A 115343-nucleotide genomic window follows, 5' to 3' on the forward strand; every position below is an offset into this window, starting at 1 on the left:
GACGGATGAAAAGCGAAGGGCTTGAGACCGTTTGGATTCAGCTTTGTACAGATAGTTCGGTTGATATTCATGTTCGATACTATCGAAGGTCCTGTGACCGCCGAAAAGGAAAAAGATATAAAGGTGCATACGCTGGCTTAATCCTTCTTGGAATCCATGATCGCTGCTCGCCTGCTTTGGCTTCTATGGTGAGTTCTTGGTCAGCCTTATTAAGTTCTTTTGAAGAAGTCCGTCAAGTGCTTTGTGACCGTGGGATGACGTTGGGTATAAAGGTCATCCGTAAACTGACCTATCGGTACGCATAGCGGGCTCGAGCCGAACAACAAGCGGGCCGAATCCCATTAAATGATAGAGATTTACTTGAAGGGCGGCGAGTCGTTATCAGCACTGATGGTGGCCGCACTCGGCTCAGAGAGAAGAAAAGGGGACCAAAAACCCAAAAGGATAGAACCCGATTTCGTGGGGCATGGCGAGAACCCAAGCTTTTGATCATTTATGTAGTGGACGCCCATGGAAAACAAGAAAAAAGCTTTTCACCATTTATTGATGGCTGTTTCAATGGACCGGATGGTGTATTCCACTTGTTAAAGGGTTATTTGAACTCCCTTCATATTCAGAACTCAGACAAAATACTGTTTGTTGCAGATGGGGCACATTGGATTTGGAATCGAATCCCCGGACTGCTAAAAGCATTGGGTTTGGCTCCTGAGCGTGTGTATGAACTTCTCGATTTCTACCATGCAGTTGAGCATCTGGGTACAGTAGCAGGCTTAAGGAAGACCTGGTCATCCAAGGAACGCAAACGCTGGGTATCGAAGCAGCGAGGTCTTCTGCTGAAGGGAAAGGCGATTGAGGTGGTACAGGCCGTCCAGAAGCTTTGTAGAGGCAGAAACAGTAAGGCTATCAAGACGGAACGGGATTATTTTGTGCGCAATGAACTGAGGCTTAATTTCTCAACTGTAAAAGCGTTGAACTTACCTATTGGCAGCGGTGCTATTGAAAGTTCGATTCGGAGAGTCGTGAATTTACGTCTTAAAGGTCCATGCATCTTTTGGTATCGGGAGAATGCAGAAAAAATGATTATGCTGCGATCATTTTATAAAGCAGGGCGTTGGAACTGCCTGAAGCAGATGGCAAAAATGCACAATCCAGTGCCAGCGGTATAACCGGGAAAATGGGAATGCGCCCCGGATATATCAAGGGCGTTCAAAATTCTGTGTCAGTTGAATGAAAGCTGATATACTCAGCTAAATAAGGAGAACTGACATGACCGAAGAAAACACCGAATTTGATTTTCAAAAAGCCCCTAAAGGCATCCAGGAAGGTAAACCCTTCACAGGTAAGGGCGGCGTCCTTACATCATTAATCAAAAATCTTGCTGAAGCTGCTCTTGAAGGAGAGTTGGAGTCCCATCTCGGGCAGGAAGTTTCTGCCAACCGCCGTAATGGAAAAAGCAAAAAGACCATTAAATCCCTGGATGGTAAATTTGAGCTGGAAACCCCGCGTGACAGGGCCGGAACCTTCTCTCCACAGATCGTCAAAAAACATCAGACAACGCTCAGCGATGAAATTGAAAGAAAGATAATAGCCCTTTACGGCCTGGGCATGAGTTATAATGATATGGCTTCCCATTTACAGGAAATCTATGGACTTGAGATTTCAAATGCCACTCTGAGCACCATTACCGATAAAATCATCCATACCGTCAAAGAATGGCAGGCCAGGCCGTTGGAAAATGTGTACCCAATCGTATGGCTTGATGCCATACATTATAAAGTACGAGAAAACGGAAAGGTCGGCAGCAAAGCCGTTTACACAATTCTTGGGGTGAATATCGAGGGCCGCAAAGAGGTTCTTGGGCTGTACATATCCGAGAATGAGGGTGCGAACTTCTGGCTGCAGGTGTTAACAGACCTTTCAAACCGAGGGGTAAAAGATATCCTGATTGCCTGTGTTGATGGTCTAAAAGGTTTTCCCGAGGCCATTGAGACCATATTCCCGGACACAGAAGTTCAACTCTGCGTAGTCCACCAGATCCGAAATTCATTGAAATACGTTGGTTCCAAAAATAAAAAGGAATTTATGGCAGATCTAAAACGTGTTTATAAAGCGGTCAATAAGGATCTGGCCGAAGAAGAACTGGATATCTTGGAAAATAAATGGAATGACAAATACCCGATTGTGATAAAATCCTGGCGGAACAACTGGGAACGCCTCAGTCATTTCTTTAAATATCCAGAAGAGATTCGACGGATAATATACACCACAAATACCATTGAGGCTGTGCATCGACAGTTTCGAAAACTGACCAAAACAAAGGGATCATTCCCGAACCAGGACAGCCTGTTAAAGCTGCTTTACATGGGGATCCAGAACGCCAGTAAAAAATGGACAATGCCGATTCAAAATTGGTCACTGACAATTTCCCAGTTGGCAATTTTCTTTGAAGGCCGGCTGGATAAAGAGCTGGGAATTTGATAGGGATTTATTTACAGATGGAAAAGATGGTTCCAGGAACTCCACTCCAGCAAAAGTCAACTCCTCCGACGTGGCTGATTGAAGGCCCATTCTCGGACCTGACTTTTACTTCCGCTGGCGCTGAGGCAGATCCGGGAACCGAAACCGTGACACAGAATTCTGAACATTCCCCTCAGGAGAGTTCCCCTTTCTGACTCTGCTTTCGTCTTCACGGAACGCAATATCCAATACCCAATGCACTGAATTTTCAATTCCCCAATGCCTCCTGACAGCATTACCAAAAATATTGGGGTCGCTATCCAGGCTCGATATATAATATCGCTTTTCATGACTGATCTGGCCGTCCATTTCCCGGGTGGATTCAATCATTCCAATATTTTTCAAACCTTTCCAACTTTTTTTATCTTCAAACCAATCAATATCAGAGGTTATCACAGCCCTGCGCGTTTCGACTCGACCGTGCCCTCCGTCAACACTGGTCTGTTCATTAAACTGGTACCCCTGATTTTTCATTTCTTCCATTTTATTGAAAAAAAGTACCGCTTCATCATGCAAGGTTTTATGATTTTCTTTCAGGGCAAGGACATAGTCACACCCTTTGTTTATTATGGTTTCAGCGATTTTCTTTTGAGTGCCCATGGCATCAATGGTTATAATGCAGCCCGAGATATCTAAAAGTTTTAAAAGATTTGGAATGGCCGTAATTTCATTTGATTTTTCTTCGGTTTTTAATTGCCCTAAAACCACTTTATTAGACGAAGCCCACGCACTGATCATATGAATGGCTTTCTTATCATTGGAGGTATCGTGTGAACGCCTTAGAGTTTTGCCGTCGATTGCAATGACTTGACCTTTGGTCATCTTTGCAACCGACTGAACCCAGTGCATAAAACTGCTCTGAAATTCATTCGGGTTCATCCTTTCAAAAATTCTGCCAAAGGTGTCATGGGAGGGTATCCCATGGGGAAGGCTTAGAAATTTTGACAACCACCTTTTTCTCTTTTTGCCAAAGTTTTCAATTTGCTCATAAGTGTCTGCGCCAGCAACTACCGCACAAATTGCGATGATGACGACATCAATTAAATTATGAAGCTTATTGTGGTGTCTGGGGTCCTGAATATTGTCAAAAAAAGTTTCAAGAGATTTTTTTTCGTTCATTGGCAACTCCTTGTGTTTATTGCCATATATATCGTATCTGTGCAGCGATGTCTAGGAAAATTTTGTTCGATGCTCATATACTATAGCAAGCCAGGAGAGCCAGACTGGGATAGGGTGAAGGGGGTGGAGTGGCGTAAATGAGCGGCCCGCCAGGACGGCATAGGTCCGATCATTTCCGCTTCTTAAGCGGTCAGGACGACCGCTTAAGATTTAACGGAATCCCCCTCACCTATTCCTGCCGGGTAAGGACGAATCTTAATAAAAGTTACATGCGATGACCCTGAGGACAACCAGAGGTTCAATCAAGGCCCATCTCTTTTTCAACCCGGGCGATCTGCTCAAGAAGTTTTGCCTTTTCCTCAGGGGTGAGGCCGGGTCGGGCCAATTGGGTTTGAAGGCTCAAAAGAATCATCTCTTCCCGATACTCATTGCAGGTGTATGCTGGCTTTTTGTCCATTTTCATTTCCAGGTCCAGGTCTTTGCCCGATCAATACAAGTCGTACTTCACCAATTTGCCGTCAAGTCCGCCAATTTTCAACGGCCGCTTCCAGGACGGAGCCAGGGGCACCTTCTTAATGTATTTGGTATCCCCGAAATAAACAAAGGCGGAACATCCTCTGCAGCCGTCCTTTAAAAAGATCCCCAAATCCTTGTAAAACTGGTTCATCTCCCCTTCTTTGCCCATGCGGATCCCATAGGGGGGGTTGGTGACGATCACAGAATTCTCAATGGGGTCAAGATCTTTGAAATCAGAAAGAAGAATGGGGATATCCCCCCCGAAATGCAGCCCCATGAGATTGGTTTTCACCGCATCAACAGAGGACGGGGCAATATCACTTCCCCGGATCAGGCCCTGGGGCAGGGGTCTGATATTCTTGTTTGCATCTGACCGGACCTGGTCCCAGACCTGGGCATCAAAATCCGGAAGCCGCTCAAACCCGAACCCTTCCCGGAACACCTGGGCCGGAATCCGGCTGTAATGCATCAGGGCCTCGCAAAGCAGGGTGCCGGATCCGCACATGGGATCATACAGGGGTTTTGATCCGTCCCATTGGCTCAAACGGATAATGGCGGCAGCCACGGTTTCCTGCATGGGCGCAGACACGGAGGCTTCCCTGTATCCCCGCTTGTGCAGGGGACCGCCCGAGGCATCCACAGACAGGGTGGCCCGGTCCTTGTGAATATGAATATTGATGATGATCCAGGGATTATTGGCATCCACAGAAGGCCTTCGGTTGGTCCTGTCCCTGAAATAATCGGCAATGGCATCCTTAACACGAAGCCCTGCAAAGTTGGAATGGTTGATCTGGGATTCAGCCACATTGGCCACAACGGCGAAGGTTTTTTTAGGGGTTAAAAACTCTTCCCACCGGATCTTTTTAACGGCCTTGTAAAGCGCATCCTTGTCTTCACACGGAAAAACCGCCAAAGGCGCCAGAATTCTTGAAACCAGTCTTGCCTGATAGGTAATCCTATAGAATCCTGCCTTGTCCGCCTTAAACCAGACCCCCCGAAAGACAGGTTCCAGATCCCTTGCCCCAAGCGTCTTTAACTCGGCAACGGCAAGATCTTTTACACTTTCAGCGACCTGGGCAAAATAACGGGACTCTCTTTCATATATATATTCAAGCTTGGCAAGCTTCCGGGTTTTACCCCGCCCTTTTTGGAGGATGCTTCTCTTTTGGATATTCAAAACGTTATCTTCCTTGATAGTCAAAAATTTAAACTTTATTTATACCAGTATTTTCATGGTTTTAAAATGGGTAAAGCATTAAAAGACAGGGCTCACGCATGTAAATATTGTAAAGTGCCTATAGTTTGGGAATGTTCAGAATTCTGTGTCACGGTTTCGGTTCCCGGATCTGCCTCAGCGCCAGCGGAAGTAAAAGTCAGGTCCGAGAATGGGCCTTCAATCAGCCACGTCGGAGGAGTTGGCTTTTGCTGGAGTGGAGTTCCTGGAACCATCTTTTCCATCTGTAAATAAATCCCTATCAAATTCCCAGCTCTTTATCCAGCCGGCCTTCAAAGAAAATTGCCAACTGGGAAATTGTCAGTGACCAATTTTGAATCGGCATTGTCCATTTCTTACTGGCGTTCTGGATCCCCATGTAAAGCAGCTTTAACAGGCTGTCCTGGTTCGGGAATGATCCCTTTGTTTTGGTCAGTTTTCGAAACTGTCGATGCACAGCCTCAATGGTATTTGTGGTGTATATTATCCGTCGAATCTCTTCTGGATATTTAAAGAAATGACTGAGGCGTTCCCAGTTGTTCCGCCAGGATTTTATCACAATCGGGTATTTGTCATTCCATTTATTTTCCAAGATATCCAGTTCTTCTTCGGCCAGATCCTTATTGACCGCTTTATAAACACGTTTTAGATCTGCCATAAATTCCTTTTTATTTTTGGAACCAACGTATTTCAATGAATTTCGGATCTGGTGGACTACGCAGAGTTGAACTTCTGTGTCCGGGAATATGGTCTCAATGGCCTCGGGAAAACCTTTTAGACCATCAACACAGGCAATCAGGATATCTTTTACCCCTCGGTTTGAAAGGTCTGTTAACACCTGCAGCCAGAAGTTCGCACCCTCATTCTCGGATATGTACAGCCCAAGAACCTCTTTGCGGCCCTCGATATTCACCCCAAGAATTGTGTAAACGGCTTTGCTGCCGACCTTTCCGTTTTCTCGTACTTTATAATGTATGGCATCAAGCCATACGATTGGGTACACATTTTCCAACGGCCTGGCCTGCCATTCTTTGACGGTATGGATGATTTTATCGGTAATGGTGCTCAGAGTGGCATTTGAAATCTCAAGTCCATAGATTTCCTGTAAATGGGAAGCCATATCATTATAACTCATGCCCAGGCCGTAAAGGGCTATTATCTTTCTTTCAATTTCATCGCTGAGCGTTGTCTGATGTTTTTTGACGATCTGTGGAGAGAAGGTTCCGGCCCTGTCACGCGGGGTTTCCAGCTCAAATTTACCATCCAGGGATTTAATGGTCTTTTTGCTTTTTCCATTACGGCGGTTGGCAGAAACTTCCTGCCCGAGATGGGACTCCAACTCTCCTTCAAGAGCAGCTTCAGCAAGATTTTTGATTAATGATGTAAGGACGCCGCCCTTACCTGTGAAGGGTTTACCTTCCTGGATGCCTTTAAGGGCTTTTTGAAAATCAAATTCGGTGTTTTCTTCGGTCATGTCAGTTCTCCTTATTTAGCTGAGTATATCAGCTTTCATTCAACTGACACAGAATTTTGAACGCCCTTTATAGTTTTGATTGGTTCAAGTATCATCCAAACATAACTTCCTCCAGATATTTGATATCCATAGCAGCATTCAACCTTTTGGTTTTTACACTCCCTTTAAATGTCTTATTGTTCCGTAATAAATTTAATGCAATGTGCCGAATCGCTGCAAAATTCTCAGGAGAGTTCCCCTTTCTGACTCTGCTTTCGTCTTCACGGAACGCAATATCCAATACCCAATGCACTGAATTTTCAATTCCCCAATGCCTCCTAACAGCATTACCAAAAATATTGGGGTCGCTATCCAGGCTCGATATATAATATCGCTTTTCATGACTGATCTGGCCGTCCATTTCCCGGGTGGATTCAATCATTCCAATACTTTTCAAACCTTTCCAACTTTTTTTATCTTCAAACCAATCAATATCAGAGGTTATCACAGCCCTGCGCGTTTCGACTCGACCGTGCCCTCCGTCAACACTGGTCTGTTCATTAAACTGGTACCCCTGATTTTTCATTTCTTCCATTTTATTGAAAAAAAGTACCGCTTCATCATGCAAGGTTTTATGATTTTCTTTCAGGGCAAGGACATAGTCACACCCTTTGTTTATTATGGTTTCAGCGATTTTCTTTTAAGTGCCCATGGCATCAATGGTTATAATGCAGCCCGAGATATCTAAAAGTTTTCAGTGATGTCCGGTTAGGTTTTTGCTTGCTCAATAATTTTTTGATCTTTGACAATATTGTCCCTGTTTGAACTATGAGAGCCCTGCTCCTCGCAGCCAAAAAGGTCATTTAGAATGGCGGTTCGCAGCTGCCGAACTCTTTTGATCGTGACCTTTTCATTAAACTGTTTTTGGCAATGGATTGCCAGTAACAGGTAAGTGATAAGGCCGCCAAGAATCTGAACCATAAGGCCGTATTCACTGCGGGCAATGAGATGATATACCTTCAGATGTTCTTTCCACCATTTGAAAAAATCCTCAATGGTCCACCGGAGTTTATAAATTGTTGCTATTTGTTCCGCTGTTAAATCATGCCTGTCAGTTGCCACATAGTATTTGACGCCAGCAATTTTATAGCCAACAACCCGAACAGGCCTTTTCGTCTGGTTTTGATTCGGAGTACCAAGTTTAACCAGTGCATCATAAAAAATGTAGCTGTCGGAAGGGGTCTCGTGGTTATCAATAATTGTTCTTGTTGTCCTGGTTTTTATACGGCAGACAAAATGTTTGCCTTGCTCCTGAAGCAGGTCAAATTCTTTATGGGATTGATATCCACGATCCATAACACCTGTTTGCCCCTTGGAAAGTATTTTGGGAACAAAAGTGCGTTCAGCGCCGTTGCCTTCAGTCAAAAAGATTTTGTTTGGGATTCCGTGATTAATGTCAAATCCGCAATGTACTTTGGCTTTTTTACTTCCTTTTCTGTAGTTCGCCCAGTGCATTGAAAGGACTGCATTTATGAGACTACCGTCAATGGAAACCAACTCTCCTAACTCGGCGTGTTCACCCGGATGACACTCAAGAGCCTGTTTATAAAGATCCTCAAAGATAAATCCCTCTGTGACAATATAAGTGAGACACTTACCCCTTGATAAATTAGTGTAGGGCGGGTAAGGCAATACTTATATGAAACCGATAAAAATGAACCCACTACCAGAGTCCGAAAAACAGGCAGTCCCCAAGGAGGCACCAATGGAAGGAGCCCATAGGGCGACTGGAATTGGTGCCTCCTTGGGGGGACAGGATTCAATCCCTGATCCTGAAGTTCCTGAGAAAAAGCCCCGGCGTAATTTCACTGCTTCTTATAAACTGCGTATTCTCCAAGAGGTTGAAAACTGCAATGAATCCGGAGGAATAGGTAGGATACTTCGAAGAGAGGGCCTCTATTCTTCAAATTTAGCCGATTGGCGCAAAGCCCGGAATAAAGGACTTCTCAACGCCATGGCACCTCGAAAGCGAGGGAGGAAATCCAAAGAGAAGAACCCATTGGCAACAGAGGTCGCCAGACTTCAAAAAGAAAAATCTAAATTAGAGCATAAGTTAAAACAGGCGGAACTCATCATTGAAGCCCAAAAAAAAATTTCTCAGATCCTGGGAATCCAACAAAATCTGGACGACCTCAAAGGAGACGACTGATGAATGCCGCCCTAACGTTAAGTCACGATCTTGGGAAAAAGCCTTCATGTGAGGCTTTCGGTGTCCCTCGCTCATCTTTTTATAGGTTTTATTCTCCGAAAAAACAGGTGAAATCAAAGCGGGGCAGCTCTCCTCTTTCTTTGAATCCTGATGAACAACAAACGGTTTTGGATATTCTTCACTCGGACACGTATCGAGACCAGGCCCCATACCAGGTCTATGCCTCTCTTCTTGATAAAGGAAAATACTATTGCTCCATCAGAACGATGTATCGGCTTCTTCACAAAGAACATGGTTCTGTGCCGGAACGAAGACGGCAGGTAAATCGCCCGAAATATAAAAAACCTGAATTGCTGGCAACCGGACCGAATCAGGTCTGGTCCTGGGATATTACCAAGTTGAAAAGCGTCACAAAATGGACTTATTTCTATCTGTATGTAATCATGGATATTTTCAGCAGGTATGTTGTCGGCTGGATGGTCGCCCATAGGGAACAAACAGCATTGGCCAAAAGGCTTATTGAGAAGTCCTGTGAAAACCAAAATATATTACCCGGTCAGCTTGGACTTCATGCAGATCGGGGAGCCAGTATGAAATCCAAAGGGGTTGCCCAGCTTCTTGTCGATTTAGGGGTAACCAAAACCCACAGCAGACCGCACGTCAGCAATGATAACCCTTACTCTGAAGCTCAATTTAAAACATTGAAATATTGTCCAAAATTTCCAAATCATTTTGGTTCGATTGAGGATGCAAGAACCTTTTGCCAGGATTTCTTTGGATACTACAATAAAGAGCATTACCATTCTGGTATTGGCCTGGTAACCCCGGAACAGTTTCATTATGGCATTGCTAAAGAGATTTATGGGTCTCGCTGTAGAACTTTGAAAGAGGTGTTTATTAAAAACCCAATACGCTTTAAGGGGAAAATCCCTCGGCCACCAGCTTTACCAGAAGCAGCCTGGATCAACAAACCGGAACAGGAAGAGAAGGATAAGATTGGAGCCTAATTTTAGGCATAAAGTGTCTCATTGTCATTGACACATTCCGAATTGCAGTTGTTCGAGTCCCCTGTGATTGATGGCTTCACAGAAACTACTACGGCTGATACCACCGTCTGGCGCAATATTTTCTTTAGCAAAAACATTCTCCTTGAGATCCTGAATTAAATGTCGGGCAGACTTGTGCTCCTGAAGATGGAAATAAACCAAAGCATTTATCTGGTCTTCGAATGTCATTTTTAAAGGGCGGTCTCCTCGAGATTGTAATTCCGGTGCTTTTGAAAGTGACTTTATCAGAGGGCACCTGAAATTGTCAAAGTTCAGGGACCGTAGTTGTTTTTTAGGGACTGAGATGTGCGTCATTTGAGCTCCTTGAGTTAAATTTTCAAGGCGCACAAAAATTTTTACGCACATTTGTCAACACAAAACCGACTGTTTTTTCAATGATTTTAGATGCTTTTTATATGCAACAACCTAACCGGACACTACTGAAAAGTTTTAAAAGATTTGGAATGGCCGTAATTTCATTTGATTTTTCTTCGGTTTTTAATTGCCCTAAAACCATTTTATTAGACGAAGCCCACGCACTGATCATATGAATGGCTTTCTTATCATTGGAGGTATCGTGTGAACGCCTTAGAGTTTTGCCGTCGATTGCAATGACTTGACCTTTGGTCATCTTTGCAACCGACTGAACCCAGTGCATAAAACTGCTCTGAAATTCATTCGGGTTCATCCTTTCAAAAATTCTGCCAAAGGTGTCATGGGAGGGTATCCCATGGGGAAGGCTTAGAAATTTTGACAACCACCTTTTTCTCTTTTTGCCAAAGTTTTCAATTTGCTCATAAGTGTCTGCGCCAGCAACTACCGCACAAATTGCGATGATGACGACATCAATTAAATTATGAAGCTTATTGTGGTGTCTGGGGTCCTGAATATTGTCAAAAAAAGTTTCAAGAGATTTTTTTTCGTTCATTGGCAACTCCTTGTGTTTATTGCCATATATATCGTATCTGTGCAGCGATGTCTAGGAAAATTTTGTTCGATGCTCATATACTATAGCAAGCCAAGAGAGCCAGGCTGGGATAGGGTGAAGGGGGTGGAGTGGCGTAAATGAGCGGCCCGCCAGGACGGCATAGGTCCGATCATTTCCGCTTCTTAAGCGGTCAGGACGACCGCTTAAGATTTAACGGAATCCCCCTCACCTATTCCTGCCGGGTAAGGACGAATCTTAATAAAAGTTACATGCGATGACCCTGTGTGGAAAGCAACTCTCTGGCATGGGCACGGGTGGCACGGGTAATATCCTTACCGCCGATCATCCGGGCGATTTCCTCCACCCGCTCATCCCGGGAGGTTAAGGGAACAATTGAGGTTGCGGTTCTGTCATTGACCACCTGTTTAAAAATCCTAAACTGGTGGGCGCCATATCTGGCGATCTGGGCCAGATGAGTAATGCAGATCACCTGGTGGACATCTCCTAATTCTCTGAGCTTAAGCCCTACTTTTTCAGATGTGGCACCGCCGATCCCGGCATCTACCTCGTCAAAAACCAGGGTTTCAAAGGACTGGCCCTGGGACAGCACGGCTTTTAGGGCAAGAACAATCCGGGAAAGCTCTCCGCCGGAGGCAACTTTGGCCAAGGGCTTGGGTGCTTCACCGGGATTGGGGCTGATCAAAAACCCCACACGGTCCATGCCTGTGGAAAATATTTTCTCCCTGGCCTCCGTGGCAATATCTTCAGGACTTTCCGAAGGGACAACGGAAAACGCCACTTCAAATTTGGCCCGACCCATTTCCAGTCCGGCCAGCTCCTTCTGGGCCAGATCGGCCAGGACAATTCCCTCTTTTTGACGCCGCATGGACAAGGCCTTTGATTTTTGACGGATCTGCCCTTCCAACCGGGCTTGTTCTTTTTTCAGGCCTGCTATTTTTTTCCCCAGGCCCAAATTTTCCTCAAGCTCCCCTGCCATGGTCTTGTAATTGTCAAACAGGGCCTCAAGACTTCCCCCGTATTTTCGCTTGAGCCTTGAAATCTCGTCCAGCCTCAAATCCACTTGTTCCAGGGATTCAGGATCCAGATCAATGGTATCTGCATAGCCTCTGAGATCTGAAATAATATCCTGCAGGTCAAAAGAGACCGTGTCCAGCCGGTCGGAAATCTCTTTTAACCGGGTGTCACTCGTTCCGAAACGTGCAAACCGTTCAGACAAAGAAGAGATCCGTTCCAGCAAGGCCCCGTCCCGGTCATATATGTCATGGATGGCCCCGTTTACGGTTTCAAAAATCTGGGCGGAATTTTTAAGCTGCTCTCTTTTTATTGCCAGGTCCTCATCTTCACCCGGCCTGATATCGGCCCCTTCAACCTCGTCCACCTGAAATTTGAGCAAATCCAGCTCTTTTTGTGCAGCCGCCTGCCTTAGCTCCAGGGCAAGAATCTCTTTTTTCAAGGGCAGCAATTTGTGATAAAGCTCAGAAACCGCCTTGCGCAAATCCAGGGTACGGGCAAACTCATCCAGAATATCCAGATGGTTTTCCTGGCGCAACAGCCCCTGGTGGGCATGCTGGCTTGAAATGGATGCCAGATTAAAGGTGACCTGTTTTAAAAAATCCAGGGTGGACTGGCAGGAGTTGATATAGACCCGGCTTTTGCCGGAACTGGATATGACCCGGCGAATGATCAGACCGTCCCGGGGATCCATGCCCTGGCCTTCCATCACTTGAGCGGCATGGGAGGTTTTTTCAATCTCGAAAAAAGCTTCCAGCTCGGCATTATCTTCACCGGTACGAACCAGATCTGCCGATGCCCTGGAGCCCAGCAGGAGATTCACCGCCTCAATAATGATAGATTTACCCGCCCCTGTTTCCCCTGTCAGTACGGAAAGACCAGCAGCAAATTCAATGCGGATATCTTCAATGATCGCAAAGTTTTTTATGGCCAACGCGCTTAGCATAGAGCCTCCTTGCAAAAGAAAATCCAGAATACAGCCAGACCACAGCCATGGCAGCCGCAAGCCGTGGAATCCACAGCCAGAATACAGAAATGCCCAGGGGCAGAAAAAGTGCGGGATCCTCAATCATGGCATGGTTCACGCCTATGGAGAGATGGAGCCGGGTCAATGCCTCTTTATCATACTTGTTGGTCCCGGTTTCTTCCACAATCACGGCCGACCCGTATGCCAGACCAAATACCGATGCAGTCAGCCAGAGCATGGCGCAGGAGCGGTCAAGCCCCATAAAAGCGGTAACAGGAGAAAAGATCTTTGTGACCGCTTCTATCACCTGAAAAGTCTTGGCCAGTTCAAGCATAACCATCAAGGGCATGATAATGCACAAAATCTGCAGGGAGAGTGCGCAAGTCCCAAGGGTCCAGTCTTTGAGCATGGGCCCCAAGGGGCCACCCCCCTGCTGCCCGGCCTCGAGTGCCGCAGCAGAGGCGAGCCCCGGACTGACATCCATAAGTTTTCCGCAGACAAAGGTGACCACAAACGCCATCACCAGCCTGAACGCGGCCGCCTTAAAGGGATTGATCCCGGAATTGCCCTGGACAATGCTTTCCTGGATAAGATTATGTGAAATCAGGGTAAATATGGCGATCAAAGTCATGTGATCCATGGAAAAGGACATCACAGAAAGTGCGGCCACAGTCCCGTAAATCCCTGTGAACATTCCGATGATGAGCACCACGGCAGCTGCGGCAGGCAGATGGATCAAACTCATCATGGGTTCAAGAAGAAAATCCAGATAAAATAAAAGCTTGAAATGGACCAAAAGGGCGGTAAAAAAAGAGATGGGCACCAGAATTTTCAGCAGCCATAAAAGGCCTGTCCATCCTTTTTTAAGTCCTTGTTCAATACTGGTCCGAACCCGGTTTAAAACGGATTCAGGATTTTGGTGTGTCATGGGAAGGGGGATCTAAATTCTTTTTAACGGTTTCGTTGATTGTTGCATGGATATCCTTAAACGACTCATGCATATTTGAGGGCGAGAGTCTGCCCATCTCAATAAACTTGACAATGATCTCCTTGGTCGCCCGCAGTATCTGTTCATCAATGGATTTCATAAAAAAGATAAATATCAGAACAAAGGGGCAAGGTCAAGATTTTCACCTTTTTTGTATTGCCATGATAAATATTATGCTTATAATACACATCCTTGAGTTAATCCTTATGAAAGGCAGTCAACAGCATGGAAGCGGACAAAAAAAAAGAGAATGATATTCATTGCTTATCCTGGGAGGACAAGGAAATCATCCTTATTGGAACCGCCCATGTATCCCGGCGCAGCGCCGAACTTGTGACCCAGACCATTGAGGATGAAACGCCGGATACGGTATGCGTTGAACTGTGCAACACCCGGCTGTCAGCCATCAAGGATGCAGACCGGTGGCGTAACATGGACATTGTAAAAATCATCAAAGATAAAAAAGCCCTGATGCTGTTCATGAATCTTTTGCTCTCCTCTTTTCAGAAAAAAATTGCAGATAAATTTGACATCAAACCGGGCCAGGAAATGCTCAATGCCATTATTGCCGCAGAAAAATCAGGGGCCAGGGTGGTGGCGGCAGACCGGGAAATACAGACGACATTGTCCCGGGTATGGCCGGGGATGGGCTTTTTTGAAAAACTCAAGCTGGTATTTTCCATGGTCTTTTCATTTGGCCAGTCCGACGCCATTGAAGAAGAAGACATTGAAAAAATGAAGCAGGAAGATATTCTCCAGTCTCTGCTTTCGGATGTTAAAGAGGCCCACCCGATTATTGAAAAAGCCCTGATTGACGAGCGGGATCAATTCCTGGCAGACCATATCAGAACCGCTCCGGGCAAAAAAATCATAGCGGTTGTGGGGGCGGCCCACGTTCCCGGAATCAAAACATATATTCAGGAAAAAACCGCCATAGATGTCAATGAACTCAACACAATCCCCAAACCAGGCCATGCCGGTAAAATTCTCAAATGGCTGATTCCCGGACTGATCTTCCTGCTCTTTGCCGCAGGATTCATGATGGAAGGAAAAACAGCCGGTGCTGATATGATCTGGATCTGGATCCTGGCCAATGGCATTTTTGCGGGCATGGGTGCCCTGGTGGCCCTGGCACATCCATATACCATTATCTCCTCCATTATAGCCGCCCCATTAACCTCTTTAAACCCCATGATCGCTGCAGGCTGGGTCTCCGGACTGGTGGAAGCCTTTTCCAGAAAACCCAAGGTCCGCGATTTGGAAGCCATTCCAGAAGATATCACCTCTGTTCGGGGGTTCTGGCGAAACAATGTCACCCGGATCCTTCTCGTGGTCATTTTTACCAATATAGGATCTTCCATCGGCACCATGACCGCAGTTCCGTTGATGCTCAAGCTTTTGTCCTGAAAATGACGGGTTCCCCTTTTTTCATTTAGTCATAAGGGCCTGGCTCATATTATAAAAAACCGGATTTTCCGGCAATTCCGGGTCTCGGCCATATGGTGGGCAGAGCCGGGTTCTTCTTGATTTCCCTTTTCAATGGCATTATACTGTCACCATCGTTCATGTTTGACAAATCACTTAAAAAAACGGAGCTTGGTCGTCCATGGAAATCTTTGTTGCCCGTCAACCGGTTTTAACCGCCCAAAAAAAAAATTTTCGGGTATGAATTATTGTTCAGACTGGGTCTGAAAAACACCTTTCCCGACATTGACGGCGACACGGCGACCTCAGGAGTGCTGTCCAACACCTTTTTCTCCTTTGGGCTCAAAGATATCCTTGGCGGCAAACCCGGACTCATCAATTTCACCCAGGATCTTCTGATAAAACAGACCCCCTTGCTTTTTCCAAAAGAGCATATCATTATTGAAGTATTAGAAGATATTGAGCCGGAACCTGCGGTGATTGAAGCGCTCAAGAAATTCAAGCGCCAGGGATTCCGCATTGCCTTAGATGATTTTGTATACGACAAAAAATTTGATGGGATGATAAGATCTTTGCGACATAATAAGATTTGATCTCATTGAAACCCCTTTGGACACCTTACAGCCTTTGTTCTCTTCTGTTCTCAAGGACAGGCCCATCACCCTGCTGGCCGAAAAGGTGGAGACCCATGAAGAGTTTGAACAGGCCAAGGAGATGGGTTTTGGCCTCTTCCAGGGATATTTTTTCTCCAAACCTGAAATTTTGTCCCAAAAAGACATTTCCGCAAGCCAGACCACCAACCTTAAGCTGCTCAGCGAAACCAGCCGGCAAGACCCTGATTTTAAGTTCATCGAAGATTTGATTAAAAAATCTATCTCAGTCTCTTTTAAACTGCTTAAATTCATCAATTCAGCCTATTTTAATCGCCCTTCGCCCATTGATGCCATCAAGGATGCCATCACTTTTTTAGGAATCGATGAACTGAAAAAATTTATCAATGTGGTGGTGGTCTCTGATTTAAACCCGGACAAACCCAACGAACTGGTCCGTTCATCCATCATCAGGGCCGGAATGTGCGAGCAGTGTGGCAGTCTCATTAAAACAGGATTTACCACCGAAGAATTGTTCACCATAGGCCTTTTCTCATCCATGGATGCCATCATGGACATGCCCATGCCAAAGATCCTCGCCAGCATCACTCTTTCAGACAGGCTCAAAGATGCCCTGCTGGGTAAAGACCCCCAATTCCAGCAGCTTCTTGATCTGATCATCAGTTTTGAGCATGGGGTATGGAACCACCATCGGTTCCAGGGTGAAAAAGACGGGAAACTGATCCGCTGCCTGCCCGGTTTCTACATGGCTTCAGTTAAAATGGCAGATTCCTTTTTGAATATCGGATAACCCCGAAAGGCCCGAATCTTTTTTAGCCGCTTGAATTGGCAATGTATTCAAAAATTAAACGCTATCGGTTCTGGGCGAATTTTTGAATACAGGCAGGATAAAGTTCCCACTCCTTTTCCAGCCCTTTTTTCTTCACCTCATACAGGGTGTCATTCTCATTGATTTCAAATGCCTTTTGCCCGATAATCGGGCCTGTATCCTCACCATAATCAATGAAATGGACTGTACACCCCCCCACCTTGCACCCGTAGGCAAAGGTATCCCCATATCCGTCCGTGCCGGGAAATGAGGGCAGAAGTGCCGGATGAATATTCATGATTCGATGTTTGCCCGGAAGGGTGTTTATCCGATCGATAAAATAGGGGGTGAGCACCCGCATAAACCCTGCAAGCACCAGCAGTTCAATATCATAGGCCAAAATATGGTCCAAAAGCTTTTTTTCTGCAATGGCCCGGGTTTTGAAAAAAAAGACAGCCTTGTCTTTTTCTTTTTTCACATCAAAGAGTTTTTGCTTGCCCAAAATTTCTTCCAAATTAAAATCAGAAGGAAGGATCTCGTCCAAATTATTCTTCCAGCCCCATGAAATGATTTGGCCATAATCCACGACAAAGGTCTCAATCCCGGCCTTGTGAGCTCGATCCAACCCCTTTACCCCGGGGACATCAGAACCTGTAAACAAAATTTTTGCATCTATACGATTGGCATGGCAGGCATCAATAATCGCCTGAAGATTAGTGCCCCCGCCAGATATCAAGGTTCCAACCTTAAGTTTGTCCATGGTCCTCTCCCCTTTGATTATTGATTTCCATACCCGTTCTGGGCGCCGCAGTCCGGACATTCCCAGGTAATTCCGTTGCAGGTCATTCCCCACTGGTTTTCATACATGCAGGTCTGGCACATGGAAAACCCGCACCGGCACTGCCAGCAGAACATGGCCTCCTGTCCGCAGCAATGACAGCGATGGCTTCTCTTGAGCCGTCTTTTTTCTTTCCTGGTACTGGCTTTTTCAGGCATAATATACTTCTCCTTTCCTTAAAAAGATAGTATATATGCCCATAATTTAAGAATATTTCAATACGCAAATCAAGGAATCTCACCATGGCGGAAGAAAAAACCATTTTCCTCATTGACGGCAGCGCCTTTCTTTACCGGGCGTTTCATGCCATCCGCAGCCTTTCCACATCCAAGGGACATCCCACCAATGCCACATTTGGATTCACCCGGATCCTGCTAAAACTGCTCAAGGAAAAGCAGCCCCGGTATGCAATGATGTGTTTTGATGTCAAAGGCCCGACCTTCCGCCATGAGCTTTATAAGGAGTACAAGGCCCACCGTCCGCCCATGCCTGAGGATCTTACCCTGCAGATACCGGATATCAAAGAGGTGACAGCCGCCCTGAACATCCCCATTGTGCAGAAACCCGGATTTGAGGCCGATGACCTTTTGGGCACCTATGCCCGCCTGGCCCAGGAACAGGGGTTCAAAGTCGTCATGGTCACAGGGGACAAGGACTTTATCCAGCTTGTCACCGACGACTGCATTCTCTGGGACCCCATGAAGGACAAAATCACAGACCGTAACGCCGTCAAAGAGGAAATGGGCATAGAACCTGAACAATTTATAGATGTGCTCGGACTTGCCGGAGATACCTCGGACAACATCCCCGGGGTCAAAGGGGTGGGGCCTAAAACCGCCCTCAACCTGGTAAAGGAATTTGAATCAATCCACGGGGTCTACCAAAACCTGGAAAGTTTAAAAAAGAAAAAAAAGCTCCATGAGAACTTATCAAATTCAGAAGACATTGTTCTTTTAAGCCGGGACCTTGCCACCATTGATCAGCAGGTGGCGGTCAAGGATAAAATTGAAGACTTTAAGCTCTCACCCTTTGACACCCACAAAGCGTTTGAACTGTTCCAGGCTTTTGAGTTCAAAAACCTGGCCACAGAATTTGCAGACAAGGCAGACAAGTCCAAAAAAGTCTACAAATTGATCACCGAAATGAACGAACTTGAAAAACTGGCCAAGGTTCTTGAGAATAAAGGCCTTTTTGCCATTGACACGGAAACCACCTCCAAAAACGCCATGGAAGCGGACCTTGTGGGAATTTCATTTTCCTACAAGGAGGACACAGGCTTTTATATTCCCGTCAGCCACCGCCATACCCATGATATTGAGCAACCCTCCAAGCAGGACATCCTGAAAATTTTCAAACCCCTTCTGGAAGATCCTGAAATCCACAAGGTGGGTCAGAATATCAAATATGACTATATTGTCCTGGCAAGATACGGAATCAACCTTGAGGGGATCGTATTTGACACCATGATCGCCTCCCATTTGATCAACCCGGGGACAAGGGGGCACAGCCTTGACCGCATTGCCATGAACCTGTTCGGGTACAAAATGCTCTCCTATGAAGAGGTGGCCGGCAAAGGCAAAACCCAGATCTTATTTGACCAGGTCCCCCTTGACATGGCGGCCGACTATGCTGCCGAAGATGCCGATCTCACCTTCATGGCCCATGGGGAACTTAAAAAACAGATTCAGGCCAAAGGGCTTTCTTCTTTGATGGATACCCTGGAAGTGCCCCTGGTCTCTGTCCTGGCACGGATGGAAATGGCAGGAATCGGAGTGGATACCGGTGAACTGTCAAAAATGTCAAAAGAGTTTGAAGCGGAAATGGACGGCCTTGAAAAAGAAATCTATGATCTGGCAGGAGAAAAGTTCAATATCAACTCCTCCCAGCAGCTGGGGGTGATCCTGTTTGAAAAACTCGGGCTTAAAACAGTAAAAAAAACCAAGAAAAAAACCGGGTACTCCACAGATGTCCATGTGTTAACCGCCCTGGCCCAGGATCATGATCTGCCCAAAAAACTGCTCAGATACAGGACCCTTGGCAAGCTCAAATCCACCTATGTGGACAGTCTGGCCCAATTGGTTCACCCGGAAACCAAAAGAATCCATACCTCTTTTAACCAGACCATCACGGTAACGGGCCGTCTCTCTTCTTCCAAGCCCAACCTTCAGAATATCCCCATCCGCAAACCAGAGGGAAAAAAGATCAGACAGGCCTTTATCCCGGCCCAAGACTGCACCCTGGTTTCGGCGGATTATTCCCAAATTGAACTGCGGGTGCTGGCCCATTGCGCCGATGATCCCATTTTAATCGAATCGTTCAACAATGACGAGGATATCCATACACGGACGGCTCTGGAAGTCTTCCAGGTATTGCCCGGCCTTGTAACTGACGAGCTGCGCAGCCAGGCCAAGGCCATTAACTTCGGCATTGTATACGGAATGAGCGCATTCAGGCTCTCCAATGAACTGGGCATCTCACGGAAGATGGCTGCCACCTATATTGATCATTATTTCAAACGGTACTCAGGGGTAAAGGCGTTCATCGACCAGACCGTCAAACAAACCAAAGAGACCTGCGAGGTCGAAACCTTGTTCGGCCGGAAACGGCGGCTGGACGATATCAGGTCCTCCAATGCCAACCTGAGAAACTTTGCCCAGCGGGCAGCGGTCAATACCCCCATTCAGGGCAGTGCCGCAGACCTGATCAAACTGGCCATGATCCAGATGGAAGCGGCATTAATCAAAGAAGAAATGAAATCCAAAATGCTCTTGTCCGTTCATGATGAGATCATCTTTGAGGTACCAATCAAAGAAGAAGAAAGGCTCGTTGCCCTGGCCAAAACAATCATGGAAAATGTGACCCCCTTAAAAGTGCCCTTAAAGGTCAACTTCGGGTCCGGGAAAAACTGGGCCCGTGCTGACCATTAATTACAAAGGATGAAATTGTGACCCAACAGCGTATCGGGCTTGTCATAAAAAATGAAGACCATGCCCAAAAAATAGCCCGAAACCTTATTCAGGAGCGTGGAGATCAATGTTTGGTCATTGATACCCATGCCCGGAAAAAAGCAGAGGTACCCAAGGATCTGACCTGTATCGTGGTTCTGGGCGGAGACGGTACATTCTTAAGTGTGGCCCGGTATATCGGAAACTCGGGTATCCCCCTTATGGGCGTAAAATTCGGAGAGGTGGGGTTTCTGGCCGAAACCACGGAAGACCTTCTTTACGAAGCCATTGAATCGGTGTTCAAGGGCGAGTATATTATCAGGGAACGCAGGCGTCTTTCCATCAAGGTGGTCAGAAACAACCAATTGATCATTGAAGAGGATGTGCTCAATGATGCCGTGATCAACAAGGCTGCCCTGTCCAGGCTGGCCTCCTGCGCCGTCTTCCTGGATGATACCTATTTGACCACCTACAGGGCCGACGGCCTTATCATGGCCACCCCCACAGGATCCACAGCTTATTCCCTTGCCGCCGGAGGCCCTGTGGTCCATCCGGCCGTACCCTCTATCATCCTTACCCCCATCTGCCCGTTTACCCTGACCAACAGGCCTCTTTTAATTCCTGATCACACCCGGGTCGAAATCAGGCTGGAAGGCAGCCCCGAAGATATGATCCTCACCCTGGACGGCCAGGAAGGATTTGAAATGGATCCCGGGGACAAAATTTTTGTCAGAAAAAGCCCGAACAATATCCAAATGCTTTCCTTTGAAGACCACTCTTATTTTAAGGTGTTGAAAACAAGGCTTCACTGGAGCGGGGGACGCAGCTGAAAACCTGACCCCAATCTGCCGCCCTTGGGATGGCCGTCTTTTATTTATTTTCATCCCTGGCCACAAGGCAAATCATCTCCCCGGCCAGGCGGCTTAGGGTTTCAGCGTCCTGATCCACGGCAGCAGCCCCGGTTTCAACTGCACGGGCCTGGTCTTTGAGTCCTGCAATATCTTTTGCCACTCGGGCAAGGCCCTGGTCGTTTTCCCCGGTCATCTGGTTAACTCGGGCAAAACCCTGGGAGGCCTCCTGGATATTTCTCGAGACTTCATTGGTGGCTGCAGACTGTTCCTCAACCGCCTTGGCAATGCCCTCCACCCGTGTATTGGCCTCCTGAACAATGGATGCGATGGCGTCCATTTCCCCGGCCGTATTCTGGGTAGCCTCCTGGATTTCCTTGACTTGACGGCTAATTTCACCGGCAGATCCCGAGGTTTGAACGGCCAGGTCCTTTATTTCAGAGGCCACCACGGCAAAGCCTCTTCCGGCGTCACCTGCCCTGGCCGCCTCAATGGTGGCATTTAATGCCAAAAGGTTAATCTGTTCTGAAATATCCCCAATGGCTTCGGTGATCTGGTTGATGGCTGTGACAGACTGGCCAAGGTTAGACATCAGAGACATGACCTCAGCACTCTGGGACACGGCCCGGGCCGTAATCTGGCGGGTGGTATCCGTGGTCTGGGAAATATCGGCAATGGTGGCGGTCATCTCTTCGCTGGCCGAGGCAATATTGGAAAAATTATCCGTGGTCCGGGCCATTAAACCGGCCATTGAATGTAAATTGCCTGTTACCTGCTCGGCCACTTCAACCACACAGGAAAGCTGATCAGACATCTCATTGGCATTTTTTGCCATCTCTCCTGAGGACCGGCCTAAATTTTTGGAGGTTTGATTCAACTGGGCCGCATTTGCATTCACCCCTTTAAATACCCGTTCCATGATCCGGGTATGGCTGGAAATCTGTTCATTTGAGGCCATGGATTCCCAGTACCAAATATAGTTATCCTTGGCCATACGGATGAACATGAACATGGAAAAGGAGCAGAGAATGCCCATGCCGATCCCCAAAGAGCTGCCGTTATAAAATCCCCACAAGGTCACCGGCAAAAGCATGGCAAGGGTAAAATTTCTGGATAATCCCTGGTGGGGCCCCAAAGAAGAGGTGGCACCAGCAGCCAGGCCGCAATTAATGACCAGCGTAAATAAAAAGGGCCATTCCAGGGCATAAAACAGGGCCATGATCAGGCCGCCCCCCCCCCCCCAGAGAATACCGGATAAAAAATTCATCCCCATAAACACGGCAGTCCATCGGCCAGGGGCTCGATCATAGAGATGGGGTATTTTTTTGGCAAGGACCATTCTTAAAAAGGAAATCAAAAAAATAACAATACCAAACCCGGACAGAATCATGGGATGATCCATTTTCATGGGAGTGATAAAAGCAACAAAGACAAAAAGAGCGAAATGGGCCACCACCGAAGTGGATGACCGTTTTGACAGGTCTAAAAGCTGTTCTTTTTGAAAGCGTGAAATCAACGCTGCGTCCACTATTTTCCCCATTCAAGCCTCCCCTTTATGCAAAAACCTAAAGATATTTAAAAAAATAACGTTCACTAATTTTCATGAATAGATAGGACAAGTCAAGAAAAATTTGCACAAAAAAAATGGGCTGGCCGGACAACTCACCCGGGCAGCCCACAAGATATGAGGCGATCAAACAACGCCTGTTGAGGTCCTCACCTTAAATTTATGCTTGGGTTCAAAAACGCCAAAAAATGCAGTTCCACCAAGTTCAAATTGTCAGTTTCTGACCTTCAGGTTATGAAGTTTTCAGGCTAATAGTTCTGGTCTGCGTATTCCACCCAGCCCCCGGTCTGAACCAGGGCTTTGTCAAATTCGGAAAGATGAAACCCAAGGGTCAGTTCCCTGTCTTTGGCCTCTGCCCTGATGGCCCCCTTGTTTATGTCTACAGACAATTTTGAACCGGCATCCTTGGACAGGTCAAACAGGGCCTGAATATCTGATGGGGTCAATTCAATGGCCAACATCCCGCAGTTGAACATATTCTGTCTGAAAATCCGGGCAAAACTTGGGGCAATCACCACATTAATGCCGTTTTCCTCCAATGCCCAGGGGGCATGTTCCCTTGAAGATCCGCATCCGAAATTTTCCCGGGTCACAATGACGGAGATTCCCTTTAAATCCGTTTCAGGATTAAACCCTTCCAGCTTTAAATCTTCAAGCAGATGAGGCTTCATGGCCTTTTTATCAATTTCAGTCAAATATTTGGCCGGAATGATTTCATCGGTATTGATATCGGCCCGGTCCAGACACAAGATCTTACCCTCAAATGTTTTCATATGGCCTCCTGACCGCTGAACAGAACAGAGTTTACAATTTCTCCCTGGATGGCGGTTGCCGCTGCCGTGGCAGGGCTCATCAAATGGACCATACCCCCCTTGCCCATGCGGCCGTTAAAATTCCTATTGGTGGTGGCAGCCGCCACCTCTCCGTCGGCAAGCACCCCGTTGCTCATGCCCAGACAGGCCCCGCAGGTGGGATTGGTGACGCAGAATCCCGCATCCATAAAGACCTTGATCAGTCCTTCATCCAGGGCGGCTGAAAAAATATCAGGGGTGGCAGGAGAAACAATCCCCCTGACCGAAGAAGAGATCTTCTTTCCCCGCAACACCTCAGCCGCCACCCTCAGGTCCTCTAACCGGCCATTGGTGCACGAACCGATATAAACCTGGTCCACAGGGGTATTTTCCATATCAGATACCGGTTTGACATTGTCCGGTTTATATCCGAATGTGGTCAAGGGTTCAAGAGAACTCACATCAATGGTTTTGGTTTTGGCGTAAACCGCATCCTCATCGGAACAAAAGGCTGAATAGGCTTTCAGGGCATGTTCAGGGCTCTCATACTCATCCTTTATAAATGGCCAAAGATATTGGACCGTGGTCATGTCCGGCTGGCAGATCCCTGATGTTGCACCGGCCTCAACCGCCATATTGGACAAGGTCATTCGCTGGTCCATATTCATACGGTCCACCACAGGCCCTGAAAATTCAATCACCATGTTTGTGGCCCCGTTCACAGAGACCTGGCGGATGACTTCCAGGATAATATCCTTGGCATAAACCCCGGGACAAAGACGGCCTGTAATCTCAATGCGAAAGGTTTCAGGCTGTTTAAAGGTACACACCCCCTTTAAAATCCCCACTTCCAGGTCCGTGGTGCCGACCCCTGCGGCAAAAGCCCCAAAGGCGCCGTGGGTACAGGTATGAGAATCCCCCATGATAATGGTAAACCCGGGCCTTGCAAATCCTTTTTCAGGGAAAATGGCATGGCAGACCCCGTTGTTGCCGATATCAAAAAAATCCTTTATGCCATGGCGGCCGGCCCAGTCTCTTAAAATTTTCCCCTGCATGGCGGTCTTAGAATCCTTGGCCGGGGTCACATGGTCAATCACCGCTTTGATCTTGTCCGGATCAAAGACCCGGTCCTTTCCCCGGGCCACCAGATCCTGAATGGCTGTGGGGGTTGTAATTTCATGGCAGAACACCCGGTCCAGCCGCAATACGCTGACATCTCCAAAGGGTGCATCTACCCGGTGGGTGTCAAAAATTTTTTGAGCAATGGTTCTTCCCATAGAATCCTCCCATGGATGCATATAAGGGTTAGGCGGTTTTCTCGCCAAAATAATTTTCTCCATCTGCAGGCGTGACAATCCAATAGGCCTGGAAGATATCCTCTCCAACATTTTTGATCACATGGGGAATCTGTGAAAAAAACGATAGGGTATCACCCGCCCCGATCTCATACTCTTCTCCCCCGTAAATCAAACGGGCCTGGCCGGCAATAACAATGCCCAGCTCCCTGCCCAGGTGGCCGTCATCCGCATCTCCCCTTTTCTGGCCCGGGGCAAGCTCCAGAAAAAAGGCATTAAAGGAATGGCTCCCTTTGGCCTGGCTCTCTCCGCACAGGGTTTCATATTTAAACCCTTTGCGCTGATGAATCTTTCTTTCGTCCTTTTTAATAATCTCCACCCGGGTCATGGTTTCATAATCTTTAAAAAATTTATTGGGGGGAACCCCGTAAACCTCGAGCAGTTGAAGCAGGGTATCCAAGGATGGAGAAATCCTGTTCCGTTCAATCTGAGACAAAAGGCTCGAGCTGACCCCGGCCTTGGATGCAACCTCTTTGATGGTCAGGTTTGCTGAATTTCGAATGGCCCTTAACAAAGGCCCCAGTTTAGTTTTCATGGCACCGCCAATTTAGTATAATTAATTATTATTTAATAATACTAAATCCAATTTTCTTGTCAATATATTTTTCCCTGTGAAAACTCGTTGCCATATCTATTTTTGGTTCTGTTGCAAAAAATATTTCCAGGACAAAGAGATCGTTCAGGCGTAAAATTTACGCAGCATAAGAAAACAAATTTTCGACGAATTCTTTCTGCTTTAAAATTTCTCCCTTCCTGATATTTTTAACTTGTCCTTTTCTGATCATGTTCATAATTTCATAGCCTTTTAGCGTCCGCCAGGCAGAATGAAATGTCTTGAACCCCATACCAGCTCTGACAAGCTTTTTGATAAACCGGTGGTCTTGCTCAATAATATTGTTCAGATATTTATTCTGTCTTAGGATACAGTCCTTATTCAGAAGCTTTTTTTCTTTCAAAGCCTTTACTGCCGGAGGATATGCAGGATTTCCGTCAACACTCAGAACCCGAGGTCTGGAGCTATTGGAAGCTCGCAGCATCTTTTTAAAAAATCGTTTGGCAGATTCCATATTACGTCTGCTGCGAAGAAGAAAATCGATGGTATTTCCACGGGAATCGACCGCTCGGTAAAGATACTTCATTTTCCCCCGCACCTTGATATATGTTTCATCAATACGGTAAGAATCATTTGATTGCCGCAGATACTTCCTGCTTCGCTTTTCCATTTCAGGAGCATAGCGCTGAACCCATCGGTAAATGGTACTGTGATCCACAGACAAGCCCCGTTCTTGCATCATCTCTTCCAGATTCCTGTAACTCAGTTGATATCTCAGATACCAGCGAACATTCAACAGGATGATTTCTTTTTCATAATGACGCCACTTGAAAGGGTTTTCATTTTTCATACTATCTCTCTGCAAACAAATTAGTGCCAAAACGGACTTGTATCAGACATTAATAATGTTTTGCAACAGAACCATTCTTCCTTTATTTGTCAGGAACCCGGGGTTGGCCAGGTGTTTTGCTTTTTATACCTTTTTGTGTATACTGCCCTATATTTTGGTTATCACGGAGTAACGCCGGTTGCAGCGTTCTTCTGGCGTTCCCTTGTATATAAGAGGAAGATGGCTATGAAGCGTTCAGATGAAAAAAGCCTTGATCCGATAGGCTTAATATCCCCGATTCGGTTATATCTCACACGGACAAACCGCGCTCCTGATAATGAAAATTCATTTTTTACGACTCTTTTTCTTCCAAGCTACTCCTTCTGTCTAAAAAATAAGGGTTTCCATGAGCACCTATAAAAAAATTTTATTGACCACCCTTCCCCTGGTTTTCTTTTTTTTATTGGCCACAGCCGGCACGACCTTTCATTTTTCCAGGTCTGACCTTCTGGATCTTGGAGAAACCTGGCTGGATACCCGGCTGAGCATGGCTGTGGAGATCGCCCAGGATCAGGATGAAATTCTCCACAAGTACGGTCTTGAAAAAATCCCTGCCAGTATTACCAAGGCCAAGCAGGATGCCATTGCCCGGACAAGGCAGATCAGGGTGGGAGAACAGGGATATATTTTTGCTGTTGACCGCCAGGGCGCCATTGTATTTCACCCCAACAAATACCTTAAAGACATTGATGTCAGCCAGGAATCCTGGTTCGGCAAAATGACCGAAACAGGCGGCCGACTGGTTCTGGATCTTGGAGGAAAGCCTGTCCTTGGACGGTTTGCATTTTTCCCCCCCTGGAAATGGTATATCCTGGCCGTGGATCCCATGGAAGAGGTGTACGGGGTTTCCAACCGGATGAGGCCCTATCTTTACGCGCTGATTGCACTGGCCGCCGTCATTATTTCGCTGGCACTCATGCTGTTGACCCGGCGGCTGACCCGGCCCCTTGAACAACTGGTCCGGGGTGCGGAAGAGATCGGGAAAGGAAATCTCAACACCCAGATTCCCATCCATGCCAAGGATGAATTCGGCCACCTTGCCAGGGAATTCAACCAGATGACATCCAGGCTGAAGCAGACCCTGACCAGGCTTCAATACAGTGAAGAGCATTTCAGGGCCCTGATTGAAAATGCCAATGACATGATCTGGATCCTCGACAAAAACGGCCGGTTCATCTATGTCAGCCCGTCCACCCAGAGGATCATGGGATATGACCCCAAAACCCTTTTAAAGCAGCCCGCCGTTGACTATGCCCACCCCGATGACAGGGATGCCCTGCCCCAGAGGTATGAGACAGAGGGGCCAAACCAGGTCAAAGGCCAGACGATCATCTACAGGTTCAAACACAAGGACGGTCATTGGTGTACCCTGGAGTCCACGAGCAAAAATCTCATGGACCATCCGGCCATTTCCGGGATCGTGATCAATTCCAGAAACATCACCAAACGCAGACAGGCTGAAAAGGCCCTTAAACTCTCCCACCAAGAACTGGAACGGGCCAACCAGGCAAAAAACAATTTCCTGGCCAATGTCAGCCATGAAATCAGAACCCCCTTAAACTCGGTGATCGGATTCAGTGAACTCTTATCCTCAATGATCACAGAAAAGCAACAAAGTGATTACCTGGCCGCCATCACCACTGCCGGTAAAAATCTTTTGGCGCTGATCAACGACATTCTGGATCTTTCCAAAATGGAGGCGGGCAAGTTTAAAATTCACAATGAGCCGGTTTCCCTGAAACGGCTCTTTAGTGAAATTGAACATTTGTTCCGGGTTAAAACAGAAATAAAAGACCTGGCGTTTTCCACCCACCTCCCCCCTGAAATGCCCGGGTCCCTGATACTTGATGAAATGCGATTACGCCAGCTCATCACCAATCTAATCGGCAATGCAATAAAATTTACTGAAAAAGGCAGTATCAGCCTTAAAGCCTTTGCAAAACCGGCGGTGTCCGATCCCAAAAACCTTCTGGACCTGGACATCCTGATCCAGGACACAGGCATCGGCATTTCCAAGGAAAAACAAGCGTTTATCTTTGAATCTTTTCAGCAGGAATCTGCAGGCACCAGCCGGAGATTCGGCGGCACCGGCCTGGGCCTGGCCATTTGCAAACAACTCTCCTCGCTGATGGGGGGGCGTATTTCCGTGTCTAGCACCCCGGGCAGGGGCAGTTTATTCACCATCCATCTGCCGGGAATAAAAATAGGCCATGGCAGGCAGCCGGCCCAACCCAAACCCATTGGATTGCACCAGGATCTTAAAACAATTTATTTTTCCGGGGAAACCGTATTGGTGGCTGACGATCACCAGTCCATCCGGTTCATGGTCAGGCAAATCCTTGAAAGGGTCAACCTGAACGTCATTGAAGCTGAAAATGGCAGGCATGCCGTTGAAACAGCCCTGACCCAGATGCCCAAACTAATTTTAATGGACGCTAAAATGCCCATACTCAGCGGTATGGATGCCGCAGCACAATTAAAGGCAAATCCCGATACCCAGCACATTCCCATCTGTTTGATGACCGCATCTGTCCATCATTCATCTGAAAAAGAATTGTCTGCAAAAAAAATTGAGTGCTGCCTGGTCAAACCCCTTGGAGTCAAGGATATCGTACAGACCATGACCCGGTTTATCCCCGGCCCTGTTCAAAAACAGCCCCGCCCTTGGTCCGGGTTTAAAAAACTGGACATGGAAAAAATAGATTCCAGAATCACAAAAAAGCTGAACCAGGACATCCTCTCCCATTTACCCGAGATTCAGGATGCCATGAAAATATCAGACATCAAAATCTTTGCCGGAGAAATTAAGACGCTTGGATCAAAGACAGGTTGCAGGGAACTTGAAAATTTCGGAACGGATCTGGTTCACCAGACCCAGACCTTTGACATTGAAGAGATCCATATTCGCCTGGCGCATCTTGCCAAAATTTCCAGGGAAATACAAAAAACGCCCGGCTAGGGGGTTTCTTTTTTAGGGGCAAAAAAAGTTCTCAACCACCCAAAAAGTGTGTTGCCGTCCAAAAAGGCTTTTTCCGAGGCCTCAAGAATCCGGGTCATCTCCCGGGTATCTGAATACCGGTCCTTGCGGGTGATCATTTCCCGGTCCACATCCAGTTTCCGGACAATCTTGGCCGGATTTCCCGCGGCAATGACATTGGCCGGAATATCCGAAGTCACCACGGATCCGGCACCGATAATGGAATTTTCCCCGATGGTCACCCCCTTGCAGACAATGGCGGAATCCCCGATCCAGACATTATCCTCAAGAACAACACTGGTCTTTGTATCCGGCGGCAGGGACCGGTCATAAATCCCGTGCCAGTCCGAGTCGGTGACATAGGCATGGCTGGCCAGCATACAGGAATCGCCGATGGTGATGGAATTGGCCGCAGAAATCCTCACCCCCGGTGAAATCAGCACATGATTTCCAATACAAATCCCCTGGATATCCTTTTCTTCGGACCAGACCGTCAGCCGGGTTTTTTTATCAGAACAGCCCAAGAGGGTGACATGGCTGCCGATGGAGATAGGACCGCCGAAAAGCTCAATATACCAGGGCTTGATAATATAGGGATGGGGCCCCAAAGACCTCAGCTGGGGTTCAAGATACTGGCGGACATAAAAGGCCTGAAGTCTGTACCAGGCCTGTTTAATATAATAGGGTCTTTTATCCTTAATCACGATCCAGGTCCTTGTACCGGTACCCATTCCAGGCGTCATGGTCAAAGAGGCGTCCGGCCGGGGTCAGCCCGTAAAGGGCGTCTGCCGCCATGAGCACGACGGCATTGGTCCAGGAGATTTTATCTTCCGGCCAGATCACCATGTCCGGATAGGTATACCCGCACCAAAAGGTATGATCGTCAAAGACCCGGTTGTGAATCCATGAAAACAAAATACCGGCCTTTTGTTTGCGCCCCATACCGTGAAGCGCCAGCACCAGTTCCGCGGTTTCGGCAATGGTGACCCAGGGCTGATCAGAGACACAGCGGCACCCCTGGCCTTCAATCACATACTTGTTCCAGTACTTGTCAACGCGGGCCGCGGCCTTTGCCCCTCTCAGGGCCCCTGACAAAATAGGATAAAACCAGTACATGGAAAACCTGGATTTGGATACATTATAAGTATGAATATTTTCCTGGATGGATATTTCCAGACGAAGGAGCGCCTTTGCCCATTCATCTTTTTTCCTGCCCAGGATTTCGGCAATGGCCAGGCCGCATTTCAGGCTCATGAAAATAGACGAAGATCCGGCCAGCAGGGACATAGGATCCACCTTGCCTTCAGGACTTTTTGCCCAGTAGATTTCGCCGGATCCGGTCTGAAGGGTCAAGGCAAATTCAATCCCTTTTTCCATGGCAGGCCAGAACCGGGAAAGTTCTGATTTGTCCCGATAAATCAAATATTGGTGGAAAAGGCCCACAGCCATGTAACAGGCCATATGGGTCTCGCATGTCCGGTCTTCGGGCACCCCGTTTACATATGAAGAATACCAGGACCCGTCATGATTCTGGGTCTTCACCAGCCAGTCCAGACCTGCCAGGGCCTGGGCGTGGCACCCCCCGATGTTCAGTCCCATAACCGACTCCACCAGATCCCAGGGATCGGTTTTTCCGTTGATATGCCAGGGGATGTCACCGTTATCCTGCTGAAGAAAGGCAATGCCCTGTGTAACTGAGTCTATGTTCAGAGGAAATTCAGGGTGTATGTTTGCGGGTATACGAGGCATTGGCATCTTTCAAGTTTGTAATATCCGTTTAAAAAACCCAATCACCGTATCAAACCCCTTTTATTTTTACAAGACGCTTAAATTTTTATTCATGAATGATAATTCATACCTCAAGATGATTTGCCCCCCCGGGATCCCCCCGGAAATGATCTTTGGAGATTTTCACACACAAACCTTTGAAATTGATAAATATTTTACCCATTCCCAAACCAATCCCATAAAAATATTTTTCCTTGACAATCCAGACCCATTTCGATAAATCAAAATGAATGGTCATTCATAATATTGAATATATACTCGAACTTTAGGAGGAAATCATGGTAAGAAAGATCAGAAAGGCTGTAGTCATCGGGTCCGGAATCATGGGAGGCGGGATTGCTGCCCTTCTTGCCGGTGCCGGTGTTGATGTACTGCTCCTGGACATCGTTCCTTTTGACTTAACAGACGAAGAAAAAAATGATCCTGCTGCAAGGAACCGTATTGTAAAAGCAGGTATGGATGCAGCCCTTGCATCAAAACCCTCTTTGTTTTTCAACAAAAAAGATGCCGGCAGAATTGCCATTGGCAATCTGGACGACGACATTGAAAAACTGGCTGAATGCGACTGGATCGTAGAAGTGGTTGTTGAGAACCTCAAGATCAAAAGAGATCTCTTTGAAAAGGTTGCCAAAGTCAGAAAAGAAGGCGCCATCATCTCTACCAACACCTCGGGTATCCCTCTTAAAGACATCTGTGAAGGCTTTTCCCCGGAATTTAAAGAACATTTCATGGGCACCCATTTCTTTAATCCGGTCCGGTACATGCACCTGCTGGAGCTGATTCCGGGAGCTGAGACCAAACAGGAGATCCTGGATTTCATTGCCGGATTTGGCGAGAAAAACCTGGGTAAAGGCATTGTATGGGCCAAAGACACGCCCAACTTTGTGGGCAACAGAATCGGTATCCATGGCATTGGCGCCGCCATCAAATTCATGGTGGAAGACGGCCTGACCGTTCCTGAAGTAGACGCCCTGTTCGGCCCGGCCCTGGGTCGTCCCAAAACAGCTATATTTAAAACCACTGACCTGGTCGGCCTGGACACCATGGCCCATGTGGCCCAGAACTCCTACGAACTCTGCACGGACGATGAGCAGAGAGAGTCCATGAACCTGCCCGAATTCATCGGAAAAATGGTTGAAAAAAACATGCTGGGCAACAAGACCCAGGGCGGTTTTTACAAGACAGAACTGACTCCGGAATGGAAAAAACTGCGCAAGGTCCTGAATGTTGAAACCCTGGAATATGAAGATCTGAACCGGCCGACCTTTCCCTGCCTGGATGAGGCCAAGAAAAAAGCCACCCTGGTTGAAAAAATGGCCTGTGTTCTCAAGGGCGAAGACCGTGGTGCCAAATTTGCCTGGAAATGCATGTCAAATGCCTTCCAGTATGCGGCCAACCGGGTACCTGAAATCGCAGATACCATCGTTGAAATCGACAACTCCATGAAATGGGGTTACAACTTTGAAATGGGTCCCTTTGAAGCCTGGGATGCATACGGTGTTGAAGCGTCAGTAGAAAGAATGAAGGCCGAAGGCCTGGACGTGCCGGCCAATGTTCTGGCAATGCTGGACAAGGGTGTTGCCTTTTTTTACAAACTTGAAAACGGCATTCGGTATTATTACGACTTCTCCTCAGGCGAATACAAAGCGGTTCCCGTATCTAAATCCATGGTTTCCATTGCTGCGGCCAAGGGCAACAACAAAACCGTCCTTGAAAATGGTTCCGCCAGCCTTGTAGACATCGGAGACGATGTATTCTGCATAGAATTTCATACCAAGATGAACGCCATCAACGGTGAAATCGTTGACATCATGGCAGATGCCAGGGACTATGTGGACAAAAACGGTTGCGGTCTGGTCATCGGCAATGAAGCCGGCGGCATGCCCGGCGCCTTTTCTGCCGGAGCAGACCTCTCCTTTATCTCCAAACTCTGCCACGATAAAAAATATGCTGAAATCGAAGCCTTCCTAAAGGTTGCCCAGGATGGTATCCAGGCGGCCAAATATGCTCCCTACCCGGTGGTTGCCGCTCCCTACGGCATGGTTCTGGGCGGCGGTTGCGAGACCTGCCTGGGCGCAGACCGGATGGTGGCCCATTCAGAGCTTTACATGGGTCTGGTCGAAATCGGCGTGGGCCTTCTGCCCGCCGGCGGCGGATGCATGAACCTCTGGAAAAAATATGTCACTGCCCTTCCCGGTAAAACCGTGAAAGAGGTGGATCTGGCCAGAATCTTTATCCAGTGCTTTATGAAAGTTGCCATGGCAGCCGTTTCCATGTCTGCACCCGGCGCCCAGAGTAACGGATTCCTCGGCCAGGCCGACCGGATCGTCATGAACCGGGACAACCTCATTGGTGAAGCCAAAAAAGAAGTATTGAAAATGGTGGATGACGGATATGTGCCCCCGGCCAAACAGCCCCTCAAGGTGTTTGGTAATGCAGGCCAGGGAATGATCCAGGCAGAGCTTTACAACATGCTCAACGGCAAATTCATGAGCGAACATGATGCCTTTTTGGCAACACGGATCGGATATGTCATGAGCGGCGGCGAAGTAAAAGTCGGCAGTGAAATTGATGAAGAGACGATCCTCAAGCTGGAAAGGGACGCTTTTGTTGACTTCTGTAAAGAAGAAAAAACCATTGCCAGAATCGACCATATGCTGAAAACCGGCAAACCGCTCAGAAACTAAGGAGGACTTTCAAATGAAAGACGCATATATTGTACAATCCGTCAGAACCCCGGGCTGCAAGCAGAGAAGAGGTCTTTTCAACCAGACCCGGCCCGAAGAGCTGGCATCTTTTATCATGAAAGAAGCCGTTGACAGAACCCCCAACCTTGAAGCCAAGGACATTGACGATGTCATGATAGGCTGCGCCTTCCCCGAAGCGGAACAGGGACTGAACCTGGGCCGGGTCGCCGCTAGAATGGCCGGCTTTCCCAACGAGGTTTCCGGCGCCACCGTCAACCGGTTCTGCGCTTCCGGCCTTGAAGCCATTGCCCTGGCCTCTGCCCGGGTATCCATGGGCTGGTCTGACATCTGCATGGGTGCAGGCTGCGAATCCATGACCTTTGTTCCCATGGGCGGCAATGTGCCCCGTCCCCATCCTGAATTTTCAAAGACCAACCCTGAAGATTATATTTCCATGGGCATCACGGCTGAAAACGTGGCCAACCGCTACAATGTCACCCGGGAAGACCAGGATATCTTTGCCGCGGCATCCCAGGACAAGGCAGCCGCTGCCAGGGATAATGGTAAATTTACCGAAATTGTCCCCACCCCGGCCTTTAAATTTGTCAAACAGGCCGACGGCACCTACAAAAAAGAATCCTTTATTGTAGAGCATGACGACGGTATCCGGCAATCCACTCCCGAAGGGTTAGGCAAACTGAGAACCGTTTTTGCCGTAAACGGATCCGTAACCGCAGGTAACTCTTCCCAGACCACGGACGGTGCTGCAGCCACCATTATCGCGTCCAAGGAAAAATGCGAAGAACTCGGTCTCACCCCCATTGCCAGGCTGGTTGCCTATACATCTGTGGGATGCCGGTCCGATGAAATGGGTGTCGGCCCCAGATATGCCATTCCCGCAGTCCTGAAACGGGCCGGCCTGACCATTGACGACATTGATATCTATGAAATCAATGAAGCCTTTGCCTCCCAGGCCCTCTACTGCATCAGGGAACTGGGCCTTGAAAAATATATGGATAGAATCAATATCCACGGCGGTGCCATTGCCCTGGGTCATCCCCTGGGATGTACCGGAGCAAAACTCACAGCCACCTGCCTTGCCAACCTCAAAGAGGTGAACGGTAAATATGGAATCGTTTCCATGTGTATCGGCGGCGGCATGGGCGCTGCAGGCATATTTGAAAGACTATAGCATGATCTTGTTGTTTGTTTAAAAAGAACCGGTTCTTCTTGTTTTCAGGGAAGGACCGGTTTTTTTGTCTATCCTTATCCTGTGCCCCGAAAAGATGCCGGAACAAACGGTTTGAATGCCTTTTTTTTTCCTGGCTCCAAAAATCATTGAACACGCATACGTCTCCTGAATTTTAAGACCCCGCTTTTAAGAAATTTCTCAAAAAAAAGCACATCTTTCGCTTGCAGTTTCTGGCATTTTATTGTGCATACAATCTCACCGTTTACCTCCCGATTTAAATCTCCGGAGAGATAAAACTCATTATTTTAAAGCAATAGATTAAGTCTATTTCCTCAGCCTGTCCCGGCTGGGGGCATGTGTGCTACAGCGTTTGCCCCCAATGCGGGACCGGACCCGGGAAAAGAGTATTTTTATTTAAAAGGCGCATCCATGGATGCAAAAAAGGAGGCTCGTGGTTAACAGAATCATACCCCCCAAGGGGATAAAAACCAGTATCCGGTCAAATTTTTTCTTCTACTATTTTGTCTTTGGGCTGATTCCCCTGGTTACCCTGGGTTTTTTTTCCTATAAAACCGCCTCAGACGCCCTGAAGAATCAGGCAAGGGAACAATTGGGGCATCTGGCTGAAAAAACCGCCCACCAGGTGGATGCCTTTTTTGAAAATATTGAAAAAGACATTATCATGTATTCGGATTGTCTATTTATCCGGCAGTTTTTTTCCAAGCACACCCCAAAAAAACCCTCTGGCGCCATTGAAAGATACCTGAAAGGGCACAGCCATTGCCGGCAAATTCTTTTTTTGGATTCAACGGGCAGACAGATCATGGGCGTCCCGGACAAGGCAGAGCCCTGGAACCCGTCCCGGTTTGCCGCAGCCTGGGACCGGGATCTTTACTTTTCAGAAATCCTGCACAAAGACGGAGAGGCCTTTCTCCTTCTGTCTAAAAAGGTATATGATTTTAAGACCCCGAATCGGGCGGTGGGACTTCTTGTCTTTGAAATCCGTGCCAGTGCGCTCACCGCCTTTGTCTCTTCCTTGAAAATGGGGACCCGGGGGTATGGATTTATGATGAATAACCAGGGACATATCATCTACCACCCGGATAGTACACTCCAATGCGCAGACAACGTTGAAATCCTGGGGGATAAGGCGTTTTCAAAATTACTCTTTCGCATGAAATCAGGACAGAGGGGGGTCGGGCCGTATCGGTTCAGAAACAAGGATAAATTCCTGGTCTTTGCCCCCTGTAGTAGACAGCCCTGGAGTGTGGGCATCGCCCTCCGTCAAAACGAATTCATGACAGAGATAACCTGCCTGAGGAACAAGGTGATCACCTTTGGAAGTTTGTTGGTTTTACTGGTTAGCCTGGTCATCATGACCTTTGTCAAAAGCTTTACCCTGCCCATCCAAAAGCTGACCTCCAGGGCAAGGGCCATTGGCCGGGGGGACCTGGATCAGGTCATATTGATCTCTTCTCCAACCGAACTTCAGTGTTTGGCCATGGAGTTTAACAATATGGCGGCCAGGCTGAAAAAGAGCATGAACGAAACCATTGCCCTGAAAACCTTTAACGACGATATTTTACAAAGTGTCTCGTCGGGCATTATCACCATAGACTGCTCAGGGAGCCTGACCTCAATTAATAGAAGTGCGAAAAATATTCTCGGCATTCTCCCGGATATGGTTGACCCGGGCAAAACAACAAAATTCCTCCCCCCCGGCCTGACCAAAGTAACTCGGCTGTTAAACCATACCCTGGAAAAAGGCGAACCCCTCACCCAAGATGAATCAGAGTACCCCATAGCCCAAGGCGACCCTGTGTTTTTAGAAATTACGAGGGCGTTCAAAATTCTGTGTCAGTTGAATGAAAGCTGATATACTCAGCTAAATAAGGAGAACTGACATGCCCGAAGAAAACACCGAATTTGATTTTCAAAAAGCCCTTAAAGGCATCCAGGAAGGTAAACCCTTCACAGGTAAGGGCGGCGTCCTTACATCATTAATCAAAAATCTTGCTGAAGCTGCTCTTGAAGGAGAGTTGGAGTCCCATCTCGGGCAGGAAGTTTCTGCCAACCGCCGTAATGGAAAAAGCAAAAAGACCATTAAATCCCTGGATGGTAAATTTGAGCTGGAAACCCCGCGTGACAGGGCCGGAACCTTCTCTCCACAGATCGTCAAAAAACATCAGACAACGCTCAGCGATGAAATTGAAAGAAAGATAATAGCCCTTTACGGCCTGGGCATGAGTTATAATGATATGGCTTCCCATTTACAGGAAATCTATGGACTTGAGATTTCAAATGCCACTCTGAGCACCATTACCGATAAAATCATCCATACCGTCAAAGAATGGCAGGCCAGGCCGTTGGAAAATGTGTACCCAATCGTATGGCTTGATGCCATACATTATAAAGTACGAGAAAACGGAAAGGTCGGCAGCAAAGCCGTTTACACAATTCTTGGGGTGAATATCGAGGGCCGCAAAGAGGTTCTTGGGCTGTACATATCCGAGAATGAGGGTGCGAACTTCTGGCTGCAGGTGTTAACAGACCTTTCAAACCGAGGGGTAAAAGATATCCTGATTGCCTGTGTTGATGGTCTAAAAGGTTTTCCCGAGGCCATTGAGACCATATTCCCGGACACAGAAGTTCAACTCTGCGTAGTCCACCAGATCCGAAATTCATTGAAATACGTTGGTTCCAAAAATAAAAAGGAATTTATGGCAGATCTCAGTAGTGTCCGGTTAGGTTGTTGCATATAAAAAGCATCTAAAATCATTGAAAAAACAGTCGGTTTTGTGTTGACAAATGTGCGTAAAAATTTTTGTGCGCCTTGAAAATTTAACTCAAGGAGCTCAAATGACGCACATCTCAGTCCCTAAAAAACAACTACGGTCCCTGAACTTTGACAATTTCAGGTGCCCTCTGATAAAGTCACTTTCAAAAGCACCGGAATTACAATCTCGAGGAGACCGCCCTTTAAAAATGACATTCGAAGACCAGATAAATGCTTTGGTTTATTTCCATCTTCAGGAGCACAAGTCTGCCCGACATTTAATTCAGGATCTCAAGGAGAATGTTTTTGCTAAAGAAAATATTGCGCCAGACGGTGGTATCAGCCGTAGTAGTTTCTGTGAAGCCATCAATCACAGGGGACTCGAACAACTGCAATTTATCTTTGAGGATCTTTATAAACAGGCTCTTGAGTGTCATCCGGGTGAACACGCCGAGTTAGGAGAGTTGGTTTCCATTGACGGTAGTCTCATAAATGCAGTCCTTTCAATGCACTGGGCGAACTACAGAAAAGGAAGTAAAAAAGCCAAAGTACATTGCGGATTTGACATTAATCACGGAATCCCAAACAAAATCTTTTTGACTGAAGGCAACGGCGCTGAACGCACTTTTGTTCCCAAAATACTTTCCAAGGGGCAAACAGGTGTTATGGATCGTGGATATCAATCCCATAAAGAATTTGACCTGCTTCAGGAGCAAGGCAAACATTTTGTCTGCCGTATAAAAACCAGGACAACAAGAACAATTATTGATAACCACGAGACCCCTTCCGACAGCTACATTTTTTATGATGCACTGGTTAAACTTGGTACTCCGAATCAAAACCAGACGAAAAGGCCTGTTCGGGTTGTTGGCTATAAAATTGCTGGCGTCAAATACTATGTGGCAACTGACAGGCATGATTTAACAGCGGAACAAATAGCAACAATTTATAAACTCCGGTGGACCATTGAGGATTTTTTCAAATGGTGGAAAGAACATCTGAAGGTATATCATCTCATTGCCCGCAGTGAATACGGCCTTATGGTTCAGATTCTTGGCGGCCTTATCACTTACCTGTTACTGGCAATCCATTGCCAAAAACAGTTTAATGAAAAGGTCACGATCAAAAGAGTTCGGCAGCTGCGAACCGCCATTCTAAATGACCTGTTTGGCTGCGAGGAGCAGGGCTCTCATAGTTCAAACAGGGACAATATTGTCAAAGATCAAAAAATTATTGAGCAAGCAAAAACCTAACCGGACATCACTGGGCAGATCTAAAACGTGTTTATAAAGCGGTCAATAAGGATCTGGCCGAAGAAGAACTGGATATCTTGGAAAATAAATGGAATGACAAATACCCGATTGTGATAAAATCCTGGCGGAACAACTGGGAACGCCTCAGTCATTTCTTTAAATATCCAGAAGAGATTCGACGGATAATATACACCACAAATACCATTGAGGCTGTGCATCGACAGTTTCGAAAACTGACCAAAACAAAGGGATCATTCCCGAACCAGGACAGCCTGTTAAAGCTGCTTTACATGGGGATCCAGAACGCCAGTAAAAAATGGACAATGCCGATTCAAAATTGGTCACTGACAATTTCCCAGTTGGCAATTTTCTTTGAAGGCCGGCTGGATAAAGAGCTGGGAATTTGATAGGGATTTATTTACAGATGGAAAAGATGGTTCCAGGAACTCCACTCCAGCAAAAGTCAACTCCTCCGACGTGGCTGATTGAAGGCCCATTCTCGGACCTGACTTTTACTTCCGCTGGCGCTGAGGCAGATCCGGGAACCGAAACCGTGACACAGAATTCTGAACATTCCCGAAATTTACCACCTCATTGCTCAATGACAGATCCGGACAGGTGATGGGCGCCATTGCCGATATCAGGGACGTGACCCTGAAAAAACAGATGGAATCGCTCATGATCCGGGTGGATAAACTGACCTCCCTCGGGGTTTTGTCTGCCGGCATTGCCCATGAAATAAGGAACCCCCTGGCGGGAATGAAAGCCTGCTGCCAGGTCCTGGCCCGGAAAATCACCCAGGGAAAACAACAGGTACTGATCGCCGGGATTCTAAATGAAATTGACCGGCTCAACACTATTGTGACGGACCTGGTCACCTTTTCAGGCTCTACCCCCCATTACCCCGGCCCCGCTGATATCGGAGGCATCCTGGAAAAGACCCTGGGCCTGTTAAAGGATACCATAAAAAAGGCCGGGATAGAGGTGATCCAACCCCATACCGGTGAAGGGCCGCCGGCGTTTGCCGACCGGGAGCAGGTTCAGCAGATTTTTTTAAACATCATTCTCAACGCTGTAAACGCCATGCCTGATGGCGGTAAGCTTACCATATCCCTGAAGACCGTCCCCGAAGATCGTTTAAAAAGAAAAAAGGGGAAAGGAGAATCTCCCCAGGCCAAGGGCTCAACCCAAAACGGTTTGGAAATCACATTCACCGACACCGGCTCAGGCATAAAGAAAAAAGATCTTGACCTGGTGTTTAACCCCTTTTTCACCACAAGCCCAAAGGGGAGCGGCCTGGGGCTTTCCATTGTTCACAAGCTTGTGGAAAATAATAAAGGGGTGATATTTATCACCAGCACCCATGGCCAAGGCACCCGCATGACCCTAATTCTGCCGGCTGCCGATCCCGCAGCATTGCGCCGGAATATGACAAAACCAGACAAGAGGACAAGTTGATGCGCTCGAGAAAACTATTGATAGTCGATGATGAAACTGTATTGTGCCAATCCCTTGAAATTGATTTTTCTGAAGACGGGTATAAGGTTCAGACCGCTCAGACAGGCGAGGAAGCCCTGACCCAGGTTAAGGCCTTTTCTCCCTCTGTGGTGCTTTTGGATCTGCGCCTGCCCGGAATGGGCGGTATTGAAGTCCTCCGAAAAATGATCCGCCATACCCCGGATATCGCTGTTATCATGATGACGGCCTTCGGGGATACAAAGACCATCGTCAAGGCCGGGGCCTTTCATTTTATAAACAAACCCTTTGAACTTGAAGAACTCAAAGAAAGGGTCAAACAGGCCTTAAGGGAACAAAAGCTAAAACAGGAAGTCATTTACCTGAGGCATCAGAACCGGAAAATCTATCGGTATTCAGACCTGGTGGGCCAGAGCCAAAAGATGATGGATCTTTACAACCAGATTGAAACCCTGACTGAGGCGGACAGGACAACGGTTCTGATCCGGGGGGAGAGCGGTACCGGAAAAGAGCTTGTGGCCAGTGCCATCCATTTTAAAAGCCGGCGCTCCAGCTTTCCCTTTATGGAAATCAATTGCGCCTCTCTGCCTGAATCCCTGATCGAAAGCGAATTGTTCGGCCATGAAAAAGGGGCTTTTACAGATGCCAAACAGGCCAAAAAAGGGTTGTTGGAAATTGCTGATCACGGAACAATCTTTTTGGACGAAATTGCAGAAATGCCCATGGCAATTCAGGCCAAGCTGCTTCTTTTCCTGGAAAAAAGAAGTTCAAACGGCTGGGGAGCGGAAAGGACATCCAGGTGGATGTCAGAATCATCGCGGCCACCAATCAGGATCTTGATGCTGCCATTGAGAATAAAACATTCAGGCAGGACCTGTATTACCACCTCAATGTGGTCAGCCTTCATACCCCGCCCCTGAGGGTGCGGCAGGAGGATATCCTGCCGCTGGCCAATTATTTTCTAGAAGCGTTTGCAAAGGATATGGGCAAACCGGCCTCGTCCCTCTCTTCTGCGGTGGAAACCATATTTGAATCCTATGCCTGGCCCGGCAATGTTAGGGAGTTGAGAAACGCCATTGAGCGGGCCGTGATTTTTTCCAGGGGGGATGTCATAGGCCCAGATCTTCTCCCCGAAGAAATGACCCAAGGACCACAGGATATGCCCAGGGAAAAGCCCGTAGAAAAAACATCTGGCCTAAGCCTTCCCATTGATATGGTACTGCTCAAGGCCGAAGAAAACCTGATCCAGGATGCCCTGTCCAAGACCGGGGGGAACAAAACCCAGGCCGCAGATATGCTGGGAATCAGCCGGTTTTCCCTAAACCGGCGGATGAATAAAATTCAAAGCAGGGAATGATTCAACGGCCGGGCGCTTCTGTGCGTTAACCGCACGACCAGACCGGGCCAATGCCGCACGCATGGCACTCCTTTTGCTTTTCATTGGAAACCGTTTGCTAATTTAAAGCGGTTAATCCGTTCTAAAGTGATGAAAGGCGAGGATGGCAAAGAACAAAAAAAGTCAGATTAAAAGGCGCAATGGCTGCTGTCTCCGGCAAAGGCCCGGGCAAAAGGGATGACAGCATAGATATATGGCCAGTCAGATCAAAATATCGGGGGGTCTCGTCTTTCTTGCGTTGGTCTTTTCAGGCAGGGTCTGGGCAGAAGAAATCACCATGGCCTGCACGGATCATTACAGGCCATACAGTTACCAGGTCAACAATGAATCCAGAGGGATCTATGCCCATATCCTTGGTGAGCTGTTCCAACGGATGGGGTATGAACACCGGATTAAAATTCTGCCGTTCAAGCGGGTGCTTTGCATGACCCGGTCGGGCCAGGTCACGGGTATGGCCGGGGCGTTTTTTACCCCCAAAAGAGATGAGTATGCCCTTTTTATCTGCAATGTCCCGTTGGCCAGAATATCCCAGAGCCTCTTTATTTTAAACGCCAACCCCATTGACAAGGCCAAGGCGGTGAACTTTCAAGGCGGGTTGATCGGCCACAAACGCGGCTTCCTAATCCCCGGTGAATTTATTGTTGCGGCCGAAAAAAAAATGATCCGCACCATTGATGCCGAGCGTACGGATCAGCTGATTGACATGCTGATCCGGGGACGGCTGGACGGGTTTATCCACAACACCTTTCATGTTCTCGCACATATTGAAAACCATGGCAGGCAAACCAAGATAAAACATTTGCCTTTATTTTCCGCCCGGGACAGGCCTGCCTTTATTGCATTTTCCAGAAAAGCCTTAAAAACCCTGCCTGAATCCTTTCCGGTTCAGGTTCAAAACACCCTTGGGGCCATGCACAAGGAAGGCTTTATCCAGGCTCTGCAACCCCGCTGTAATCCACCAACCATTGAATCGAGAAAGGAAAAATCTAAATGAAAAATCATCAATAACCAACATTGTTCGTGATTGCCTCGGGCCTTGGAGGAGCTGTGAAAAAAGGACGTTAAAGCATCTCCAAACACTTTGGCAAATATAAAAAAATTGGTATCGGTTCGCCAAGGACGAAATGATAATTAATCCAACAGAAATGAAAATCGGAGTTGAAAATGAATAAAAAAAAGCTGTCCTTAAAAGTAAAATTGATTGGCGGGTTCTCCCTCCTGCTTGTTCTGCTTCTTGTGGTTGCCCTGATCGGTTACTCCTCCTTAAACCATGCCTCTTCAGGTTTCCATGAATACCGGGAAATGGTACGGGATGCCAATCTTGTGGGGCGGCTCCAGGCCAATATGCTGACCGTTGAAATGAATGTTAAAGACTATTTGATCTCAGGCAGCAACGAGGCTTTGGCCGACTTTGAAGAACGCTGGAAAAAGGTAGCGGCCTTCCAGGCCCAAGCCCAACAAGAGATCCAGGCACCCAAACGGGCCGCGTTAATCGATGAAATTGAAGCAGCCCTTGGCAATTACCGAAAAGGGGTTGACCAGGTCGTCAATTTCAAAAACCAGAGAAATCACCTGGTCAATGAGGTGCTCTCTGTTAAGGGACCTTCCATGGAAAAAGCCCTGACCGGCATCATGGTCTCGGCAGAAAAGGACGGGGACAGCACCGCAGCCTACCAGGCCGGTATTGTCTTAAAACACATGCTTTTGGCTCGGCTCTACGTGATGAAATTTCTGGACACCAATAGCCAAAAGGACACAGACCGGGTTCACAAAGAGTTCAAAGCGCTGAGCCGGGAAATCACTATCCTGGACCGGGAACTGGAAAACCCCGAGCGCCGCAGATTCTTGGCCAGGGCCCAGGATGAGGGATCCGCGTATATGAATAGTTTTAACACCCTGGTTGAGACCCTATTTGCCCGGAACAAGGTGATTGACGAGACCCTGAACCATATTGGCCACCTTGTTGCCGAAAAGGTGGAAGAGGTTAAACTGGATATTAAAAAAGACCAGGATGAGATCGGCCCCCGCCTGGAAGCTGCCAATCAAAATGCCGTGAAGATGATTGTTGTGATCAGCCTGTTGGCCGTGGTTTCCGGCCTGGCCGTGATATTTTTTGTGGTCAGCGGAATTTTAAAACAGCTTGGGGGGGATCCCGCAGAGATCGAACAGATTGCAGAAGAGATTGCCAAAGGCAACCTGGCCATCTCCTTTGACACAGAAAACCGCAAGATCCAGGGCGTTTATGCCAGCATGAAGGAGATGACGGAAACACTCTCCCATATGTTCCAAAACATCAAGGACGGGGCCCATACCCTGAGCAGTTCATCCAGTGAATTGTCCACGATTTCCGAACAGATGTCTTCCAATTCGGAACAGACCTCTGAAAAGGCCAACGGCGTGGCAGCCGCATCCGAGGAAATGTCCGCAAACATGAATGCCGTGGCAGCGGCAACAGAACAGACCACGGCAAATATCCAGACCATTGTGGCGGCAGTGGAAGAGATGTCGGCCACCATCAATGAAATCGCCTCCAATACGGCCAAGGGCAGTGAAACCACTGCCCAGGCCGTGACAACCGCAGGAGAAGTTTCCAAAAAGGTGGATGATTTAGGAATCGCCGCCTCTGAGATCAGCCAGGTCACCGAGACCATTGCCGACATTTCAGAGCAGACCAACCTTCTGGCCTTGAACGCCACCATTGAAGCGGCCAGGGCCGGGGAAGCCGGCAAAGGCTTTGCCGTTGTGGCAGGAGAGATCAAGGCCCTGGTCCAGCAGACCGCCGAGGCCACCAGCGAAATCAGCACTAAGATCGCAGGGGTTCAGTCCACCACCCAGGAATCTGTTAAGGCCATTGGATCCATTGTGGAGGTCATCAATGAGATCAACACCATTGTCGGATCCGTGGCCGTGGCCATTGAAGAGCAATCTGCCACCACCCAGGAGATTACCACCAATGTTACCCAGGCAGCAGCAGGGGTCCAGGAAGTCAACAATAGTGTGAATCAGACCTCTGCGGTTGTGGGAGAAGTCAACAAAGATATCAGCCAGGTCAGCCAGGCCACAGAAGAAATCCAGACTGGCGGCCTTCAGGTCAAGACCAGTGCCTCGGAGTTGTCCCAATTGTCTGAAAGCCTGAATGAAATGGTCAACCGATTTAAACTCTAAACTTATCCTGCCTGCCTCCGGGCAGGCAGGCATACACCTGACAAGGAAACATGAAATGACAGAACAGATTACCCCGCCTGAAGCCAAATCCTCCCTAAGGGTGAATGTAAGGCTGCTGGATACTTTGATGACACTGGCCGGTGAACTGGTATTAAGCCGGAATCAACTGCTCCAGGGCATCGGCACCCTCAATACCAAGGCCACTGAATTGTCCGGCCAGCGCATTGATATGATTACCTCGGAACGTCAGGAGGCCATCATGCAGACACGGATGCAGCCCATCGGCAATATCCTGGGCAAATTTACACGGGTGGTCAGGGATCTCTCCGGCCAGCTGGAGAAATCAATAGAACTGGTGCTCGAGGGAAAAGAGGTTGAACTGGACAAGACCATTCTCGAGGCCATCAGCGATCCTTCAACCCATCTTGTCAGAAATGCGGTTGATCACGGGATTGAATTGCCGGACCAGCGGAAAAAGGCCGGCAAGGATCCCAGGGGAAAAATTATGATTAAGGCCTTTCATGATGCAGGTCAGGTGAATATCCTCATCTGTGATGACGGCCAAGGCATGGATCCTGAAAAGATATCCAACACCGCCCTGTCCAAGGGACTGATCACAGAAGAGCAATTGGCCCAGATGACAAAAAAACAAAAGTTGGAGCTGATCCTCATGCCCGGCCTTTCCACCGCCAGAGAGGTGACCGATGTCTCCGGCCGGGGCGTGGGTATGGATGTGGTGACCACCAATATTGAAGGCCTTGGCGGGACAATAGACCTGGATACCCGGCCGGGCAGGGGCACGGATGTTCAGATTCGCCTGCCCCTGACCCTGGCCATTATTCTCAGCCAGGTCACCATTGTGGCAGAAGAGCGGTATGCCATCCCCCAGGTCAACTTAAACGAGTTAATACGGGTTCCGGGAGATGAAATCAACGACCGCATTGAGCGGGTGGGGGATGCTGAAGTGGTCTGGCTCAGGGGAGAACTGCTCCCCTTACTCAACCTGGCCCAGATGCTGGGACTTGAAAAAACATTTTTGAATCCTGAAACCGGGAATAGACAAGTTGATAACAGGAAAAATATCGCAGACCGGCGGTCAAACCGGACAGATCCTGAAACCGGATCTTGCCCGGCCTCAAAAGAGGCGCAATTTCACCGCCAGGGCCGGGACAGAAGAGTTCATATCCCCAAGGCCGTGAATATCGCTGTTGTCTCTGCCGGAGCCTATAAATACGGCCTGGTTGTGGATGAACTTCATGATTCCGAAGAAATCGTGGTCAAGCCCGTGGGCAGGCATTTGAAATCCTGTTCCGCCTATGCCGGGGCCACCATTATGGGAGACGGCAGGGTGGCCCTGATTCTTGATATTGCCAATCTGGCCCAGATGGCCGGACTGGATGCCATGGACAACCGCCAGCCGGCCACCCCAGATACCGCCTGCACCGATGCAGAAAATGAGAATGCAGCCCTGCTGACCTTTAAAAATGGGGCCAAGGAATATTTTGCCGTGCCGCTCTGTCTTGTGGAACGGATTGAGAGAATAGAGACCAATACCATTGAACAAGTGGGCCGCCAGCGGGTGGTACAGTACAGGGGGGGGGGGGACACTGCCCCTGTACGACCTGGAACAGGTTCAAGAATTTTCCGACCTCCCCCAAACCCGGTTCCAGGAAGTCATTGTGTTCAAGCTAAATGGGAAAGAGGCGGGACTCATGGTGTCACCACCGGTTGATGCGGTTGAAGTCAGACTCAATATTGACCAGTCCTTCTTAACCCAGGAGGGTATCAGCGGTTCAATGACCATTGGATCCCATACCACGCTTCTGGTGGACATATTCCAGCTGATTCAACAAATTGACCCCAACGGGTTTGGCCAAGGCCAAGACCTTTCCAAAGAGGCTGTGGCGGGGAAAACCCTTTTGCTGGCAGAGGATTCTGAATTTTTCAGGGATAAGTTCAAGGCTCTCCTGGCAGGATACGGCTTTAAAGTAATTACGGCCCAAGACGGCCGGGCTGCCTGGGATATCCTTGAACAGGATTCCGGCAAAATTGACCTGGTGATCACGGATGTGGAAATGCCCAATATGGATGGATTTGAGCTAACCCGAAAAATAAAAGAGGATGCCCGGTTTTCCCATTTAAAGGTGATTGCCCTGACATCCCTTTCAAGTCCCAGGCATATGGAAGAAGGCAACAGGGCCGGCATTGATGCGTATCTGACCAAGTTTGATACCCAAGGACTGCTGTCATCCATTCAAAAAGGGCTGACCCAGGATGTTCAAAAAATTTTACCATGAGTTGAAAGGTTGGATTTTTAATTTAAAAAAACCCCTAACAAAGGAAGAAATGTAAAAATGACAAATAACAGCTCCCGGGCCCTGGGCCGGGAAATTGAATTTTCAACATTCAGGGTAGGCGGCGCCCTTTTCGGGATCAATCTATTAAAGATTCAGGAAATCAATAAACACCTTGAAGTCACAAAGGTCCCCCAGGCCCAGGATAATATCAAAGGCATACTCAATCTAAGGGGCAGGATCGTGACCATCATTGACCTGGGCAGAAAACTTGCACTTGAACCGGTAAAAACCTCTTCTGAAAACAGGAATGTGATTGTCAACTCCCAAAACGAGTATATCGGGCTTCGGGTTGATTCCATAGAAGGCGTGATTTCGGCCGGACAAACGGAGATTGAACCGGCACCCGCAAATGTCAACGGGGTAAAAGGTCAGTTCCTTGAAGGGGTGCTAAAAACAGACACCCAATTGATTGGCATCCTGGATATTGACAAAATTTTATAGACCTAACCCGCATATTTCACAAAGCGTTTTTGCCTTAGCTGCAAGGCACAGACCGAGAAGCCGTAGTCCTTTACTGCGAGCGGACTGTAACGCAGCAGATGAGGCAAAACACTTAAAATCTCATGAAATATTCGGGCCGTCAGGAAAGGGCCGGTTATTTTGGGGCCAACTGTTTGACAAACAAGCTGAACTCGCCGTAAGGATGGGCAGAAACTCGGATATCAAAAAAACCATCCCCGGTTTTCACCCATGTCTGACCGTTGCCGATATAATGGACCTGGATGCCTCTTCCCTGAATCCAATGTTCAGGCGTTCCATTTATTTTTTTGAACAGAACCAGAAACCAGGCCCCTTGGCCGGCCCTCACCCGGACGGTGGAAATATGCTCCCCTCCGACCATGCCCCCTGCCCGGCACTGACCCTTTTCCCTCTTGAACTCCAGGCAGATCCGGCTCCGGCTGGTTGTATCCTTCCGGCAGGACAGGCGGTCCGGACAGTCTGCCCATAAGATTTCCCGGCTGTCCAGGGCCAAAACAGGCAGGGGCACTGATAACAGAGCAATCAAACAACAGATCGGGCACATCTTTTTAAAAAATCTGATCAAATTCATCCTTCGGCTCTGCCAGGGCACAATCATGGGTTTGCCCCTGAGTGCCTAACCCTTGATGATGTTTACAAGGTTGGGGTATAGGCACTTGAGTCGCCTATGCCCTTAATTGGACAAAAGTGGCTTGAGATATCGTCCGGTATGGCTGTTCTCATTTTCAGCCACCGTTTCAGGAGGGCCTTCAGCCACGATCTTGCCCCCTGCACTCCCCCCTTCAGGCCCGATATCAATCACCCAGTCAGCCGTCTTGATCACGTCCAGATTGTGTTCGATGATAATCACGGTATTCCCGGCAGCGGTCAGTCGCTGGATCACATCCAGCAACAGCCTCACATCCTGGAAATGAAGGCCGGTGGTGGGCTCATCCAGAATATACAGGGTATCTCCAGTGTCCCGCTTGGCAAGCTCCCGGGCCAGCTTGATCCGCTGTGCCTCTCCCCCGGACAGGGTGGTGGCCGCCTGTCCTAATTTGATATAGGAAAGTCCTACATCCATGAGGGTATCCAGAATTCTGGAGATCTTTGGATGGCTTTCAAACAGCTCTCTTGCCTGGACCACGGAAAGATCCAGGACATCGGCAATGGAGTGGTCCTTGTATTGAATTTCCAGGGTGGACTTGTTGAACCGTTTGCCGGCACAGACCTCACAGGGCACAAACACATCTGCCAGAAAATGCATTTCCACCTTGATATATCCGTCGCCCTTGCAGGCCTCGCACCGCCCCCCCTTTACGTTAAACGAATACCGCCCCTTTTTATACCCCCTGGCCTGGGATTCGGGCAGCAGGGCAAAGAAATCCCGGATAAAGTCAAAGACCTTGGTATAGGTGGCGGGATTACTTCTCGGGGTCCTGCCGATGGGTTTCTGGTCAATGTTGATCACCTTGTTGATGTGTGAGAGGCCGGTTATTTTTTTATGTCGGCCCACACTCATCTGAGAATTGTTCAGGGCCACGGCCAGGGCCGGGTAGAGGATCTGGTTGACCAGGGTGGACTTGCCTGCACCCGAGACTCCGGTCACTGCAGAAACCAGGCCCACGGGAATTTTCACGGTCAGATTGTTTAAATTATTTTCCGTTGCCCCGACAATGGAAATCCATTTATTGGCCTTGGGTGTCCGCCGTTTTCCAGGAATGGCAATGGCATCTTTTCCCGTAAGAAATCTGCCGGTGATGGAGGCCGGGTTGTTCCGGATCTGCCCGGGACTTCCCTGGGCCACGATCTCTCCCCCCAGATGCCCGGCTCCCGGTCCGATATCAATGATCCAGTCCGATTCTTCCATGGTTTCCTGGTCATGCTCCACAATGAGCAGGGTATTGCCAATATCCCGCAGATGCTTGAGGGTGGACAGCAATTTGATATTATCCCGCTGGTGAAGGCCGATGGAGGGTTCGTCCAGAATATACAGGACCCCGGTGAGTTCCGACCCCACCTGGGAGGCCAGACGGATACGCTGGGACTCTCCTCCGGACAGGGTCGGCCCTGAACGGTCCAGGGAAAGATAATCCAGTCCCACGTTGACCAAAAACCCCAGGCGGTCGGAAATTTCCTTGAGCAGTTCTTCGGCAATCAACCCCTTGTTTCCGGAAAGATCCAGAGCCGTGACAAAATCATAGGCCTCTTTTACGGTCATCCCTGTCAGATCAATGATGGACTTGTTTTTAATGAACACATGGAGGATCTCATTCCGCAGCCGCTTCCCCCGGCATGCAGGACAGGTGGATGCGGTCATGAAATTGGCATAGTATTTTTTCTGGTGTTCGGACTGGGTATTTCTGTACCGCCGCATCAGGGTGTGAATCAGCCCCTCATGGGTCCTTGAAAACTGCCCCTGGATCTTGGCTGAATTCCAGTTCACGGTCATCTGTTTTGTCCGGGACCCGTAGAGAAGCAGGTTTCTCTGTTTTTGAGGCAGCTTTTCCCAGGGCAGGTCAAAATCAATTCCCCATTGGTCTTCCATGGCCAGCAGCTGTCCCTTGCCCCAGGAATTGTCATTCTGGAACCTGGGGTTTTTCATAAAATAATTTTTCCATGGGATCACAGCACCCTCACGGATGCTCAAGGTTTTATCCGGCACCACCTTGTCCGGGTCCATGGCCAGAAGAGTGCCGATTCCGTTGCAGTCCGAGCACATGCCCAGGGGGGAGTTGAACGAAAAAATCTGGGGAGTGAGTTCAGGGTAGGCAATGCCGCAGCAGGATCTGGCCTCGCTCATCTTTAGGTCCTCCCGTCCCACCATATGGACGATGAGCTGGCCTGAACCCAATTTAAGGGCCGCTTCCACCGAGTCAGTAAGCCGCTCTTCAAATTTCCCGCCGGATTTAACCACCAGCCGATCCACCACCACTTCAATATGGTGTTTTTTATTTCTGGCCAGGGTCTGGACATTTTCAAGATCCTGGACCACCCCGTCCACCCTGACCCGGGCATACCCCTCCTGTTTAAGTTCTCCCAATCGTTCCCGGTGCTCTCCCTTGCGGTTCTCCACAATGGGTGCCAGGATCAGAATCTTAGACCCCCGGGGCAAATCCATAATCTGGGAGACCATGGACTGGGCATGGCCCCGGCCCACCTTATTGCCGCATTTATAGCAGTATTGGGTGCCCACCCGGGCAAAGAGCACCCTGAGATAGTCGTAGATTTCCGTAATGGTGCCCACGGTGGACCTGGGGTTTTTGGAGGCGGCCTTCTGCTCAATGGCAATGGTGGGTGAAAGCCCCCGGATGGTATCGTACCTGGGTTTTTCCATCTGCCCGATAAACTGGCGGGCATAGGAGGACAAGGACTCCACATACCGCCTCTGGCCTTCGGCAAAAATGGTATCAAATGCCAGGCTGGACTTGCCCGAACCCGATACCCCGGTGATCACCACCAGACGTTTCTTGGGAATTTCCACATCAATATTTTTAAGGTTGTGCTCCTTGGCTCCCCGGACAATGATCCGGTCCAACTCCTTGGCATGATCGGCAAAGGTTTCCGGCAAGGGCGTTAAGGGGACAATAGAGGGGGTCTCTTCCTGGGGATCTCTTATCTGGACAGCAGCGGTTTCTTGGTCCTGTTTCATTTTTTTCTGGGCCGTTTTTTCAGGGTTATTGATCCATCACACCATAATCACCCCAAACAAAAAGTAAAGATCCGTTGAATTCTTCCAGGGATTCCAATTGTTGTGGAATGCCGGATATGGTAGGATTTACAAAATAATTTAAAAAAGGAAAAAATTCAAACCAACTCACAAGCGGGGAAAACCCATGAACACCCAAGACTATCCCTTTGAAACCGGCATATACCGTCCCCCAAGCGAAGGGGGAAGCGCCTCCCTTCTGGTCCGATTCACCCGGAACTGCCCCTGGAACCACTGCACCTTCTGCGCCATGTACAAAGGGGAAAAATTCGAACCCAGGTCTTTGGAAGAAATCAAGTCGGATATCCATGCCATGGCTGCCCTGGCCCGGGATTTGAAATCCGCATCTGCGGGTCTGGGCCAGGGGGGAGAAATCACCCGGGAAGCCATCATGGCCCTGATTGACCAAAATCCTGGCCTCAACTATCACCAGGGAGCGGACATGCTCATCCAATGGCTGGTATCCGGGGGCAGGACCGCCTTTATCCAGGACGGAAATTCCATGATCATGAGGCCAGAAGATCTTGTTGAGGCCTTAAGATATTTAAAAAGCACTTTTCCTTCGATCACCCGGATCACCACCTATGCCCGGGCAAGAACCATTGCCCAGCGGTCTCTTTCAAACCTGAAATCCATCCGGGCCGCCGGGCTGGACAGGGTCCATCTGGGGCTGGAAACCGGGGACGACGTCCTGCTCAAACAGATCAAAAAAGGGGTGGACAGTTCAGGACAGATACAGGGGGGAAAAAAAGCCATGGACGCAGGCTTCCAGGTCTCGGAATACTGGATGCCCGGCCTGGGGGGAAAACTCAGGTCCCTGGCCCATGCCGAAAATACGGCCCGGGTGCTCAATGGAATCAATCCCCATTATATCCGGTCCCGGCCTTTCAGGCCCATTCCCGGAACCCCCCTCTGGGACCAGGTGCAAAAGGGAGAACTCTCCCTGCTCACCCCCAGGGAACAGCTATTGGAACTCAAAACCATGATATCCGCCTTGGACCTCACCTCAAAGGTCTGCTTTGACCATGCCGGCAATTTCTGGCGGACCCCCGGGGGCGAGCTGGTCTTTACCCATGATTACGAAGGATATCAATTCCCACAAGACAAAGAAAAGGTATTGGCACGGATCGACCAGGGCCTGGAGTTTGACCAGCAGCCCATGGACTTCGTTCATCTTTAAAAGAACAAACATATTTACCTGGGGCTGACTCCCGAATATTTCGTTTGCTCAGTCCCGGGCCAGGGGCAGGCAGATGGTAAACCGGGTACCGCTTCCGGGCCGGGATTCAACCTCAAGATCACCCCCATGGCCCTGGCGGATAATAAAATAGGCAACAGAAAGCCCCAGGCCGGTCCCTGATCCCTTGGTGGTAAAAAAAGGATCAAAAATTTTCTTCCGGACCTCCCTGTCCATCCCGGGTCCGTTATCACGGATCTCAATACAGACCGTATCCTTTCCCGGATAAATGGCCAGAACAAAGGTCGGCTTCTCTGTTCCAGCCTCATGCATGGCCTCACTCCCGTTTTTCAATATATTAAAAAGCACCTGCTCTATCTTGGATTCCTCGCAGCAGACCATGGGAAGATTATCATCATACTTCCTTTGGACAATAATCCGCCTGAAATCATAATTTTTTTTCAAATCATAATCCTGGGAGGCCAGATCAAGGGCTTTGTCCATGAGTTGGCACAAATCGCAGGGAAGCTGCCGTGACTCACTCTTCCGGCTAAAGGAAAGCATGTTGTCTATAATGGTGTTCACCCGGATTCCCGCCTCATAGAACTGGTCCAAAAGGGTGTCAATTTTCCGCTGGGTCAAATAGGCGTGAAGGGCATCAATATCAAGGCCGCAGTCCCGTGCCGCACTGAGGTTGGCCGGAAGAGACTTGAACAAACGGTTCTGGATAACCTGGGCACTCTGGATCACAGCGCCCAGAGGATTTTTTATCTCATGGGCCATGCCTGCGGCCAGCCCGCCCAGGGACATCATTTTTTCATTCTGAATCATGACCTCCTGAGTCTGTTTCCACTCGGTAATATCCCTGAGATTGGTCACTGCCCCGGCAACCTTTCCCGAGGAGTTCTTAAAGACCGCAGCCGTGATACTGACGTCCAGGACCTCTCCTGTTTTGGTATACCTCTGGGTATGAAAGCCTCCCAGATAGCCCTCTTGAATGGTGGTGGAAAAGGCCTCAATGGTCCGCTCGTATTCGCTTTCCAAAATAAAATCCAATTCAAATCCTTCCATTCCCAGCCAAACACCCGGGTAAATGCCGGATTAATATACAAAGGAGACCGTTTAAGGTCATACACAACAATGGGGTCCGGAACCGCGGTCATCACTGACTTGTAATCCTCTTCACGCTTTTTCAGAGCCGCATTGGCCAGACTCAGTTCCTGGGTTCTGATCTTGACCTGGGATTCCAGGTCATGCTGGAGAATTTTCATGGTCAAATGCAGCCTGAGCCTGGCCAGTAATTCTTCTGAATCAATGGGTTTGGTCACATAATCCACCGCACCGGCCTTTAATCCTTTGACCTTATCTGCGGACTCGGACAATGCACTTAAAAAAATAATGGGAATATCTTTCATTTCAGGATTTGCCTTCATCCGGCGGCAGGTCTCAATCCCGTCTATTTCCGGCATGATGATGTCCAGAAGCACCAGGTCCGGTTTACTCATTTTGGCAATTTCCAGGGCCTGTTCACCGTTCTGGGCCACACTAACCTTAAATCCTTGCCCCCTGAGCAGATGCCCGATGACCTGAATATTTTTCCGGGCATCATCCACCACCAGTATCCTGATCTCGCTGTTCCTATAAATCTGCATTCAGTTTATGCCTTTCCTTTTTGAGCAAGGTACGCTTCCATGGCCTTGTCAAATTCAGTCAAGGCCGCTCCAATCCCGTCCAGCTCAAACCGATCCGCCAGGCCCAGCAATTCATCCGCCCATATTAACAAAGGCTCACACCGACATTCCCGGCCAATATCAGATATCTTTCCGGCAAACGCCTCTACTTTATCTATGGCCATGAGCCGGGCCAGTTCCTTGCCCTGGCCAGCCTGTTTCATCAATGGGGCCCTGACCCCGGAACAAGAGTCCAGGGCTTTGTAAAGAAGATCCGAAACCGGTACAGAGGCCGGGCTTTGGTCTTCATCAGTCATCAAAGTGTAGGAAAGGTAATTGACCATCTCGCCCACCAACTCTGCCCGGGAAACCGGTTTTCGCAAATATCCGTTACAAATCTTTCGGATCTCTGCCTCATCTGTTTTCATGGCAGAAACGGTAATGGCGATGATGGGAATAGACCGGGTCTTTTCATCCTGCCGTAGCCGGGCTGACGCCTCATACCCGTCCATCACCGGCATTCTCATATCCAGCAGGATTAAATCCGGCCGGACTTCCCGGGCCATTTCAAGGGCCTGAGCACCATCCCGGGCCAATAAAATTTCAAGGTCATAGTCCCCCATCAGATGCCTTAACAACTCCCGGTTATACTCCACATCATCCACAACCAGAACCCTGGCCCTGGTAAAACAGACCTTTTTGGGATCAATCTTTTTGCCCGGGCCGGAGACCGGGTCCCGAACAGTTTCAACACCGGGAAAAATCAGGTCAAACCGAGAGCCCATGCCCAGGGAAGAGGTCACCTGGATCCGGCCTTTCATCATTCCAACCAGGCGGCGGCTGATGGCAAGCCCCAGGCCGCTGCCTCCGAATTCCGCCCCCCTGGCTTCCTTGAGCTGTTCAAAGGCATCAAAAATATGGGCGGTATCTTCCTGGGACATGCCCATGCCCGTATCGGAAACAGAGAGGTAGAGATCAACAGAGACCGGGTCCGGACTATTATCTGCCTCCCAGGAAGCACTAAGGCAAATCTCCCCCTGGGTTGTAAATTTCACGGCATTTGATACCAGGTTGACCAGAATCTGGCGCAGCCGGGCCTCATCCAAAAGCAGAAATTTAGGGAAATCCCTGGAAATGGCAAGCTTAAACTCAATCTCTCTCTCCTTTATTTTAGGGGCAAACATGGCCCGGACCTCGTCGAACAAATCTGCCACACTGACAGGCGAATAGAAAAGCTCAAGTTTTCCTGCCTCGACTCTGGATAAATCCAGAATATCATTGATAGGCCGCAATAAATTTTTTCCTGCCCCATAAATGGACTGGATATAAAAACGGAGCTTTGGATCCATAACCTTATCATTTAAAATTTCCGTGAACCCGAGAACGGCGTTCATGGGGGTCCTGATCTCATGGGACATATTTGCCAGGAACTCGCTTTTGGCCTGGTTGGCGATTTCCGCTTTTTCCTTGGCCGTTATAAGCGCCTGGTTGGCGATTTCCAACTCAGATGTCCTGTCCGCCACCCGCCGTTCCAGATGGTCCCTGGCATCTTCCAGTTTATCCACAAGATTCTGTTTTTCCCCCATGGATTGGTTCACAGACTTGATCATATGATTGAGTATCCGGCCCAAGGCCTTGGTTTCAACGGTCCCGGTTTCAGGCATCTTTGCCGATGCAATGCCCTGGCTGCCGATTTTTTTTACCGATGTCATCAATTTCCCAAGAGGCCGGGTCAGGCTCTTTGACAGCAGGGCTGCCAGCACAACAGAGACCCCGAGAAACACCAGGGCCAGTGAAAAAATTTTTTTTCCAAGGGCCTGGACATCCGCCTCGATCTCATCCACATACAGAGAAGAAACAATATACCAGTCCAGGGGTTTAAAATGCCTGACATAGGCCCTTTTTAAAAACCGGTACTCCCCTTCATGGTCCGGGGGGTTATCCCAGATATACTCATACCGCCTGTCCGGTGTCCGGGCGTCAACCATGAGTTCTTCCAGGAGATTATGGCCCGTGGCCGGATTGATCAGTTCAATCCCCCTTACCCCCTCGAGAACCGGATGAACAATCATATCTTTTTCCGAATTGAATATTATTACATATCCGGAATGAAAAATTTTCAACTGGGAAAAGGTCTGCCTCAATTCCCCGATAATGGCCTCCATCCGTTTTTTCGTATCTGCCTCAATATCGTCAATATAGACACCTGTGCCCACCACCCATTCCCAGGGTTCAAACAGGGCCACATAGGAAATTTTGTGCTGGTCCTGGGTAAATCCCTGTTCAACCGGCTTTGGCCACAGATAATCCACATATCCCCCGCCCTGGCTCCGGCAGAGATCCACAAAGGCCACAAAAAGATTTTTTTTGTCGGGAATGGTGCAATAATACTTGGGATCATCCAGAACCTTGTTATTGAGAGATGGCAGGGTGGCGTGCATAACCATTTTCGGGATGGGGCGCCCCATATCGTTGATCCATAGATACCCGGCTCCCCGGTCATACCGCATCTTTTAAATCATATATTTGGCCTGGGTTTTTGCATCAGCCTCGGACAAAAGACCCTGACGGTATTTTTGATAAATCCCTTCAATTACCTGGATTCCAATAGAGACCAGGTGTTTCCGCTCTGCCTTTCTTATATTCAGTGCTGTCTGACGATGGAACTCAAGGCTTTTATGTTCATTTTCCACGTTAAAAACCACTGCATTGAGAAAATTCCTGTTGTTCTCGTCATGAATCTCGGACAGGGTGTTGATATTCTCCTTTTGAACAAAAAAACTGATCCCGGATAGGGTCAGGATAACAATACCCATGACCGTTAATATGATTCGCGAATGAAGGGAATTGAGCATGATCTCCTCCCTGACCAATGGGCGGCACCCAACCGGAAGTTGCCGTGCACCCCTTTAAATCCAATTTAAACAAAGCGTATAAAAAAAGAATATTATGAATATGATTTAAGTATACCTGCGACCTTGGTGCCTGTCAATGCCTGCCTGGATGACCCAGGTACCCTCCCATGATCAGGCGGACAGACGCCGTTCTATGGTGCGGCCCAGGTCAATGGCCCGGTCCCAGATCTTTGACTGGTCTTCCACACGAAAATACCCATAATCAAATGTTTTTGCCTCTCGTCCGTACATCAGGGAGACCCCGCTCTGGCTGCATTGATCGCCTTTTCCACAGCTGAGGCAGGGCAGATTCCCAGGCACAATGATCTGATCCAGCAATTCCATATGCTCGTAATTCACCAGCTCCATGGCCAGGGACTGGTTCACAGAAACGGCAGCTTTCGGCGAAAGGCTGGTCAAAATGGTGGCGCAGAGTTTTCCATTGAGCAGGTGGTTCACATGTCTCAGGGACCAGAACCGCTCCAGCAGGGCTTTTGTAAACCCGTCTATCTGCCCGTAGGGGGTGTAGGCCCCAATAACAATGGCCCGGGCATTCTGGATTTTCAAAGACAGGGCCGGAAAATCATCTTCAACCTTGCAGATATTATCCGTGACACATCTTTTGCACCCTATGCAGGGCCGGACATTGATTTGGCTCAGTTTGATAAACTCGGTATCACATCCTGTCCGGGCCAGAACCGCTTTGATCAAACGGTCGGTATTGCTGTTTTTAATCGGGCTGCCTGATATGCCCAATACCTGTTTTCCCATGTTTGATATCCTTAATCTTATCTGAAAATGTGGTTCCACTCATCCGGGGCTTCAAACAACCCCAGCGACCCTGCGTTTTCCAGTTCCTCCCGGCTTCCGTATCCCCAGATCACCCCGTATCCGCAAAGGTCGTTTTCCCGGGCCGCCAGGATGTCCGAATCCCGGTCCCCGATCATCACAGAGGCTCGGGAGATTTTTTTCATCTCCAGCAGGGTCCTGATCTGACTGGATTTGCTGATCCCCACGTCCCCGCCGCTGACAAAGTCAAACAGATGATCCAGGCCGAACATGGCAAGAATTTTTTCGGCAAAATCCCTGCGTTTAGAGGTGCAGACCCCCAAGGGAATCTCTCTGGCATACAGAGACTCAAGGGCCTGTTTCACCCCGGGATACAATTTATTTTCCCTGTATCCCTTTTCCCTGAAACGCTCCCTGAACTTTTCCACCAGGGCCATGATATGGCTCTGGTCATCCCCGGCAGTCAGTTCCACAAAGGTGGTATCCAGAGGCGGACCGATAAACCGGGCCAGTTCGGCTTCCGGCGCCAGGGGATACCCAAAGGCCCCAAGGGCATAATTGATGGATTTTGAAATTCCTTCCAAAGGATCACTCAGGGTGCCGTCCAGGTCAAATAATACATAGGTCGTTTCTGCCATTGAGTCTTTTTCCTTATTTGGTTGTCCTAATAAAAGACCATACCATGATTTATTGAATCAGGCCCCATATTTCCATGGAAAAAAATCCACACCTAATCTCCGGGATCAGGCATTGCATTCCCGGTTGATAATTTGGTATGAATACCCATGAACATAAAATACGATTTAGCCTATTCCCCATGTCCAAACGACACCTTTATCTTCAAAGGGATCGCCGAAAAATTCATTGATACCCGATCCATGGACTTCAACATAGTGCTGGCGGATGTGGAAACCCTGAACCAGCATGCCGCCCTGGGCAAATACCAGATCACCAAACTCAGTGTGGCCGCCCTGGGCAATCTTCTGGACCGGTATGCCCTGTTAAGGACAGGGGCAGCCTTGGGAATGGGGTGCGGCCCTTTGGTCATCTCCCGGCCCGGACGAAAGATGGGCTCCCAAAAAAAACCGGTTGTGGCCGTGCCAGGACTGGGCACCACCGCCTATCATCTGTTCTGCTTTTACATGGCCAATTGTTTTCCAGGGCTTAAATTCCAGGCCCTGCCCATGGCCTTTGAAAAAATCATGCCGGCAGTCAAGGCGAAAAAAGCCGATTTCGGGGTGATCATCCACGAGGGACGCTTTATTTTCCAGAACATGGCCCTTGAAATGAAAACCGATCTTGGCCTTTGGTGGGAAAACAAAACCGGCCTGCCCATCCCTTTGGGATGTATTGCCGTGCGCAGGGATATGGATCCGGACAGGGCCTGTACTATTCAATCCCTGATCCGGGAAAGTATTGACCATGGATTTGACCATCCTGACAAGGGATTATCCTATATCCGAAACCATGCCCAGGAAATGGAGGAAGGTGTGATCCAGCAGCATATCAGCCTGTATGTGAACAAATTTTCCAGGGATATCGGCGAGATTGGCACCCGGGCCGTGAATTGTTTTTTTGATTATGGGGCCCGGGCCGGATTGATCCAGCCTGCGGACCTCCCCTTGTTTGCCTGTTAAAATGAAAAAAACAGCCCAAAACGTCCAAGCCCGGGTTTTAGAAACCATTCAAACCCATGGGATGCTCAAGGCAAAGGACCACGTCCTTGTAGGCCTGTCCGGAGGGCCGGACTCCATCGCCCTGGTCCGGGTCCTCCTGGACCTGAAAAACGAGCTGGACATTCGTCTGGGACTTGCCCACCTCAACCATTGCCTCAGGGGAATTGAATCCCTTGGAGATGAAAATTTTGTCAGGGCCTTTGCCCAGGACCATGGTCTTGAGCTGGTTGTTGAAACCCGGGATGTCCGGGACCTGTCAGACCAGAATAAATTATCCCTGGAAGAGGCGGGCAGACAGGCCCGGTACGAGTTTTTCAAACACACGGCAGCAGCCAAAGGGTATACCCGGATTGCCACAGGCCACAACTGGGACGACCATGTGGAATTAGTGCTCATGAATCTTCTCCGGGGATCCGGCCCCTTAGGACTCCGGGGAATCGCCCCGGTCCGGGGGACAAAAATTATCCGTCCCCTCATCCAGATCTCCAAATCAGATATTCTTCTCTTTTTAGAAGACTCAGACCAGGGCTTTGTTCTAGACGGCTCCAATTCAGATCCCCATTTTCTCCGCAACCGGGTCCGCAATGGTCTGATTCCCTCTCTTGAAAAAGAGTTTAACCCGGAAATCAAAACCGGAATGGCCCGGCTCAGCCAGATCATTTCCCTTGAAGATGATTTCATGACTCAACAGACAGACCAGGCCTTTGAAAATCTCCATATCCAGACCTGCCCTGACCAGATAAAGATCTCCATACCGGATATTCAAGACCTGCATCCGGCCCTGGTTCACCGCATCCTGCGCAAAGCAATACGCCAGGTAAAAAAAGACCTGCGCAGGATCACCCACGCCCATATCCTGGACATTCTGGGGCTTGCCCGGAAAAACACAGGCCCCAAAAGCCTGGACCTGCCCGGACAGATCCGGGTTTACAAACGCAAACATATGCTCTGCATTAAAAAGGAGAGCCGGCCGTTAAGAAAGTTGGGCAGACCAACCCGGCAGCCAAGCAAAAACCCAAAGGGAAATCAAGATGAAAACCTGTAAACCATCCCTTGTATAATCCTTTTTTATGTTTATATATAGATAAGTTTTATTGGTTTTATTAACCCAAGGAGAAAAATAACATTGAATCAATTTTATAAAAACATTTCCCTGTGGCTGGTCATTGTCCTGATGATGGTCATGCTCTATAATATTTTCAACCAGCAGCAGGCCGGCCAGGCAGATATCGGGTATTCGGAATTTTTATCCCTGGTGGAAGACGGCCGGGTCCAGAATGTGGTTATCCAGGGCCAGGAGCTGTATATTACCGATTCCAGCGGGACCCGTTACAGAAGCTTTGCCCCGGATGACGGAGAAATGATCAAGACCCTTCGGGCCAGCGGGGTGGCCATCAAGGCCAAGCCGCCTGCTGAATCCTCATGGTTCATGTCCATTGTGGTCTCCTGGCTGCCCATGATCGTTCTCATCGGGGTATGGATATTTTTCATGCGCCAGATGCAGGGCGGCGGCGGAGGCAAGGCCCTCTCCTTTGGTAAAAGCCGGGCCAGGCTCATAGATGACAAAGGGGAAAAAGTCACCTTTGCCAATGTGGAAGGGATAGACGAAGCCAAGGAAGAGCTGACCGAAGTCGTTGATTTTCTGAAAAATCCGGATAAATATACCCGCCTGGGGGGCAGAATCCCCAAAGGTGTTCTTCTCGTGGGAAATCCGGGGACCGGTAAAACCCTGCTCTCCCGTGCCGTTGCCGGAGAGGCAGGCGTACCCTTTTTCACCATCTCAGGTTCGGACTTTGTTGAAATGTTTGTGGGCGTGGGTGCCTCCAGAGTCAGGGATCTTTTTGCCCAGGGGAAAAAGAACGCCCCCTGCATCATCTTTATTGATGAAATTGATGCCGTGGGCCGCCAGCGCGGTGCTGGATTGGGCGGAGGCCATGACGAACGGGAACAGACACTCAACCAGCTGTTGGTTGAAATGGACGGGTTTGAGTCCAATGAAGGGGTAATTCTCATGGCCGCCACCAACCGGGCAGACGTTCTGGATCCGGCCCTGCTGAGGCCGGGTCGTTTTGACCGTCAGGTTGTAGTGGACATGCCCGATATCAGGGGCAGGGAAGGCATTTTACGGGTTCACATGAAAAAAAGTCCTTTGGGTAATGATGTGGATCCGTCCATTCTGGCCAAAGGGACTCCGGGATTTTCAGGGGCGGACCTTGAAAATCTGGTCAACGAGGCCGCCCTTTTGGCAGCCAAAAGAGATCATGAAAAATTGTCCATGCGTGATTTTGAAGATGCCAAGGACAAGGTTTACATGGGCCTTGAACGTAAGTCCAAGGTCATCAAGGAAGAAGAGAAAAAGACAACCGCTTACCACGAAGGCGGCCATGCCCTGGTGGCAAGGTTCCTGCCCGGTACGGATGCCGTGAACAAAATCACCATCATCCCCAGGGGACGGGCCGCGGGTGTGACCTGGTTTCTGCCCGAAGAGGGGGATTTCAAATACAAGGACCAATTGGAAAACGAGCTGGCCATTGCCTTTGGCGGCCGGGTGGCTGAAGAGGTCATTTTCAGCCGGATCTCCACAGGGGCTTCCAATGATATCAAACAGGCCACAAAGCTTGCCAACCGGATGATCCGAAGCTTCGGCATGAGTGACAACCTGGCCCCCCTCTCCTATGAGGACCATGATGACAACATCTTCATCGGCAGGGAAATGACCCAGGCCAAGACCTATTCCGAAAATACGGCCCAGAAAATTGATGCCGAGGTGGCTGCCGTGATTGACCGTGCCTATGCCACGGCCCAAAAAATTCTGGAAGAGAACATTGATATTCTCCATGCCCTTACCGATTTGCTCATTGAAGAAGAGACCATCATGGGGCCGGAATTGGATGATCTAATTGCTCAGATGAGGCCGGAGTTTGATTTTTTCGGCCGGAAAAACGTCCGCACAGCACCTGAACCTCCGACAGAGCAGGAGGCCAGAGAGGCAAGGGAAAACGAAAAGTCGGAATCACCCGATGACACGGAAGAAGAAGAGGGGGACATCCTGGAGTTTCCAGGCGCCAAAACGCCGAATGAAGATCCCGAAGATACGGATAAAAAAGAGGATTAATTCAAAGGAGCCTTCCATGCCGGCAATGAATGCGTTTACACTTGAGTTCGGCCGTTTCCGACTTGATCTGGGGTCGTACGCCTGCATTATGGGCATATTAAACACCACCCCGGATTCTTTTTCCGACGGCGGGCGGTTCAACTCTCTGGAAACGGCAACGGCCCAGGGCCGACAACTGGTCAAGGCCGGGGCCCATATTCTTGACATCGGGGGTGAATCCTCTAGGCCCTTTGCCCAGCCCGTTTCAGACCAGGAAGAGATGGACCGGACCATCCCGGTGATCGAGGCCCTGGCCAAAGAGATTGATGTTCCCATATCCATTGATACGGTAAAATCTTCGGTGGCCCGGGCTGCCCTGGATGCCGGCGCCGCCATCATCAATGATATTTCAGCCTTTGAAAAAGATCCGGCCATGGCAGATTTGGCAGCTGAAACCCGGGCGCCGGTGATTCTCATGCACATGAGAGGGACCCCGGAAACCATGCAGGTCAACCCCAGCTACAATGACCTCATGGGGGAAATCACCACCTATCTCCAGGAACGGGTTGATTTTTCACTGTCCCGGGGCATTGCCCGGGACAAGATCATCCTGGACCCGGGGATTGGGTTTGGAAAGACCGTGAATCACAATTTGGTGCTGATCAAGGAGCTTCACAGGCTCACAGCCATGGGGTTTCCAATCCTCATGGGGCCGTCGAGAAAATCCTTTATCCAGCATATCCTGAGCCAGGCCTCGGGGAAAAAAACAGCACCGGATGATCTGGGAACGGAATACGGCACCTTGGCGGCCTGTGCCGCCTCTCTCATGAACGGGGCCCATATTGTCAGGGTCCATGATGTTCAGCGGATTTCCTCTTTTACCCGTATCATTGACGCCATCAGGAATGCCTGATCTGAAACATATCCGGGCCTGCCTGGCCTTTTTATTTCTTTTCCTTGTCTGGGGCTGCACCACAGAACCTGTGGAAACCCATCTGCTGCTGCCCGTGGATTTTTCCAATGTCCCTGAAGATATGGTCCTGACCCAATTTCACACGGACAAAATCGAAATCCGAATCAAGGGAAATCCCCGGCATATTGAGCAGCTCAACAAAAAGACCATCCTTTATCCTGCCGACCTCTACACCGACCTTGAATTTGATCCTGCAGGGGATTCAGACTCCATTGAACAGGGCACCTATCTGCTGCCCGTGGACCGCACCCGTATTCCCATGAATCCCTCAATACACATCCTTGATATCAGCCCGTCCTATTTGAGCGTCCGCCTGGAAAAAAAGGTCACCCGAACCTTCAAGGTCAGCGTGCCCTATACCGGTGATCCAGCCAAGGGTCACATGGCCCTGGCCCCGGCCTGTGAGCCTTCAACCGTAGACCTGACCGGGGCCCAGTCCCTGATCAATAAAATTGTTCAGCTCCGGACCAAGCCCGTTGACCTGGGCAATGCAAACGAAGCCTTTAAAAAAGAGGTCCCCCTGGACCTTGAAAACCCTCTGCTCTTTTCTTCCAGTCAGCCCATGTTTATTGTCACCGTGCCCATTCAGGCCCTGACAGGAACAAAAAAGATTGAGAACCTGCCCATCCAGATTCGAAACAGCCCGGGAAAGGCGAGCATTGAGCCGGCCTTTATCACCGTTGAAATCAAAGGTCCCCAGGAAACCCTTGGGAATAAAGCCGTGACAGACCAAATTTTTGCCTTTATGGACCTCAAAGGCCTTAAAAAAGGAGTCTCTGCCCGGCACGCCTATATTAATATCCCTGTTGACCTGGCCATGACCCATGCATCCCCCCAGGTATTTACCGTTAAAATTGAATAGCCCCAAACAAGGAGAAGCCCATGCTGCTGGTGATTGATGTCGGCAATACCAATACAGTGATCGGTGTATATGAAAACGATGACCTCAAACACGATTGGCGGATCCGGACGGTCCGGGAAAATACGGCAGACGAGTTCAACGTCCTGGCACAGGCCCTGTTCTCAGACAAGGGCATGGAGACCTCTGCCATCACCAAAATCGTTATTTCTTCCGTGGTTCCCTCGTCCGTAAGGATTTTAAATGCATTTTGCCAACGCTATCTCAACCTCTCTCCTGTGTGGATCAATCCCAGATCTGTCAAAAAACTCATGCCCATTCTCTATTCCAACCCCAATGAAGTGGGTGCGGACCGCATTGTCAATGCCGTGGCAGCCTTTAAAAAACATCAACAGGCATTGATCATTATCGATTTCGGCACGGCAACCACATTTGACGCCATCACCCAAAAAGGCGAATACCTGGGGGGTGCCATCTGCCCCGGGGTGATGATCTCTTCCGAAGCCCTGTTCCAAAGGGCTTCCAGGCTGCCCAGAGTGGAAATATTCAAAGCACCGGAACAGGTCATTGGAAAAGACACCATTGAAAGCATCCAATCAGGCATCATCTACGGAAACGCAGCCATGGTAGACGGAATGGTAAGCCGTATGGCCCGGGAAATGGACTCGGCCCTAATGATCATTGCCACAGGCGGATTGGCCCCTCTCATTGCCGAAGTCTCCCAGACCATTGAATATGTAGACCAGTCCCTGACCCTTGAAGGGCTGCGTATCATCAGCCGGGAAATTTGATTGAGCCGTTCTTTTTTGAGTTCCCTAAAAGACATCCCCAGGTAAAACCGACACCGGCCTTATGCACGTGATCCTGGAAAATCATCCTGGCGGGCGATCCCCTATAGCGGCTCAACCTGGGTGTTGCCCCATCCATGAAGCAATAAAGCTCCTGAACGCCCCGGATGCAATCATTTCACTGCCAGGAAAAAATTAAAAATCAGGCCTGCGAGGGGGCGTTTTATCGACGGATACCCGGGCATCAGGGGGGAGAAGCAATCACCCTGAAATTGACCCGGCCTGAGTTGCCGGTCGCATCCATTGCAACCAGCTGATAATCCCCCGGGCCGGGCAGGGGAATGGACATGGACGCATTGGCACCTCCCCTTACCAGGACTTTTTGGTTGAGAAACCAATGAATTTCCCCCCGGCCACCCAGGGCTTTGAGGGGAAGGCGGGCTCGATTCTTTTCCCCGGGCTGGCAGGAGAGGATACTCCCATCGGACAGAGAAACAATCCTGATCCGGGGCAGAACCAGAGGGGCCAGACCCGGACAGGCGTCAGCGTCTCCGGGGATGATGTTAGACCGCTGCCATTGAGCCGGGATAAAGGGTTCTGCCTGCCATGGCCATAGGCTGACAGCCATTTTCTTTACCCCCCCGCACAGGGGGGTGGCCCGCCGGCCCTCTGTATCCACCCAGAGGGTCCGGACAAGGGGGGCGCAGATACCGGTTTCTCCGGTAAGGGTAGAAGGAAATTTCTGGTCCAGAATCCAGGCCTTGTGCCGCCGGGCACAGGCCCCAACCGCCTGGTTGCGCATCCTGGACTCCGCCCGTCCCGAAGGCCAGCATATGCTCTCCCGGCTGACCGAGTCAGGCGGGACGGCCTTTGTTGGGGAGCGCGGGAGACATTCCATGACCCTTGCCATGAGCGGCACGGCCGTCACAGCCCCGTACTGACCGGGAGACGGAGAACCGTCAGGCCGGCCGATCCACACCCCCACCAGATAATCTCCCTTGATCCCCATGGCCCAGGCATCCCTGAACCCATAGGAAGTTCCGGTTTTCCAGGCCACAGGCAACGCCCCTGACAATCGGACAACCCCTTCACGGCCGGGCAGGGGCCGGGACAAAATCTTCCAGATAATCCAGGCCGCCCCGGGACTCATGAGGTATCGCTCTTTGACCGGGTCCGAAGGGGTCAGCCGGGGCCGGGCCGCAACCCCATTCCGGGCCAGTGCCGAATAAAGGATGACCAAGGATTCCAGGTTGGTGCCCACCCCGCCCAGGGCCATGGACAGGTTGGGTTGTCCCTTGAATTTAAACCTAGCCCCCCCATTTTTCAATCTGTCATGAAAACGGGCCGGGCCATAGGCCTCTAGCACCTGGACTGCCGGCAGGTTCAAAGAATCCCGAAGGGCCCGGGTGACCGTGACCGGGCCTGCAAACCCCCGGGTAAAATTCCCCGGGTCATAGGACTTGCCGAACCTGGGCAAATCCAAAAGCATGGAATGGGAATGGACAAGGCCTGCGTCCATGGCCAGGCCGTAAATAAAGGGCTTGAGGGTCGAGCCCGGAGACCGGAAAGCCTGTACCATGTCCACATGGCCCTGGCAGGAGGGGGAAAAAAAATCTCCAGACCCCACATAGGCCTTTACCCCGTTAGTTTTATGGTTGACCACCATGACCGCCCCGGACTGCCCCGGGGGCAGGGAGACCATATAGGTTTTCACCAGTTCAGCCAGATGGACCTGAAGCTCATAATCTAAAAGGGAATGGATCACCCCCTGGCCCGGAATTTGGGCCCGAAGCCGCCTTGCAGCCAAAGGGGCGGCCAGAGGACTTGGAAATCTAAAGGGAATCACGGGTTCCTGACGGGCCGATTCAACCTGGGTTCGGGACCAGATATTAAACCTGGCCAGCCGTTCCAATACCTTGTTTCTGGCCTTTTGGGCCCGGAGCGGATGCCGGTCCGGCCGGTACCGTGAAGGGACCTGGGGAAGAACGGCCAGAAGAGCGGCCTCTGCACGGGTCAGCTCGGCAGTATCCTTGCCCAGCCAGGTAAAGGCACCGGCCCTGACCCCCTGGATATTGGCCCCAAAAGGGGCATGGGTCAGGTAGAGGCCAAGGATCTCATCCTTGGTCAAATGCGCCTCAAGCTGGACTGCCCTGAGCATCTGCCCGAATTTTCTGCCAAGGCTTGGGCCCGGACCTTTACGATTAAGGATTCTGGCCACCTGCATGGTCAGGGTGGATCCCCCGGAAACCACCCGGCCATGGACAATATTCTGGACCATGGCCCTGGACAGGGCAAATGGATTGATGCCGGGATGGTAATAAAACCATTGGTCCTCATAGGCCAGCAAGGCCTCAAGATAAAGGGGTGAAACCTGATCGGGCCGGTACATGTCTTCCACCAGGGGCGGGGGCATGTGTTTTTTTGATTTTATTTTCAATTCCACAATGATCCGGTCTCCGGATTTCACCTTTGACACCTGAACAGGCTTGCCCTTGGGATCCAAGAACCTGCGTGACACAGAGACCCCAAGGCTTTGGGGAGCAGGCATGGTATTGGGATATCCTGCCAGGACCAGATTAAGATAAAGGTCAGTCTTGCCCCTGTTTTTAATTTTAAACCCTTTGGCTGCAAGGCCCCGGCCATGACAAGGGCGTTGCGTTCCTGGGTGGAAAGCCATTCACGATCTGCCAGGGCCGCGTCCAATTCGTGCAGAAACAAGGCCCGGTACCTGTATTCGGGGAAATAGGTGGACAGATAATAATAGGCCGCGGAAAAATCACGGACATTGGATCCGTAATCTCCCAGATAGGTCTCGGGATCCCGCTGGGTTTTAATGGCCAGGTCAAAGGCTTTGACCGCAGTATGCCGGTCCCCGGCAAGACTCTGGGCCACCCCGGCCTGGACCAGGCCCAGGCAATTGCTCCCGTATTTGTCCACATAGGCAAATACCGACCGGGCATCTCCAAGGCCTAAAGACTGGACACGGGCCAGGACAAAGGCGGCATAGGCAGTGAGCCAGGCGCTTTCAGGACTCTTACCGTCCCAGAGGCCAAATCCCCCTGAACTCTTTTGTTTTTCCAGAAGCCGCTGGATCCCGAGACGAATCTTGGTTTCAGTCTCCTCTTTGGAATGAGTTTTAAGCCCCAGGGCTGAAAAATCGCTCTCAGTTAAAAAAACATGGGGAAATAGGCCTGAGACGGTCTGTTCCAGGCATCCGTAAGGATAGGCAAAAAGCTGGCTCACATGGTCGGCCAGATTTATCACAGGCTCGGTACCCAGGCCGGCCCGGACATTGACCGTTTCCGGCACCAATGCGTGAACATCGGCAGACGCCAGTTCAAATACCCCATTGGGGGGGATCTGGGTTTTCCATATCCGGGTCAGGGGCGGATAGGCAGACCGGGTTTCCAAAAACCATTTTTTTTCCATCTCCCTGGATTCTCCGTTCACATTTAACCCCTTGATCCTGCAGGTCATCTGTGCCCGGCCCGGCCGTGTGCCGGCCGTCATGTTTAACCGGACTGCGGTTTTGGCATTTGGCGCCAGCTCCAGAGAGCTTACCCGCTCTCCCTGGAAGGAAATCGGGCCGAACACCTCGGTTTCCAGGGTTAAAGACTGGGGACGGTCTGTTAAATTATGAAAATCCAAAAGCAGTTCTCCCCTGTCCCTGCAGGCCAGAAATCGGGGCATGGTAGCCTGGACCACCAATGGAGAGGCCAGGACCATTTCCCGGTCTGCGGCCCCGAACTCATGTACTGTATGGGCCACGGCCATGAGCCTGAGGCTGCCGTCAAAATCAGGAAGATCCAGGTTAAAAACCGCCCGGCCCTGGTCATCTGTGTTCAAGGCCAGCTTGCGCATGGCCACAATCTGCACATCCGTGGCAGGCCGGTCACCGCCCCGGGTCAGGCTGGGGGCATCCCCGCCGAAACGCTGGCTGGCATCCCCCTCTTTTCCGGCCTCAATGAGTTTCTGGTAAACATCATGAAGCTGGGCCCCGTATTGCCGGGTCTGGAAAAAATAATCAAAGGGAGAGGGCGTTTTAAATTTGGTGAGGTTGAGGATACCCACATCCACGGCAGCCAGGGTCAGCAGGTTTTTATCTGCTTCCACAAACAAAAACCCCTTGCCGCCTTTGGGCGCCTTTACCGTGACCATGGCCTTTTCACCGGCCAGATAGGCTGGCCGGTCAAGAAACAGATCCACCCGGTCCGGCCGGTTCATCTCCCTGCCCGAATCGGGCCGCCATCCGGCCCAAAAGGTAAAAGCAGAGGTCAAACCGGTCTCTGGATTTTCAATTTCAAGCCGGTACCCTCCCCATTTAACCGGAACATTGACCCGGGCCTTGCCTGCCTTTGAAATATCCAGGGAAAAGCGATCCATTGGATAAAACTGGCTGGTGGATCCCCAATGCCATTCCCCGTTTTTAAATTCCCAATAATACTCCCGGTGCTCCCGGATAATGGTGGCCTTAAGCCCTTTTGCCCCCAAAAGTGTTCCTCTCCTGTCTGCCAGGATCACCTCAAAGGCGGCAACACTGTCATTGGCCACCTGGTGGGGATCCTCTTCTGCAGAGGAGATATTCCGGATACCCACCAGGGTATTGGCCGGCCAGACCTGCCAGGATGTATTCCTGACCACCGGCCTGCCACCGGAGCCATAAAGGCTGACATTGGCCGTGACCCAATGGGGAGAGATCACCTTTTCCCATTGGCGTTCCACGGGAATCACCCCTTTTCCGTCATCGTCCAGGCGAATATCATCACTGGTAAAAGAGGTATTGATCAGCCCCTTGATTCCGCCGAACTCAAACCCCGGCCATTGGTCCTTGAACAATTCCCTTGCCGGCTTGACATGGACCAGGGCATTGGCCCAAAGACCAGATGCAGGGGCACCGTATAAGAAATCTCCCTGGAGCCTTATTTCCAGATCCTGTTTTTTGTCCTGAATTTTTTCATCTTCATCAATGACAAGCTTCATCTGCTCGGGCAGAAACTCAGCCACCACAAAGGGGTAGGGTTCAAGCTCTCCTGTCCCGTGGCGGAATTCCACCCGCCATTTTCCGGTCAATGCATTGGCCGGCAACTGCACCTTTCCGGAATAATGATTCTGGGGACCGGCCTTCCAGGTAAATTCCCGGATCATCCGGCCGTCGGGCTGGATCACCCTTGCATAGATGGGCAGGCCAGGAGTCATATTTCTGTCATAGCTGCGCAGAATCCCGTCCAGGTAAACAATTTCTCCCGGGCGGTAGATATCCCTGGGACCGTAGACAAAAAGATCCACCGGCCGGAACAGGGCAGGCCCGGTTTTAAACTCTGAAAGATCCAGTCCGGGCACATCCATGGGCATGAGGGTCACCTGGCTGCCACGGGAGACAGAGACCAGGGAAAGTTTTTCTGTATTCCCGAGTACGGCTGCCCTGCCATGGGTATCGGTCTGTTTTTCAAACAAAGCGTTTCCCTTTCTATCAAACCCCTCAACCCGGGCATTTTTAACAGGCCGGGAGGTTTCAAGGCTCTGGACGAAAAAATCCATGGACTGGGCATAGACCCTGGCATGAATACCCAGATCTGAAATGGTAAACCAGGTGCTGTTATATCCGTACTCGTAAATCCCGGATCCTTGCAGGACGGCAAAATAAATGCCCGCAGGTTTCAACTCCTGGATATGGGTGATGGGGATATTCACCCGGGTCCTTAAATCCTTTTTAATATCCAGATCCCACCGGCCTGAATAAACAAGGTCTGCCACCTTGGCAAGGTCACCGCTCTGGTAATAATAGATATAATTTTTAGACCCGAAATTCTTTTTAAATTCCGCAAGCTTCTCAGGTTTTATCCTGAAAAAATCAATGTCTGCCTGTTTGATATTCAACGTGTCCACGGGCAGCCCCCGCACCAGCTTTGAGGGCAGAAGAAACCCCTTGGACCCGAAAACGATCATGGGCTCTGCCGGCCGGGTGGTTACCTCATAAACAACCGGCGCTGCCAGAATTTGTCCTGATTTTGACCTGAGCCCCTGATCAACCCGAATCCTATACCTTGTATCCGGCTCAACATGGGTAAAATAAACCACCTGGGGATCTTCGGCCAAAATCCATGCCCCTTCCACCTTTTGCCCATTATCCTGCTCAAGTTGGAAATAGGGAGAAAAATCCTGGGTGGAATCCAGGGCACTGGAAAAGGTAACGGCCAGTCCATTTTCTCCGTCCACGGTCTGCTGACCGGCAAACCTGGCCCAGGGCTGCCATTACCAAAAGTGAACATAAAAAAAACAGGCGTAAATATCTCATGGTCTCGTCCTTTGAAATTTGAAATCCCCGGTAAAATCCCGTCTAATTGAAGAGACTGGAAACTCAGTGGTTAACTCAGCATACTAACCTGCCCCGGACCTGAGATCAATATAAACCCGAATCTTGATAAAAAAATTAATATCTTCCCTCTTTTTAATTTTTCCCGGGCAGGCACTCCCTTGGCGAAGCACCCCATGGCCACCAATCGGAAACAACCTGGATGGTGAATCAGGGATCACCCAAATCCACCGCCTAATTTCATATTTGTTTAAATATTGGGATGTTCTGTGCTTTCCTGGCCACCAGGCGGTACCATATTGTGGCGCCAAGCGAGCGACGAGTGAGGTGTATAAGTCATACTCCGCAGGGAGGAGCAAACCCAGGCAACGAAGAAGATGGTATTTTGATGGTGGATCAGGGATCAGTCCGGGGATTGATTTATGATCGATTATGGTATTTAATGGGCGGTCCTGATAAAAATGAGAAAAGAGATTCCCCATGAAACCATCCAGCGGCCATATGAAAAATACCCTGATGCTTTCCCTGCACATCATTGTGGGGCAGATCGGACAGCTGACCATGTCGGTTGCCGACAATGTCATGGTGGGCCATGTGGGAACAGACGCCCTGGCCGCCGCTGCCATCGGCAATGGGCTGTTTACCCTGATCATGGTGACCGGCATCGGCATCTCCATGGCCATGACCCCGCTCTCGGCCATGGCCATGGGCGGGGGCAGGAACAAAGAATGCGGGACAGTCCTCCGCCAGGGACTTTTGCTCAACCTCTTGTCGGGTATGATTCTCATGGGGGCAACCTTCATAACGGCCCAGAGCATCCGGATGCTGAACCAGCCCCAGGCCATTGTGGAACCGGCCATTGTCTATATGCAGGTTCTGGGACTGTCCATGCTCCCTTTGATGATTTTCCAGTCCTTTCGCCAATTTGCCGAAGGGGTGAGTTTTCTGGCCCCGGCCATGATCATCACCCTGGTGGCCAACCTGGTGAATATTCTTGTCAACTGGGTATTTATCTTCGGTAATCTGGGCGCCCCGGCCTTAGGGCTCACGGGTGCAGGCATTGCCACCTTTGCCTCAAGAACATTCATGGCAGTCTGCCTTGGGGTGGTGATCATGACCGCCCCCTCCCTCAAGCGGTTTGATCCGAGCCTGAAATACAAAAAAATTGATCTCCAGATGATGCGACAGCTCCTGGGCATCGGGATCCCCGGGGCATTTCAATATTTTTTTGAGGTCTCGGCTTTTGCCGCATCTTCGGTGATTGTGGGATGGATGGGGGTCAAAGAACTGGCAGCCCACCAGATTGCATTGAACCTGGCCTCCATCTCTTTTATGGCATGCCAGGGCGGATGTCAGAGCGGCCGGATTCTCTGCGGTTCTGCTCTGCACAGGACTCATGGCCCTGGCCGGCATCAGCTTTATCCTGTTCAGGCATTGGCTTCCCGAATTTTACATCTCTGATCCCCGGGTCGTGGAGCTCACGGCCTCTTTGCTGGTCATTGTGGCCTTTTTCCAGATTTCCGACGGCACCCAGGCTGTGGGCATCGGGATTTTAAGGGGAATGACCGATATGAAAATCCCCACTCTTCTGACCCTTGCAGCCTATTGGATCATCGGCCTGCCCGCAGGCTGTGCCCTGGCCTTCTGGTGGCACATGGGCATCTACGGGATCTGGCTTGGACTGCTCATCAACCTGAGCGCCTCAGCCCTGCTCATGATGCTCAGATTTCATTTACAGACCCGGAAAAGGACTTAACCTGAATATTTCACAAAGCGTTTTTGCCTTAGCTGCAAAACACAGACTGAGAAGCCGTAGTTCTTTACTGCGAATGGCATAGGCCGAGAAGCTGTCGTTCCGATACCGTGAGCGGACGGTAACCCAGCAGATAAGGAAATACAGAACAGATTAATAAAGGCCGGGATATACCTCTTGTATTGCCCTGCCCAGACGGCCCGCCCCCTGGACAAGGGTGGTTTCATCGTATAGGGCAAATGAGAGGCGCATCCGGGATGAAAACTGCCCTCTAGGAGAAAAAAAACAGCCCGGATAAAAATCCACCCCCCGGGCTTGGGCCATGGGCCTCAACCGTCGGCAATCCACAGTATCGGGAAATTGTATCCAGACAAAATACCCGCCCAAAGGGGTCTTGAACCGAGCCGTCCGGGGTAGAACGCGTTTCAGTTCTCGGCACAAGGCGTTACACCGTTGTTCAAAGGTCTGTCTTAACCCTTTAATATGCGGGGCCAGGTCCCCCTGCCGGATCAATTGGTCCACCACTGCCGAGGCCAGAGGATTCACCCCGCCCCCGCTTCTAAGCAATCCCGCCCCGGAGAGCTTTTTTAAAATACCGGCATTGGCATGGACCCAGCCCAGGCGCAGACCCGGGGCCAGAATTTTTGAAAAAGACCCCAAAGCCATAACCGGACATTGGTCATGATACCGGCCCAAAGAAGGCGGAGGGGGAGCGTCAAAATAAAGAAACTCATAAACCTCATCCGAAACCAGCTTTAAATCGTGGTCTGCACTGATCGTTGCCAGATCTTCCTGGCGTTCAAGGGAAAGGGTCACAGAAGAGGGATTGTGAAAAAACGGAATGGTGTATAAAAAGGCCGGGCAGTTGGTTTTAATTGCCTCTTCCAGGGCTGCCGGGATCAGGCCCTGTTCATCCATGGGCAGGGGAACAGGGGTCAGGCCGTGGTCGGCAAATATATTCAAGGCCAGAAAATAGGTAGGGGCCTCCACCAGCACCTTGTCCCCGGGGGTTGAAAACAGGGTGCAGATCAAATCCAGGGCCTGGGAATTTCCATTGGTGACCATGAGCCTGGACAGGTCCACACCCACGGGGGTATGACCGGTTAAAAACCGGGCCAGGCTCTGTCTTATCCCGGGATTTCCCCGGGCAGCCCCATAGGCCAGAAATGAGGCATCCTTTTGGGCGGTTAATGTTGCAGAGGCCTTTTGAATCAGATCCAGGGGCAGTAGATCGATTCCCGGCTGCCCCAGGCCCAGGTGAATCATATTCTCAGGAATGTGAACCTGGGCCTGGCCCATCAGAGCTCCTTTATCAGGGTTTGCCCTACCAGGCGGCCCTCCACATTTACCGGGTGTTTAATCTGGTTTTCCCCGGCCATGATACCTTCGGTCTGTTTCCAGGCATGGGTATCAATGGTGCCTATTTTCAGCTGGGCAAAGGGTTTGATCAGCACCCGTGTGGCGGCCAGCTGTTTTTGCCTGATATCATCCTGGCTGCCCTTGTCCCTTTTTTTGACCTGGGCCAGGACCTGGGCTTCATTGGCCGGATCCATGGCAAATTCCCATGCCCCTAAAAGGGCCTTTAAAAAGGCCTTGACCTGATCAGGCCTCTCTTGCATGGCCTTGCCCGAAGTGACCACGGAATTGGCCACAAAATTCACCCCGAAATCACCGGGATTGAAAAATTTCACCCCTTCGCCTTCCCTGGCCAGCTTGTCTTCCAGGATCACGCCCTGGGAATTTCTGTACACCGGCCAGATGTCCACCTCTTTTTTCAAAAAAGGGGTGAAATCAAACCGTACGCTGGAAATCCGGACATCCTTGTGGGTGAGGCCTGCTTTGGCCAAAAGGGTATTCATGATGGTCTCGTCGTTGCCCCCATAGGTCACCCCGATATGCCTGTTTTTCAAATCCTTGAGCCTGAGAATCTCGGGCTGGTCTGCCCGGTAGATCCACTGCATGGGATTGACCTGGAAGAGCTGGGCCAGAACCACCACATCCGCCCCCTTGTCCAGGGCCCGGATCACCTGGTCGGCAGAGGCCACGCCAAAATCAGCATACCCCAGTTCCAGTTCTTTGATGGCGTTTTTTTCAGGGCCCCCTTCCTTGACCCGGACATCCAGGCCTTCCCGGGCAAAAAATCCGCCGGCATCGGCCATGATATCTCCAGCCACGCTGGTGTTAAACAACCATTTAAGGCGGTAATTCAGCCGGTTTCCTGCCTGGGCCAAAGGCACCAGGGCCAGGACCAGGACCATAATTCCCAGGGTCATCATTGTTTTTTTTCTGATACTCATAATAAATCTCCTCCCTTGGGTGCGGACCATTTTGTTTTCATCTGTTCCCCCAGGGATTCAAGCATGCCCTGGTAAACGGAAATCACAATGCCGATCATGAACAGGGCCACAAGAATGCCTGCCAGATCACTCTGATAAAGGGCGATACGGATACTATACCCGATGCCGGCATCGGCTGCAATGAATTCAGCCACAATGGTGCCGGCCATGGCCAGGGTGGCCGACCCTGCAATCACCGTGGCCAGCTTGCTCAAATTCTCAAAGGCGCGGATCTTCACCTCCAGCTGCCAGCGCATCCGGCCTGTGGCAATATAAAAATGTTCGATATCCTTGATGGGCGAGGCCATGATTCCCAGAACAGAGAGCAGCAAAGGAAAATAACAGATCATGGAGGCAATGAGAAGCCTGGATAAGAATCCATCCCCCAGAAGAATAAAGATAATCGGGGCCAGGGCCACAATGGGATAGGCCTGGATATTATAGGCCATGACCTTGATAAAAGATCCTGCCCAGGAAGATTTTCTGCCCAGAATTCCCACGGTAAAGGCCATGGCAATGGAGATGAACTGGCCCAAAATGGTGACGGACAGGGTGTTGAGCACATCAAAAAAATATTCCCCTGCCATGCGCAGGGCGGTTTCTCCCACCAGGTCAAGCCCGGGAATCACATAATCGGACAGCCCGGTGGTGTACTTGATGGCCAAAAGCCCTGCAAGGCCCAGGATATAAACAATAAAAAATTGGTAAATCCGTCTAAACAGCATTCATGATCTCCAGCATGGTCCTGTTCAGGGACTTTTTATCCAGTTCATATCCCTGGGCATAATCCTGCCCCTGAACAATCAGACTCCCCCGGTCCGAGGTCCCCAGGATCAAAATCTCCCGGCAGAACCGGGCCACTTCCAGAAGATTGTGGGAAATATAGAGAAAGAGCTTGTCCGGAAACATACGCTTCATGGCCAGGATAATAATTTCCCTGAGGGCTTCATCTACATTGGCCAGGCTTTCATCCAAAATGAGCAGGTCAAAATCCTGGATCAAATAACGGATGAGGTTCATCCGATTCTGCTGACCCATGGAAAGCTGGGAAAACCTGGATCCCATCAGGGATTCCAACCTGAATATTTGAATAAGCTCGGATTTAAGTCTTTGTTTGTCCGCAGCACAGACCTTGTCCAGATGACTGCCGGTACTGGACCAGCCGGGGAGCCGTTCCTGATTATAGGAATACAGCACGGTTGAAATCCCGTGAAACCCCAGGCAATCTTCTTTTCCACTTCCTGCCACCAGGCGGGCAAAAGAGGTTTTCCCTGCACCCGAAGGGCCGAACACCGCATTAAACCCGGGGGTATTCATGGAAAAACTCAAATCTTCCAGCACGGGCTTGTCTGCGCCGGGATATGTAAAGGTCAGGCTGTTGCACTCAAAACGCATCTTTGCCTCCAAACGGGTTTTTCACCTAAGTCATCCATACCGGGTCTAGGACCAAAAATCAATGGATTATAGGTCCGGCAGCATGGCGCCGTATGCCTTGAAATTCCTGTGCAATTCAAAACAATCACTGAGATCATGGCAGATATGACCGCAGGTACTGTTTTCAATGTACCGGTGCAGATAAGGTATAAACGCCGGGTGGGCACAGGTATTGATAATTTTTTCGGCCCGCTCCAGTGGACCAAGTCCCCTTAAGTCTGCAAGGCCCTGTTCGGTCACCACCACCTGGACTGAATGCTCATTGTTGTCCACATGGGGGGTCATGGGGACCACCGCTGAAATCTTACCGCCCCTGGCAATGGAGGGGGTCATGAAAATGGAAAGATGGGAGTTCCGGGCAAACTCCCCGCTGCCGCCCACCCCGTTCATGATATGGGTCCCCAAAACATGGGAGGAGTTGACATTCCCGTAAATATCCATCTCCAGCGCCGTGTTCAGAGCAATCACCCCCAGCCGCCGAATAATGCCGGGGTGGTTGGAGATTTCCTGGGGCCTGAGCACGATTTTTTGGGCATAAAAGTCCATGTTGTCGGTCAGCTGTTCAAGCTTGTCCGGGACAATGGTCAGGGCTGTGGCAGAGGCCCCAAGGAGCTTGCCCGCATCAATGAGATCCATCATGGCATCCTGGAAGACTTCCGAATACATGTAAAAGGGCGGAATGTCAGGATGGCGGCCCAGCCCGGCCAGGACCGCATTGGCCGTATTGCCCACCCCGGCCTGGAGGGGAAAAAATTCAGGAGGAATTCGTTTGGCCGCCTTTTCCGCCAAAAGGAAGTCAATCACATGTCCGGCAATCTTCTGGCTGACCTCGTCTTCACTGCCAAAGGTTTCCACCTGGTCAGGCTCGTCATTTTCCACAACGCCCACCACTTTTGCGGGGTCCACCTGGGCATAGGGCCAGCCGATCTTGGTCAAGGGATCGTGCACATTAATGGGACTGCGCCGGGGCGGGGGTGGGATGATAAAAATATCAGCCAGTTCCCGAAGCCTGGGAGAATGGCGATGGTTGATCTCGATGATCACCTTGTCCGCACAGGCCAGCCAGGTGGGGGAGGCCCCAATGGAGGCGGATAAAAACACCCGCCCGTCCCTGGTGATCTCGGTGGCCTCCACAACCGCCACATCCACCTTCCCGAAAAACCCGGCCCCAACGGTCTGGGCCATGTGGGAAAGATGCATGTCCACATATTCCACCTCCTGGCGGTTGATCTGGTCCCTGAGCACCCGGCCGCCCTGGTAGGGGGCCCGCCAGGAAATGGCATTGGCCGCTGCCAGGTCATTGTCAATATAGTCCCCGGAAGAGGCACCGGTCAGGACCCTGAGCCGGAACTGCCGTCCCTTTGCCTGCTCAGCCCTGGCATGGTCTGCCAGCATGGCAGGCACTGCCTTGGCGCCGCCTGCCGGGGTAAATCCGGAAAATGCAATGGTATCCCCGTGGTTAATCAGGGCGGTCACTTCCCGGTTTGATAGTATTGGATATCCGTTTATCTTCACGTCCTGCACCTTCAATATAATAACACCTGCATTCCCGATTCTTCAGGGAAAAAACAGGTCAGATTAACATAAAAAACCATGAGGTTAAGCCACAATTCATGAAAAAATTCAAGCTTTTCCTTGATTTACCCGAAGATTCCATTTAGTTTTACCATGAGTCCAACAAAATTCGTTCACAGGGTCGTTCACTCGTATAATCAATTCTGCGAGAGGTGGTTATGAAACCAGTCTATCCCATCAAATTTTTGACGATTTTAATCGTCACTTTAATTTTAATCGGAATAAATAAAAATGCTGCTGACGCTGCCGATAAACAATGCTGGAATTTGGTTGATGTAAAAACGGAATGGAAAAAAAGAAACGCCGACGGAGAGTGGATAAAAGTCTCGCCCAATGGGGTTAAATCCCATTTTTCAACAGACAGATCCTGGCAGTGGATAGAGTATAGTGATCCACTATATCCAAAAGGGCGTCTTGTTGTAAACGCAGGCTGGTCCCCTCCTCCCAACCAAATATTGCTGCCCCGGGCAAATGGGGATGTCGCTCAAGCTCACGAACAAAGCCATAAACAGCAAAAACAAAAACACGGTTGCCATCTTATCCTGGGGACCGGACCATCGTTATGGGTATAAGCGCAGACAGGTAAGGATTGGCGGACACGAGCCAGGCAATTCAGAAAAAAATACGGTTCGAATGGCCAATGAGCAAATGAGTCTGAGCAAACCGGCGAGCTGGTATGCGTCCGTGGATATCGGAAACTTAACAGGGAAAATTAGTTATCATTATCTGCCTGTGAATTTAAACAGGCAAACGGCCCCAAAGGCCCCGGTGCAGACACCTCACCCCCCAAAAGCGTCATCCCCTGCACCATCGGTTGCAAGCTTAAATGCCAACGATGACACCTTTGTTCGTTCTCTGTATTATTCAATCTTGGACAGACAGCCTGACAAGGCAGGGGTTCGGCATTGGAAACAATTGCTTGACCAGGGACAAAGCCGGACATGGGTGATCACTCAATTTTTCAAATCTTTTGAATATACGAATAGACATAAAAATAATACCGAATATGTAAGGGACCTGTACCAGGGCGTTTTAGGGAGACAGCCTGATCCCGGCGGGCTCGCCCATTGGGTGAACCGCCTTAACTCAGGAAGCAGCCGGCAATCTGTTTTAAATGGATTTTTAAATTCAAAGGAATATCACAGCAGGACATCAAAGGGGTGAGCTTTTGGCGGCTCTCCTTCCGGTGGAATCCGCGTTGGGTTCTGTACCTTTTCCGGCACAGGCAATCATTCCCGGCAAAATCACCAATCAAAGATCAAGGGGCCCAAAATTCCCATTGCCCATCGTCTCTGGTGTCAGGAGCACAGCCTTGACGCCGACCGCTTCATAAGTTTAGGTTTTCCATGAACAATATTTTCTTGCATTTTGATATTCATATATGTAGATAGTCTACAAATCATTGTTAATGATTCACTGGAATTGGTTTTAACACACAGATGGACCAAACGGAAATAGAGTCGCAATTTGACTTTATCCCGGCAATGATCCAAACAATTTAAACGCCGGCGTAACTCAGTTGGTAGAGTAGTTCACTCGTAATGATCAAGTCAGCGGTTCGACTCCGCTCGCCGGCTCCAGTAATCTCAAGTATTTAAAGGCGTTCTGGCAATTTTGCCAAAACGCCTTTTTTCTTTATTTTTCTCTATTTTGCATAAAAAAAAGCAACTCAATTTAGTCTAAATTTAGTTCCCCAGGGTATACTTTCTCCAAAATTGATAAGTGCGGTTTCAAACGAGTGGAATTGATGGGCTGCAAACATGAAATTAAGAATAGAGGAAAATGGAAAATAAAATCGCAAGCGCATACTGCAATGATGTACTGGGCACCCTGGACGGTGTTGAACTGGCCCGATTGATTGGGAGTGGAAAAATTACGGCTGCTGAAGCTGTGGAGGCAGCCACAGCGCGTGCCCGGAAAGTAAATCCTAAAATCAATGCCATTGCTGCAAAAATGTTTGAACAGGCGCGTGTTCAGGCAGGGCAATCCATAAAGGGCCCATTTGGCGGAGTCCCCTCATTTATAAAGGACACCGACGATGTAAAGGGGGTTCCAACCCGTTTGGCTCCCGGGCCGTATCCGGCAAACCGGCTGAGACCTCGAGCAAATTTGTCGCCCAATACAGGGCCATGGGATTTATCCCCCTTGGGAAAAGCGCTCTGCCGGAATTGGGATTGACGGGGACAACAGAACCCCTTGTCAGCGGTCCCACCCGCAACCCATGGCACCTGGGTCACTCAACAGGCGGTTCTTCGGGGGGGTCAGCCGCACTGGTTGCGACCGGGGTAGTTCCCATTGCCCATGGAAATGACGGGGGAGGCTCAATCCGGATTCCCGCCTCATGCTGCGGACTGGTCGGGCTGAAGCCTTCCCCGGGGCGGCTACCCAACAGGGACGGCGCTGATAAAATGCCGATAAATCTGGTCAGCCACGGCATTCTGAGCCGGACGGCCCGTGATACCGCGGCATTTTACGCCGGGGCTGAAAAATATTGTTCCCATCACAAATTACCAGAAATCGGTGAGGTAAGGCATCCGGGAAAACAACGGCTGCGTATTGCATTGATTACGGAGGCCCCCCATTTTTCACCGGACAACGCCAACGGGGTTGACCAGGTCATCAAGGCGGGAAAGATTTGCGAGGCGCTCGGTCACAGGGTTGAACAAATTCCATTTCCCTTTCATAAACAGGTAATGGATGATTTTTTCTTTTATTGGGCTGCCCTGGCGTTTTCATTTCATCATTTCGGGCATAAGATCACCGGGACCCCCATAGACAAAAGCAAGCTTGAAAGATTTACACTGGGGCTGAGCCGTTATTACCGGAACAATATTCTAAAAACGCCATTTGTGATCAGGCGGTTGCGCAAATTCGCCCACACCTATGACCGTTTTTTTAAAAAATATGATATTCTCCTCTCTTTGACAGCCTCGGACGCGTCCCCCCAATTGGGCTATCTGAGTACAACACTGGAGTTTGATATTGCATTTGAACGGCTGAAAAAATTCATCCCCTTTACCGCGTATCAGAATTTAGCCGGCGCCCCGGCCATTTCATTACCCCTGGGAAAGGGCAGGCAGGGGTTGCCCCTGGGAATTCAATTTGCCGCAGCCTATGGCCGGGACAAGCGGCTGCTTCAGCTCGCCTTTGAGATGGAAGAAGCCATGCCGTGGTCCCGGCTATAACTGTGCCTGAATTCACCGGATGATTTCCAGGTTAAAGGATTTGGCCATCTCGACTGCCGTTTTAAATTCTTCAGGCAATAAAGGACTTGAAAGTGCTTTAATCTGGCAGGCCTTCCCCATGGGACGGTATTGGGACATGATATTCACATGGGCATGTAAAGACACCTTTTCTTTTAAAAATTTTAAAATATAATAGGTGTCATCCAGATTTCCAGGCATGACAAGATGCCTGACAATAAGTCCTGAACGGGCAATGCCGTTTGAATCCAGCGTTAGATCCCCCACCTGGTCGTTCATCTCCCTGATAGCCTGCCTGGCGGTTTGGGGATAATCCCGGGCATTGCAGTATCTTTTGGAAAGATCAGGGTCCCAAAATTTAAAATCCGGCATGTAAATATCAACGATATCTTTTAAGATCCTCAGGGTGTCAATGCTTTCATACCCGGAGCAATTGTAAACCAGGGGGATGTTCAATCCACAATCAACAGCGATATCCAATGCCTTTAAAATATGAGGCACCACATGACTGGGGGTGACCAGGTTGATATTATGGCAGCCTTGGTTTTGCAGATACAGCATGGTAGAGGCGATTTCCACATCATCAGCCTCTTGGCCCATGCCGCAAACACTGATATCATAATTTTGACAAAAAACGCATTTCAGGTTGCAATGGGAAAAAAAATAGTGCCTGAACCTTTATTCCCGACTAATGGCGGTTCTTCACCAAAATGAGCTGAAAAACTTGAGACAACCGCCTTGTTTCCTGTTGAGCAATACCCTTTTTCTCCCTTTGTCCGATCCACTTTGCATTGCCTTGGACATAGGGTGCAAGATGACAGAAGCGCCGAGGATTGTTTGATTTTCTTGGACAACCCGCCCTGCTGTTTTTCTTTAATATATTTGGGAATCCAGGGATTCATTTGATATCACTCAAAATATAATTATTTTCAGTAGTGTCCGGTTAGGTTGTTGCATATAAAAAGCATCTAAAATCATTGAAAAAACAGTCGGTTTTGTGTTGACAAATGTGCGTAAAAATTTTTGTGCGCCTTGAAAATTTAACTCAAGGAGCTCAAATGACGCACATCTCAGTCCCTAAAAAACAACTACGGTCCCTGAACTTTGACAATTTCAGGTGCCCTCTGATAAAGTCACTTTCAAAAGCACCGGAATTACAATCTCGAGGAGACCGCCCTTTAAAAATGACATTCGAAGACCAGATAAATGCTTTGGTTTATTTCCATCTTCAGGAGCACAAGTCTGCCCGACATTTAATTCAGGATCTCAAGGAGAATGTTTTTGCTAAAGAAAATATTGCGCCAGACGGTGGTATCAGCCGTAGTAGTTTCTGTGAAGCCATCAATCACAGGGGACTCGAACAACTGCAATTTATCTTTGAGGATCTTTATAAACAGGCTCTTGAGTGTCATCCGGGTGAACACGCCGAGTTAGGAGAGTTGGTTTCCATTGACGGTAGTCTCATAAATGCAGTCCTTTCAATGCACTGGGCGAACTACAGAAAAGGAAGTAAAAAAGCCAAAGTACATTGCGGATTTGACATTAATCACGGAATCCCAAACAAAATCTTTTTGACTGAAGGCAACGGCGCTGAACGCACTTTTGTTCCCAAAATACTTTCCAAGGGGCAAACAGGTGTTATGGATCGTGGATATCAATCCCATAAAGAATTTGACCTGCTTCAGGAGCAAGGCAAACATTTTGTCTGCCGTATAAAAACCAGGACAACAAGAACAATTATTGATAACCACGAGACCCCTTCCGACAGCTACATTTTTTATGATGCACTGGTTAAACTTGGTACTCCGAATCAAAACCAGACGAAAAGGCCTGTTCGGGTTGTTGGCTATAAAATTGCTGGCGTCAAATACTATGTGGCAACTGACAGGCATGATTTAACAGCGGAACAAATAGCAACAATTTATAAACTCCGGTGGACCATTGAGGATTTTTTCAAATGGTGGAAAGAACATCTGAAGGTATATCATCTCATTGCCCGCAGTGAATACGGCCTTATGGTTCAGATTCTTGGCGGCCTTATCACTTACCTGTTACTGGCAATCCATTGCCAAAAACAGTTTAATGAAAAGGTCACGATCAAAAGAGTTCGGCAGCTGCGAACCGCCATTCTAAATGACCTGTTTGGCTGCGAGGAGCAGGGCTCTCATAGTTCAAACAGGGACAATATTGTCAAAGATCAAAAAATTATTGAGCAAGCAAAAACCTAACCGGACATCACTGGGTAATTCTCATCTCTGAAGACGGTCTGACGGCCTTTATGATCAAAACAGAAGAGTTCGACCCTAATCTTACCTTGTTTGATTTAAAAGAGATTTTTGACGACAACGGTATTATTTTCGGGCTTGTTGATGATAATGCCCTGGAAAACTTTATAAAAAGCGGCAATACCCAGACCCGGTTTGAACTGGCCAAAGGACTGCCCCCGGTCCAGGGAACCGATGCCCGGATTTTTTATCTCTTTGATCAAAATTATCTTTCTGCAGGGCTGCTGGGCAAAGACGGCTCAATGGATTTTAAAGACCGGGGGGAAATCCCTTCGGTATTAAAAGGGGATGTACTGGCAGAAAAAATCCCTTGTATATCCGGACGGGACGGAATCAATGTCTTTGGAGATACAGTGACGGCCGACCCGCCCCGTGACATGGACATCCTCTGCGGTGACGGAGTCGGATTCTCCCAAGACAAGCTGACAGCCCATGCGCTGATCGACGGATACCCCATGCTGAATCGGGACGGGGTTATCACGGTCACTGATGCACATGTCATCCGGGGGGATGTGGATTATAACACCGGCCATGTCAAATTTGATAAAAGCGTATTTATTACCGGAACCATCAAAAGCGGATTCAGGGTTGAGGCAAAAGACGTGGTTGTCAGGTCCGTGGACGGGGGGACCATTATTTCCCAGGGAGACGTATCCGTAGCCAACGACATTACAGATGCCACCATCAGAACCCGGGGCGGAATCAGTGCGGGATTTGTCCACCGCTCAAGACTATCGTGCATGGGAGATATGGACATTGAAAAAGAAGTGGTGGAAAGCACCCTTGTTCTGGAAGGCACCTTTGAAATGTCACAGGGCAAATTATTCGCATCCTCGGTCTCTGCACGGGGCGGGGCAAAAATTTACCATGTCGGCTCCATAAAGACATTGCCTTCAACCATTGCCGTGGGCATTTCCCCGTATATGCAAAAAGAGATGAATTTTTTAAACCGGCAGATCGAAAAGAACCAGGGCAATTACGACAACCAGTCCCGGGAAAAAATCAATCTGGAAAACCAACTAGCAGAGATAGAGCAAAAATTGGCCCGGTTAAATACCGCCGGCAAAAATAAAGAACAGCCCTTGTTAGACCCGGAACGGCACAACCAGAAAATTGCCGAATTCCGCCGAAAAAAAAACCGGCTTGAACGAGAAACCGCTAAAGCAGAAAAAGAGCTGACAATACTCTCAGAAACCGTAAAACACTGGATCAGTGAAAAGTTCAATCTCCAGCGCCAAAGCTACGCCAGCCCGCCAAAACCCATTCTGGATGTCAAGGGACGTATTTTTACGGATACCAAGGTCAAGGGAATTCATTCGTCCACCGTCATTACCCAGGATCTTACCCGGGTCAGACTCATTGAAATGTCCTGCGCCAATAAGACGGATGACCGGAGAAAAGCCTGGGAAATGATCACCACCCGGCTCTAATCTTAATCCAAGCCGGGCCGGGTATATTCAAGGGACCCTGAATGCTTGTATTCAGATAAAAAACATTCAACCTTGTCAAGATCTGCCAGTTCGACCTCAAGATCGTGGACAACCTTTTCCCCGTAGTCTGTATGGATCACCTGGGCTCTGAATGATTTGATCCTGTTCAAAAAGGAATCGTTCATCCCATAGCTCAGATCCACCCGGAACAATTCGGTTTTCAACAATTTTATCAGGGGTTTTTGATCAATGGCGGCAGCAACTGAGAGAGAATAGGCCTCAATCAAGCCCCGGATGCCCAGCTTGACCCCTCCGAAATGCCGGGTCACCACAGCAGCCACGCATGTCATATCATGTCCCAGCAGGGTATTGAGCATGGGTTTTCCTGCCGTGCCGGCCGGTTCTCCTGCATCTGAACAATGGCTGATCTCCCCCTGATCCCCCACCACATAAGCCCAGCAATTATGAGTAGCGGTTTTATGTTCCCTGGCCACGGCGGTGATAAATTGCTTTGCCGCGGCCATGGAGTCGGCATAGGCCAGCGAACAGATAAAGCTGGACCGTTTGATTTTGATCTGGGCCTCTCTTGGCGGGTCTGTCTTGCACCTGCCCACAGAATAGTAATATTTCAGCGAGTTCATGGGTTTAGGGTATAATACAAATAAGGATCAAAGAAAAGCTTTTGACCGGCCTCTTTATTCTTTGGTTGCACAGCCCGGGTTTATGATGAGGGATAATAGACAAGCCCCTTTGCCTGGTCCGGATTTTACAAAGGGTTATCCAGAATCCACAGCCTAATTTTATATTTTAATTTTGGCCATCTTCCCTGCCTTGCGGGTGGATTCAGGATCGCATCATCTCATTGACAACCGGTTTGTTTTATTATAAAAGACACCTCTTTTGTTTTGGATGAATCATTGTTTTTTGTGCAAAATTACAGAATATCTTGCCTGCCGAACAGACTGGATGTTTACCCCATTAGATCCTTGATAAGTTTATGACCTATTTTACCCCCCCCCCATAAAAAATATGCTTAATTTTGTTTTCGGCCCGTTAGGGCAATTTGAACCCGAGCACCGGTGTTTAAACGGGATGTGCGCCTTTCTGGCCATTATCCTGTTTGTCAGCATCCCTTTTAACCAATGGATCCGCCCGGATAAAGCCCTGGCCATTGGCGGTCTTGTCTTCGGGCTTGGCTTTTGTTTTCTTTACTACCTGGCCCGGGTTAAGACTGTTTTTTTACCCGTATACTGGGGTTGCATCGGATTTGCCTCTGCCTTTACCCTTTTGTCCTGGATCTATACCGACGGCATTTCAGGGCCGACCATTATCTTTTCTTTGATCATCCTTTCTTTGGCCAACCTCATCGTTACCGGAAAAAACCGGTTAATTTCCATTCTGTTGCTCTGCGGCCCCATGGGGCTGCTCTTTTTTGGCCAATACCTCTGGCCATCCGCCATTGTTGCCTATGCGTCCGGCCCGGCCAGGTTTATTGACCTTTATACCACCTATTTTATGGCCGCTGTGACCCTCTCTTTTGTCATGCATCTGACAATGGCCCATCTTAAATCGGAGCAGAAAAAGGCAAGGCAGAATGAAAAAAGACTCATGGCCATCCTGGACAATATTCCCGACATAGTCTGGTTTAAGGATAAAAACACAAAATTGGGCGCATTCCCATTTTCCCGGTTTTAAAAAGGCCTGTCTTTTAGAGCAAAAAGAATGATATCCTCTGTTACGCTGAAATGAACATAAATGGATTGTGCTAATGAAGAAAGCTGAAGATTGTAATACTGTTGATGAAGTCCTTGCATGCCTCAAAGAACTGGAAGAAGATCCAAATCGCTTGGTTCGTAACGCTAACAAATTAGAACAGATGGAGCAGGAAATCCTTGAGTATACAAATCGGATAAGCGCTTTTTTTTTAAAAAAAAGATCCAGGCCTCAGTAGATTCCTCTGAACAGGTCGACCAAGAAAAAGAATTGATGTCCAATTGGCCGGGCCGGATGAAAAGCGAAGGGCTTGAGACCGTTTGGATTCAGCTTTGTACAGATAGTTCGGTTGATATTCATGTTCGATACTATCGAAGATCCTGTGACCGCCGAAAAGGAAAAAGATATAAAGGTGCATACGCTGGCTTAATCCTTCTTGGAATCCATGATCGCTGCTCGCCTGCTTTGGCTTCTATGGTGAGTTCTTGGTCAGCCTTATTAAGTTCTTTTGAAGAAGTCCGTCAAGTGCTTTGTGACCGTGGGATGACGTTGGGTATAAAGGTCATCCGTAAACTGACCTATCGGTACGCAGAGCGGGCTCGAGCCGAACAACAAGCGGGCCGAATCCCATTAAATGATAGAGATTTACTTGAAGGGCGGCGAGTCGTTATCAGCACTGATGGTGGCCGCACTCGGCTCAGAGAGAAGAAAAGGGGACCAAAAACCCAAAAGGATAGAACCCGATTTCGTGGGGCATGGCGAGAACCCAAGCTTTTGATCATTTATGTAGTGGACGCCCATGGAAAACAAGAAAAAAGCTTTTCACCATTTATTGATGGCTGTTTCAATGGACCGGATGGTGTATTCCACTTGTTAAAGGGTTATTTGAACTCCCTTCATATTCAGAACTCAGACAAAATACTGTTTGTTGCAGATGGGGCACATTGGATTTGGAATCGAATCCCCGGACTGCTAAAAGCATTGGGTTTGGCTCCTGAGCGTGTGTATGAACTTCTCGATTTCTACCATGCAGTTGAGCATCTGGGTACAGTAGCAGGCTTAAGGAAGACCTGGTCATCCAAGGAACGCAAACGCTGGGTATCGAAGCAGCGAGGTCTTCTGCTGAAGGGAAAGGCGATTGAGGTGGTACAGGCCGTCCAGAAGCTTTGTAGAGGCAGAAACAGTAAGGCTATCAAGACGGAACGGGATTATTTTGTGCGCAATGAACTGAGGCTTAATTTCTCAACTGTAAAAGCGTTGAACTTACCTATTGGCAGCGGTGCTATTGAAAGTTCGATTCGGAGAGTCGTGAATTTACGTCTTAAAGGTCCATGCATCTTTTGGTATCGGGAGAATGCAGAAAAAATGATTATGCTGCGATCATTTTATAAAGCAGGGCGTTGGAACTGCCTGAAGCAGATGGCAAACATGCACAATCCAGTGCCAGCGGTATAACCGGGAAAATGGGAATGCGCCCACAAAATTTGTCATGGCCAACCAGGCCTTTGCAAATTTTGTGGGTCTTCAGCCCGAAAATATCATCAACAAATCCTGCGCTGATCTCTGGCCGGAAAAACTGGCTGAACAATTTGAAAAAGAAGACCTGTGCATCCTGGAAACAGGGTTCCCCATTAAAAATCAAAGGCTCATAAAGGACAGGCAAAACAAGTTGCGGCGATTCCAGGTCGTTAAAAAAAGCCTCAAGGGTCAGACCCGAAGCACAGACGGCATCATGGGCATATCAAGGGATATTACCATCCGCCACGAGTATGAAGAACAACTCAAACAATACAAGCGGATCGTCGATACCTCACAAGACCAAATTGCCCTGATCAACAGGGCATATCAATATGAAGCGGTGAGTGACAGCTATCTTAAGGCATACGGGTTTGAGGAAAACCAAATGCTGGGCAAAACCATTCCCGAGGTATTGAGTGAATCAATATTTGAAACAAAGATCAAGCCCCGGCTCGACAAGGGATTTTCAGGGCAAATGTTTAATATCCAGGATGAGATAAAGTACCAAGGGATTGGCAACCGCCAGGTGGATATTACCATCTGTCCCTATACGGATCATTCAGGAAAGACAAACCGCCTGGTGGTTCATATCAGAGACATCTCAGAAAAAATACAGATGGAAAAACAGCTGGTCACCTCCCAGAAAATGGAAGCCATCGGCACATTGGCAGGCGGAATTGCCCATGATTTCAACAATATTCTTTCGGGAATCCTCGGGTATGCCCAATTGGGAAAACTCAACCTTGACCATCCTGAAAAACTGACCCGCCATCTTGAACAGATTATCAAGGGGTCAAACCGTGCCGTGGACATGGTCAGGCAGATACTCACCTTCAGCAGAAAATACCAGTATAAAAAACACCCCCTGAAAATCGCCCTGATTGTCAAAGAGGCGGCAAAACTGCTCAGGGCATCCATCCCCTCATTTATTGAAATTAAAACCCAGGTCTCTTCCCAGTCGACCATTCTTGCAGATCCCACCCACATTCACCAGGTGATCATGAACCTGTGCACCAATTCCTTTCAGGCCATTTCAGGGGACAAGGGTCTTTTGTCCATTCAACTGGATGATGTCATCCTCACCCGAGAAGAGATCAGGCAGGAGACAAAAATTTTGCCAGGGGCCTATGTTAAACTCCGGGTAAGGGATACCGGAACCGGCATGGATGATCATACATTGGAAAAGATATTCAACCCCTATTTTACCACCAAAGAAACCGGCCAGGGAACCGGAATGGGATTGTCAATCGTCCATGGAATTGTTCAAGACCATGGCGGATTTATTCTGGTGGACAACCAGCTAAATAAAGGCACCTGTTTCAGCGTTTTCTTTCCTGTGCATGACAGGGAAAAAGACTCCCGCCCGCCAGGAGAGACAGACCCTATTCTGCCCGGACAAAAAGAAACCATCATGGTGGTGGATGATGAACCGTCCGTGCTCGAGTCAAGCATTGAATTTCTTAAAGACCTGGGGTATCAGGTCCATGCCTTTAAAGACAGCCTAGAGGCCTTGGACGAATTTAAACAATCTCCCCAAAAATTTGATCTGGTCATCACGGATATGACCATGCCGAAAATGACAGGAGAAAGGCTTTCAATGAAAATGCTGGCATTGAAAAAAGATCTGCCCATTATCCTGTGCACGGATTACAGCGAACGAATCACCAAAAAAGAGGCCCAAAAGATAGGCATATTAAAATTTATTGAAAAGCCCATTGTCGGCCCGCCTTTGTCCAAATTGATCCGGGATATCCTTGACCCTAAATATATGGTAAAAAGAGAAGAGAGCCGTCCGGTCTCATAACGTTTAAACAAAGGATCTCTTATGGCATCATTCCGGCAGAAAGTCATTGAAACCGCCTGTTTTATAAAATCGCGCATCCATGTCCGGCCCGACATGGGCGTCATCATGGGCACGGGCCTGTCAGAGACCCTTTCAGACCTAGAACAGATTCATTGGTTTGACTACATAGATCTTCCCCATTTCCCCAAGGCCACGGTGGACAGCCACAAAGGATCTCTTGTCCACGGCAGGCTCGGAAAAAAAGAAATCCTTGTTTTCCAGGGACGATTCCACCTGTACGAGGGCTATACCCCTCAGGAAGTCACCTTTCCCGTCCGCCTGCTCCAGGAATTAAAGGTCCCAATGCTCATTCTATCCAACGCCGCCGGCGGCATTAACCTAAACTTTTCTTCCGGTGATATCATGCTCATCCAGGACCATATTAATTTAACAGGGAAAAATCCTTTGACCGGTCCCCAGGAAGAGGCCTGGGGAATTCGATTCCCGAATATGACCCAGGTCTATGATCAAAGATTAAAGGACATGGCCAAAGCATCGGCAGCCGCCACAGGCATATCCTTGCAACAGGGCATCTATGCCGGATTAACAGGGCCAAGCCTTGAGACCCCTGCTGAAACAAGATATTTAAAAGCCATTGGCGGGGATGCCGTGGGCTTTTCCACCATCATGGAAGCCATTGCCGGGGTTCATGCCGGCATGCAGATTCTGGGACTCTCTTTAATTACCAATATCAATGATCCGGACGATCCTGCAAAAACCACTTTGGAAGAGGTGGTCAAAACCGCGGCCAGGGCATCAATCCAACTAAACCGTTTGATCTCCCATCTGATCACCCGGCTTTAAACATTCGCTTGATTCGTGGGGGGGGGGGTGTCCAACGCCTGTCGAATCAGGGCAGACAATTGATTCATCTCCACGGGTTTGCTTAAAATCCCTGCCACGCAAGCATCAAATTTTATATCAATATGGGACCCCAACCCTGTGCAGAGGAGTATTGGCTGCTGTGGATCAATGGCGCAAATTTCGAGGGCGTTCAAAATTCTGTGTCAGTTGAATGAAAGCTGATATACTCAGCTAAATAAGGAGAACTGACATGACCGAAGAAAACACCGAATTTGATTTTCAAAAAGCCCTTAAAGGCATCCAGGAAGGTAAACCCTTCACAGGTAAGGGCGGCGTCCTTACATCATTAATCAAAAATCTTGCTGAAGCTGCTCTTGAAGGAGAGTTGGAGTCCCATCTCGGGCAGGAAGTTTCTGCCAACCGCCGTAATGGAAAAAGCAAAAAGACCATTAAATCCCTGGATGGTAAATTTGAGCTAAAAACCCCGCGTGACAGGGCCGGAACCTTCTCTCCACAGATCGTCAAAAAACATCAGACAACGCTCAGCGATGAAATTGAAAGAAAGATAATAGCCCTTTACGGCCTGGGCATGAGTTATAATGATATGGCTTCCCATTTACAGGAAATCTATGGACTTGAGATTTCAAATGCCACTCTGAGCACCATTACCGATAAAATCATCCATACCGTCAAAGAATGGCAGGCCAGGCCGTTGGAAAATGTGTACCCAATCGTATGGCTTGATGCCATACATTATAAAGTACGAGAAAACGGAAAGGTCGGCAGCAAAGCCGTTTACACAATTCTTGGGGTGAATATCGAGGGCCGCAAAGAGGTTCTTGGGCTGTACATATCCGAGAATGAGGGTGCGAACTTCTGGCTGCAGGTGTTAACAGACCTTTCAAACCGAGGGGTAAAAGATATCCTGATTGCCTGTGTTGATGGTCTAAAAGGTTTTCCCGAGGCCATTGAGACCATATTCCCGGACACAGAAGTTCAACTCTGCGTAGTCCACCAGATCCGAAATTCATTGAAATACGTTGGTTCCAAAAATAAAAAGGAATTTATGGCAGATCTAAAACGTGTTTATAAAGCGGTCAATAAGGATCTGGCCGAAGAAGAACTGGATATCTTGGAAAATAAATGGAATGACAAATACCCGATTGTGATAAAATCCTGGCGGAACAACTGGGAACGCCTCAGTCATTTCTTTAAATATCCAGAAGAGATTCGACGGATAATATACACCACAAATACCATTGAGGCTGTGCATCGACAGTTTCGAAAACTGACCAAAACAAAGGGATCATTCCCGAACCAGGACAGCCTGTTAAAGCTGCTTTACATGGGGATCCAGAACGCCAGTAAAAAATGGACAATGCCGATTCAAAATTGGTCACTGACAATTTCCCAGTTGGCAATTTTCTTTGAAGGCCGGCTGGATAAAGAGCTGGGAATTTGATAGGGATTTATTTACAGATGGAAAAGATGGTTCCAGGAACTCCACTCCAGCAAAAGTCAACTCCTCCGACGTGGCTGATTGAAGGCCCATTCTCGGACCTGACTTTTACTTCCGCTGGCGCTGAGGCAGATCCGGGAACCGAAACCGTGACACAGAATTCTGAACATTCCCCAAATTTCTTTTGCCAGCTGCCCCCCGTCCATATCCGGCATGGTAAAATCAGTAATCACCAAATCAAACCCGCCAGGATTCAACCCATAGGCAATCAAGGCATCTTTACCCGTGGAAAAACAAACCACCCGATACCCTAACCGCTCCAAAAGCTGGGTATGCATAAGGGCAACTTTGGGTTCATCATCCACCAGCAGAACAGACTCGGTTCCCTTGACCAGGTTCAACGCCTTGGGTTCTGCCTCCCAGGCCTCTCCCTGCTTGGGGCATACCGGAAAATAGAGTTTAAAATGCGTGCCTTGACCCAAACGGCTTTCCACCAGAATATCTCCGCCATGATCTTTGACAATCCCGAGAACCACAGAAAGTCCGATACCCGACCCCCTGCCGTCTTTTTTTGTGGTAAAATACGGTTCAAAAATTTGGGGAAGCACGGCCGGATCAATGCCCTGGCCCGTATCTGAAATGGACAGGCAGACATAGCTGCCCTGTGCAATGCCCTGGGTATCATCCAGAATTTTCTGCCGGAACAAGGCCACCTCAAGACAGCCCCCCGTTTCCATGGCATGATAGGCATTGGTCGCAAGGTTCATGATTACCTGATGGACCTGGACCGGATCTGCCATAATATAACCGCAGTCCAGGTCAATCCGGGCCTGAATTTTAACGGACGAGGGTAAAAAAGAACGGACCAGCACCATGGACTCCTCCACGGCATTTCCGGCCTTGATGGGCATGAATTGATGGGCTTTTTGCCGGCTGAAGGTCAGAATCTGGCTGACCAAATCTTTGGCATGCCGGGTACAGTCTAAAATGACCTGAATCCGATCTTTCTCCTGGGGATCCCTGTCCTGGTCCATGAGCATTATCTGGGCGTAGCCTGAAACAGGAGAGAGCACATTGTTAAAATCATGGGCAATCCCCCTTGCCAGGGTGCCGATGGCCTCCATTTTCTGAGCATAGTATAATTGTTTTTCCAGGGTTTTGCGTTTTGAAATATCCACGGCCATGGCCCGCATTTTTCTTATCTCACCTTGTTCATCCCGGATGGCGTCCACTGAGAGGCTGGTCCAGACAAGCCCTCCTTTCTTGTGAATCAGGCAAAGTTCAAGATCTTTTACCCTGGATCCTTTTTCAAGACGTTTCCAAATGGTTTTAAACCCGAGATCCCCTGTTACGGAATCAGAAAACAATTGATATGCAGACCTGCCAATCAGGGTTTTGCGATCAAACCCGGACAATTGTTCCGCCTGACGATTGCATCGATAAATAAGCCCATGGGCATCCAAATAAAAATAAGCAATGGGGGCATGTTCATAGAGGTCCCTGAATTTTTTCTCATTTTTGGACAGGTCTGCATAGGCCTTTCGCAAATGCGCTTCCTTATGCCAGAGAAGCTGAGCCCCCTGGCCCTTGAGCCGTTCAAGATATGCAAGAGAAGAGGTTTTCACCATGCGGATCAAAATATCCAGGCGCTGGCGCAGATCTTTTTCCCGGATAAATGTTCCCTCCTGGACTTTTAAAAGTTGGGGATCCGCCGTATTGATGACCAGGATTCCATAATCCGGAAGAATGATATAAATAGAATTGCTTGAATTAAAATGTTTAACAATCCGTGTATCTACCTTGATGTGGTTCTTGGGCCTTGAAATTCGGTTGCCATTGTAGATAAAAAAAGGAATTTGGCAATATCCGCCCATATCCTTGAAATTGTTAAGGACCGGGTCCGTATCCGGACAGATGACCACGTTGATCCCTTTTCTATAATAATCGGCACAATTTCTAAGTACATAGGCAATAATACCGTGATTGTCTTCGAGCTGGCCATTGGCATCTTTTTTATAAAAAAATACAGGACTCAACTTCCTTGCCGTGACAATATAGGTGCCCAAAAATCTGAGTATCAGGCCGGCAGCACCCTTGCCGTCAAACCGGTCCATGATGCCCCGGTCCCAGGATGAGGAGGGCAAAAAACGCATCTGGCTCTCATCTGTGCCGTACAGCAGGCCTGAATGCCTGGCCCCCAAAAGATCAAGGGAAATGGCCAAGAGTTGTTTTAAGGGATTTTTCCCCTTGAAAAAATCTTTTTCAATACGCTTAAAGCTCAATGGTTTCATTGGACCCAGCCTTTTAACCCGAATTTTTCACGAATCGATTCTGCTCTAGCGGCAAGGCGCCAGGCCTTAAAGCCGCAGTGACTTTACTGCAAACGGTCTGCAACGCCTCAGATGAAGTAAAATCGGTTCGCCCGAAGGGTGACAATTTGCACCCTTGGAATTGGTTTGGTAAAGAATTATAACTTGCTGTATTTATATAGATTAGCATCCAGCCCCCTCAATTTATCATGAAATATTCGGGTTGATGACACTTTCAAAAAGTTGTAAATATAAAATCACAGTCCCATGGCAGGGTCAAGCCAAACCCCTTGAAAAAAAGGCGGTTTAAATATCACCTTGAAAAATCCAGGTGTATGCTTTATCAATAAGGCATATTGGCCAAGACTCCCCTATCATTAAAATATTTAAGGATACCCCATGAGAATAGTGACCCGCCCGGATTTTGACGGTATTGTCTGTGCCGTTCTTCTCCTTGAGGCAGAAAACAGCACCATGGATATTGTCTGGATGGAACCCAACGAGGTCCAGTCAGGAAAGGCTCCTGTCTGCAAGGGAGATATCATGGCCAACCTGCCCTGGCACCCCAATGCCGGTCTCTGGTTCGACCATCATGTCTCCAACAAGCCTGAGACTCAAGTTGCCGGAGCCTTTGACATTGCCCCGTCTGCTGCCGGCGTCATTTACACCTATTATAAAAACCGAAATAAACTTTCCAGCCGGTTTGATGACCTGGTAAAAAATACCGACATGATCGACTCGGCAGACCTGACAAAGGACCAGGTCCAATTTCCAGAAAATTATCCCCATGTCATTTTGTCCATGACCATCCAAAATCGAGGATTTCAGGATATTCCCTATTGGAACCGCCTGGTGGACATGCTCAAAACCATGGATATTGATGCAATACTGGCAGATCCCGAGGTGGCCGGCCGCTGCCAGGCGGTTATCACAGAGAACAAGGCCTTTGGACAATACCTGACTGACTATACCACCTTGAAAGGCAAGATTTCCGTGACGGACTTCAGGCCCCTGGACAAGGTGCCCCAGGGCAATCGGTTTCTGACCTATTCCCTGTTTCCCCATACCATTGCCAGTGTTAAAATCCGGTATGCCGGCCCTGAAAAAACCCATGTTCTGCTCAGCGTGGGCCGCAGCATATTCAACCCCCACTGCCGGGTCAATATCGGAAAAATGCTGTCCGAGTTCGGCGGGGGCGGCCATGCCGGTGCCGGCGGGTGCACCCTTGAGGCCAAAGGAGCCCAGGATACGATTAAGATTATCCTGGCCCGGATGGAGGCCAACGAAGAAGACCCCCCGGGTTGACCCCCTTACCAGGCCCGGGGATCTGTATCGATCCCCGGGCAAATTGTCTCTTTTATTTTTTCCGGGCAAAAATCTTGTTGCCAGCCACAAGTTATTCTTGGTCAATCCGGGTCCAGGCCCTGCGGATGATAATGTTCACCCTCCGGCCGAGGTATCATACCCGATCAAAAAAATCATAACAGGCTTGTGTCCGTCAACGGCAGTTCCTGTGCAGCATCAATATCAAAGATTTTCTTGCCTTCGGCATAATCCTTGGTGGCATATTGCGAAATGCTTTGAATTTTTGAAGACAATTCTATCATTCTCAATGTGTGCTTTTTGATCAGATGGATTAAATTCTCTTTCTGGGATTGTGCCAGGTTTGGATTGGCCAATTTTTCAATGCCGATGGATACCACCTGTAAAGGGTTGTTCAGCTCGTGGCTGACAGCTCCTGCCATTTCAAGGATCGCTCTTAATTTCTCTTTGTCCCGCTGTTCCTTTGAAATCTGCTTTTGCTTGGTGATATCCATAAAATATCCCAAGGCAGCCCGGGTCCCCTCGTGTTTCACAGGGGTAATGGTTTCCATTACCCATTTTACTTGACCCGTATGGGTTACGACGCAAAACTCATAAGGGGTGGTTCTTTGCCCGGTCAGCATCAAAACGGCAGTTTTCCGGACATGTGCTCTGTAATCTTTGTGCACAAGATCCAGAGATTCCATGCCGATCAATTGCGTTTTTGTATACCCTGTAATTCTGCAAAATTCGGGGTTCACATACTTGAATCGTCGGTCCTGCAGGATATAGCTGCCGATCATGGCACTGTTGCGGCTGTGTTCGAGTTCATCTTCGATTTGTTTTTTTTGGGTATTATCCCTTATGAATCCTTCTATGGCAACGGCCCTGTTCTGGCTGTCCCGGACGATCGACCACCGGTCATGCATCCATCGGGTTGTTCCGTCGGAATTAATGTAGCGGTATTCAACCTCTCCCTGGGTCCCCCCGGTCTTTAAGGTGTTCCCCCTTGCCGCCCTGAGTTTTTCGATGTCTTCCGGGTGGATGTGCTGGGCAGCACTGTAGGAGGATAATAGGGTATGTCCCTCTTCTTCTACCTCGAACAGGTTTAAAAACCGCTTGTTGAAAAAAGGAAAGGTGCCCGAATCAACATCAAACAGATAGATGGCATCCTGGGAAAGGTCGGCAAGCTGCTGAAAACTCTCTGATAATGTCCTAATAATGTCCCGATCATTGTTTTTAAGCTTGGCATCGGTATCCTTCTCCATCTGACGTATTTTTGCTTCCAGTTGTTCGTAGGTCGGTTTCCGGCTCATTATCTTTACCCTGAAACCCCAGGGCCTCGTGTATGATATCGTTTCCGCGGGACCTAACAATTGTGAGTCTATTTGATGAGGGTCCGTGCAACAACCGTCCCGCAATTTGCTTTCTCAATCGTTTGGCTATGTTCATTTCTTTGGCACGGCTTAACCTTTTCTTTTAACCTTATCATACTTTTTTACTTTGTAAATATACTTATTTACGCTTTTTCAAAAGCAAATCATCCCCCCCTTCCCGGCAATCCTGTCCCGGTTGTTGCAAGGATAGGCTGATTTGGCTACAATATCCAAAACCTGAAACAATCAAAAGGAAAGATCCATGAATGTCATTATTGATCTGTGTGTCGTGCCTTTGGGCGTGGGATTGTCCGTATCAAAATATGTTGCTGCCTGCCATGAAATTATCAACCAGGCAGGCCTCAAGTCAGAACTTCACGCATATGGGACAAATATTCAAGGCGATTATGATGCGGTCTTTGGGGTGGTCAAAAAATGCCATGAAAGAATCCATGACATGGGTGCCCCGAGGATTACCACCACAATCAAGCTGGGTACCCGGACAGACCGAGACCAGACCATGGAGGATAAAGTTAAAAGCGTAGAGGAAAAGCTGGGTAAAAATTAAGAGGTCAAAATCCACATGATTTTACTATAAATGCAGCTTTCCCTTTTCTCCTGGTTTGGGTATATTAGGCCCAACTTAACCACAAGGAAACGCCCATGATCTGGAAAAAAGAATTCAAGATAGACGACATGAACCAATTTAGAGACAATACCCTGGTGGGACACCTGGATATTGAATTCCTGGAAAAAGGCGATGATTTTCTCTCAGCTTCCATGCCGGTGGACAAGAGGACAAAACAGCCCATGGGGCTTCTTCACGGGGGGGCATCCGTGGTTCTGGCCGAGACCCTGGGCAGTTCAGCCTCCTATATGACCCTGGAAGAGGGCTTTCACAGTGTCGGGCTTGAAATCAAGGCCAACCACCTGAAAAGCATTTCACAGGGCCGGGTTGTCGGCTGTGCCAAACCAATCCACCTGGGCAAAACCACCCAGGTCTGGGACATTGATATCAAAAGCGAGTCAGGCGATCTTATCTGTATCTCCCGTCTGACCATGGCGGTATTAAACAGCGGATAAGTTTCGCCTGTTTTTTGTAAAAAACCCATTTTCGTACCCATCCGCCCGGGTTTCAAAGGGCTGAGACTGCCCATGGATTTCTCCGGATAAATCCATGGGTGGGGGCAAGGGTTTTGCATTTTTCAATTCAACAGTGTATATCTGCCCTGACATAATTTTTTAAAGAGGATGTGCATGGGGCCCCATAAAATCAGAATGATGATGAGAGCCGAACGGGAGGCCGCCCAAAGAAGGTTCCGTCGCCAGCGCAATAAAAACCGCCTGGCCACTCCCGGTATTCATCAATGTATCATTGTATTGGATCATCTCAAACCCACCTTTAATGTCGGTAAAATTTTCAGGAGTGCTGAAACCTTCGGCTGCCGGGAAATCCACCTTATCGGAATTGATTTTTTTGATCCGGCCCCGTCCATGGGGGCATTCAAGTGGGTGCCGGCCCATTTCCACAACCGGTTTCTCTCCTGTTATGCTCAGCTGCTGGACAGGGGATATACCTTGTTTATTTTGGAGCCGGGACAGGGTGAGGCGGTCATGGATGCCGATCTGCCTGAAAAGAGTGCTTTTGTGTTCGGCCATGAAGAATTCGGCATCAGTTTTGAACCCGATCTTTATCCTGAAATAAAACGGTTGACCATTCCCCAATACGGAAGGTCCCAGAGCCTTAATGTCAGTGTTGCCGCCTCGATTATCCTTTACGAATATACCCGGCAGCAAAAAAAAGAGACCCTTGATCACCCGCTTTGTTTAAAAGAGGAAAACAGATGAAAACCTCACAAGTTGCAGACCATATTATTGACTGGCTCTTTGAATATATTGACGGATCAGGACTCAAGGGATTCACCATCGGCGTTTCCGGGGGAATTGACTCTGCCGTAGCCTCAACCCTCTGCGCCCGAACAGGGAAAAAGGTGCTGGCCCTTAACATGCCAATTTTCCAGGCCCTGGATCAGGTATCCAGATCTGCTGCCCACATCCACTGGCTTGAAACCGCCCATGAAAATGTCAAAGGCATTGATATGGAACTGACCCCGGTGTTTGAACAGCTGCAAAAAGGATTTCCCCAAAACATCCAGGATGATCTGACCATGGCCAATACCCGCTCCCGGCTTAGAATGCTCACCCTGTATGCCTTTGCCTCTCATCACAGGATGCTGGTGGTTGGCACGGGAAACAAAGTTGAAGATTTCGGGGTGGGCTTTTACACCAAATACGGAGACGGGGGAGTGGATATCTCGCCCATTGCCGACCTGACCAAAACCCAGGTGTATGACCTTGGCCGTTACCTGGGCATCCGCCCTGATATCCTTTCGGCACCACCAACGGACGGGCTGTGGGAAGACAACCGGACTGACGAAAGCCAGATCGGTGCCACATACCGGGAGTTGGAATGGGCCATGACCCACGAGGCGGGCCATGACAACCCAAAGCTCAATGAGCGTCAAAAAGAAGTATTGGAAATTTACCGAAAATTCAACCAGGCCAACCAGCATAAAATGGCACCCATTCCGATCTGCACCATCCCTGAACGCCTGAAAGGCTGATCCTGTCGTGGAAGGAACCATGGATATTTCTTTTTTAACCTTTGCCCTCTTATTTTTTACAGGCCTGGTTGCCGGATTTGTGGACGCCATTGCGGGCGGAGGGGGGCTCATTGCCCTGCCGGTGCTTTTGTCCGCAGGACTGCCTCCCCAGATGGCCTTGGGAACCAACAAACTTCAGGGCAGTTTCGGCACCTTGTCCGCCACTGTCAACTTTATCAAAAAAGGCAAGGTGCGCCTCAAAGACAATCTGGTCGGGATCGGGTTTACCCTTGTGGGAGCGGGTATCGGCGCCTGGGCCATCCAGCAGATTGAGGCAGGATTTATCCGCCATCTCATCCCCTTTCTGCTCTTGTTTGTCTTTTTTTATACCTTAGGTTCAAAGGACCTGGGACGGTTGCCGGGCAAGGCCAGAATGAAAAAACATCTCTTTTTCATGGTCTTTGGCCTGGGTCTGGGCTTTTACGACGGATTTTTCGGACCCGGGACAGGCGCCTTCTGGACCGGGGGGCTGCTCATCCTTTTGGGCATGGACATGACAGGGGCCACAGGCACCACAAGGGTCATGAACTTTACCTCAAATGTGGTGGCCCTAAGCATTTTTATCATTGGCGGGAATGTGATTTATTCCGTCGGGCTGATCATGGCCTCAGGCCAGATCATCGGGGCAAGGATCGGATCAAGCATGGCCATCAAAAAAGGGGCGGGGTTTATCCGCCCCATTTTCCTGACCATGGTCTTTTTGACCATTGCACGCCTCATCTATGTCAACTATGTATAGTCCCCAAAATTCACTCTTTTTTTAACAAAAATTTTTCATGGGCCAGCATGGCCTTGATCTGGCCGTAGGAGACCTTGCTGCCCAGTTCATTTTTAAGCTGCCCCAATGATTTGCCCGGAGCAAGGACGGATGCAATGCGATCCTTGATCTCCAAATCAAGGAATTGCTCCACCTTGAGCTCTCCTCTTTCAATAAAATAGCAAAGATGACCCTGGATGGTGGACAGGGCAAGACCCCGCTCATCTGCAATCTTCTGGGCGGACATCCCCGATTCAAACAGGGTAAAACTGATCTGCCGGGTATGGGGTTTTTCTTCCTTGCCCTCCAAAGGAATTGACCGGCTCTCTGTCTCCTGGTCAACGGATTTGGGCAGGGGCAGTTCCATCTGGGTAATCCCTTTTTCCCTTCGATAGGCCCTGACCAGGTCAACCAGTGCCTCACCATATTTTTCAAGGGTTTTGGGCCCCACCCCCTTGAGTTCTGCCAACGCCTCTTTTGTTTTTGGCAGGCAGACAGAGATCTGTACCAGCACCTTTTGATGAAGCACCTGAAAATGGGGCAGCCCTTCTGTCTTGGCCGTTTTACTGCGCCACGCCTTAAGCTGGGTAAACAATTGAGGATGGGCAATATCAAACTCAGAATAATCCAAAGATTTTGTTTTTTTCCGGGCCTGGCCGGGAAGGTCGGCCATGGCAGCACGGGATACGGCCCCAAGATATTTTTCAGGATAAAATCCTTTGGCGCAGGACAAGATGCCTGCCTGTCGAATTTGGATCTCCAGCTTGAGATTGGCCAAAGCGTTTCTCATCTGCCTGCCCAGGGTTTTATTGTCGGTTTCCACAGCCCCTGTTTCAACAAGTTTGCCAAAGACCGCTTCAAATTTTCCGGAAAACCAGACCGAGGCCTTTTGAACCCTTTCCTGGATCCGGGGGCTGGATTCAGGCAAGCTGATTTCCTGCATCAGTCCCTGAAGCTGGGATAAAAATTTTTGGCTCACCCCAAAGATCTCATCTTCTGCCCCGGTCTTGAGGGCATCAATATCAGCCAGGCCCGAGACACTAACCCGGCCCTGGTTTTCCTGAACAAGACGGATAAAATAATAAAACAGCCCTTTAAAAGAGGTGCAGTCAAAACACTGGAAGAGCAACTCCTGTTGAAAGGCAATCCGGGCGGCCTTGAACCTCTCTTCCAAATCCGGATTCTGCCCTGCCTGGTCCATGAAAGAAGCCACTGCCGGATCCACCCCGATCCCCTGGTCCAGAAACGGGGAAGAAAGCACCAGGCCTGTAAGGGTCCGGCACCGGCTCAAGGCCACATAGGTCTGGCCGTGGGCAAAGGCATTCTTGGCATCCACAATTGCCCTGTCAAAGGTCAGCCCCTGGCTTTTGTGGATGGTCACGGCCCAGGCCAGCTTCAAGGGGAACTGCCGAAAGGTTCCGATCACCTTTTCCTGAATGGTCTGATCAGCCGGGTTAACGGTATAGGTGATATTTTCCCATTCCACCGGCTCAACCCTGACAATGGCACCGCCCTCTTTGTCTCCGGGTTCAGGGTCACAGGCCACCACCACCCCTTTATCTTCAATCTGGATGACCCGGCCGATTCTGCCGTTGTAGTATGCCTTGTCCGGGGTGGGATCATTCCTCAAAAACATGACCTGGGCCCCTTTTTTGAGCACAAGCCTGTCCGGGGTGGGAAATGAATGGGCAGGAAACTCCCCTGACAGCTCCGCCACAAGTTCGCAACCGGTTTCATCCAGCCGGTCCAGCCGCTCGATATTAATGGCGTCGGCCTTTTTATTATGGGTGGTCAGGGTGATATACCCTTTTTCAGGCAGGTTTTTGTCCGCACATTGGTTTAAAAGGTCCAAGGTCACCTTATCCAGGCGGTTTTCCCTGACCTGGTTGAGCACCTGGATAAAATGTTCATCTGACTGGCGGTAAATCTTTTTTAATTCCACGGTGATAAAATCGGTCCTGGCCAGGGCATGGCTGGAAAAGAAATAAACCGAATCATAATAGTCAGAGAGCAACTGCCACTCGTTGGCCTTGGCCACAGGGGGCAGCTGAAAAAGGTCCCCGATCAAAAGAAGCTGAACCCCGCCAAAGGGTCTGTCATCACGGCGAAGTTTCTGCAGGACCCCGTCCACGGCATCTAAAAGATCCGCTCTCACCATGGAAATTTCATCAATCACCAGAAGATCCAGGCCCTTGATGATTTGCTTTTTTTCCTTTGAAAACCTGAAAAACCGCTGATTGTCCGAACCCAGACCTCCGGGAATACAGGGGCCGAACGGGAGTTGAAAAAACGAATGAAGGGTCACCCCCCCGGCATTGACCGCAGCCACACCCGTGGGGGCTGTGACCATGATCTGCTTGTCCGTATGATGTTTAAGGGCTTTGAGAAAGGTGGTTTTACCGGTGCCGGCCTTGCCCGTAAGAAAGAGATGAGTGCCGGTATGACGGACAAAGGCCTCCGCCATTTCCATCTCTAAATTGCCGGAAAAATCAATCCTGGAATCAATATTGGCAACCTCCATGTCAGAACGATTCATACCCATATCTTGACCTGACCCGGAATAAAAAAAGCAAACCGGCCAAAAAATCCGTCTTAATTCTGGGGTGCAGCCCCAGCCTTTTCCCCGGCCCGGGCCTCATCGGGCAGAACCCATCCCCCGCCAAGGGCTTTGTACAATTTAACATAGGCCCCTAAAAAAAGCTGGTTGATCTGGGAAAATTCAAGCCTGACTGAAAACAGGGTCCGCTCTGAGTCCAAAACTTCAAGATATGAAGAGACCCCCTTGTCATAGCGTTCAAAACTCAAGTCAGCCGCATTCTCCGCAGCGGCCACCTTTCGGCCTGCCGCAGCCTTTTCCCGGCCATAGGTATTCACCTCCACCAGGGCGTCTTCCACCTCGGCAAAGGCTTTGAGCACGGTATTTTCATAGGTGAATAAGGCCTGGCGGGTCTGTTCCTCTTCGATTTCAACCCGGTGCTTGGCCTTGTTATAATCAAACAAAGGGCCTAAAAGCCCGGCACTCCCGGTCCAGATCCCCCCCTGGTTTGTAATATTTGAAAGTTCGCTGGAGGCCAGGCCAAGACCTGCACTCAGGCTGATGGCCGGAAAGCGCTGTGCCACGGCCACACCGATTTCTTCATTTTGAACATGGAGCAGGGCCAAAGACTGTTGGATTTCAGGGCGGCGTTCCAAAAGATCTGAAGGCAGGACAGAAGGAACATAGGGGGGGATGGACTGATCCTTTATGGGTGCATGGGTCTTTAGGGCAGAGGGCAGCTGTCCCAGCAACAGCGCCAGCACATGCTCGGTTTTGGCAATCATTCGCTCGTAGGTGGGAATGGCGCCCTGGGCAATCTCTTTTTGAATCTGCGCCTGATTCAAATCAATTTCAGGGATAATCCCCTTGTCAAACCGCTGCTGAATAATATCCAGACTCTTCATCCTGGAGTCGTAGGTTTCCTTTGAAATTTCAAGGCGCTGGTGATAATCCAGCAAAAGATAATAGGCGGATGCCACATCTGAAATCAACCGGGTCTCAACGGCCCGCACGCCGTATTCAGAGGCCAGAATCTGGGCCTGGGCCGCAGCAGAGGATCGCTTAAACTTTCCCCATAGATCCAGTTCCCATTGAAGCATGGGGGAAATATACACGGTGGAATTGGTGGTGGCCGAACGTGCGCCTGAAAAATTACCTATGGATCCGCCGGCCTGGATATCAACCCCGGGATACTGGTCTGCGCGGGTAAATCCAAATGCGGCCCTGGCCTCTTCAATCCGGCTCAGGGCGATTTTCAGATCCCGATTGTTTTCCAGAGCGGAAACAACCAATTGGTAAAGCACGGGGTCATTGAACATTTCCCACCACTTTAAGTCCTCAACCGCCCTGGCATCTTTGTCAGCGAACCTGAAATTTGCCGGGGTATTAACCTCAGGCGGAACAAAATCCGGGCCCACGGCTCCGCATCCCTGGATCAAAATCAACAACATGGATATGATGATAAAATAATTTTTCATGTATTATGCTCTCTTGTTCTTCAAATCACGTTTCTTCTCATACCGGCCGATTTTACCGATGAATACAAACAGCATGGGGTAAAAGAACAGGCCCAAAGATGTGGCCAGGCACATCCCCCCGAGAAGGGCAACCCCCATGATCTTTCTTGCTTCAGCGCCTGCGCCCGTGGCAATCACCAGAGGTAAAATTCCCAGAATAAAGGAAAAGGCGGTCATGAGAATGGGTCGAAACCGGAGCTTTGCCGATTCAACGGCCGCATCAAAAAGACTGAGCCCTTCGTTGAATTTAATATTGGCAAACTCCACAATCAAAATCGCATTCTTGGCGGCCATACCGATGAGCATGACCAAAGAAATCTGGGCAAACACGTTGTTCTCGTAACTTAAGTCATAAAACCGGGCCAGATACATCAGCCCCATGGCCCCAAAAATGGCAAAGGGGGTGCCCATCAAAATGCTGAAGGGCAAAGACCAGCTCTCATACTGGGCGGCCAGGATTAAAAACACAAATATAAGGGAAAAGACAAATACAAGGGCACCCGATCCTTCGGCCTCTTTCTCCTGAAATGACATATTGCTCCAGGCATAGGTCATATCTTCGGGAAGCACCTGGGCCGCCACCTCTTCCAGGGCATCCAAAGCCTGGGCAGAAGAGTATCCCTGGGCCGGGCTGCCGGTGAGTTCGGCTGCCCTGAGCAGGTTGAACCGATTGGTATAATCCGGTCCAAACACCTCTTTGACCCTGGCAAAGGCGGACAAGGGCACAGAGTCTCCGTTTTTATTTTTAAGAAAAAACAGATTAATCTGATTCTGGGACTGCCGATACTCTGGCTCCGCCTGGATATAGGCCTTGTACAGCCGGCCGAACCGGTTAAAATCATTCACATAGGAGCCTCCTAAAAAGGCCCCGATGGTGGTGTAAATATCGTTCAGGGAAATCCCGGCCTTTAAAGCCTTGTCCCGGTCCACCTCGATGAGTTTCTGGGCAACCGTGGGCCTGAAGGTGGTAAATATGGACCCGATCTCAGGCCGTTTCTGGGCCTCTTTTATAAAATTGGCCGCCTGGAGCCCCAGGTAAGCCGGGGTGTTGCCATGTCTGTCCTGGAGCATAAAGGTGAACCCGGATCCGGATCCAAGTCCGGAGATGGCCGGGGGACCGAATGCAAAGACCTGGGCCTCATTGATCTCCAGGAAAAAATCCCGGTTCAGTGCATTGATCACTTCCTTGGCCGTCCGCTCGCGCTCTGACCAGTCTTTGAGGGCAACAAATATAAATCCTGAATTGGTTCCCATGGCGCCGGACAGCATTGAAAATCCCGTGGCCGTGGTCACATAGGTCACTTCCTTGTGCCGTTTTACAATGGCTTCCACCTTTTTAGTCACCACATCAGATCGCTGGAGAGAGGCGGCATCGGGAAGCTGAACATTGACAAACAGATAGCCCATGTCCTCTGCCGGTACAAATCCGGCCGGAAGCAATTTACCCACAATTCCCGTACCGCAGGTCAGTACAAGAATAAAAATAAGGCCTAAAACGATCTTCCGGGCCACCATCTTGGTCACCCCCACATAGGTATTTGTGGTGAGATCAAAAATTTTGTTAAACCCTGCAAAAAACCATCCCAAAGGCCCCTTATAGGGTTTGGGCGCCTTGAGGATAAGACCGCAGAGGGCAGGGCTCAAGGTCAAGGCATTGATGGAGGAAAACAGAACCGAAACCACAATGGTCAGGGCAAACTGCTGGTAGAGACGGCCTGTGATCCCGCCCATGATGGCCACGGGCAAAAATACGGCCACAAGAACCAGGGTGGTGGCAATCACCGGGGCTGTTACCTCTTTCATGGCCGCAATCGTGGCCTCTTTGGGCTCCATGCCCTTGGCAATATTGACCTGCACCGCCTCCACCACCACAATGGCGTCATCCACCACAATGCCGATGGCCAAAACCAGACCGAGCAGGGACAGGGTGTTGACCGTGAATCCCAAGAGGGGAAAGGCCATAAATGCCCCGAGCAAAGAGACGGGTATGGCAATGGTGGGAATCAGGGTGGCCCGCCAGTCCTGGATAAAGATAAACACCACCAGAATAACCAGTCCCAGTGCAATGAACAAGGTTTCCACGATTTCATCAATTCCCTTGGTAATGGGGAGGGTGGCATCCATGGACACATCGTATTTAATTCCCTTGGGAAAGGAGGAGGACAGCTGGGCCATGGCGGTCTTTACATCCTGGGCCAGCTGAACCGCATTAGAGCCCGGGGCCTGGTACAAAGAAATAATGGCGCAGTCTTTTCCGTCAAGCCGGGTAAAGGTGTTATAGGACTCAACCCCCATCTCCACCCGGGCAATATCCCGTATCTTAACCTGGGCCCCGGTGGGGGTCGTCCTGATCACAATGTCCCCAAATTCTTTTTCCGACTGGAGCCGGTCGGGCAGCCGAACGGTATAGGTAAACTCCGTGCCCGGCGGGGCAGGTTCCGCCCCGAATTTTCCGCCGGGAACGATCACGTTCTGCGCCCGGATGGCGTCAATGATTTCCGGGACGGTCATGCCCAGCTGGGCAAGCCTGTCAGGGCGTATCCAGATCCGCATGGAATAGTCAGAGGCCCCCAGAACATCCACCCGGCCGATCCCTTTGATCCGGGCCAGAATATCCTTGATATTGATCAGGGCATAGTTGTTTAAAAAGGTCTGATCATATTGGCTGTTTTCATCGGTAAGGGCCACCAGCATAAGAATATTGGGCAAAGATTTTTCAGTGGACACCCCCAGCCGTTTGACCTCTTCGGGCAGCTTGGCTGTTGCGACAGAAACCCTGTTCTGGGCAAACACCGTATTCATGTCAGGATCCGTACCAATATCAAAGGAAATCTGAATGCTCATGGTCCCGTCATTGGCATTCACAGATTTCATATAGATCATATTGTCCACCCCGTTGATCTGCTGCTCTAGGGGGGTGGCCACAGACTGCTCCACGTTGATGGCATTGGCCCCGGTGTAAGATGCCCTGACCTGGACAATGGGCGGGGTGATATTTGGATACTGCTCCGTGGGAAGGGTCAGCAGGGAAAGGACTCCCACAATCATGGTGATAATGGCGATCACCATGGCCACAATGGGTCTTCTGAAAAAAAAAGAACCCATTATTCTCCATCCCTCGGGATGCGGTCCACCTGGGTCTTTTTAGGCCTTACTTTGGCCCCGTCACCCACTTTTTGCAGCCCTTCATAAATGATGCTCTCCCCGGACTTCAGCCCCTTGGTGACCAGCCAGAAATTATCAATGGTGGGCCCGAGTTCTATCCTGCGCTCGTGAACTATATTTTCCTTGTCCACAACAAATACCCGCTGAATGCCCTGAAGCTCGCTCACACAACGCTGGGGAATGAGAATCCCGCCGGCCACCTCGTCTGCCCTGAGTTTTATCTTGGCAAACTGACCCGGCCGGATTAAATTATCAGGGTTGGGAAAAGAGACCTGAACCAGGATGGCGCCTGTGGCAGGATCAATCTCCCGGTCCATAAAATTGGGCTGACCCTTGTGAGGATAGACAGAGCCGTCTGAAAGAATCATCCGGATATCAGGGTCATACTCTTCTGCGGCCTTGTGCCCCACCTCGGCCATGTGGCGGGCAATGCCCAGATACTGGGACTCGTTAAGGAAAAATTCAACCAATACCTGGTCGGTATTGGAAACCATATTCAAAATCACGGGATTCGGGTCCCGCCCCACAAAATCCCCCACCTTGGCCTGGGTTTTTCCGATGATCCCGTTAATGGGAGAATAAATCTGAGTATACCCCATCTGAATGCGGGCAGCCCTCAAATTGGCTTTGGCCGCTTCCACAGAGGCTTTGGCCGCTTCATAGGCCGCAACAGCCCCGTCCAGATCACTTTGGGAAACCGCATTTTTTTCGGCCAGGGGACGATATCGCTCAAGGTCTCTTTGGGCCTTGACCTGTTTGGTGTTGACCTCTGCCAAAAGCCCCTGTTTGGAGGCCACTTCAGCCTCAAAGGGCTGACTTTCAATAATATAAAGCAGGTCATTGGCTTTGACTGCCGACCCTTCCTTAAAATGAATTTCTTTTAAAAACCCTTCCACCCGGGCCCGGATGGCAATGTCTTTTACCCCGTATGCCTGACCCACAAAAATTTTATAGATAGGGACATCCTGGGCAAAGATTTCATACACCCCCACTTCCGGAGGCGGAGGCGGTTTGGGTGCCTCTTCCGCCTTTTGGCAACCAGAATTTAAAAAAAACAGAAATAAAGAAAAATAAACGATCCAAACATGTAATCTCATTTTCATCTCTTTCACACAAGGGTATTTGAATAATATAGGCCTTGAAAACATTGATTTGAAACTTTATACCATTCATCCGGGTTTGAACATCTTTTTTCCATGGGAACAAAAAAATCCCAGAGTAAAAAACAAATCCATTCACCCGGCTCAGGCTCTTTTTTTTGCAGGTTTTGTTTTAATATCAAAATAAAGAATTTATGGCTTTGTCTCCCTGATACTGACCTCAAATCTGTCCATGCAATCGATAATATCTTCTGTTCGGCCTTCATCAGCCGACCAGATCGTCATTTCAGGATCCTCCACCTTGACCAGGCACTCTGGAAAAAAATCATAAAATTGATCGCCGACTTTCAGCACTTTCCGGATATCTTCGGGGAATTTTGGGTCAGGCATGTGCTCGACAACCGTCCAATCATCCGGTACAATAAATTCAGCCCGTATATTTACCTCAATTGTTTTCATCTTTGTATCTCCTCTCCTAAAAAATAACAGGGGTGGTATCATCACCGGCTCAGGCAAAAAACGAGAGGCCATAAGCCCTTTTCCAGTCTTTTTCATCTATATTTTATATGTTGAATATTATTACCAGATTATAATTTTGACTCTACAAGGGAAAAGGGCTGATCACAATATTTTTTTGACAAAAGCTTTTCTATATATTATAGGATAAATTTTTTTCGCATCAAGGAGGACCTATGAAGACCGGAAAAGTAAATCAACGGATCATATCGTTCATGGAAAAACGGGAAATGGATATCCAGGGTCTTGCCGCGGCCAGCGGCCTGGATCCGAATTTTATCGACACCATGCTCAAAGAGGACGTCTATCCGCCCCTAGGCCCTTTGATGAAAATTGCACGGGCGTTGGGAGTCCGGCTGGGCACCTTCCTGGATGACCAGACAACCGCAGATCCCTATATTGTCCGCCAGGCGGAGCGGGCCGCGGAATTTTCCGTGCTCGGCGGCAAAAACAAGGCCGCGGCCTTAAATTTTTATGCCCTGGGCAAGGGCAAGGCAGACCGCCACATGGAACCTTTTTTCGTGGAAATCATGCCCGAATCCGCCAGGGAAAAGGTGTTGTCCTCCCACGAGGGGGAAGAATTCATTGCCGTGATCTCAGGCTCGGTTGAAGTCATATACGGAAACAAAATCCATATCCTCGATCCTGGAGATTCGGTTTATTACAATTCCATTGTTCCCCACTATGTTTCCTGTGCAGGCGAAGAAAAAGCAGAAATCCACGCGGTGATCTACATACCGGAATAGGGGGAAACATGGATGATAATATCGAATTAAAAGAGCTGACCCTGGGCCAGATCCTGGACCGCACTGTTGAAAAATTCCCGGACAACCCGGCCATTGTCTATGTGGACAGGGAGTTTCGCCTCACCTACAAAGAATTTTCAAATGTGGTGGATGAAACGGCAAAAGGCCTTATGGCCCTGGGGGTAAAAAAAGGCGAAAAAGTCGCGGTATGGGCCACCAACATCCCCTTCTGGGTTACGCTTCAATTTGCCACAGCCAAAATCGGGGCCATTTTGCTCACGGTGAATACCAACTATAAGACAGCCGAACTTGAGTACCTGCTCACCCAGTCCCAAGCTGAAAATTTATTTTTAATCGACAGTTTCCAGGATACAGACTACATCAACACGGTGTACGAACTTGTGCCCGAACTGAAAACCTGTCAGCGGGGCCATTTAAAGACCGCCAAATTTCCCCACCTCAAACGGGTGGGATTTTTGGGACCTGAAAAACACAGGGGCATGTACACCATCCCTGAAATCCGGGCCTTGTCCGTCATGGTCAATGAGGAAGAATACCTTGCCCGCCAGGAAAGCCTGACTCCCCATGATGTGGTCAACATGCAGTACACCTCGGGCACCACGGGATTTCCCAAAGGGGTGATGCTCACCCATTATAATATCGGAAACAACGGGTACTGGATCGGGGCCAACCAGAATTTCAGCGAAAATGACAGGCTCTGCCTGCCGGTGCCGTTATTCCACTGCTTTGGCTGTGTCTTAGGGGTATTGGCTGCCGTGAACCACGGCACCTGCATGGTGGTGCTTGAAGGATTTGATCCCATCCAGGTCATGGCATCGGTGGAACAGGAAAAATGCACGGCCCTTTACGGGGTCCCCACCATATTCATTGCCGTACTCGAACACCCCATGTTTGACAAGTTTGATTTTTCCTCTCTGCGAACCGGCATCATGGCCGGATCCAACTGCCCCACCCATGTCATGGAGCAGGTGATCCAAAAAATGCACATGACCGAGATCACCATCTGCTACGGACTGACCGAAGCCTCCCCTGTCATGACCTATACAAGGATAGAAGACGATCTCCGGGTCCGGGTGGAAACCGTGGGCCGGGCCCTGCCCCATATTGAGGTCAAAATCATTGATCCTGAAACCGGCAAAGAGCTGGGCACAGGAGAGCAAGGAGAGGTCTGCTGCCGGGGATACAGCGTGATGAAAGGATATTATAACAATCCTGAGGCCACGGCAGAGGCCATTGACAAGGAGGGCTGGCTCCATTCAGGAGACCTGGGCATCCTGGACCGCCAGGGGAATCTGTCCATCACAGGTCGGCACAAGGATATGATCATCCGGGGCGGAGAAAACATCTATCCCAGAGAAATCGAAGAATTTCTCTACCGCATGGATGAAATCATGGATGTTCAGGTGGCGGCCGTGCCCAGTGAAAAATACGGAGAAGAGGTAGGCGCATTTGTCATTCTCAAGGAAGGGTCAGATATTGACCCAAGTGATGTCTCTGATTTTTGCCGGGGAAAAATCAGCCGGTATAAAATCCCCAGATACGTCCATTTTACAAAAGAATACCCCATGACTGCCTCGGGTAAAATCCAAAAGTACAAATTAACACAAATGTCCTGCGATATCTGGCCGGACAGACGATAAACCCGATACCCGGCCATCACCCTTGGCCGGGCATTTTTTTCAATGGCAAAATTAATTCAAACCCTGTTGCCGTAAAAAATTTTTCAAGCCCTTAATTTTAAGTGTTCCATAATTTGGTTTGGCCCTGGAGAAAAAATATGAAAAAAATAATGACGTTAATGATCCTCCTGGTGAGCAGCTTTGCTGCTTTATGTTTTGCCGGTGAACCCCAGGTTACCCTCATGACCCATGACAGCTTTGGCATGAGCAAACAAGTGCTGGCAGATTTTGAAACTGCCCTGGGGGCAAAACTGCGTATCCTGAAATCCGGAGATGCAGGAGAGGCTTTGAACAAAGCCATTTTATCCAAGAACAACCCTTTGGCAGACATTTTCTACGGGGTAGACAACACCTTTCTAAGCCGGGCCCTGGATGAAGACCTTTTTGACGCTTACCCGCCCAAAGGGCTTGAAGACATAGACCCTGCACTGATCCTTGATAAGAGACACCGGCTGATCCCGGTGGATTACGGGGATGTCTGCCTCAACTATGATATTGCATGGTTTAAAAAAAACAGCCTCCAGCCCCCCCAAAGCCTTGAGGACCTGATCCTTCCCCAATACAAAGGTTCTCTTGTTGTCCAGAATCCGGCCACCTCGTCTCCTGGCCTGGCCTTTTTGCTTGCCACCATCAGCCGGTTCGGCCAGAACAAATATATCGACTATTGGCAAAAACTCAAAGCCAATGATCTTCTGATTGTCAACGGATGGAAAGATGCCTATTGGGGGCATTTTACAGCGGCCTCCAAGGGCAGCCGTCCCATGGTCGTCTCCTATGCCTCAAGCCCTGCCGCTGAAGTATTTTATGCTAAAACGCCTCCAAAGACGGCCCCCACAGGGGTTATGACCGGCAATGGATCAGCCTTCAGACAGGTTGAATTTGCCGGTATCCTGAAAAACAGCCCCAACCCTGTTCTGGCAAAAAAAGCCATGGACTTTATCCTTTCAACAAGGTTCCAGGAAGATATCCCCCTGCAGATGTTTGTATTCCCGGCAAACAAAAGAGCGGTTCTGCCCGAAGTCTTCAAAACCCATGCGAAGATCACCAAAAATCCTGCCCAATTGTCCCATGAGCGTATCAATAAAAACCGGGACAAATGGATCCGGGAGTGGACGGAACATATGCTCTAATGAGGTCATCCCCCTATACCCATACCTATTTTATAGCCGGACTGGTGCCCGGCGTGTTCTTTGCTCTGCTCTATTTTTACCCTTTGTCAGGCATCTTTGCCAAAAGTTTTTTTCCCAAAGGAAGCATCGATTTTTCCTTTCTGAACCAGGTATCCCCACGGATGATGAAAATCATCTGGTTTACCTTTTGGCAGGCAGCCGTGTCCACAGGCCTGACCCTGGCGTTTGCCCTGCCCTGCGCCTTTGTGATGTCCCATTATACCTTTAGGGGAAAAACCCTGCTGCGCCTGATTGCCTCCATCCCCTTTGTCCTGCCCGCGGTTGTGGTAGGCGCCGCTTTGGACGCCTGTTTCGGACAAAAGGGGATGATCCTCTGTCTAAACCAGCCCCTGACCCTGATATTCATTGCCCATGTTTTTTATAATTTTTCCGTGATGCTCAGAATTTTAACCGGCTTTTGGACCTCTCTTGGAACAGATCTCCAGGAGGCTGCGGCCTGTCTGGGAGCAAAGCCTGCTCAAGTCTTTTTCCACATCACCCTGCCCCTGCTGCGACCGGCCATCTGGGCCGGGGCAATTTTGGTTTTTATCTTCTGCTTTTCCAGTTTCGGCATCATCCTTATTTTGGGCGGGCCCTCTTATTCCACCATTGAGTCTGAGATTTACCGCCAGGCCGCACACATCTTTAATCTGCCCCTGGCCTCGTTCTTATCCCTGATTCAGATTTTATTCACCTTCGGGCTCATGGCCATGTATACCAAATTCTCAAAAAAGGCGGCACTATTGACCCCCAAAACAGGCCCCTCAGGTCTTAAACCTGCCAGGACCTGTTTAGAAAAGGCCATGGTTTGGGGAATGGCCCTGTTTATACTTCTTTTATGCCTGGCCCCCCTTTTATCCCTTGCCCTAAGATCTCTGATCCATGAGGGACAATTCTCCCTGATTTATTACCGGACAATTTTTGAAAATACCACCTGTTCAATCTTTTATATCCCCCCTTTCAATGCCATACAATTCTCGTTCGTCTTTGCGGCCGTAGCCCTTGTCATTGCCATGGTCACAGGCATTTGTGCAGCCTTGTTTGTCTA

General features: G+C 49.3%; 88 protein-coding genes, 1 tRNA gene and 8 pseudogenes (1 of these 97 running past the window's edge). 53 read left to right on the plus strand and 44 right to left on the minus strand.

Annotation, left to right across the window (positions count from 1 at the left end):
* Nucleotides 1-5: 5 nt before the first annotated feature.
* From HUN05_00850 to HUN05_00860, 3 genes are all read left to right on the plus strand, one after another.
* Complete coding sequence (locus HUN05_00850) at nt 6-305, plus strand: hypothetical protein (protein ID WDP83895.1); 300 nt, start codon at nt 6-8, stop codon at nt 303-305.
* Nucleotides 306-485: 180 nt separating this feature from the next.
* Nucleotides 486-1166, plus strand: coding sequence for a hypothetical protein (locus HUN05_00855; GenBank protein WDP83896.1), 681 nt, complete (start codon nt 486-488; stop codon nt 1164-1166).
* Between the two features lie 100 nt (nt 1167-1266).
* Nucleotides 1267-2478 carry an IS256 family transposase gene (locus HUN05_00860; protein ID WDP83897.1) on the plus strand — a complete coding sequence of 404 codons (1212 nt, stop codon included), beginning with the start codon at nt 1267-1269 and terminating at the stop codon, nt 2476-2478.
* A gap of 105 nt (nt 2479-2583) precedes the next feature.
* On the opposite strand, the gene HUN05_00865 is transcribed toward HUN05_00860, so the two are convergent.
* The 6 genes and pseudogenes from HUN05_00865 to HUN05_00890 form a co-directional block, all read right to left on the minus strand.
* On the minus strand, nt 2584-3636 hold the full coding sequence (locus HUN05_00865) for an ISAs1 family transposase (GenBank protein WDP83898.1): 1053 nt from the start codon (nt 3634-3636) through the stop codon (nt 2584-2586).
* A 298-nt stretch (nt 3637-3934) separates the two neighbouring features.
* Nucleotides 3935-4093: a hypothetical protein gene (locus tag HUN05_00870; GenBank protein WDP83899.1), complete on the minus strand. Its 159-nt coding sequence runs from the start codon at nt 4091-4093 to the stop codon at nt 3935-3937.
* Between the two features lie 30 nt (nt 4094-4123).
* Nucleotides 4124-5329: a class I SAM-dependent RNA methyltransferase gene (locus HUN05_00875; GenBank protein WDP83900.1), complete on the minus strand. Its 1206-nt coding sequence runs from the start codon at nt 5327-5329 to the stop codon at nt 4124-4126.
* A gap of 298 nt (nt 5330-5627) precedes the next feature.
* Nucleotides 5628-6839: an IS256 family transposase gene (locus HUN05_00880; protein ID WDP83901.1), complete on the minus strand. Its 1212-nt coding sequence runs from the start codon at nt 6837-6839 to the stop codon at nt 5628-5630.
* A 91-nt stretch (nt 6840-6930) separates the two neighbouring features.
* Nucleotides 6931-7512 (minus strand): ISAs1 family transposase, encoded by a 582-nt coding sequence (locus HUN05_00885; GenBank protein ID WDP87861.1) that lies wholly within the window; start codon nt 7510-7512, stop codon nt 6931-6933.
* Nucleotides 7513-7586: 74 nt separating this feature from the next.
* Nucleotides 7587-8444 (minus strand): annotated as a pseudogene (locus tag HUN05_00890) (IS4 family transposase).
* Nucleotides 8445-8583: 139 nt separating this feature from the next.
* Here HUN05_00890 and HUN05_00895 point away from each other — a divergent pair.
* Nucleotides 8584-10034, plus strand: a protein-coding gene (locus tag HUN05_00895; GenBank protein ID WDP87862.1) for an IS3 family transposase whose coding sequence is annotated in 2 segments (ribosomal slippage) — nt 8584-8971 and nt 8971-10034 — 1452 coding nt in all. Because the reading frame shifts where the segments join, the coding sequence is not laid out codon by codon here.
* 39 nt (nt 10035-10073) lie between these two features.
* Here HUN05_00895 and HUN05_00900 read toward each other — a convergent pair.
* The 5 genes and pseudogenes from HUN05_00900 to HUN05_00920 form a co-directional block, all read right to left on the minus strand.
* Nucleotides 10074-10388 (minus strand): annotated as a pseudogene (locus HUN05_00900) (IS4 family transposase).
* Between the two features lie 97 nt (nt 10389-10485).
* Entirely contained in the window at nt 10486-11001 is a 516-nt protein-coding gene (locus HUN05_00905) for an ISAs1 family transposase (GenBank protein WDP83902.1), read from the minus strand.
* Between the two features lie 265 nt (nt 11002-11266).
* Nucleotides 11267-12979, minus strand: coding sequence for a DNA repair protein RecN (recN, locus tag HUN05_00910; GenBank protein ID WDP83903.1), 1713 nt, complete (start codon nt 12977-12979; stop codon nt 11267-11269).
* A complete protein-coding gene (locus tag HUN05_00915) occupies nt 12939-13940 on the minus strand; it encodes an iron transporter (protein ID WDP87863.1) in 1002 nt (333 codons plus the stop codon). The genes recN and HUN05_00915 overlap by 41 nt, the downstream gene beginning before the upstream one ends.
* Nucleotides 13909-14088 carry a conjugal transfer protein TraB gene (locus HUN05_00920; protein ID WDP83904.1) on the minus strand — a complete coding sequence of 60 codons (180 nt, stop codon included), beginning with the start codon at nt 14086-14088 and terminating at the stop codon, nt 13909-13911. Before HUN05_00920 ends, HUN05_00915 begins: the two co-directional genes overlap by 32 nt.
* Before the next feature lie 125 nt (nt 14089-14213).
* Between HUN05_00920 and HUN05_00925 the strand changes: the two genes are divergently transcribed.
* Both HUN05_00925 and HUN05_00930 read left to right on the plus strand, forming a co-directional pair.
* Nucleotides 14214-15395: a TraB/GumN family protein gene (locus HUN05_00925; GenBank protein WDP83905.1), complete on the plus strand. Its 1182-nt coding sequence runs from the start codon at nt 14214-14216 to the stop codon at nt 15393-15395.
* Between the two features lie 199 nt (nt 15396-15594).
* A pseudogene (locus HUN05_00930) lies at nt 15595-16814 on the plus strand (EAL domain-containing protein).
* Between the two features lie 61 nt (nt 16815-16875).
* On the opposite strand, the gene purN reads toward HUN05_00930, so the two are convergent.
* Nucleotides 16876-17592, minus strand: a complete 717-nt coding sequence (gene purN / locus HUN05_00935) for a phosphoribosylglycinamide formyltransferase (GenBank protein ID WDP83906.1) — start codon at nt 17590-17592, stop codon at nt 16876-16878.
* Between the two features lie 17 nt (nt 17593-17609).
* Nucleotides 17610-17828 carry a hypothetical protein gene (locus HUN05_00940; GenBank protein WDP83907.1) on the minus strand — a complete coding sequence of 73 codons (219 nt, stop codon included), beginning with the start codon at nt 17826-17828 and terminating at the stop codon, nt 17610-17612.
* An 84-nt stretch (nt 17829-17912) separates the two neighbouring features.
* Here HUN05_00940 and polA point away from each other — a divergent pair, with 84 nt between their 5' ends.
* On the plus strand, nt 17913-20597 hold the full coding sequence (polA, locus tag HUN05_00945) for a DNA polymerase I (GenBank protein WDP83908.1): 2685 nt from the start codon (nt 17913-17915) through the stop codon (nt 20595-20597).
* Nucleotides 20598-20614: 17 nt separating this feature from the next.
* Complete coding sequence (locus tag HUN05_00950) at nt 20615-21445, plus strand: NAD(+)/NADH kinase (protein ID WDP83909.1); 831 nt, start codon at nt 20615-20617, stop codon at nt 21443-21445.
* 40 nt (nt 21446-21485) lie between these two features.
* Here HUN05_00950 and HUN05_00955 read toward each other — a convergent pair whose 3' ends face one another.
* From HUN05_00955 to HUN05_00975, 5 genes are all read right to left on the minus strand, one after another.
* Nucleotides 21486-23003 (minus strand): hypothetical protein, encoded by a 1518-nt coding sequence (locus tag HUN05_00955; GenBank protein WDP83910.1) that lies wholly within the window; start codon nt 23001-23003, stop codon nt 21486-21488.
* A 275-nt stretch (nt 23004-23278) separates the two neighbouring features.
* Nucleotides 23279-23803, minus strand: coding sequence for a 3-isopropylmalate dehydratase small subunit (gene leuD, locus HUN05_00960; protein ID WDP83911.1), 525 nt, complete (start codon nt 23801-23803; stop codon nt 23279-23281).
* The gene (locus tag HUN05_00965; GenBank protein WDP83912.1) at nt 23800-25098 is read right to left on the minus strand and encodes a 3-isopropylmalate dehydratase large subunit; all 1299 of its coding nucleotides are present in this window, start codon (nt 25096-25098) and stop codon (nt 23800-23802) included. The genes leuD and HUN05_00965 overlap by 4 nt, the downstream gene beginning before the upstream one ends.
* Before the next feature lie 28 nt (nt 25099-25126).
* The gene (locus tag HUN05_00970; GenBank protein ID WDP83913.1) at nt 25127-25711 is read right to left on the minus strand and encodes a helix-turn-helix domain-containing protein; all 585 of its coding nucleotides are present in this window, start codon (nt 25709-25711) and stop codon (nt 25127-25129) included.
* Nucleotides 25712-25868: 157 nt separating this feature from the next.
* Nucleotides 25869-26579 carry an IS6 family transposase gene (locus HUN05_00975; protein ID WDP83914.1) on the minus strand — a complete coding sequence of 237 codons (711 nt, stop codon included), beginning with the start codon at nt 26577-26579 and terminating at the stop codon, nt 25869-25871.
* Nucleotides 26580-26964: 385 nt separating this feature from the next.
* On the opposite strand from HUN05_00975, the gene HUN05_00980 reads away from it, so the two are divergent.
* Entirely contained in the window at nt 26965-29577 is a 2613-nt protein-coding gene (locus HUN05_00980; protein ID WDP83915.1) for a PAS domain S-box protein, read from the plus strand.
* Here the strand turns inward: HUN05_00980 and HUN05_00985 are convergent.
* Together HUN05_00985 and HUN05_00990 are read right to left on the minus strand one after the other, a co-directional pair.
* Entirely contained in the window at nt 29574-30299 is a 726-nt protein-coding gene (locus tag HUN05_00985) for an acyltransferase (protein WDP83916.1), read from the minus strand. The genes HUN05_00980 and HUN05_00985 overlap by 4 nt on opposite strands.
* On the minus strand, nt 30292-31344 hold the full coding sequence (locus tag HUN05_00990) for a phenyltransferase domain-containing protein (protein ID WDP83917.1): 1053 nt from the start codon (nt 31342-31344) through the stop codon (nt 30292-30294). Before HUN05_00990 ends, HUN05_00985 begins: the two co-directional genes overlap by 8 nt.
* A gap of 317 nt (nt 31345-31661) precedes the next feature.
* Between HUN05_00990 and HUN05_00995 the strand changes: the two genes are divergently transcribed.
* From HUN05_00995 to HUN05_01050, 12 genes and pseudogenes are all read left to right on the plus strand, one after another.
* A complete protein-coding gene (locus HUN05_00995) occupies nt 31662-34070 on the plus strand; it encodes a 3-hydroxyacyl-CoA dehydrogenase/enoyl-CoA hydratase family protein (protein WDP83918.1) in 2409 nt (802 codons plus the stop codon).
* A gap of 13 nt (nt 34071-34083) precedes the next feature.
* Nucleotides 34084-35262, plus strand: a complete 1179-nt coding sequence (locus HUN05_01000) for a thiolase family protein (GenBank protein ID WDP83919.1) — start codon at nt 34084-34086, stop codon at nt 35260-35262.
* Between the two features lie 451 nt (nt 35263-35713).
* Nucleotides 35714-37138: a HAMP domain-containing protein gene (locus HUN05_01005; protein ID WDP83920.1), complete on the plus strand. Its 1425-nt coding sequence runs from the start codon at nt 35714-35716 to the stop codon at nt 37136-37138.
* 28 nt (nt 37139-37166) lie between these two features.
* Entirely contained in the window at nt 37167-38024 is an 858-nt protein-coding gene (locus tag HUN05_01010; GenBank protein ID WDP83921.1) for an IS256 family transposase, read from the plus strand.
* 97 nt (nt 38025-38121) lie between these two features.
* Entirely contained in the window at nt 38122-39291 is a 1170-nt protein-coding gene (locus tag HUN05_01015; GenBank protein ID WDP87864.1) for an IS4 family transposase, read from the plus strand.
* A gap of 14 nt (nt 39292-39305) precedes the next feature.
* Nucleotides 39306-39698 (plus strand): annotated as a pseudogene (locus HUN05_01020) (transposase).
* Between the two features lie 214 nt (nt 39699-39912).
* The gene (locus tag HUN05_01025; protein ID WDP83922.1) at nt 39913-40749 is read left to right on the plus strand and encodes a hypothetical protein; all 837 of its coding nucleotides are present in this window, start codon (nt 39913-39915) and stop codon (nt 40747-40749) included.
* Nucleotides 40749-42124 (plus strand): annotated as a pseudogene (locus HUN05_01030) (sigma-54-dependent Fis family transcriptional regulator). The gene HUN05_01025 and the pseudogene HUN05_01030 overlap by 1 nt, the downstream one beginning before the upstream one ends.
* 232 nt (nt 42125-42356) lie before the next feature.
* On the plus strand, nt 42357-43157 hold the full coding sequence (locus HUN05_01035; GenBank protein ID WDP83923.1) for a transporter substrate-binding domain-containing protein: 801 nt from the start codon (nt 42357-42359) through the stop codon (nt 43155-43157).
* A 170-nt stretch (nt 43158-43327) separates the two neighbouring features.
* Nucleotides 43328-45328 (plus strand): methyl-accepting chemotaxis protein, encoded by a 2001-nt coding sequence (locus HUN05_01040; protein WDP83924.1) that lies wholly within the window; start codon nt 43328-43330, stop codon nt 45326-45328.
* Nucleotides 45300-47625, plus strand: a pseudogene (locus HUN05_01045) (chemotaxis protein CheW). The gene HUN05_01040 and the pseudogene HUN05_01045 overlap by 29 nt, the downstream one beginning before the upstream one ends.
* Nucleotides 47626-47682: 57 nt before the next feature.
* Nucleotides 47683-48126, plus strand: a complete 444-nt coding sequence (locus tag HUN05_01050; GenBank protein WDP83925.1) for a purine-binding chemotaxis protein CheW — start codon at nt 47683-47685, stop codon at nt 48124-48126.
* A gap of 154 nt (nt 48127-48280) precedes the next feature.
* On the opposite strand, the gene HUN05_01055 is transcribed toward HUN05_01050, so the two are convergent.
* On the minus strand, nt 48281-48691 hold the full coding sequence (locus HUN05_01055; GenBank protein WDP83926.1) for a hypothetical protein: 411 nt from the start codon (nt 48689-48691) through the stop codon (nt 48281-48283).
* Between the two features lie 147 nt (nt 48692-48838).
* Nucleotides 48839-51796: an excinuclease ABC subunit UvrA gene (gene uvrA / locus HUN05_01060; GenBank protein WDP83927.1), complete on the minus strand. Its 2958-nt coding sequence runs from the start codon at nt 51794-51796 to the stop codon at nt 48839-48841.
* Between the two features lie 184 nt (nt 51797-51980).
* On the opposite strand from uvrA, the gene HUN05_01065 reads away from it, so the two are divergent.
* A complete protein-coding gene (locus HUN05_01065; protein WDP83928.1) occupies nt 51981-53033 on the plus strand; it encodes a radical SAM protein in 1053 nt (350 codons plus the stop codon).
* 48 nt (nt 53034-53081) lie between these two features.
* Here the strand turns inward: HUN05_01065 and HUN05_01070 are convergent, their stop codons facing one another.
* The 6 genes and pseudogenes from HUN05_01070 to HUN05_01095 all read right to left on the minus strand — a co-directional run bounded on the left by HUN05_01070 (nt 53082) and on the right by HUN05_01095 (nt 59021).
* Nucleotides 53082-54074, minus strand: coding sequence for a hypothetical protein (locus HUN05_01070; protein ID WDP83929.1), 993 nt, complete (start codon nt 54072-54074; stop codon nt 53082-53084).
* Between the two features lie 215 nt (nt 54075-54289).
* A pseudogene (locus HUN05_01075) lies at nt 54290-54682 on the minus strand (response regulator).
* A gap of 5 nt (nt 54683-54687) precedes the next feature.
* Nucleotides 54688-57210: a cache domain-containing protein gene (locus HUN05_01080; protein ID WDP83930.1), complete on the minus strand. Its 2523-nt coding sequence runs from the start codon at nt 57208-57210 to the stop codon at nt 54688-54690.
* Between the two features lie 3 nt (nt 57211-57213).
* On the minus strand, nt 57214-57555 hold the full coding sequence (locus HUN05_01085) for a hypothetical protein (protein WDP83931.1): 342 nt from the start codon (nt 57553-57555) through the stop codon (nt 57214-57216).
* Between the two features lie 171 nt (nt 57556-57726).
* The gene (locus HUN05_01090) at nt 57727-58365 is read right to left on the minus strand and encodes a flavodoxin family protein (GenBank protein WDP83932.1); all 639 of its coding nucleotides are present in this window, start codon (nt 58363-58365) and stop codon (nt 57727-57729) included.
* 17 nt (nt 58366-58382) lie between these two features.
* Complete coding sequence (locus tag HUN05_01095; protein ID WDP83933.1) at nt 58383-59021, minus strand: HAD hydrolase-like protein; 639 nt, start codon at nt 59019-59021, stop codon at nt 58383-58385.
* A gap of 147 nt (nt 59022-59168) precedes the next feature.
* On the opposite strand from HUN05_01095, the gene HUN05_01100 reads away from it, so the two are divergent.
* The 6 genes from HUN05_01100 to HUN05_01125 all read left to right on the plus strand — a co-directional run bounded on the left by HUN05_01100 (nt 59169) and on the right by HUN05_01125 (nt 65776).
* On the plus strand, nt 59169-60020 hold the full coding sequence (locus tag HUN05_01100; protein WDP83934.1) for a 1,4-dihydroxy-6-naphthoate synthase: 852 nt from the start codon (nt 59169-59171) through the stop codon (nt 60018-60020).
* A 1-nt stretch (nt 60021) separates the two neighbouring features.
* Nucleotides 60022-61104, plus strand: a complete 1083-nt coding sequence (tilS, locus tag HUN05_01105; protein WDP83935.1) for a tRNA lysidine(34) synthetase TilS — start codon at nt 60022-60024, stop codon at nt 61102-61104.
* Between the two features lie 81 nt (nt 61105-61185).
* Nucleotides 61186-63174 carry an ATP-dependent metallopeptidase FtsH/Yme1/Tma family protein gene (locus HUN05_01110; protein WDP83936.1) on the plus strand — a complete coding sequence of 663 codons (1989 nt, stop codon included), beginning with the start codon at nt 61186-61188 and terminating at the stop codon, nt 63172-63174.
* Between the two features lie 25 nt (nt 63175-63199).
* The gene (gene folP, locus HUN05_01115; GenBank protein ID WDP87865.1) at nt 63200-64066 is read left to right on the plus strand and encodes a dihydropteroate synthase; all 867 of its coding nucleotides are present in this window, start codon (nt 63200-63202) and stop codon (nt 64064-64066) included.
* Nucleotides 64059-64988: a YbbR-like domain-containing protein gene (locus HUN05_01120; protein WDP83937.1), complete on the plus strand. Its 930-nt coding sequence runs from the start codon at nt 64059-64061 to the stop codon at nt 64986-64988. Before folP ends, HUN05_01120 begins: the two co-directional genes overlap by 8 nt.
* 20 nt (nt 64989-65008) lie before the next feature.
* A complete protein-coding gene (locus HUN05_01125) occupies nt 65009-65776 on the plus strand; it encodes a type III pantothenate kinase (protein WDP83938.1) in 768 nt (255 codons plus the stop codon).
* Nucleotides 65777-66017: 241 nt separating this feature from the next.
* Here HUN05_01125 and pbpC read toward each other — a convergent pair whose 3' ends face one another.
* Nucleotides 66018-68321, minus strand: coding sequence for a penicillin-binding protein 1C (gene pbpC / locus HUN05_01130; protein ID WDP83939.1), 2304 nt, complete (start codon nt 68319-68321; stop codon nt 66018-66020).
* Nucleotides 68237-71989, minus strand: coding sequence for a hypothetical protein (locus HUN05_01135; protein ID WDP83940.1), 3753 nt, complete (start codon nt 71987-71989; stop codon nt 68237-68239). The genes pbpC and HUN05_01135 overlap by 85 nt, the downstream gene beginning before the upstream one ends.
* A 577-nt stretch (nt 71990-72566) precedes the next feature.
* On the opposite strand from HUN05_01135, the gene HUN05_01140 reads away from it, so the two are divergent.
* Both HUN05_01140 and HUN05_01145 read left to right on the plus strand, forming a co-directional pair.
* Nucleotides 72567-73547: an MATE family efflux transporter gene (locus HUN05_01140; protein ID WDP83941.1), complete on the plus strand. Its 981-nt coding sequence runs from the start codon at nt 72567-72569 to the stop codon at nt 73545-73547.
* A complete protein-coding gene (locus tag HUN05_01145; GenBank protein WDP87866.1) occupies nt 73483-73842 on the plus strand; it encodes a hypothetical protein in 360 nt (119 codons plus the stop codon). Before HUN05_01140 ends, HUN05_01145 begins: the two co-directional genes overlap by 65 nt.
* Nucleotides 73843-73992: 150 nt before the next feature.
* Here HUN05_01145 and HUN05_01150 read toward each other — a convergent pair whose 3' ends face one another.
* From HUN05_01150 to HUN05_01170, 5 genes are all read right to left on the minus strand, one after another.
* Nucleotides 73993-75138: a PLP-dependent aminotransferase family protein gene (locus HUN05_01150; protein WDP83942.1), complete on the minus strand. Its 1146-nt coding sequence runs from the start codon at nt 75136-75138 to the stop codon at nt 73993-73995.
* Nucleotides 75138-76136 carry an ABC transporter substrate-binding protein gene (locus HUN05_01155; GenBank protein WDP83943.1) on the minus strand — a complete coding sequence of 333 codons (999 nt, stop codon included), beginning with the start codon at nt 76134-76136 and terminating at the stop codon, nt 75138-75140. Before HUN05_01155 ends, HUN05_01150 begins: the two co-directional genes overlap by 1 nt.
* A complete protein-coding gene (locus tag HUN05_01160) occupies nt 76133-76900 on the minus strand; it encodes an ABC transporter permease subunit (protein WDP83944.1) in 768 nt (255 codons plus the stop codon). The genes HUN05_01155 and HUN05_01160 overlap by 4 nt, the downstream gene beginning before the upstream one ends.
* Nucleotides 76890-77570 (minus strand): ATP-binding cassette domain-containing protein, encoded by a 681-nt coding sequence (locus tag HUN05_01165; GenBank protein WDP83945.1) that lies wholly within the window; start codon nt 77568-77570, stop codon nt 76890-76892. Before HUN05_01165 ends, HUN05_01160 begins: the two co-directional genes overlap by 11 nt.
* 66 nt (nt 77571-77636) lie before the next feature.
* Nucleotides 77637-79124, minus strand: a complete 1488-nt coding sequence (locus HUN05_01170; protein ID WDP83946.1) for a succinate CoA transferase — start codon at nt 79122-79124, stop codon at nt 77637-77639.
* A 218-nt stretch (nt 79125-79342) separates the two neighbouring features.
* On the opposite strand from HUN05_01170, the gene HUN05_01175 reads away from it, so the two are divergent.
* The 5 genes from HUN05_01175 to HUN05_01195 all read left to right on the plus strand — a co-directional run bounded on the left by HUN05_01175 (nt 79343) and on the right by HUN05_01195 (nt 82369).
* Nucleotides 79343-79756, plus strand: a complete 414-nt coding sequence (locus tag HUN05_01175; GenBank protein WDP83947.1) for a hypothetical protein — start codon at nt 79343-79345, stop codon at nt 79754-79756.
* Nucleotides 79757-79868: 112 nt separating this feature from the next.
* The gene (locus tag HUN05_01180; protein ID WDP83948.1) at nt 79869-80348 is read left to right on the plus strand and encodes a DUF4214 domain-containing protein; all 480 of its coding nucleotides are present in this window, start codon (nt 79869-79871) and stop codon (nt 80346-80348) included.
* Nucleotides 80349-80688: 340 nt separating this feature from the next.
* Nucleotides 80689-80764: transfer RNA gene (locus HUN05_01185), tRNA-Thr, on the plus strand.
* 202 nt (nt 80765-80966) lie between these two features.
* On the plus strand, nt 80967-81362 hold the full coding sequence (locus HUN05_01190) for a hypothetical protein (protein WDP83949.1): 396 nt from the start codon (nt 80967-80969) through the stop codon (nt 81360-81362).
* Entirely contained in the window at nt 81359-82369 is a 1011-nt protein-coding gene (locus HUN05_01195) for an amidase (GenBank protein WDP83950.1), read from the plus strand. Before HUN05_01190 ends, HUN05_01195 begins: the two co-directional genes overlap by 4 nt.
* Before the next feature lie 12 nt (nt 82370-82381).
* Here HUN05_01195 and HUN05_01200 read toward each other — a convergent pair.
* Nucleotides 82382-83289: pseudogene (locus tag HUN05_01200) on the minus strand (radical SAM protein).
* Nucleotides 83290-83445: 156 nt separating this feature from the next.
* Here HUN05_01200 and HUN05_01205 point away from each other — a divergent pair.
* Nucleotides 83446-84615 carry an IS4 family transposase gene (locus HUN05_01205; GenBank protein WDP87867.1) on the plus strand — a complete coding sequence of 390 codons (1170 nt, stop codon included), beginning with the start codon at nt 83446-83448 and terminating at the stop codon, nt 84613-84615.
* 50 nt (nt 84616-84665) lie between these two features.
* Nucleotides 84666-86102 (plus strand): DUF342 domain-containing protein, encoded by a 1437-nt coding sequence (locus tag HUN05_01210; GenBank protein ID WDP83951.1) that lies wholly within the window; start codon nt 84666-84668, stop codon nt 86100-86102.
* A gap of 2 nt (nt 86103-86104) precedes the next feature.
* Here HUN05_01210 and HUN05_01215 read toward each other — a convergent pair whose 3' ends face one another.
* The gene (locus tag HUN05_01215) at nt 86105-86743 is read right to left on the minus strand and encodes a YigZ family protein (protein WDP83952.1); all 639 of its coding nucleotides are present in this window, start codon (nt 86741-86743) and stop codon (nt 86105-86107) included.
* Nucleotides 86744-87194: 451 nt separating this feature from the next.
* On the opposite strand from HUN05_01215, the gene HUN05_01220 reads away from it, so the two are divergent.
* The 6 genes from HUN05_01220 (at nt 87195) to HUN05_01245 (ending at nt 93442) form a co-directional block, all read left to right on the plus strand.
* Nucleotides 87195-87797: a hypothetical protein gene (locus HUN05_01220; GenBank protein ID WDP83953.1), complete on the plus strand. Its 603-nt coding sequence runs from the start codon at nt 87195-87197 to the stop codon at nt 87795-87797.
* A 73-nt stretch (nt 87798-87870) separates the two neighbouring features.
* Entirely contained in the window at nt 87871-88053 is a 183-nt protein-coding gene (locus HUN05_01225) for a hypothetical protein (GenBank protein ID WDP83954.1), read from the plus strand.
* Between the two features lie 56 nt (nt 88054-88109).
* Nucleotides 88110-89270, plus strand: a complete 1161-nt coding sequence (locus HUN05_01230) for a hypothetical protein (protein WDP83955.1) — start codon at nt 88110-88112, stop codon at nt 89268-89270.
* A gap of 34 nt (nt 89271-89304) precedes the next feature.
* On the plus strand, nt 89305-91137 hold the full coding sequence (locus HUN05_01235) for a response regulator (GenBank protein WDP83956.1): 1833 nt from the start codon (nt 89305-89307) through the stop codon (nt 91135-91137).
* A 21-nt stretch (nt 91138-91158) separates the two neighbouring features.
* Nucleotides 91159-91980: a purine-nucleoside phosphorylase gene (locus HUN05_01240; GenBank protein ID WDP83957.1), complete on the plus strand. Its 822-nt coding sequence runs from the start codon at nt 91159-91161 to the stop codon at nt 91978-91980.
* Between the two features lie 250 nt (nt 91981-92230).
* A complete protein-coding gene (locus HUN05_01245) occupies nt 92231-93442 on the plus strand; it encodes an IS256 family transposase (GenBank protein ID WDP83958.1) in 1212 nt (403 codons plus the stop codon).
* A gap of 56 nt (nt 93443-93498) precedes the next feature.
* Here the strand turns inward: HUN05_01245 and HUN05_01250 are convergent, their stop codons facing one another.
* The gene (locus HUN05_01250; protein WDP83959.1) at nt 93499-95730 is read right to left on the minus strand and encodes a PAS domain S-box protein; all 2232 of its coding nucleotides are present in this window, start codon (nt 95728-95730) and stop codon (nt 93499-93501) included.
* A gap of 417 nt (nt 95731-96147) precedes the next feature.
* Between HUN05_01250 and HUN05_01255 the strand changes: the two genes are divergently transcribed.
* Nucleotides 96148-97053, plus strand: coding sequence for an exopolyphosphatase (locus HUN05_01255; GenBank protein WDP83960.1), 906 nt, complete (start codon nt 96148-96150; stop codon nt 97051-97053).
* 173 nt (nt 97054-97226) lie between these two features.
* Here HUN05_01255 and HUN05_01260 read toward each other — a convergent pair whose 3' ends face one another.
* The gene (locus HUN05_01260; protein ID WDP83961.1) at nt 97227-98366 is read right to left on the minus strand and encodes a PAS domain S-box protein; all 1140 of its coding nucleotides are present in this window, start codon (nt 98364-98366) and stop codon (nt 97227-97229) included.
* Between the two features lie 322 nt (nt 98367-98688).
* Between HUN05_01260 and HUN05_01265 the strand changes: the two genes are divergently transcribed.
* From HUN05_01265 to HUN05_01285, 5 genes are all read left to right on the plus strand, one after another.
* The gene (locus HUN05_01265) at nt 98689-98994 is read left to right on the plus strand and encodes an MTH1187 family thiamine-binding protein (GenBank protein ID WDP83962.1); all 306 of its coding nucleotides are present in this window, start codon (nt 98689-98691) and stop codon (nt 98992-98994) included.
* A gap of 95 nt (nt 98995-99089) precedes the next feature.
* Complete coding sequence (locus tag HUN05_01270) at nt 99090-99509, plus strand: hotdog fold thioesterase (protein WDP83963.1); 420 nt, start codon at nt 99090-99092, stop codon at nt 99507-99509.
* A 174-nt stretch (nt 99510-99683) separates the two neighbouring features.
* Nucleotides 99684-100274 carry a TrmH family RNA methyltransferase gene (locus tag HUN05_01275; protein WDP83964.1) on the plus strand — a complete coding sequence of 197 codons (591 nt, stop codon included), beginning with the start codon at nt 99684-99686 and terminating at the stop codon, nt 100272-100274.
* Nucleotides 100271-101050, plus strand: a complete 780-nt coding sequence (gene nadE / locus HUN05_01280; GenBank protein ID WDP83965.1) for an NAD(+) synthase — start codon at nt 100271-100273, stop codon at nt 101048-101050. Before HUN05_01275 ends, nadE begins: the two co-directional genes overlap by 4 nt.
* Before the next feature lie 19 nt (nt 101051-101069).
* A complete protein-coding gene (locus HUN05_01285; protein WDP83966.1) occupies nt 101070-101828 on the plus strand; it encodes a TSUP family transporter in 759 nt (252 codons plus the stop codon).
* 10 nt (nt 101829-101838) lie between these two features.
* On the opposite strand, the gene HUN05_01290 is transcribed toward HUN05_01285, so the two are convergent.
* From HUN05_01290 to HUN05_01310, 5 genes are all read right to left on the minus strand, one after another.
* Nucleotides 101839-104367 (minus strand): helix-turn-helix domain-containing protein, encoded by a 2529-nt coding sequence (locus HUN05_01290; protein ID WDP87868.1) that lies wholly within the window; start codon nt 104365-104367, stop codon nt 101839-101841.
* Between the two features lie 71 nt (nt 104368-104438).
* Entirely contained in the window at nt 104439-105860 is a 1422-nt protein-coding gene (locus HUN05_01295) for an efflux transporter outer membrane subunit (protein WDP83967.1), read from the minus strand.
* 3 nt (nt 105861-105863) lie between these two features.
* Nucleotides 105864-109004: an efflux RND transporter permease subunit gene (locus HUN05_01300; protein WDP83968.1), complete on the minus strand. Its 3141-nt coding sequence runs from the start codon at nt 109002-109004 to the stop codon at nt 105864-105866.
* Nucleotides 109004-110161 (minus strand): efflux RND transporter periplasmic adaptor subunit, encoded by a 1158-nt coding sequence (locus tag HUN05_01305; GenBank protein WDP83969.1) that lies wholly within the window; start codon nt 110159-110161, stop codon nt 109004-109006. Before HUN05_01305 ends, HUN05_01300 begins: the two co-directional genes overlap by 1 nt.
* Nucleotides 110162-110356: 195 nt before the next feature.
* Nucleotides 110357-110719 (minus strand): hypothetical protein, encoded by a 363-nt coding sequence (locus HUN05_01310; protein WDP83970.1) that lies wholly within the window; start codon nt 110717-110719, stop codon nt 110357-110359.
* A gap of 137 nt (nt 110720-110856) precedes the next feature.
* Here HUN05_01310 and HUN05_01315 point away from each other — a divergent pair, with 137 nt between their 5' ends.
* The 4 genes from HUN05_01315 to HUN05_01330 form a co-directional block, all read left to right on the plus strand.
* The gene (locus HUN05_01315; protein ID WDP83971.1) at nt 110857-111426 is read left to right on the plus strand and encodes a cupin domain-containing protein; all 570 of its coding nucleotides are present in this window, start codon (nt 110857-110859) and stop codon (nt 111424-111426) included.
* Between the two features lie 8 nt (nt 111427-111434).
* Nucleotides 111435-113087 carry an AMP-binding protein gene (locus HUN05_01320; protein ID WDP83972.1) on the plus strand — a complete coding sequence of 551 codons (1653 nt, stop codon included), beginning with the start codon at nt 111435-111437 and terminating at the stop codon, nt 113085-113087.
* Between the two features lie 158 nt (nt 113088-113245).
* Nucleotides 113246-114256 (plus strand): thiamine ABC transporter substrate-binding protein, encoded by a 1011-nt coding sequence (locus HUN05_01325; protein WDP87869.1) that lies wholly within the window; start codon nt 113246-113248, stop codon nt 114254-114256.
* A protein-coding gene (locus tag HUN05_01330) for an iron ABC transporter permease (GenBank protein WDP87870.1) crosses the window boundary here: on the plus strand, nt 114235-115343 show its 5' portion. It continues 550 nt past the right edge of the window; only the first 1109 of its 1659 coding nucleotides appear in the window; its start codon is at nt 114235-114237; its stop codon lies off the right edge, out of view. The genes HUN05_01325 and HUN05_01330 overlap by 22 nt, the downstream gene beginning before the upstream one ends.

This window comes from Desulfobacter sp., from assembly GCA_028768545.1.
In the GTDB taxonomy this organism is placed as follows: domain Bacteria; phylum Desulfobacterota; class Desulfobacteria; order Desulfobacterales; family Desulfobacteraceae; genus Desulfobacter.

Excerpts from the sequence above, each read along its gene's own strand:
- HUN05_01285 (WDP83966.1), top strand. The coding sequence starts at position 101,070 with ATGGATATTTCTTTTTTAACCTTTGCCCTCTTATTTTTTACAGGCCTG.
- HUN05_00870 (WDP83899.1), bottom strand. The coding sequence starts at position 4,093 with ATGGACAAAAAGCCAGCATACACCTGCAATGAGTATCGGGAAGAGATG.
- HUN05_01175 (WDP83947.1), top strand. The coding sequence starts at position 79,343 with ATGAAACCAGTCTATCCCATCAAATTTTTGACGATTTTAATCGTCACT.
- HUN05_00955 (WDP83910.1), bottom strand. The coding sequence starts at position 23,003 with ATGGGGAAAATAGTGGACGCAGCGTTGATTTCACGCTTTCAAAAAGAA.
- HUN05_01270 (WDP83963.1), top strand. The coding sequence starts at position 99,090 with ATGATCTGGAAAAAAGAATTCAAGATAGACGACATGAACCAATTTAGA.
- HUN05_00850 (WDP83895.1), top strand. The coding sequence starts at position 6 with ATGAAAAGCGAAGGGCTTGAGACCGTTTGGATTCAGCTTTGTACAGAT.
- HUN05_01150 (WDP83942.1), bottom strand. The coding sequence starts at position 75,138 with ATGGGCCAGGCCCAGGTTCACATTCCTGAGAATATGATTCACCTGGGC.
- HUN05_01260 (WDP83961.1), bottom strand. The coding sequence starts at position 98,366 with ATGAGCCGGAAACCGACCTACGAACAACTGGAAGCAAAAATACGTCAG.
- HUN05_00860 (WDP83897.1), top strand. The coding sequence starts at position 1,267 with ATGACCGAAGAAAACACCGAATTTGATTTTCAAAAAGCCCCTAAAGGC.
- HUN05_00965 (WDP83912.1), bottom strand. The coding sequence starts at position 25,098 with ATGGGAAGAACCATTGCTCAAAAAATTTTTGACACCCACCGGGTAGAT.
- HUN05_01210 (WDP83951.1), top strand. The coding sequence starts at position 84,666 with ATGATCAAAACAGAAGAGTTCGACCCTAATCTTACCTTGTTTGATTTA.
- HUN05_01065 (WDP83928.1), top strand. The coding sequence starts at position 51,981 with ATGAACACCCAAGACTATCCCTTTGAAACCGGCATATACCGTCCCCCA.
- HUN05_01025 (WDP83922.1), top strand. The coding sequence starts at position 39,913 with ATGGGCGCCATTGCCGATATCAGGGACGTGACCCTGAAAAAACAGATG.
- HUN05_01125 (WDP83938.1), top strand. The coding sequence starts at position 65,009 with ATGCTGCTGGTGATTGATGTCGGCAATACCAATACAGTGATCGGTGTA.
- HUN05_00940 (WDP83907.1), bottom strand. The coding sequence starts at position 17,828 with ATGCCTGAAAAAGCCAGTACCAGGAAAGAAAAAAGACGGCTCAAGAGA.
- HUN05_01140 (WDP83941.1), top strand. The coding sequence starts at position 72,567 with ATGAAACCATCCAGCGGCCATATGAAAAATACCCTGATGCTTTCCCTG.
- HUN05_01100 (WDP83934.1), top strand. The coding sequence starts at position 59,169 with ATGAACATAAAATACGATTTAGCCTATTCCCCATGTCCAAACGACACC.
- HUN05_01090 (WDP83932.1), bottom strand. The coding sequence starts at position 58,365 with ATGGGAAAACAGGTATTGGGCATATCAGGCAGCCCGATTAAAAACAGC.
- HUN05_01035 (WDP83923.1), top strand. The coding sequence starts at position 42,357 with ATGGCCAGTCAGATCAAAATATCGGGGGGTCTCGTCTTTCTTGCGTTG.
- HUN05_01120 (WDP83937.1), top strand. The coding sequence starts at position 64,059 with ATGCCTGATCTGAAACATATCCGGGCCTGCCTGGCCTTTTTATTTCTT.
- HUN05_01295 (WDP83967.1), bottom strand. The coding sequence starts at position 105,860 with ATGAAAAATTATTTTATCATCATATCCATGTTGTTGATTTTGATCCAG.
- polA (WDP83908.1), top strand. The coding sequence starts at position 17,913 with ATGGCGGAAGAAAAAACCATTTTCCTCATTGACGGCAGCGCCTTTCTT.
- HUN05_01320 (WDP83972.1), top strand. The coding sequence starts at position 111,435 with ATGGATGATAATATCGAATTAAAAGAGCTGACCCTGGGCCAGATCCTG.
- HUN05_01305 (WDP83969.1), bottom strand. The coding sequence starts at position 110,161 with ATGAGATTACATGTTTGGATCGTTTATTTTTCTTTATTTCTGTTTTTT.
- HUN05_01165 (WDP83945.1), bottom strand. The coding sequence starts at position 77,570 with ATGCGTTTTGAGTGCAACAGCCTGACCTTTACATATCCCGGCGCAGAC.
- HUN05_01315 (WDP83971.1), top strand. The coding sequence starts at position 110,857 with ATGAAGACCGGAAAAGTAAATCAACGGATCATATCGTTCATGGAAAAA.
- HUN05_01085 (WDP83931.1), bottom strand. The coding sequence starts at position 57,555 with ATGCTCAATTCCCTTCATTCGCGAATCATATTAACGGTCATGGGTATT.
- HUN05_01325 (WDP87869.1), top strand. The coding sequence starts at position 113,246 with ATGATCCTCCTGGTGAGCAGCTTTGCTGCTTTATGTTTTGCCGGTGAA.
- HUN05_00865 (WDP83898.1), bottom strand. The coding sequence starts at position 3,636 with ATGAACGAAAAAAAATCTCTTGAAACTTTTTTTGACAATATTCAGGAC.
- HUN05_01050 (WDP83925.1), top strand. The coding sequence starts at position 47,683 with ATGACAAATAACAGCTCCCGGGCCCTGGGCCGGGAAATTGAATTTTCA.
- HUN05_01010 (WDP83921.1), top strand. The coding sequence starts at position 37,167 with ATGCCCGAAGAAAACACCGAATTTGATTTTCAAAAAGCCCTTAAAGGC.
- HUN05_00970 (WDP83913.1), bottom strand. The coding sequence starts at position 25,711 with ATGAAAACTAAACTGGGGCCTTTGTTAAGGGCCATTCGAAATTCAGCA.
- HUN05_00990 (WDP83917.1), bottom strand. The coding sequence starts at position 31,344 with ATGCCTCGTATACCCGCAAACATACACCCTGAATTTCCTCTGAACATA.
- HUN05_01040 (WDP83924.1), top strand. The coding sequence starts at position 43,328 with ATGAATAAAAAAAAGCTGTCCTTAAAAGTAAAATTGATTGGCGGGTTC.
- HUN05_00880 (WDP83901.1), bottom strand. The coding sequence starts at position 6,839 with ATGACCGAAGAAAACACCGAATTTGATTTTCAAAAAGCCCTTAAAGGC.
- HUN05_01310 (WDP83970.1), bottom strand. The coding sequence starts at position 110,719 with ATGAAAAAGACTGGAAAAGGGCTTATGGCCTCTCGTTTTTTGCCTGAG.
- HUN05_01245 (WDP83958.1), top strand. The coding sequence starts at position 92,231 with ATGACCGAAGAAAACACCGAATTTGATTTTCAAAAAGCCCTTAAAGGC.
- nadE (WDP83965.1), top strand. The coding sequence starts at position 100,271 with ATGAAAACCTCACAAGTTGCAGACCATATTATTGACTGGCTCTTTGAA.
- HUN05_01230 (WDP83955.1), top strand. The coding sequence starts at position 88,110 with ATGAAAAGCGAAGGGCTTGAGACCGTTTGGATTCAGCTTTGTACAGAT.
- HUN05_00920 (WDP83904.1), bottom strand. The coding sequence starts at position 14,088 with ATGAAATCCATTGATGAACAGATACTGCGGGCGACCAAGGAGATCATT.
- HUN05_01290 (WDP87868.1), bottom strand. The coding sequence starts at position 104,367 with ATGGAGGTTGCCAATATTGATTCCAGGATTGATTTTTCCGGCAATTTA.
- HUN05_01190 (WDP83949.1), top strand. The coding sequence starts at position 80,967 with ATGGAAAATAAAATCGCAAGCGCATACTGCAATGATGTACTGGGCACC.
- HUN05_01215 (WDP83952.1), bottom strand. The coding sequence starts at position 86,743 with ATGAACTCGCTGAAATATTACTATTCTGTGGGCAGGTGCAAGACAGAC.
- HUN05_01275 (WDP83964.1), top strand. The coding sequence starts at position 99,684 with ATGGGGCCCCATAAAATCAGAATGATGATGAGAGCCGAACGGGAGGCC.
- HUN05_01015 (WDP87864.1), top strand. The coding sequence starts at position 38,122 with ATGACGCACATCTCAGTCCCTAAAAAACAACTACGGTCCCTGAACTTT.
- HUN05_01235 (WDP83956.1), top strand. The coding sequence starts at position 89,305 with ATGGCCAACCAGGCCTTTGCAAATTTTGTGGGTCTTCAGCCCGAAAAT.
- HUN05_01250 (WDP83959.1), bottom strand. The coding sequence starts at position 95,730 with ATGAAACCATTGAGCTTTAAGCGTATTGAAAAAGATTTTTTCAAGGGG.
- HUN05_01205 (WDP87867.1), top strand. The coding sequence starts at position 83,446 with ATGACGCACATCTCAGTCCCTAAAAAACAACTACGGTCCCTGAACTTT.
- HUN05_01080 (WDP83930.1), bottom strand. The coding sequence starts at position 57,210 with ATGCGGTATGACCGGGGAGCCGGGTATCTATGGATCAACGATATGGGG.
- HUN05_01145 (WDP87866.1), top strand. The coding sequence starts at position 73,483 with ATGGCCCTGGCCGGCATCAGCTTTATCCTGTTCAGGCATTGGCTTCCC.
- HUN05_01300 (WDP83968.1), bottom strand. The coding sequence starts at position 109,004 with ATGGGTTCTTTTTTTTTCAGAAGACCCATTGTGGCCATGGTGATCGCC.
- recN (WDP83903.1), bottom strand. The coding sequence starts at position 12,979 with ATGCTAAGCGCGTTGGCCATAAAAAACTTTGCGATCATTGAAGATATC.
- HUN05_00995 (WDP83918.1), top strand. The coding sequence starts at position 31,662 with ATGGTAAGAAAGATCAGAAAGGCTGTAGTCATCGGGTCCGGAATCATG.
- HUN05_01220 (WDP83953.1), top strand. The coding sequence starts at position 87,195 with ATGTGCGCCTTTCTGGCCATTATCCTGTTTGTCAGCATCCCTTTTAAC.
- HUN05_01000 (WDP83919.1), top strand. The coding sequence starts at position 34,084 with ATGAAAGACGCATATATTGTACAATCCGTCAGAACCCCGGGCTGCAAG.
- HUN05_01255 (WDP83960.1), top strand. The coding sequence starts at position 96,148 with ATGAGAATAGTGACCCGCCCGGATTTTGACGGTATTGTCTGTGCCGTT.
- HUN05_01225 (WDP83954.1), top strand. The coding sequence starts at position 87,871 with ATGAAGAAAGCTGAAGATTGTAATACTGTTGATGAAGTCCTTGCATGC.
- pbpC (WDP83939.1), bottom strand. The coding sequence starts at position 68,321 with ATGCCTGCTCCCCAAAGCCTTGGGGTCTCTGTGTCACGCAGGTTCTTG.
- HUN05_00980 (WDP83915.1), top strand. The coding sequence starts at position 26,965 with ATGAGCACCTATAAAAAAATTTTATTGACCACCCTTCCCCTGGTTTTC.
- HUN05_01095 (WDP83933.1), bottom strand. The coding sequence starts at position 59,021 with ATGGCAGAAACGACCTATGTATTATTTGACCTGGACGGCACCCTGAGT.
- HUN05_01155 (WDP83943.1), bottom strand. The coding sequence starts at position 76,136 with ATGAGTATCAGAAAAAAAACAATGATGACCCTGGGAATTATGGTCCTG.
- folP (WDP87865.1), top strand. The coding sequence starts at position 63,200 with ATGAATGCGTTTACACTTGAGTTCGGCCGTTTCCGACTTGATCTGGGG.
- HUN05_01265 (WDP83962.1), top strand. The coding sequence starts at position 98,689 with ATGAATGTCATTATTGATCTGTGTGTCGTGCCTTTGGGCGTGGGATTG.
- HUN05_00905 (WDP83902.1), bottom strand. The coding sequence starts at position 11,001 with ATGAACGAAAAAAAATCTCTTGAAACTTTTTTTGACAATATTCAGGAC.
- uvrA (WDP83927.1), bottom strand. The coding sequence starts at position 51,796 with ATGAAACAGGACCAAGAAACCGCTGCTGTCCAGATAAGAGATCCCCAG.
- purN (WDP83906.1), bottom strand. The coding sequence starts at position 17,592 with ATGGACAAACTTAAGGTTGGAACCTTGATATCTGGCGGGGGCACTAAT.
- HUN05_00925 (WDP83905.1), top strand. The coding sequence starts at position 14,214 with ATGGAAGCGGACAAAAAAAAAGAGAATGATATTCATTGCTTATCCTGG.
- leuD (WDP83911.1), bottom strand. The coding sequence starts at position 23,803 with ATGAAAACATTTGAGGGTAAGATCTTGTGTCTGGACCGGGCCGATATC.
- HUN05_01160 (WDP83944.1), bottom strand. The coding sequence starts at position 76,900 with ATGCTGTTTAGACGGATTTACCAATTTTTTATTGTTTATATCCTGGGC.
- HUN05_00975 (WDP83914.1), bottom strand. The coding sequence starts at position 26,579 with ATGAAAAATGAAAACCCTTTCAAGTGGCGTCATTATGAAAAAGAAATC.
- tilS (WDP83935.1), top strand. The coding sequence starts at position 60,022 with ATGAAAAAAACAGCCCAAAACGTCCAAGCCCGGGTTTTAGAAACCATT.
- HUN05_01240 (WDP83957.1), top strand. The coding sequence starts at position 91,159 with ATGGCATCATTCCGGCAGAAAGTCATTGAAACCGCCTGTTTTATAAAA.